Raw genomic sequence first — 115,343 nt, 5'->3', positions numbered from 1 at the left:
TTCTTCATTCAGGCCTTCCCTGTGATTCCCCACGCCGGAGCCCGGACTGATCCCGGTATCCGTGATCTGGATCGTCCGGTTAAGTCTTGTCGTACTTCTGGCCGCCAGCGCATCTACGGCAATCACCACATCCGGCTTTGTCTCCGAAACAACACCCCGAACAATTTCCAGAGTTTCCATTCCGGTCTGTGCCATCACACCCGGAACGATACCGCTGATCTGATGCATTTTCATATGTTCATTGCTCTTCAGCCCATATTCCCGGATCACATGCCTTGTCATATGAAGATTGGAAACTGCACGAGGGCCAAGAGAATCCGCAGTGATCTCCTGATTTCCAAGCCCTACCACCAAAATTGACAACTGACGTCCAAGATCGATCAGCTCCCTTAAATGATGTGCAACTTCTTCCGAGATCTCCCTGTGATAATCCTCATCCGGAACGGAAAGATCCGGTGCCTCAATGGTAATATAGGTTCCCTGCGGTTTTCCCATGGTCCTGGCTCCGTTTTCCGTTGTGATCCTCACAACTGTAGTACGCACCTCCTTTTCCTCATCGTATTTTTCCCTGATCTCTACTCCATGTACTTCTACATTTTCCTCCTGAAAGCGTTCCGTTGCTTCCAGTGCCAGGTCTGTTCTGATTCTGCTCCTTCCAGCCATACTCTCATCCTCTTTTTCTGTAAGATTGCAAAGACTTTTTCGCTGCTGCCTGCAGCTTTTCCGGTGTTTTCCCTTTTATTATTTCCCCTTTTTCCCATAAATATGTATCATTTCCCCTTTCCCACACAGCATCTGGTATTTTTTGCATATTTTTTTGGAATTTTTGCAAAAAACATCTTGACATTCCTGTGCACGTATAATAATATATATAAGCATGTTTCATAGGAGCGCCCGTGTCTGTTCCTGTGAATGTAATTTAATATTATATTTTTAAGGAATCGGAGGTGTACGAATTGGCTAACATTAAATCCGCAAAGAAGAGAATCTTAGTTAACAGCACTAAGGCTGCAAGAAACAAAGCAATCCGTTCTGCAGTTAAGACTTCCATCAAGAAAGTTGAGACAGCAGTTGAGAATAAGGATAAGGCAGCTGCAGAGGTTGCTCTTAAGGACGCAATCTCCACAATCAGCAAAGCTACATCCAAGGGCGTTTATCACAAAAATAACTGCGCCAGAAAGATTTCCCGTCTTTCCAAAGCTGTCAACAGCATTGCGTAATAGACCACGGAATATTTTAGTTATAAGCTTATAAGTAAAAGGAAAGACAGTCGAACCGTCAGCGACTGTCTTTTTTGTATATAGATTTCTGCATTGACCAAAAGGAGTTTTTTATGATATCCCATCCCTTTCCCTACCGCATTATCCGCAGCAGCCGGAAAACCCTGGCGATCCAGGTCAGCGTTTCCGGTCAGGTAACTGTCCGCGCTCCACACACAATGCCAGATTCCACCATCCATCGTTTTCTCTCACAGAAAGAAAGCTGGATCCTGGAGCATCTCTCACACGCTGCCACTGAGCCGGCACAGCCCCAGGCTGAAAACCCGCCTCTTTCGGAATTCCGCCGCGGTTATTATATGGAATCCGCCAGAAAAATATTCAAAAGAAAAGCCGCAGCCTACGCCAGAAAAATGGGCGTAACCTACGGCCGTATCACGATCCGGGAACAAAAAACCCGCTGGGGAAGCTGCACCAGCGAAGGAAACCTGAATTTCAACTGGCGGCTGATCTTCGCCCCGGAAAAAGTCCTGGATTATGTTGTAGTACACGAACTTTCCCATAGAAAAGAAATGAATCATTCCCCTGCCTTTTATGCAGTGGTGGCATCTGTGATGCCGGAGTATAAAGCCTGCGAAAAATGGCTCAGGGACAACGGAGCGACCCTGTGGCAGAACCCTTCTCCGTAAAACTCAGGCTCTCACTGCTCTCGCCGAGCTGTACTTCACGATCAGAAGCTCCACGCTGAGCACATCTCCAAGTGTACCTGTCTTTACCGCCTCTTCCGCATCCACAAAATCCCGCACAGCATTCTCCAGCTCTTCCACAGTGTAGGATCTGGCACAGGATGCCAGGTTCCGCACAACAAAAGAGGGTACTCCCAGTTTGGAAGCGATCTCGGTTTGAGAAAGACCCTCCTGTGACATTTTCTTGGTCAGGCAGATCTGACGAAACTGTTTCGCCAAAAGAAACAATATCCGCATCGGCGGTTCCCGAAGAGTCAGAAGGTCATAGTACAGATCCAGGGCCCGCTTCTGGTTCTTCTCCGTCACCGCACGCACCATATCAAAGATCTTATTGGTTGTCTGCGTGGTACAGACAGCCTGGATATCTGCAGCCGTCACAACATCTCTTCCGACCGTATAGGAGATCAGCTTTTCCAGCTCCATCCTTATATTTCCCATATCTGTTCCCGTCATGGTCAGCAGAAGCTCCACATCTCTCTGGGTGATCCTGCGTCCATTTTTTCCAAGGATTCCTGCTGCCCACCGCATAAGAGTCTTTTCATCCTGCTGTTTAAATTCCCCGATACTGCCGCAGGCTTTTACCGCCTTGTACATACGGCTTCTTTTATCTACCTCAGACTCGCAGAACACCAGATACAGATAATCAGGCAGAGCTTTCATATAATCTGCCAGTTCCTCACATTTGTTCTTAAAGAATCCCGTATCCTCAAGAAGGACTACTCTTCGCTCTGCAAAAAAGGGCATGGTATCACAAAGACTCAAAAGCTCCCGGACATCGATTCCCTTCCCCTCATATCTGGTAAAATTCATGGTATCATCGTCCGGGTTCAGAGCCTTCACCAGATTTCTTTTATATTGTTGTTTCAGATAGGCTTCCTCACCGTAAAGGAGATATGCCTGCTTAAATTTTCCTGTTTTGATATCTTCCTGAATATTCTTCAATCTCTGTACCCCTGTCTGATTTTCTCTGTAATCCAGTTTATACGACAACCGCCGGAAATGCAACACCCAAGCAAAAATTTGACTTTCCACCGGATTCATGGTACTGTAAACAGGTACATATTCCGACAGATCCATTCTGTCAGCGAGATATGCGGAAGGGAGTGTTCCATTATGGAAAAAAGAAGAAACAGCAGAACAAGCAACCTGAAGAGCGCAACCACCAAAGCCAAAGCTACCGTGAAATCAACTGTAGAAAAGATTGAAAAAACACCTGCAGCTGAAAAAACCGTTAAAGCAGTCAAAAAGGCAACAGAGACTGTAGCAGCCAAGGCACCAGAAGTAGTAGAAGAAGTTAAGAACACTGTAAAAAATCATAAGATCAGCGGCATCACACTTGAAATTTTTGAGACATCCATCACAGTTGCCGACCTTGAGGCAGCTGTTAAGAAAGATGCAGAAGCAAAAGGCCTGAAAGGCAAAGAGCTCCACATCTATGTAAATGCAGAAGAAAGAGCAGCTTACTACACTGCTGACGGAGAGGGTTCCGACGATTACAGGATCGATCTGGCCACTCTGTAAGCTCCGGCGGATCTGTTCCGCGATCGCTTACTATGCCGGTCTGTCTGTGACATTCCGGAAACGCAAAAAAGCCATGCACAGGACATTTTCATCCGGTCCCGCTGCATGACTTTTCTTTTTTATCTTTTACTGGATCTTTTTGATCCAGTCTCTGGAGCAGCCTACTGCAGCTCTCCAGCCTTTTACCATGGCATTTCGCTTCTCGTCATCGATCTCCGTGCGGAAAATACGTTCCACATCACGACTTTCCAGTACTGCCTCCTTGCTTTCCCAGAATCCCACAGCAAGACCTGCAAGATATGCGGCACCAAGAGCAGTTGTCTCAATACATTCCGGACGTTCTACAGCCACATTACTGATATTGGCCTGGATCTGCAGGAGAAGATTGTTTGCACTTGCTCCGCCGTCTACACGAAGAACTGCAAGGTCACTTCCTGCATCTTCCTTCATAACCTCCAGCACATCATTGACCTGATATGCAAGTGATTCCAAAGTCGCACGCACAATATGATACTTATTTACACCACGGGTCAATCCCACGATCGTGCCACGGGCATACTGATCCCAGTAAGGAGCTCCAAGTCCTGTAAATGCAGGCACGACGTAGCAGCCGTTTGCATCCGGTACCTTTCCCGCAAAATACTCGGTATCCGATGCGGAATCCACCAGATGAAGCTCATCACGAAGCCACTGGATCGCAGCACCAGCCACAAATACGGATCCCTCCAGAACATAAGTGATCTCTCCGTTAAGTCCCCATCCGATGGTTGTAACCAGCCCGTTATTGGAAAATACCGGTTTATCTCCTGCATTCATCAGAAGAAAGCCACCGGTTCCATATGTATTCTTGGTTTCACCTTTCTTAAAGCAGGCCTGCCCGAACAGCGCCGCCTGCTGGTCACCGGCAGCACCGGCTACCGGAATCCTTCCACCGAAAAAGGACGGATCTGTCTCACCATAAATCTCACTGGACTCTTTTACCTGCGGAAGCATGCATTTCGGAATGTCAAGCTCCTCCAGGATCTCATCATCCCACTCCAGTGTATTGATATTGAACATCATTGTTCTGGATGCATTGGAATAATCTGTTACATGAACAGCTCCCTTGGTCAGCTTCCAGATCAGCCAGGTCTCCACGGTACCAAACAGAAGCTCTCCCTTCTCTGCTCTTTCGCGGGCGCCCTCCACATTATCCAGGATCCATTTTACTTTGGTGGCAGAAAAATACGCATCGATAACAAGTCCTGTTTTCTGACGGAATTTTTCTTCCAGTCCCTTTGCTTTCAGGCTGTCGCAGTATTCTGAGGTTCTCCTGCACTGCCATACGATGGCATGATAAACCGGCTGTCCCGTATTCTTATCCCAGACAATAGTGGTCTCTCTCTGATTGGTGATACCGATCGCTGCAATATCCTCTGCCGTTGCCTCAATCTGGTTCATAGCCTCTCTGGCAACAGAAAGCTGTGTGGACCAGATCTCACCTGCATCATGCTCTACCCATCCCGGTTTCGGAAAATGCTGGATAAACTCCTTCTGCGCCACACTGCGGATCCTTCCACTTTCATCAAAAAGAATACAGCGGTTACTGGTCGTTCCGGAATCCAGCGCCATAACATATTTTGCCATATAAAAATCCTCCAATACATTTCTTGGCTGCGGCTCAATGCCTCTGCAGCCTCATAATTCCCATACCTTCTGATTTGTAGTGGAAACCGCTGCTGCCCCCGCACCCAGGGCTCCCATCACATCCTCCTTATCGGAGATCAAACCGCCTGCGATCACAGGCACCTTGCTTGTTTTACATATCTGTTTAAGAATCTTCGGCATCAGCCCCGGCAGAACCTCTACCACATCCGGCAGCTGCTCATGCTGATTTCCCAGATTCTCAATATTCTTGATCGCCATGGAATCAATAAGGAAAAAACGCAGAACTGTATACATTCCAAGCTTCTTCGCCCTGTTGATCATGGATGCTTTTGTTGAAATGATCCCATCTGCATGGATATTTTTACAAATATAATCCACAGAAACCTCTTTTGAGCTTAAACCTGTGATCAGGTCTATATGTGCCATCGCGATCTTCCCCGCCTGGTGGATCCGCTCCACAATTCCCCCAATAGAACGGATATCTCCATACAGGATAAAGATCACGGTAAGCTCCTCCCTGCCCAGACAGTTCTGAAGTCCCTGCTCATCCTTTACAGCCGCTATGATCGGGTTCGCCTCGATCGCGTCCAGAAATTCTTTGTTCATCTTCTCTCTTCCTCCGCAATGTTCACACAATATCATCCTATCTCCGCGCATTATTTGAAGATATTATTCTTATTGTATCAGTTTATTGCTTCAAAGACCAGACGCATTTGCCAAATATATCTGTTTTATTTCCGGCTGTATTACAATTCTCAGACAATCTTCTTCTCTGGTAAAAGAAGGGAAGCCCCTATGGACTTCCCTTCTGCAGATACATTATTTCTCAAACGGGAATTTGAACTGTGTAAGTCCGAATTCATCGCGAAGTCCGATAAACTCTTTCTGAACTGCCTCTGTCACCGGAACTCCCTTATCCTTACGATACATCCATACATCATATTCCTTCTCGCCTGCTGTGTAGATACGTTCCTGTCCAGGAGCCTTCTCGGAGCCTCTCAGGTCTCTCAGGATATCACCGCATGTTTTCTTGAATGCCTCTGCACCCATAAATGCCTCTGTGTCGATAGCAATAAAGAAATGTCCAAGATGATATGGACGGATCTTTCCTTCCTCATCCTTACCATCCAGAGCTTTCAGGAAGAGACCGGACTGAAGAGCAGCGGAAAGGATCTCAACAACAGTAGAGTATCCGTATCCCTTATATCCTCCGGTTGTCTCACCAAATCCACCGAGAGGAGCAAGTGCTGCCTGCTGGCTTCTGATCTTCTTAAGGATCTCTGCACTATCTGTAAGCTCCTCTCCTTCTCTGGAAATAACAAGACCCTTAGGAGTATCATGGTTGATACGTGCGTAGTATTCGATCTTGCCATTCTGGATAACAGATGTTGCACAGTCCAGTGTAAACGGGAACGGCTCATCTGTAGGCATACTAAATGTCAGTGGGTTGGTTCCAAGCATATTCTCAACACCAAATGTCGGTGCAACGGATGGTCTTGCGTTGGTACCACTGATACCGATCATATTCTCTTTTGCAGCGAGACCTGTCCAATATCCTGCGATTCCATAATGGGAAGAGTTACGGACTGCAACCATACCCATGCCGTATTTATGTGCTTTTTCAATACACATGTCCATAGCCTTCTTGCTGGCTACCATTCCCATACCATCGTTGGCATCGAGAACTGCAGTTGTTGGTGTCTCTTTAAGGATATCGATCTTTGTTACTGGATTTAAGATTCCGGATTTGATACGGTCGATATAGATCGGTTTAAAGCGGTTACAGCCATGGCTCTCGATTCCACGTCTGTCACTCTCCAGAAGTACATCAGCGCAAAGTCTTGCATCCTCCGTCGGAACTCCCATTTTCTCAAATACTGCAGTCATAAAATCATCTGCAAGCTGCCAGGAAATAAAAGGTCTTGTTTCTTTCTCCATTGTAAAAATCCTCCATATACATTATTATAGTTTTTTTATTTTGCTTATATAGATCTGCAGCAGGACCCCCTCCTGCCGGAGATTTCAAATTTATCCTGCCTCCTGTATGTACCTTACAGAAAGCGTCTTTGCATTACAGTTTCAATCCTCGTCTGCCACTGCTCTTCCTCTGTCCGGATAATTGGTGATGATGGAGTTTACTCCCCATTTCTTCATCCTTCTCATATCCTCTTCCTCGTTTACAGTCCAGACATTCACCCCGATCCCGTTCTGGGAACAGCTGCGTACATGTTCTTCCTTCAGGTATTCCAGATTCGGATGATAATACTGCACATCACAGGTTCTTGCATAAACCCCTGCATTATCCACGTATTTCTCTACCAGAAAACCTCCTGCAATAGTCTCATCACTCTGTCTGCACAATACAATGGATGCGTTATTGAAAGAGGAAAGAATGATCCGATCCTCCAGACCATATTCGCAGATCATATCAATGACCTTCTCTTCCATACCACCATAATAATAAACACTGTTCTTCAGCTCGATGTTTGTGATCAGATCTTCCTCCTCTGCCATCCACTCCAAATACTCTCTCAAAGTCGGAATCTGAAGCCTGCCGAATTTTCCGGCAAACTTATCCGGATAACTGCAATCCAGTTTACACAGCTCAGCATATGTAAGATCATAGATATACCCGTTTCCATCTGTGGTACGATCAACCTTCTCATCGTGCATGATCACCGGAACCAGATCCTTGGTCAGCTGCACATCAAGCTCGATCCCCTCGCAACCAGCCTCCACAGCCTTCTGAAACGCCAGCATTGTATTCTCCGGATATTCTCCGCTGAAACCACGATGTCCAAATACTTTCATTCTAATCATCCTCCATTCAATGCATTACATCGTTGTGAGCATTTTTGCTAATTCATATTTCTGATTATATCATAGCGTTTATTTATTTTCAACATTTTTTGTCTGTTTTTTTACGTTTTTTTGTTGCTTTTTAATTAATTATTCTTTTTCTTCTTATTATTTTTTGTGTATTTTGCATATTTTATTTCATGGCAAACAAAGCGATAAAACCGCCTTTTCAGGTTTATTTTATTCGCTTTGTCTGCCGGAGGGCTGACATATTATAAGCATACAGATTGCCATATATATCCTTTGCAGATCACTGTATGATCTGCTTCACATTTCCTGTAGCCACGATATCCACGCCTGTGCCTGCTACATTCTCCAGGATCACGTCCCCGATCTGAACCGGCGCTTCCACACATACATCCCGCAGCGTTTCCACACAGTCAAAAATCTTTCCTTTCGGAATATCCTGTGCTGTCTTTACTGACACCACCGGCATGCTTCCATTCTTCACACGCACGGTCGTTGTCACGATCCTGGTCGGATCTGTCACTTCCTTCACTGCATATTCCGCACCTTTTTTACAGGTATTTCCTGTGACGGAAATGATCTCTTTTCCATCCATTTCCACCAGAAGGGCGCATCCCATAGGACATCCGATACAAGTAAGATTCCTTTTTTCCATTTTCATCACTCCTCCACCTGGATCACAAGTTCATGTTTATCCTGTTTCTGTTTTCCTTCCAGAATGGAAAGAAGCTGCTCTTTTTTCAATTTGATCTGTTCCATCTCTCCGGGTGCTGCCACCTGTTTTTTTCTGGAAAAGATCCGTTCTCCATCCAGATATGCACGAATGTAACAATTTTTATATACATTTCCCACACGGAAGCGGACCAGCTGCTCCTCCGCCATATGACCGGTACGGATCTCAGACGGCACTGTATAGCGGACTCCGTTTTGGGGCGAAAGCGTGATCTTTATCTCTTCCGGTATTTTGTCCTCTCCATTGTTGTTTATATAGAGAGCCGCATTTCTTCCTGCATTGCCGGCTTCCTCCGAAACAAAATCCACCAGATCGTGAACATGAAGAACATTTCCGCAGGCAAAAATACCTTCTACATTTGTCTCCAGACTTTCGTTTACCACCGGTCCGGAAGTCACATTGCTCAGCTTCACACCTGCCTGTCCGGAAAGCTCATTCTCCGGGATCAGACCAACAGAAAGAAGAAGCGTATCGCATTCAAAAAATTCCTCTGTACCGGGAATCGGGCGTCTGTTTTCGTCTACCTCTGCAAGAGTGATTCCTTCCACACGTTCTTTTCCTTTTATGTCAACCACTGTATGGCTAAGCTTCAACGGGATACCAAAGTCATCCAGGCACTGCACGATATTTCGCTTCAGGCCTCCGGAATATGGCATCAGTTCTGCCACTGCCTTAACCTCTGCACCTTCCAGCGTCATACGTCTGGCCATGATCAGTCCGATATCACCGGATCCCAGGATCACTACTTTTTTTCCCGGCATAAATCCTTCCATATTTACAAGGCGCTGTGCTGTTCCTGCTGAATAAATGCCTGCCGGTCGATATCCCGGAATGTTCAGTGCACCTCGCGGTCTCTCTCTGCAGCCCATGGCAAGGATCACAGCTTTTGCCCGGATCTGATACATTCCCTCCTGGCGGCTCATGGCAGTGATCACCTTATCCTGGCTGATATCCATGACCATGGTGTTCAGCCGGTACTCGATCTGCTGCTCTTTTACCATCCGGATAAAACGTGCCGCATATTCCGGTCCTGTCAGCTCCTCCTGAAATGTATGAAGGCCAAATCCATTATGGATACACTGATTCAGGATCCCGCCCAGTTCCTTATCACGTTCCAGGATCAGGATACTCTCTGCTCCCTCTTTCTTTGCAGCCAGGGCTGCTGCCAGTCCTGCAGGGCCTCCGCCTATGATCACGATATCTCTCTTCACCATAATCTTATCATTCATGGTTCTCGCCCTCCTCTGCAATTTTCTTGTTGATTCCTTCGATCAGTCTGGAAGCTCCGCCTGTTTTTGTGATCTCCTCCATGGAAATGCCAAGCTCTCGGCTGAGGATTTCCATTGTTCTGGGAGAGCAGAAGCCTGACTGACATCTTCCCATTCCTGCTCTTGTACGACGTTTTACTCCGTCCAGGGATTTCGCTCCAAGCGGTCTTCGGATCGCATCCAGGATCTCTCCCTCAGAGATCATCTCACATCTGCAGATGATATTTCCATATTCCGGTGATCTTTTGATCAGCTCATTTCTTTCTTCCAGAGAAAGCTCTGACGGATCCAGGATCCCTTTTCTCACCGGATCAAAATCCGGATTTACTTCCGGATGTAATTTTTCTTTTACGATGTCAGCAACCATACAGCCAATGGCCGGTGAGCTGGTAAGTCCCGGGGATGCGATTCCTGCACAATCGATAAATCCGGGAGCATCCTCCACCTCTTCGATCACAAAATCCATACCGTCCTCGATAGCTCGAAGCCCTGCAAAGCTTGTGATCACCTTCCGCAGTGGAATATCCTTTACTGTTTTCCGGGATTTGGCACTTACTTCCTCCATCCCCTCTGATGTAGTCGCTGTTTCCTCCCGATCCTCCAGATCCGTAGCTGTAGGCCCGATCAGAAGATTACCGTGAACAGTCTGTGTTACCAGAACTCCTTTTCCGTTCTGATTTGGAAGTGCAAAGATCGTATGATTCACATGTGTTCCTGCACTTTTATCAAGAAGCATATACTCACCCTTACGAGGAGTGATATGCAGTTTTTTCTCACTTACCATATTATGAAAAACATCCGCATAGACACCGGCAGCATTGACGATACAGCCTGTCTCAAGATCACCCTTTGAGGTTTCCACAACAAAACCTTTTTCCTGTTTTCGGATGTTCTTTACTTCTGTGTCAAATTTAAATTCCACACCATTGTTATATGCATTCTCTGCCATTGCAATGTTCAGCTCAAAGGGACAGACAATTCCGGCTGTCGGTGCATACAGCGCTGCCAGCACCTGATCAGACAGATTCGGCTCCATGGCAAGTGCCTCTTCTCTGTCAAGGATCCTCAGTCCCTCTACTCCGTTTTTCAGTCCTCTTTCACGCAGCTTATGCAGCATGGCGATTCCATTCTCAGTCGTACAGACAGTCAGTGAACCAGTCTGTTTAAAAGGAAAATCCAGTTCCTTCGAAAGCTGTCCCATCATATTGCTGCCCTTCACATTCAGTTCCGCCATAAGGCTTCCCGGTTCTGCATCATAACCGGAATGAGCGATTCCGCTGTTTGCCTTGGAAGTTCCACAGCATACATCCTCTTCTCGCTCCAGAACGCAGATTTTCAGCCGATATCTTGAAAGCTCTCTCGCCGCTGCCGCTCCGGAAACTCCTGCTCCGATAATGATCACATCATACATAGATCTGTTTCTCCTTTCCTGTTTGCGGATCTTCTGAACTGTCCCCGGCTTTCTCTGCGCCGGAAACAGCAGAATATCCGTTGCAACACAAGCATTGCCGTCCGCAGGTATATATTCTGCGAGGAGTACTGCTTACGAACAGCAATCTTTCAAGTGAATATGCCATTATTTTTATGCCGTAACCCTTTGTAACCCTTGTAATCCTTTTGAAACATTAACATTTGCGCATAAAAATAGCCGGCATAAAAACACACTTATCCATGTGTCTTCATGCCGGTCTCTGTTCTCAATGGCATTCTCTGTATTCAGCAAGCTGAATCAGATTCCTTCTTCACTTTGTATTCATTGTATCAGACTATTCTTCATATTTCAAGTGCATTTTTCGTAAAATACATCGTTTTTTCTTTAACATGCTCTTAACTTTCTCAAAAACATGATAAGTTTCATTGTATTCCCGATTCCCGATCATATTTCCTCCACAGAAATAACTCCTTCCTGCTGTCTTACCTCACGAAATACAGTATGGCGTGCTTTCCATTTGGCAGCCTCCATTGTTGCCTGGATCACCACACTCTGTGTTTTGGATCTCTTTTTGATGATAACTACGTTGGAGATCATGATGTCCTCTTCCCGGAGCTTCTTTATGACCATACTCATCTTGTCTTCATTTTCAAACTCCATATATACGTCATAGGTATTGGAATGCTCTTCCACATAAACCTCTATATATTTCGCATATTTGAACACCAGAATAAGCCCCAGCGTGGTAAAGATCGCACCGCTGTAAAAGCCGATTCCCACAGCAAGTCCGATACACGCAGAAGTCCAAAGACTGGCTGCTGTTGTAAGACCGGATACATGTCTCTGTCCGGTCACAATGATAGTTCCCACTCCAAGAAAACCAATCCCGCTGACAACCTGTGCGCCAAGTCGTGCAGTATCTCCGATTCCTGCCCCATTAGAATATACATGGATAAAATCGCCCGTCATCATAACCAAAGTTGCCCCCATACAGACGATCATATGTGTTTTTACACCTGCCACACGCTTCTTCATTCCACGATCAATACCGATCAGACATCCAAGAAACATCGCAAGAATCAGCCGAAACAGCGTCGATCCCATATTTAAAGTGTGCAAATAATCCGATATTGCATTACATGCTCCGAGAATTCCGCCCATAAATTTGCTCCTTTCCTGTTGTAACATTATTTTCTGCCGGTGATAACGCCAATAGCGCATCACTTCATTTTGCCTTGCACGAACGCCGCAGGCCACACTCACTCCATTCGAAAGCTGTCTAGTCAGCCGGACTCACTCCGTCCGTCTCACTACGCAGTTTTTCATATGATCCTATACCCCGGATATACATGATCTGTAGTCTCACAGCATGTAAAACAGCAGGGATACCGGCGCCCAGCGGCGGTATCCCTATCTGTTGCTCTATCTACTGATCAGAGGGCATTCTGATTATTTAATAGACTCGTTATAGTTCTCGATCGCTTTGTTTACAGAAACTGCAAGCTGATCAACAGCGTCCTGAGTTGTAAGCTTGCCATCATATACCTGCGGCATGATCTCGTTGAATGTAAGACGGGCTTCTGTCTGTACACCTGAGAGAACACCTGCTGTATTGCAGTTTACAGGAGAATCCTTCAGCTGGTTGATAGCTGTCTCGAAGTTCGGGTTTTCTTTGAGGTAAGCCTTCATATCCTCTGTCTCATAAGCTTTCTCGTTGATCGCAAAGTATCCTGTACCCATGGACCATTTAGCCTGTACATCAGGAGTTGTGATGTACTCGATGAATTTCCATGCTGCATCTTCGTTAGCTTCGTTGCCTGTATCTGTAAGCCACAGGGATCCACCACCGATGATAACACCGCCTTCATCATTCTGCTCGATTCTCGGAAGATATCCTGTACCAACTTCGAACGGAGAAGAATCAACTGCATTTTTCAGGATAGCAGTAGACTCGATGATCATACCAACCTGTCCGGAGAAGAATGCTGTCTGAGTATCTGCTGTTGTTGTTCCGTAATCTTCGAAATATCCGGAATCATACAGCTTTTTCCACATATCAAATACTTTCAGGCCGCCGCCGTTGGAATCAAAATCAACAGCTGTAACTGCCTCTTTACGTCCATTGTCATTGTTTCCGTATGTTACACCAAGTCCTGCAAGCTGCTGCTCAAAGAACCATCCGTAAATAGCCTGTGAATAACCAACCGGAGCTGCTCCGCTCTCTACGATCTTCTTGGCATCCTCAAGAACCTCATCATAAGTTGTTGGCGGAGTTTCAGGATCAAGTCCTGCTGCCTCAAATACGTCTTTGTTGTAATACAGCATAGGTGTGGATACGTTAAATGGCATTGCATACTGCTTGCCGTCTACGGTATAGTAGCTGCTGATAACCTCCATAACAGAGCTCTTATCATAGCCTGTGCTCTCAAATTTGTCTTCTACAGGAATGACAGCACCACTGTCATACATGAACTTTGTTCCTACGTCATACATCTGGCAGACATCCGGAAGACCGGAGTCACTCTGCATAGCAGCTTTCAGTTTTGTGATGGTATCATCATAGGTTCCCTGATACTCAGCTTTAATCTCAATCTCATCCTGGGATGCGTTGAAATCATCCACGATCTGCTGAAGCACCTCACCGTTTGTGCCGCCCATTGCATGCCAGAATGTAAGTGTTGTTTTCTCAGCTGCACTTACTGAGCACGGAGCTGCCAGAGATGCAGCCATGATTCCTCCTAAAAGAATCGCCATCCATTTTTTGTTGTTCATATAGAAACCCTCCTTTTATAATGGTCCGACCCGCCCCAATACAGGTCGGACAAATTAACATTTTTGCTACTTGCTCTTATGTGATTGGATCAACCCTTAACAGCACCTGCTGTCAGACCACTGATCATCTGCTTCTGACCAATGATAAATACAAGGATCGACGGAATCAGGATAACCATAGCGCCAGCCATAACCGGTCGGAAGTCTGTTGCCTCAGCCCCCTGAAGCATACCAAGACCGATCTGAACCGTTCTCATATTTACACTGTCTGTTACAAGCAGTGGCCACAGATAGTAGTTCCAGCTCTGAAGGAATACATAGATGATCAGAGCACCCAGTGATGGTTTGATAAGCGGAACACCGATGGTATATAAGAACTTGAAATTTGTACATCCGTCAATCTCTGCCGCCTCATGGATCTCCTTCGGCAGTGTCAGGAATGCCTGACGCATGTTGAATACCGCAAAAGCTGCTGCTGCATTAGGAAGGATCAGCGCTGCGTATGTATTACGGATACCCCAGTCAGCAATAGTCAGGTAGTTTGCGATGATGATCGCCTGGCTCGGGATCATCATGGTTGCCAGCATAATATAGAACAGGACCTTTTTGCCTTTGAACTCCATCATTGCAAAAGCATATGCTGCAAGAGCACCTGTAACGACCTGAGCAAATGTGATAACACCGGATACGATCAGTGAGTTCTTAATGAAGGTAAAGAACGGTGCAAGCTGAAATGCTCTTGTGTAGTTCTCGATAGTCAGATGGGACGGCCAGAACTTTCCGCCGTAGATCTCCTTCAGATCCATCATACTAACATTGAAACAGTAGATAACAGGAACAATAATAATAATTGCAAAAATAATATTCAGCGCATACATCGCCACTTTTACATATGGTTTTTCTTTCATCAGTAGGTCACCTTCTTTTCCAGTCTAAACTGCAGTGCAGTCAGGATGATCAAAATAACAAACAGAATTACGGATTCTGAACAGGCCACACCGAAACGGCTGTTGATAAATGCCTCCTGGTAAATCTCATACACGATAACGTTGGTACTCTCTGCCGGTCCGCCCTGGGTCATCATCTTGAACTCTGCGTATGCCTGTACGGAGTTGATGACATTGATAATGAGAAGGAAGAACAGTGTCGGAGAGATTGACGGAATCGTTACATGGCGGTGCTTCTGGAAGAAATTCGCTCCATCCAGGGCAACGCTCTCATAAAGCTCAGCCGGTACACTCTGGATTGCTGCAGTAAGGTAAATGAAATTCATACCGATCGCCATCCATACACTAACGATCGTAACTGCGATCAGTGCATATTTCTTATCTGTCAGCCATCCGATATGAGTTCCGAGCGCCCTGTTCAGGATACCCAGAGAGCTGTGGAAAATAAACATGAACACTACAGATGCCGCTGCTGCGGAAATAGCCATCGGAAGTGCATATACAGTACGGAAAAATCCCTTTGCCCTGATTTTCTCTGTACTGATGATCGCCAGTATAAAACCGATCATAATAGAAAGGATAACTCGCATAACAGAGAATTTCAGTGTTGTCACCAAACTGTTAAGGAACGTTCCATCTGTAAAAATATTCGTATAGTTGTCAAGTCCTACATACTGTGCCACCTGACCAAGAGGTGTGGTTCTGGCAAAGCTCAGCTGGATCGTCTTAACGAACGGCCAGAATACAAACAGTATAAAAAGGATCATTACAGGAACCAGATAGAGATAAGGCTCCACTGTCCTGAAAAAAGATTTTTTACTTTTCATTGTATATCACCTGCTTTTCATAAATTTACGTACTACCGATCAGCTGCATCATCACGATATCTCTGTCCCCCTGACAGTGCTGATCATGTTGCTCATTACACATTCTGCTGAAAAACATTTCCGTTATATCTTCCAGCAATTACCCCAATACATTAAGCAAAACTCTCATTTACGTTCTGCTGTCAAAAATGCCCTCTCACTACCCTCCTTTGTATTTGCGTATTTGTTATCTTTACCAACTTTTTACCAAATAATAACATATTTCTTACATATAATCAACAGCTATTTCTCTATTTTTCAATATTTCTTTATTTATTTTATACAATTATCATTTAATAACAATTGTTTTTTTATCTATTTTATACAATTTACCGCACCCCAATAAGGCAATCCATTCTGATCACCTTCCATAAAAAACAGATAAAAAAATCGGCAGAAAATAACACATCCTTCGATGTATATCTTCTGCCGTTCTCTCTTCTCAATGGCATCATCTGTTTTTATACAAAACAGACACAATCTCAACTTGTTAATCCAGATTATACAGTAAAATCCACTATAAATCAAGACCAAACACATATTTTTTATGCAAATCTTATAAATACATTTTTCACAAGCAATCCATTTCATTACACGGAAATTGTCTTTAACTCACAGCTGTTGTGGAACAATTACACTTTTTTCTTCCTGTACCAGGATATTAAATACAAAACTATACCAAAAATTATCAAAAATGGAGCAACTGCCACCAAAACAGTTGTTAAAAGTATCACAATTAACGCTGCAATGGCGATCACGATCGCCTTCCCATACCATGTACTCAGATCCAGTTTAAAGCTTCTTGTCTTTCCGGCACTGCTCTCCGTCCCATTATCCGCATAATCATCTGCACCGTAGCTCTCTTCAGAATAACCGGACTCATCATAAACAGCTGCACTGTCATCTGTATCAATCAAAGTCTTGGCAATCAGCCTGGGATCCCCCAGTTCTGCCAGAACATCTGATTCACTTCGGCCGTTCCGGACCTGAGACTGAATGTAATCCTCATAATACCGCACATGAGCCGCAGCTCTCCCCTGGGTCATCTGTCCGGACAGCTGCCCCCGTAAAACCTCAAGAAACTCTCTTCTGCTCATAAATATGTCAAACCTTTCTTATGAAATATAATGAAAAAAACAAAACTCAAAACAACTCCAGAAACATCACCTTGAAAACTTCTGCAAATTCTTTTTTAATACTCTCTTAAAATTTTTCTCATTATACCATAACCCATAAATTTAAATCAGAAACAAATCATAAAATTTTGATTAAAAAATAAAAAATCATAGTACAGCGCAAAGGGCGGTTCATTTCCGGATGCCGCCAAAGCCGCATTCGGAAACGAATCGCCCTCCATGACGTTCGTTATGCCGTCAAAAATCACTCAACATGAACAGCCCCTGTACTCCTGATATTCATCGGATAGACATTTTCCCTTCCAACATACTGAGCCATATAGTCCACATACGCATCTGCGTTCTCGATTGGAAGCACGCACATGATAACTCCTGCAAAACCACCACCATGAACTCTGCAGATACCAGCACCGATCTTATTCAGAAACAGCTTGGTAAGCGCCAGACTCAACGTAATCTTCTGCTCCTTGCAATTCTGTAGAGAATAACAGTTCTGCAGCCACTCCCAGGAAGAATTACCAGACTCTTCAAGAAGGCGCAGGAATCCCTCACCGTCTTTATTCTCAACAGCCTTCACAGCATCTGCAACACGTCTGTTCTCTTCATAAAAATGCATCGCACGAAGAACAGCACGGTCATTCGGAATATCCTTCACATGTGCCAGAAGATTCTCCATACTGGACTCACAGAGAAGCTCTACGCCCATAGCCTTCGCAGCCTCACGCATCTCCATAGGAATAGAGGAATATTCCTCACTGAGATCTGCATGGCCCTTACCGGTATTTACGATCACAAGTCTGCAGCCCATATCCTCAAAGGAAAATGCAATCTTCTCACAGCTGATATTCTCTTTATCAGAGAAATCCAGAAGGATCGGGCCACCGGCAGCACAAGCCATCTGGTCCATCAGACCGGAAGCCTTTTTCCAGTAAACATTCTCAGCATACTGACCTGCTCTCGCATACTCGCCATACTCCAGCTTACCTTCATTAAAGAAATAATTGGTGATCGCACATACAAGCATCTCAAAGGAAGCAGAGGAGCTTACACCTGCAGCGGCAATAACCTTGGTGGAAACATAAGCGTCAAATCCACCGGTAGCATAGCCTTTTTTCTGCATATACTCCATAATACCTGCAACAAGAGCATCTGTACCTTTTGTATAGGTTTCTGTGCTGAGCTTGTCAAGATCAACAACTACTTCCTGTTTGTAACCCTCACTGATCATATGGATCACATTGGTTCCGTTTGGATAAGCAGCACCGATGGTATCCAGATCAATACTTGCCGCAATGATCTGACCGCCGTTATGATCAACATGGTTGCCAATGATCTCCGTACGGCCCGGAGCAGTAAAAAACTCTGCCTTGTCATGATGATATTTCTTCTCGAAATTCACAGCAAGATTGGTATAACGGGCGCTGCTCTCCTCTGTCTCGCCATAGATTTTTTTCAGCACTTCTGCTGCCGGAATTTTAATTGTTCCCATTTTTTCTTCCTCCTGTTATATAGTTTACACCCCAGATCCGGAAGAACCTGAAAAAATCTTCCGCTCTGTCACGCTTCATGGTTACTGTTCACTCCGTTCTCAGCAACACACTTCGCAATGCGCAGAATATCACCAGTGAATAGTAACGCTTCATGTACTTTTATTATAACAGTCCCGTCTTTTCTGTCCATAACAATTTTGTGTAAAAACCGTATTATTTTGTGGTGATCCCGGAATATCCCTTTGCATTTTCTGCCTTTTCTGATAAAATAAATTCCACTATGAAAAGCAGATATACACTTCAGAATCCGCGCACAGAAGGAAGGAGGTAACACCTTGCAGATCATCACAGATCCCGCCGGAAAAGAACTGAAAAAACACGGAGACAGCTCCTTCCCATTCCTGGTAAGCTACGAGCGGCTTTCCGGCTATGAGACCGGTTCCTTTCTGTGGCACTGGCATCCGGAGATCGAGCTTACCTATATAAAAAAAGGCGAAATGCTCTACAAGATCAATCAGAATACCTTTCACCTGAAAGAGGGACAGGCAATCTTTGGCAATGCCAATGCCCTTCATGCCGGATATATGTATCAGGATCAGGACTGTCAGTATATCCCCATAACCTTTGACCCCAAACTGATCTACGGATTTTCGGGAAGCCTTCTTTTCCAGAAATATACAGAACCGATCCTCCGAAGCTTTTCCCTGTCCGCTGTACCGCTTGATCTATCCTGTAAATGGCATTCCGAGGCCATAAAAGATATCCGTGACATCATCGACCTGGACAGTAGCCGGAAACCCATGTATGAATTTGAGATCATCGCCAAACTGCAGCACTTCTGGAAAATCTTGTATGAAAATACGATCTCCCAGGCAACTCTTCCATCCGGTCAGGATGAAGAAAACTACCGCCGCATCCGTCAGATCATGTCCTATATCGCAGAACACTACTCTGAAAAGATTCTCCTGAATGATGTTGCAGACCTGATCCACTTAAGTCCCAGCGAATGCAGCCGGCTTTTCAAAAAATGCATGAATATCACTCTCTTCGGATACATCCAGGAATACCGCATTGAACGCAGCCTGGAATATCTGGAAAATCCCTCCTGTTCTATCACAGAATCAGGACTGCTGTCCGGTTTTTCGGACTCTAATTATTACACAAAGGTCTTTACGAAAATCAAGGGCTGTACACCAAGACAGTACAGAAAAAATCAGGAGCTGTGACATGCTCCTGATCTTTAACCGTTCAGTGCTCCATACCTATGAAGCATAACAATATTTATCCGTGAAAATGGCTGTTATCTGAACAACTCTTTCATTGCCGGATACAGTTTGCGGAATTTCCGGTATTTTTCTTCATATTTTGCAACCAGCTCCGGTTCCGGTTCTACCGTATCTACTACCCTGACCAGCTTATTACAGATCGTTTCCACATCCGGGTATTCACCGCAGCCTACTGCTGCCAGCATTGCACCGCCCATAGACGGGCCTTCCTCATTCTCCGGCACATCCACCTTCAGATTCATCACATTTGCAATGATCTTTTTCCAGAGAGGGCTCTTAGCTCCGCCGCCGCAGATCTTGGTGCGCTCAATATGAATCCCAAGGCTTCTTGCAACCTCAAGGGAATCTCGAAGTCCAAAAGCAACTCCCTCCAGAACTGCCTGGGTCATATCTGCTCTCGTGGTATCCATGGACATTCCGAAAAATACACCTCTTGCATCCGGGTTGTTATGCGGAGATCTCTCTCCCATCAGATATGGAAGGAAGAATACCTGATTTTCGCCAAGCTTTTGGATCGGTGCCTGCTCTGCCGCAAAATCCTTTGTCTTAAGGATCTCCTCTGACCACCATTTGTTGCAGGAAGCAGCGCTTAACATGCATCCCATCAGATGATAGCTTCCATCTGCATGGTCAAAGGAATGCAGTGCATTGTTTTCATCCACTCCGAAATCTTTGCTGGAAATAAAGATCGTACCGGATGTTCCAAGGGAAATGTTGCACTGGCCATCGCCAACCGTTCCTGTTCCCACAGCTGCCGCAGCATTGTCGCCTGCACCTGCTACAACCTTCACATCCTCTGAGAAGCCAAGCTCTTTTGCAACTTCCGCTTTCAGGTTTCCGACTACCTGCCAGCTCTCGTACAGCTTCGGAAGCTGTTCCTCTGTGATATGGCAGATCTCAAGCATTTCCTTTGACCAGCAGCGGTTTTTCACATCCAGAAGAAGCATACCGGAAGCATCGGATACATCTGTGCAGAAGGATCCGCTTAAGCGATAGGCAAGATAATCCTTCGGAAGCATGATCTTTACCACTTTTTTAAAATTCTCAGGCTCATGCTTCTGCATCCAGAGGATCTTTGGTGCAGTGAAGCCTGCAAATGCAATGTTTGCGGTATACTGAGAAAGTTTTTCCTTTCCGATAACCGTATTAAGATATTCCGTCTCCTCACCGGTACGGCCGTCATTCCAGAGAATCGCCGGACGGATCACATTGTCATCTTTATCCAGAGTTACAAGACCGTGCATCTGACCGCCAAAACCGATTCCTGCTACTTCTTTGCGGTCAATCCCCTCTGTGAGCTCTTTGATCCCTTCCATGCTCTGGGCGAACCAGTCCTCCGGATTCTGCTCAGACCAGCCCGGATGGGGGAAGAACAGCGGATATTCTTTTGATACGATGTTGCAGATCTTTCCGGATCCTTCCATAAGAAGAAGCTTTACAGCGGAAGTTCCAAGATCAACGCCAATATAATACATAGTAATTTTTCCTCCTGTAAATACAGAAACCGCAGCCCTCAGTTCGCAACGCCTGCACGCCTGAGAGCCCGCGGTTTCTGAATCGTATTTAACCAAATCAAGAACGTCCCCTGCGGGGTTACGAAAAGCAATAAGCAGTGAGTGGGGACTTGCTTGTATCAGGCAGCACGTACGGATGATCTTACCTGCCTGTTTTAATTATCTCCAAGGATTCTCTGTCGGATATCTCACGCCTGCCGGCTGATTGTAACCGATCTCTTCAACCGGTACACCAATGTATTTGAACACCTCGAAGAGAGCTTTTCCGTGATGTCCGAATGCTACAGCACCGTGATGCGGGAATCCTCCCTCGATCAGCACGTGACGGTAGAAACGTCCCATCTCCGGAATTGCAAATACACCGATAGCACCGAAGGAACGTGTTGCAACCGGAAGAACCTCGCCGTGTGCGATATATGCACGAAGCTTGTTGTCCGCTGTACTCTGCAGACGATAGAAGGTGATATCTCCAGGCTTGATATCTCCCTCAAGAGTTCCGTTTGTAACCTCGATCGGAAGGGATCTTGCCATGATCATCTGATATTTCATCTCACAGAAGGACAGCTTGCTGGATGCTGTGTTTCCACAATGGAATCCCATAAAGGTATCCTGAAGTGTATAGTTGAATTTTCCTTCAATAGATTCTTTGTACATATCCTTCGGAACGGAATTGTTGATATCAAGAAGTGTAACGATATCATCACTTACTACCTGTCCAATAAACTCACTTAATGTACCATAGATATCAACCTCACAGGATACTGGAATGCCCTGTGCTGTCAGACGACTGTTTACATAACATGGAACAAATCCAAACTGTGTCTGGAATGCAGGCCAGCATTTTCCTGTCAGTGTTACATATTTACGATATCCTTTATGATCTCTTACCCAGTCCTTCAGAGTCAGCTCGTACTGTGCAAGCTTCGGAAGGATCTCAGGTTTCTTGTTTCCCGCACCAAGCTCTTCTTCCATCTCTTTTACGATCGCCGGGATCCTTTCATCACCTTCATGCTTGTTGAATGCCTCGAAAAGATCCAGTTCTGAGTTCTCCTCGATCTCAACGCCAAGGTTGTAAAGCTGTTTGATCGGTGCATTGCAGGCAAGGAAGTTTGTAGGACGCGGTCCGAAGCTGATGATCTTCAGGTTGCTCAATCCCTCGATCGCTCTTGCGATAGGAAGGAATTCATGGATCATATCCGCACAGTCCTCTGCATCACCTACCGGATACTCCGGAATATAGGCTTTTACATTACGAAGCTGCAGGTTGTAGCTTGCATTCAGCATACCGCAGTAAGCATCTCCACGTCCCTGGCAGAGATTATCCTGTGTTTCCTCAGCTGCTGCGATAAACATCTTCGGTCCCTCGAAATGCTTTGCAAGAAGGGTCTCAGAAATCTCCGGTCCGAAGTTTCCAAGATATACACAGAGTGCGTTACAGCCTGCTTTTTTGATATCCTCCAGAGCCTGGACCATATGGATCTCACTCTCTACGATACAGACCGGACATTCGTAGATATCCTTTGCATCGTATTTCTTTGTGTAAGCGTCTACAAGAGCTTTTCTCCTGTTTACGGAAAGGCTTTCCGGAAAACAATCTCTGCTGACTGCAACGATTCCGATCTTAACTTCTGGCATGTTGTTCATAATCTTCATTCTCCTTTTTATATCCGGCAGATTTTCCACCGGTGATATTATTGTTCGTTTGTAACTATTCACTTCACCCAAAATCAGTCAAGTGTGATATTTTCACCCTTCAATCCGTTGAATGCGCCTTCGATCTTCGCATCCTCATGAGCGATAAGCCATTTATTTCTGGCTGTCATCAGACCGTCCTCTCCGTCCCCTGACATCGGAAAATCAATCTCTGTGTTGGTTCCTCTCGGAAGAACAACTACACACTGAAATCCACTCTCATTCACATGACACGGTGCATAGTGGAGCGTTGTGGCATAAACCTCGATCCCAGTTCCTGCCGGTACCAGAAATGCCTCCACCTTTGAGGTATCGTATGTAAGATCCTCTTCTATATCCTGCTGATGTCCGATAAGCAGTACAAGATCTGTCACTGCTACATTGATCTCGGAATTCCGATGATATTCCAGGGCATTCAGCTTTTTATTGTGACCATTGCAATATCCGATCTGGACAGGTAATCCACCAAACGCTCTGTTTTTCAGCTCTTTTTCCACATCGAGAGCTTCCAGCTCCTCTGCTGACGGAACATATACCACATCCTCCGGAACCGGTGTATGCTTCATCTCCTTCAGAAGCGGACCGAAATTGTATCCCTCCAGAACCTTTCCGTATCTGCGGAAAGCCGGATCTGTTACTTTCTGAATTTTCACGATTTAACCCTCCTTACAAAATTACTGTTTCACAGCTTCTCTGTATCTTCGTTTTGAACTGAAAAAAGCATACCACATCATGGTATGCTTTTCGCCGCTTTTCTTGACTCATTCATAGCACTTTTTTGACATTTTTATGATTCTGACGCTCCACTCTTCCCGGCAGGATCCCGTAACGCTTTACAAATTCCCTGGAAAAAGCCCTGCTGCTTGCAAACCCGTTGTCAAGTGCGATAGAGCTGATGGTATGATCTGTATGCAAAAGCTCCTTATAGGCGTATGCCATGCGGATATCCTGTAAATATGTCTTAAAATTGACCTTCGCATATTTCCGGAACATTCTTGACAGATATGCATCGGAATATCCGAACATGGCTGCAAGTCCGGAAAGCCTGAGATCCTCCTTGTAATGCTCCCGCATATAAGTGGTTATTTTTGACAAAGCATCCAATCTGCGGCTGATCTTCAGCGCATTCTCCTCCACCTCTGTTTCCCTGTATGCAGAAACCATAAGATAAAGGACTTCATAGAACACTGCCCTGATACGGAATTCGTACCCCGTTTCCCCGGATACGTACACCCGATACATCTCCCGGATCAGAGAAACCATCCGCCTGTCTGTTTCCTCAGACTCTTCGTTTCTGCTCCGAAAACGGATAAATCTCTGAGCGGTAAAATAATCCGAAAACTGCTTCAGCGGGATCTGCAGTACGATGGTCTCATTACGTACTGGCGCCTGAATAGAATGTACTTCATTGGAATTAATGATCAGAAACTCCCCTGCCTTCAGAGGATACTCTTTCTCATCGATATAGAAATAAAGGCTCCCCTCCATCACCGCAAAGATCTCGATCGAAGTATGCCAGTGTTTTTCCCTTACATAATTTCCGTTTCTTCCTTCAAAAAGAAAAAGCTTAAAAGGAAATCCTTCATTGGGAATGATCAATTCATGCTGAAACTCCATGCTCCTTCTCCCTTTCCTGCTGTCCGGTCTGGATCCGGCGCATCATACTTCCGTAAAAAGCCGCCAGGATCTGCTGAAATAACGTTCCGATCATAACCGGAAATAATGTTTCCGCCGGAAAATACGCTCCCGCGATCACCGCACCGGCGCTGATGTTCCGCATTCCGGAACCATAGATCATGGAAACCGTTGCCGCTTTATTCTGCCTTGTAAGAATGGCAATGATCCAGCCAATGGCATATCCCCCTGCTGCCAGGACCAGGATCGCTGCTGCTACCTCCAGCCGTTCTCCATTAAGATGCTTCATATAAGGAGAAACCTTGGAGGAGTTAGAGGTTACCACAAAGATCAGGCACATTTTTGAAAAAGGCGCCAGCTTTTTCGGCCAGGTCTCCATAACCTTTCCATGGCTGACTTCATTAAGGCACATGGCAAGGACTGCCGGCAGAGCGATCATAAAAACCAGCTCCTTCATCATTCCCACAGTATCCATTTTTACGCTGGAGCCCACCAGGAGCTTCAATACTGCCGGGATCAGAAAGGGAGCCAGGATCGTATCGATCACAACCAGCGAAAGTGACAGCGGACTGTTTCCATTATAAATGGACACCCACATCAGACTGATCACCGCTGCAGGTACGGAAAATTCCAGCACCATTCCTGTGATATAATTCATATTGCCCGGGAACAGAAGATGTCCCAGACCGCAGGCGGCCACCGGTCCCAGCACATGAAGGATCAGCAGCATCAGGATCAGCGGAAGCGGCCGCTTAAACACATCTGCTACATCACGGAATCTGGATTTCAGCGCACCGATAAAGGTCATAAATGCAAAAGCATACGTCACATAGGGCACGCCATGCTTTGCAATATTCGGAAACAGCACCCCTGTAAGCAGACAGGCCGGCGTCACAAAAGCCATCCATTTCTCCATAAAGCTGTTAAATTTTTCCAGCATATCACACCTCTTGTTTGTCTTTTTTTACAGTTTATCACAAAAAAACAGCGGTGCAAGAAAAAAATCCCCTGTTTTATAGCCGATTCCGGACAAATATGATATGATAGTACCCATCCAAAAGCAACCTGAAACCAGGGCGGACTACAGATAACCGCCAAAATGATCATTTTTTATGATCTGGAAAACGAGGCAAAAATGATTTCTTTAATTATACCATGCTTCAATGAGGAAGAATCCCTTCCGCTTTTTTACCCGGAAGCCACTTCTGTCCTCAGGCAAATGAATTGTGATTATGAACTGATCTTTGTGAATGACGGTTCCAGAGACAGAACCCTTGAGATTTTAAAAGAGCTTTCCGAAAAGGATCCTCATGTGATCTATCTTTCCTTTTCCAGAAACTTCGGAAAGGAAGCTGCCATGTATGCAGGCTTCTGCAATGCCGGCGGCGATTATGTAGCAGTAATGGACGCTGATCTTCAGGATCCGCCATCCCTTCTCCCGGAAATGCTGGAGAAGCTGGAATCCGGAGAATATGACAGCGTTGCCACCAGACGTGTCAGCCGTGACGGAGAGCCACCTATCCGGAGCTTTTTTGCCCGGAAATTTTATCAGCTGATCAATAAGATCTCGGATGCAGATATTGTGGACGGCGCCAGAGACTTCCGTCTGATGAAGCGCAGTATGGTGGATGCCATCGTCTCCATGAGTGAGTACAACCGCTTCTCCAAGGGAATCTTCGGCTGGATCGGTTTCCGCACCTGCTGGCTCCCCTACAAAAATATCGAACGCGTAGCCGGTGAGACCAAATGGAACTTCTGGAAGCTGTTTAAATACGCCGTCAGCGGCATCATCAATTTTTCTCAGGTACCGCTGACCATCGCCTCCTGGTTCGGAACGACCATGACCGGTTTTTCCTTTCTGGTCCTGGTAGCCATCATCGTCCGAAAGCTGATCTTCGATGATCCGGTCCCAGGCTGGGCTTCCACCATCTGTGTCATCATCTTCATCGGCGGCCTGCAGCTTTTCTGCCTGGGTATCATGGGACAATACATAGCCAAAACCTATATGGAGGTCAAGCAGCGCCCCCATTACATCATAGCAGAGTCCAACAAAAAGGACTTTACACCCATACGTTGATTTTCTATTCTGTCGGCAGCTCGACCACCTGATATTCGTGGCCCAGCGCCGGCAGGATTTTTTCTTTTACATCACTGGTCTTCATCAACAGAGTGGAAGTATTGATACACGGATGGCATCCGAAATATTCTTCATCCAGGACTTCTTTATCGATCACCAGGTGTACCTTCTTTTCTTTATCAAAGATCAGTCCCATCAGACTTAAGGACCCCGGTGTAATGTTCAGATATTCCTCCATCTGCTCTCCGTCTGCAAAGGAAAGTCTGGCTGTTCCGATCTGTTTGGACAGAAATTTTGTTTTAAACGGCTTCTCTCCCGGCATCAGCAGCAGATAGAAATCCGTTTTCTGTCGGTTGCAGAGAAAAAGATTTTTGCATATCTGCGCTCCCAGAAGCTGATCCACTGCCTCGCAGGCCTCCATGGTCATCAGTGCTTCATGATCTGCTCTTTTATATTCAATCCCAAGACTATCCAGAAAATCGTACACTGCGATTTCCTTCTCCAGACGGCCCTCGGTGTTCTCCGGTCTTCCTGTATAGACTGTTTTGTCAATTCTTGGTTCTTCCATGATGTCTCCTCCGTTATTTTTACATTCTCATATGTCCAGGTCTTAGTCGCAGCACATTACGCTTTACTGCTTCACCCGTAACCTGCCGATTTGTTTAATCATAGCACACCTGTAACAAATAAGATACTCCGGATTTCCGTCTGACTATTGACGATATCAGCCTCGGATGCTATACTCTCAGGCAGAAAGGGAATGAAGTTCTCCCCCGATCTTTATCGAAACCGCCAATGAGCTGATGACTTCTGTGCAATGCACGGGGTTATCAGCTTTTTTTGATGGATTTTTCAAAACGGGGAGATTGAAAGGAGTTACTATGACAAAAGAAACTATCCAAAAAGAACATCGGATCCTGCAGCTGAAATACGCTGTCCTTGCAGTGGTCGTGGGAATCTGCGTCGGGATCGTAGATACTATCTTCGGCCGGGGCCTGCTGGCGATCTCTGATCTTCGCACCGCATACTGGCAATATCTGCTGCCTTTCCTGCCTCTGTCCGGACTTCTTATTGTGTGGATGTATCATCATTTCAGCACCTTAAGCTTAAATGGCATGTCCCTGATCTTCGAAACCGGGCAGAAAAAAAGAGACCAGATTCCTCTGGTTCTTGTCCCTCTGGTAATGATCGGCACCTGGATCACTCATCTCTTCGGAGGAAGTGCCGGCCGTGAAGGTGTTGCCGTGCAGATCGGTGCTACACTCTCCCACGAGGCCGGACGCAGGCTGCATATCCGGGAACGCAAGCCCGTCATGCTGATCACCGGTATGGCTGCCGGTTTTGGCGGTCTGTTCCAGACGCCATTAGCCGCTGTATTTTTTGCCATGGAGGTGATCGTTGCCGGATATCTTGAGTACGATGCGCTGCTGCCGGCACTTATCGCCGCATATACAGCCTCCTTCACCTCTCATTTCCTGGAACTGGAAAAATTTGCTGTGGATATCCAAGACACCTGGACTGTGACCAATCTCCGAAGCATGATCTCTCTCATTGCTCTCGGACTTGCCTTTGGTCTTGCCGGACGATGCTTTTCCGTACTTCTTCAGAAAGCAAAGAAATTATTCGGGGAAAAAATCTCAAATCCGCTGATCCGCATCGGTGTCATGGCCATTCCACTGGCAGCTCTGCTGTTTGTGATCCACGGCGGACGCTACACAGGTCTTGGAACCAATCTCATCTCCGCTTCCTTTGCCGGAGAAACGATCTACGGATATGACTGGATTCTGAAGCTTCTGTTTACTGTATTTACACTTGCCATCGGTTTTCAGGGCGGCGAAGTGACACCACTGTTCTCCATCGGCGCTTCCCTTGGAGTCGTCTTAGGTTCCATCCTCGGGATCCCTCCGATGATCTGTGGGGCACTTGGCTACGCCGCAGTATTCGGCAGCGCCACCAACACCCTCATCGCCCCGATCCTCATCGGCCTGGAAGTTTTCGGCACCCGAAATACCCTTCCCCTCATCCTGGTATGCATCCTCGCTTATCTGATCAACGGAAATCACTCCATTTATGGAGCACAACAGAAGGCACTTTGCAGGTTTGAGAAGTAGATATGTACATATTTTTTATTCGGTCATGGCTGACTCGGTTGTGACCGAGTGAACTACCCATCACCTAAAGGTAATGGACTTCTAAGGATATCAGATTCGCCATATGATTCCTTTCTTCAGCTATTAATGGATTCTATCTCCGAATCATCATATATTTTCTTTAAATTATATATGTCTTTTTGACTATCTTTTTATATCTTCTTAAATGTCCGCAAAGCCTTATTTTATAGGCTCTACGGGCATTTTGCTTTTGTGGTAAACCTCACATATCTAGGTCTATCTTCTTATATTTTCGCTATCAAGCGTGGTTAAAATCGTGGTAACTACTTCTTATGCGATTAGACGCTGAACCTCTGATTTTGCGGTATCTATGGACGCATGAGCGTACCAGTTCATTGTGATACTGATGTTTGAATGTCCCATGATATACTGTAAATCTTTTGGGTTCATGTTCTTGCTAGCCAGCCTTGTGCAGAATGTATGGCGTAGCGTATGCGGTGTGATATGTGGCAAGGGATTATCCTTGTGGTGCTTGTTGTATTTCTTTATCATACGAACAAATAAGGCGTTATAATCAATCGCAACTTTGGGCTTCCCTTTATGATTGACAAACAGAAAATTGCTCCGTCCGTCTATCACAAATGGTTCTGCTTTTGGGTGTTTCTTCATAACCCGTTGAAATGCCTGTATTGTTTCTCTGCTTAATGGCACTTGCCTTATTCCGCTCTTTGTTTTAGGCGTTTCAATATAATAGCCCTGTTCCTTGCTCTTTAATAACTGGTGGTCGATAATCACAACTTCATTCTTGAAATCAATATCGGCTACTGTCAGTCCGCACAGTTCCGAGATACGAAGTCCTGTTTTTAACAGTATCAGCACATCATCATAATGCTTGTGATACACATTGTCCGTCTTAATAAATGACAATAAGGCTTGTTCCTGTTCCTCTGTCAATGCGACTTTCTCTTTGGTATCATTTTCTAGGACTTCATTTAACTTGAAATCAAAAGGGTTCTTCCTTACGCAATCGTCTTGTATGGCGATATAGAATGACGCTTTTAACGAGCGTTTATGGTTGTTAATGGTATTGTAGGAAAAGCCTTTGTCTTTCATGCGTAACGCCCATTCCTTAGCGTCAGAGGGCTTGATTGTATCAATGCTCCTAGCACCTAACTTATCCTCTTTCAATAACCGCATGAGTTGTTCCCGTTGTTTCATTGTGCTTTTCTTCACGTTTGCCCTCTGTGCGTTCTGTTTGGCATAGAGTTGGCAAAGCGTCATTTTCTTGCCTGTGCTGTCGATACCGTCCTCAATATCCCGTCTTATCTGCTGTTCCAGTTCTCGAAGTGAGGGTTTTTCCCGTTTTCCCTTTGGTGTTGGGTCTGTGGGTGTCAATCTCCAAGCATACACATATTTTGTGTTTCCAAATGCGTCTACATATTTATATAAGTATTTCCCGTCTGTTCGTTGGCTCTCTCCAGTATGCAGGATACGTCCTTTACTATCCCGTCTTTTTTCTTTCATGGTGTCTGCTCCTTTCCTTGTTGGAAAGAGCCTTGATATGACTTGTGTTCATCATAACACATACAAGGCTCATTTGCATTAGATTGCGTCCAATTTGTCAATGACCTGTTCAAACTGTCGGCGTTTAATCTGTATGCGGTTGCCATTCATAATGAGCCAGCCAGCGTCCTTGTTTTCCTCTGCCAATCGTCTTAACTTGTTTTCTCCGATACGGAAATACTTTGACGCTTCTTCAATGGTAAGGGTGTATTTTTTCCATACAGGAATATCGTTGTTATTCATCAGATACCCCCTTTCCCATGTTTCGTGTCATACTGGATATAGGGGATAAGGTCGGTGCGGTCTATCCTCTGTAAGTGGGCGGTTAGTTTACTGGAAAGGGAATTGCTGTATCTTGCTTTATCAAGCATAGTTCCCACTTTTTCCAATCCACCTAATGCGTCATGTTCTTCTAAAAAGTAAAAACTTTTGACAGCGGAAATCACGCCACCCTCTGTGAGCCATTGCTGTGTTTCTTCAAGAGAATTATGTAGTTTCGGTACTTGCAGTTTTAAGACTTTCACAGCCCCTAAAAAGCGTTCCCAAAACCGACACGTTTTCCATCTGCTCTTATTACTTTCATTTCTGTTTGGCACGACAAAGCGTAGGTTGCTTGCCAGCAGTCCGAAAGCCAGTTCCCCAAGTTCCAGCGGTCTGTCTTTGAATGTCATGGCAAAAGCATGAGCCTTATCATCACGTAGTTGCATTTCTGTCCGTTTCCAACTGCCGACTTCATCAAGTGTCTTATTATGTTTTGAACAGACTTCCTTATCTTTATCATAAAAGCGGTAGGACAATCCTGATTTACCAGCACCGATATAAACGGTCTTTGCGGTGTCGAAATCATCAAACTTGCTTTCGTCAAAGTGGTAGCCCTCACTATTCGAGATAAATTCCTCTTTTTTGCATTTCTTCTTTATCTGCTCTATGGTAAAGAATGGCTTTTCGTTCTTATCATCAATGGCAATATCCAGTCTTGTGAAATGGAAATTATCCAGTCCGTATCTTCGCTCACAGCGTCGGAACATATCCCCAAAAGTATAATTCCTACTGTCGAGAATACGGAAAATATCATCACAACCTCTGCCAGTCATAACAAGATAACAGCCTAGCCCCTGTGGGTTGTCCTCTGTCTTTCTTGCGTCCCCCGATACATAAATATCTCCAATCTGCCAGCGTGCTTGATAGGTTTTGTATTTAACGCTTGCCGGATAGACATTGAAAAGGTCAGTCGGTAAACCTAAAATGTGCATGATGACATCTTCTGCGGTTGCAGTATCAAATACAATACTGATGTAATCAATCTTAACGGATAAATTTTTGTGTGTAGTTATAGTGCATTACTCCTTTCGTACTTCCCGTTTTTTTGCGGGGTAAAAATCGTGTTTTGTCCTTTATTTATCACAGTTTCTAGGTACTATGACATGTATGCGCAGGGCGGTGTTACATATACGCCCTTTACGAACGCCTAAAGGCGTTCCCTTTCTTCCTGTGTCTGCCCCGTTCTTAACGCTCACGAGCCTTGTAAGGCTCGTGGCTAAACGGAACAGCCCCAGTCAGAAACCTTATTTTCGGTCTGATAGTCCATGCTTATTCATGCTATCAAAGTGAAAATATATATTTTATATGCTTACTCAAGCGTGTGATTGACCCTAGCGTGCTTAATCACTCTGTCTAATACGATAATAACTCCATTAGAATTACTTGTCAAGAAGTTTTTGTTGACTTTTAGATATAGATTAAGTATGATATGCTTATAAATACCAAGAAAAGCAACGAAAGGAGCGGTTATACTAAGTTATGGAGCATTATGAAAAGAAAATCAGTTTCTTAGGAGAAAACATACAGACCATAAGAAAACACAGAGGAATGAAACAACAGGAACTTGCGGACAAAATCGGTATCAATATGCAGAGCCTTTCCAAGATTGAACGTGGCGTGAATTATCCTACCTTTGATACGTTAGAGAAGATAATGGACGTGCTGGGTGTAACGCCCAATGAATTATTGTCGGGAGAATGGAAGTATATTGACCACACCGAGCCCTATATCATGGATATTATCAAACGGGAACAAGACTTCAATGTTTCCTTAGATTACCTGTCTGAAAATGAATTTTTCGATGATGAAAAAGAATGCACATTTTACAAGGCATATAAACTCATACAGTATATCCATAACTACATTACCAATGAGGTTACGGAGTTGGAAGAACTTATGGAAATCAAGCAGTTGATACAGCGTCAAAAACTGGAACGCATGATAAAAGTGCATAAGGAAATGCGAGGGTTAGACCGATACAGAGAACAGCCCAAAGAGTATAAATACCATGACCCTTATGATGATTGGATATTTCGTCAGCTTGCGGATATAGACAACAGAAACAACATTCCCGACACTTCTCCACAAGTAGACTTCAATGAAGCAGACTATGAAGATTATCTAAAGGCGAAATGGAACAGAGGTCTTTAATTTCCTCTTGCATGGAAGATACAGCAAACAAAAAGCCCAGTAAAGAGTGCAAAGCACCACCAATGGTGGCAAGGCTCTTGACAGGGCTTTTTCTTTTCTGTTGTGGGGTAATCAAGAGGAAGAAAGAAAAAGTGTGCATTTTTGTTCCATAAATGCTAAGGGTATGCTGATTTTTATTGTGGCGGATATATGGAACTGTTATAATATGGATATGAAGAAAGCGACAAATTTGAAAGTGTTAATAATTTTCAAACAGCCTCATTGCATGGAAATAAGAAACAGACTATCCTTAAAGTAGGAGGTGGCACAAATGGCAAATGAAGATAAAAAAGATTTTAATGCTATGTTGCATGATAGTAAGGATATGCCAAAATTTCAAATTATCATAGACCAGAAAAGTATTGAGAAATATGGTGGAAACAAAATGTATTTTGCTCCCCCGATTGACTATGACAAAGTAATGAAAAAAGTTCCGTATGGTAAAGTGATTACGGTTGGAAAAATACGAGAACACTTTGCAAAATTGAGTGGTGCAGATTTTACAGAGCCGATTACAGCGGGTATATTTGTTTCTATTGTAGCGTGGGCGAGTTATCAGCGTTCCGAAGATGAAACACCCTATTGGAGAACATTAAAAGCAAACGGAGAATTAAATGCTAAATATCCAAATGGTATTGAAGCACAGAAAGAAAAATTAGAAGCAGAGGGACATACCATTATTCAAAAGGGGCGTAAAAATATACGATACTATGTAAAGGACTATGAAAATTCTCTTTTTGATTTGAAATAGGCAAATTCTATTTCACAATTTCATATCTCTATACACAAAGCAGTTAGTCTTAGGATTGACTGCTTTTTTCATACCTAAATTTCAGATTGGAGTGATGAAATGGTGTTTGTTAGAGCTGTTCACTAAGATTATCGGTGCATAAAATTTTATTGTGGTGCAGATATGAAAATGATATAATGTGGATATGAAGAAACGGACAAACTAGAATTTGTCGAGCTGGTTAGTTCGAGATAATTTTGAGTTTGTTAAGATGTGGTGCACTTGATGGAATCACAGGTACGACATCATATTATGGAGGATGAAATAGATGATAGGTTTGATTGTTGCGAGGTCAAAGAATAATGTTATAGGCAAGAATGGTAATATACCATGGAAAATAAAGGGAGAACAAAAGCAATTTAGAGAGTTAACAACGGGTAATGTGGTTATTATGGGGCGAAAGTCTTATGAAGAAATCGGTCATCCGTTGCCTAATAGAATGAATATTGTTGTTTCCACCACAACAGAGTATCAAGGAGATAATTTAGTTTCAGTTAAATCATTAGAAGATGCATTATTATTGGCTAAAGGACGAGATGTATACATATCTGGTGGATATGGACTATTTAAGGAAGCTTTGCAAATAGTAGATAAAATGTATATCACAGAAGTAGATTTAAATATTGAAGATGGAGATACATTCTTTCCAGAATTTGATATCAATGATTTTGAAGTTTTGATAGGGGAAACACTTGGTGAGGAAGTGAAATATACGAGAACATTTTATGTAAGGAAAAATGAATTGAGTAGATTTTGGATTTAGGGTGTTTTCATAAATATATTGCTTTTTATGCATATATAAATTGTTGTAAGACAAATCCCAGTTTGACAATTTCATATCCATACACACAAAGCAGTTAGTCTTAGGATTGACTGCTTTTTAAAAAGACACCATTTAGGTGTAATGATGTCTTTTGGGTGTTATTTTATAGGTCATATCAAGGCTCATTCAATCGTGGTAAATTCGTGGTAAAATGAGTTTTTTCTATACTTCAAAATACTTGAAAGTATAGTGTTTATGCGGATAATCGAAAATTAGATATAAAATTTGTCATGAACTCTTTTCTCATTTCCTTATTGATACTTATATATTTTGAATCATTATCAGCCCATTTTACTTTCAGGATATCGTGTTTGCGTATATATAATACAGGCAGCCGGCTTCTGTGCTTATCCATAAAGATTCCCTGGCTTTCATAAAAAATTTCCTGCAGATAATCATTCATTTCATCTACCTGGATTACAAATGTAAAACGAATATCCTTCTTTTTTTCTTCTCTGCTCATCTCATTGATCCAGAACTCTGCAAATTTATCATTTAACAACAAAACATCATTTCTATCCATATCTGTAATATCTATAAGCGCCCAGATATTCACCTGATTATTTCTATTTTTCTTGAAAAAACTTACTTTTCCTTTTTCGTCCAGTTCATATTCTGACTTTTTTTGGTACTGGTTATGTAAAAGCCCTTTTCCAAATACAACCTTTCGCTCTTCGACCTCTTCTGGAAAAGTTATTTTGATATCTATTAACCTCTCATATTTGCAACAAATAAAACTGAATGGCATCCAGATTCCTTTTTTATTCTCTATATACATGTAGCTTCTTGCATGAATCCTAGCACTATGCTTCAAAAATTGAACATACCCCGCTGTCATTAAAATATACAGTGATAATAACGCTTTTTCAATCGCATCATTCCCACTGCTATTCGTCCAACATTTCCAACAGGAATATACTGCTGCAAAAAAAACATCTGTCAAAAGCAACATTTGAAACAGAAAACACCCTCTGATTCCGGAAAGCCATTTTCGATTTTTTCTCATCATCCCATAAACATATAAAGGATTTTCATCTACACTTTCCGAAGAAATATCCTGATCCGGTGTTCCGCCAAATCTGAATACCCATCCAGTCAATGCCAAATATCCCAAACCGGCTATTCCAAATGTGAATCCATCATCTTCAAAAATCCAACGATATGACAAAAATAAAATACAAAATAACAAAATTTTTTCAGGTATATTTTTTTTCTTTTTCGGTTTATTATGATCCCCCCCTAGTCGTCAGGCCTATACAACATCCGATATGCCCAGACAATCCAACAGATCTTTTTTCATTTTCTCATATTGTTTTTTACATCTCGAATATCTATATAACGGAAGGATTTCCAAGCGATTATAATAACGGTTATATACCGCTCCAAGACGGTATCGTCTTTTATACATCATTATCCCTGAATTATTCCGTACAATGCTCTTCAGAACACGATTATCATCTTCTACTTCCAGCACAAAGGAAAAATATATTTCCTTTTTTTCCTCTTTCGTTGTAATATACTGTTTCCAAAATTCTACAAAAGCTTTATTTAATTTTCCGATATCCGCTTCCTGAAACAAATCTGTTTTTACATATGCCAAAATATGTATCTCATCTGTTTTGTCATATCTGTAGAAAAAAGTTTTTCCATTTCGAGGAGCTTTATACGTATTTATATATTGATAAATTCCAAAATCTTTTTCCATTACATCAGAATGTATCTGTAAATCCCTGTAACACACCGGATTTTCATAATACATATTGATATTCTGGCACAGAAAACTGAATGGCGCCCAATTTCCTTCTTTATCTGTTGGGTATTTATAATTCTTTTTATAAAATTTCACATAAAATATCCACATGCATGATCTTGCCATGATCATAAAAGCCAGCGAGATATTCAGAAGGATTTCTATCACTGTACTATTTATACCTGGATTTACATACTGCATCCCCAGATATGTAAAATACACTCCCAGCCACAGAATCATTATTTTTCGCAAAAACAAAAAACTTTTTAACTTTCCGTTTTTCCTGATAGGAAGAGCATATTTCGATTCCTTTTTGTCATTTAACATACCGTGTACATAAAATGGATTCTGACAGTTATAACTATCCGGCACATTATAAGGGGTTTTCCATCTTGACGGTATAATAACCGTAGGAATAAATAGAATATTTGAGATCATCAGGCTTACCAGAACTGCCAAAATTTCCATTACACCTACCGGCGCCAAATAGAAATAAAAAGAGTTCAGTAATCCTCCAAATACCAGGACATATACGCACAAATAAATTGACTTGCTCAACATGTCGATCATTTTTCTGTATAATTGTCTCTTTCTTTTCCAATACATATTCTTTTAATCAAGTGATATCTTCTCTCCATTTACAGAAATCCAGTAATCTTTCGGTTTGTGTTCCATGTATCCATAACATATCTTTTCATTTTTGTTATTTTCTGCTTCCAGAAATTCTGTTCCTACAGAATCCTTCACATCGGCTATTACATAATTATCATCATTCGGTGCTACCAGTACATACCATTCCCCATTGATTTCTATCGTTGACATATCGACATTTATCTTTACATCTTGATACTCTCTGCCTGTACCATAAAATATAGAATCTGGCAATTTCCATTTTCCAGAACTTTCCGGAAAGATCTTCCCCTCTACTGTTCCTTCATTATCCATGATAACATATGTAGAATTTTCTCCCTGGAGAATACGGATAATCTCAGCATTATCACCATATGCTTCTACAGCTTTCTCTACAGAACTGAAACTTCGGTGAGTATATATTGTATCACACACAAAGAGTCCGATTCCTAATATAACAATTGGTACAACAACCTTAACTGGTGTCTTTTTTGATTTTCTTTTATAAGAAATAGCGATCACCAGATTAACAATAATTATCAGATATACAATTGGTTCTATCACTTTGATCAGCATATTTTTTTCACATTCCCTTTGCATACAGTCTACAGATCTATATCCCGTCTTCCGATCACCCGCTTCAGTTCTTCTCTCATTTCTCTATAAATATTTTTATATCTGGACTTACGGTCCGTACATTTTATTTTTATGATGTCATGTTTTTTCTCATACAAAACAGCCATACGACTTCGATGTTTATACATTCGTATTCCTGACCCGTCATAAAAAATCCTGCCTATAGCATCATTGATTCTCTCAGTCTGGATTACAAAGGTAAAACGTACATCTTTCTTTTTTTCTTCTCTGGTCAGCTCATTACACCAGAAAATCTCAAATACATCATTCAGAAGCTGGATATGCATTTTCTCCATATCTGCTATATCAATGATCGCCCATAAGTTTACCTGTTGAATTTTTCTTTTCTGATAAAAACAGATTTGATCATTCTCTTTTAATATATAATTTGCTTTTTTAGCATATCCGCTTTTAAAAAGACATTCTTCAAACACCAGAGGCTGATTTTTCTCCGTTTCTTCTGTTGGATCAGGCAGTATCCTTCCTGCCAGTCCCTGCATTTCATATCCGATAAAGCTGAATGGCATCCAGATACCTTTTTTATTTCTCGGATAGCAGAAACTTTTCTTATAAATATGGATATAATATGCCTCCACTACACCAAGACTCATTATTATTCCCCAGTAAATCCAGAAAAATTCCAGTCTGATTTCCTGATATCTTCTATGTATTATATGATCAGAAATGAACCCTGCTGTCATCACAAGAACATAACTCAAAAGCAAAATCTGTACTACAAAATATCCATTTATTCCGGAAAACCATTTCCTATTTTTCAACATTTTTCGTACATACAGAGGATTCCTGTCATCATATAAATTTGCAAAAGGAAAACTTTCATTTCTTGCCCAAATTCTATCTGCCGATAATACAGCTTCTCCCATTGCCGCCAATACTAATGCCATTCTGATCTCCGGCATGATCTGGTAGCAAGCTGGTGTCAGAAGTAATGTTATTAGAAAAAAACGTTTTGTTTTTTCACTCAAGCGATATCTTCTCCCCATTTATAGAAATCCAATAATCTTTTGTTTTATGATATCTATTATTTTAATGACTACTTATTATTTTCCATCCAGTTCTGACCCAATCCTTCAAAAACCCGATTGGAACCATCTTCTGTCCATTTGCAGAAACCCAGTAGTCCTCTGGGTATTTTTTCAGATATCCATAGTAAACGTTTTCACTTCCTTTTGCTTCGGAAAATTCTGTTCCTTCCGAATCGTATACATTCGTTATGGGAGATTTTATTCCCGGATATGGTGACACCACAACATACCATTCCCCATCAACTGCTACGGTAGATACGTCTACTATAATCCTGTCTCCTGTAAAACGCTTTGTGTCCTGAAACTCTGAATCTTCCGGAAGTTTCCAGCCGCTTTCTGTTTTTTCAAAAATCTGTGAGTCCATCACATCTCCATCATCCATAATAACCAATGCTGAAGTTTTTCCTCGTAATGTCGCCACGACATCTGACCGATCATCATAGGCTGTTACTGCTTCCTCAAGTGTATGGAAACTTTGTTCAGCCTCTTTGTTATTTTCGGACATCATAAATATGATGACCACAGACAAAAGCGGAACCAGTATAAATATGGATATTTTTCGTGGGATTCTTTTCCTGGAATCCACAACTGCCACTATCATGAGCAACAGCAATAAGATTCCCCACGACCACCAGTTAGATAGTGAAATATTCATTTTTATGTCCTCTTTTTCCTACAATCTTGACGCTTCACAGATTGATCTCTACTTTATCTCCATCTACAGAAATCCAGTAATCGTCTGGTTTCGTTTTCAGATATCCATAATATACCGTTATATTCTCATATTCCGCTTTTAAAAATTCTGTTCCAGCCGAATCGTGAACCTCATCTATAGAATTCTCCCCCATAAGATAATGTGGGAGTATTACAATATACCATACTCCATGTATTTCTATTGATCTCATATCAATATTGGCATCTTCTGAAGGATAGCTCATACTTTTTCTGAAAAATGCTGAATCCGGCAATTTCCATTTCTTTCCATTTTTTGGAAAAATTCTTCCTTCAATAGATCCATCTTCATCCATGATAACATATGTAGATTTCTCATCCTGCAAGGTTGCTATTGGCTTCGCCTTAACATCATATGCCCGAATCGCTTTATCCAGCGAGGTAAAATTTCGCTGCACAAATACTGCCTGAAACATGATAAATAACAAGCCAACCAAAAAAATTGGTCTGATTATAAAAAGCGGTACCTTTTTAGATTTTTTCTTGCATACGAGAGCAACCGCCAATGCAATAAACATTAATATTGTTATAACTCTTTCGAAAATGCTCAATATCAGATTCGCCATATGATTCCTTTCTTCAGCTATTAATGGATTCTATCTCCGAATCATCATATATTTTCTTTAACTCTTTTCTCATTTCCTTATTGATATTCGTATATCTTGAATTATTATCAGCCCATTTTACTTTCAGGATATCGTGTTTGCGTACATATAATACAGGCAGCCGGCTTCTGTGCTTATCCATAAAGATTCCCCCGCTTTCATAAAAAGTTTCCTGCAGGTAATCATTTATTTCATCTACCTGGATTACAAATGTAAAACGAATATCATTCTTTTTTTCTTCTCTGCTCATCTCATTGATCCAGAACTCTGCAAATTTATCATTTAACAACAAAACATCATTTCTATCCATATCTGTAATATCTATAAGCGCCCAGATATTCACCTGATTATTTCTATTTTTCTTGAAAAAACTTACTTTTCCTTTTTCGTCCAGTTCATATTCTGACTTTTTTTGGTACTGGTTATGTAAAAGCTCCTTTTCAAATACAACGTTTCGCTCTTCGACCTCTTCTGGAAAAGTTATTTTGATATCTATTAACTTCTCGTATTTGTAACAGATAAAACTGAATGGCATCCAGATTCCTTTTTTATTCTCTATATACATGTAGCTTCTTGCATGAATCCTAACACTATGCTTCAGAAATTCAACATACCCCACTATCATTAAAATATGCAGTGATAATAACGCTTTTTCAATCGCATCATTCCCACTGCTATTCGTCCAACATTTCCAACAGGAATATACTGCTGCAAAAAAAACATCTGTCAAAAGCAACATTTGAAACAGAAAACACCCTCTGATTCCGGAAAGCCATTTTCGATTTTTTCTCATCATCCCATAAACATATAGAGGATTTTCATCTACACTTTCCGAAGAAATATCCTGATCCGGTGTTTCGCCACATCTGAATACCCATCCAGTCAATGCCAAATATCCCAAACCGGCTATTCCAAATGTGAATCCATCATCTTCAAAAATCCAACGATATGACAAGAATAAAATACAAAATAATAAAATTTTTTCAGGTATCTTTTTTCTTTTCCTTCGGTCTATTCTAATCCCCCCTAATTATTAAATACATACCGTTTTGTATTGGTGAGAATACCTTTCCCACCAATACGTTTCTCATATATTTTATATGCCAAAATTATACGTAAAGCCAATATAACTTTCCTAAATACTCATAACACTTCATATACCGCATTCCTTTTCCTGGAGTATACTCACCTCCCCCGCCAATAACTCTCCCATACTTTCGTATTACAATATTAGAATTAACCTTCCTATTACTCCAATAATTTCTAGAATAAGAAATTATTTGCTTTCCTGTTAATTGCCTCATTTTTTCATTTTTTTCTTCATTAACTGCCCTTCGTAGCGGTAATGCCTCTGCGAATGAAAGGTTCATATTTGAAATTCTTCGATTTGCGTCATGGTAATCTTTTCTCATATATTTCAAATATCCTTTTTGATTTTGCTTTGGTACTATAATATTATCTACAGCACTCCAAATTAATGATATTCCCGCACTTACCGCACCATTTATAACCGCGCTTGTAAAATCTCTATTTTCATAATAATCACTTGCAAACGAAGTAACACCACTTACAACTGCACCTGTTGTCGAACCACCAATTCCCAAAAATCCCATAGCGGTTCCAAGTCCTGCGGAAGCGGCAGTGATCCAGTTTATCTCTGACAGATTTTTCCCCAGCTGCTATACTTGTATTCTACTACAGTCTCTCCGGCGTCGTCAATCAGTGCAATGACATCATTCTGCAATAATAAATTTTTCGTTACGGTTCCCTCCGACAGCTTTCCAATCTCCCACGTTCATGCTATACTAAACCTATCTCTGTCTGCCCGTTTCAGTCATGGGGCAGACTTATTTTTTTCAGGAAAGGATTTATTTATGAAGCGTATCAAAAATATCGATCTGCTCCGTGCGGGGGCGATCCTCTACATTATGCTGTATCACTGCTACGTTCTGTCCGGGCAGCCATGGCAGTCGCATACAGCCATCCACACACTTCTGACTCTTGGAGGTGAAGTAGGAGTTACACTGTTTTTCCTGTTAAGCGGATATGGGATTTATCTTTCCCTTTCTTCTTCGGAGGCGCGATGCTGTCTCCCCGGCTGGCGGGCTTTTATGAAAAAGCGCTGCATCCGCATTATGCCCCAGTATTATGTATGTATCACGGTCCTTCTGATCTTTATGTCCACGCAGATGTTCAGCAATGAGGGACTTCGTCACATCCTTGCGTACTATACATTCACGGAGAACTTTTCCCCGGTGACTCATGGTTCCATCAATGGTGCGCTGTGGACGATGGGCGTGATCTTTCAGTTTTATCTGATCGCCCCGTTCCTTTATAAGGCTGTCCGGAAAAACTGGCTTGTATCTGCCATTGTATCCATTGTTTTCACTGTTATCTGCCGGTTCGCCGTTGTCCGCTATCTCCACAATTCCGGGATTTCGGATAACTCTGTATATTTTGTATACGAGCGTCAGGTATTCTCTGCGCTGGATAATTTCGTGCTGGGAATGGCTGCTGCCGCTTTCTGGAAACAGACCGGAGATCGTATGCAGGATTACCGGCTGAAGCTTGGACTTCCGGTTTCTATTGCAAGCACTGCACTGATCCTGGTATGGATCTTTTATTATCACAGTCACGGGCTTTATGGCACTGCTTCCTCCGGTTATCCGGCACATTCCATCCTGGCGATCCTGCTCAGTATACTGCTTGTGGGATTCTCCCTCCTGCCGGAAATGGATTTCAGGTTTCTGCGTCCGCTGTACTTCGTAGCCCGGAACCAGTACGGGATCTATCTGTGGCATATGCCCATCATTATGATCCTGCAGGCCAATGCGCCATGGTTCAACACCATGAGCCAGCAGCGCTTCTGGCTGTTTTTGCCATGTATGGTTGTCATCACCTGCGTATTCGGCTATTTTGCAACCCGTTTTATCGATCATCCCGCTTCTGCGAAAAAGAAAGGATAACTTCTCATGAAAGACAGAACCGCCGTTAACCACAATATCCGCAAGCATTTTAACGAACTGATCTACAACACAGCCCGTTACACAGAAATCGCATTATCCATCGTGATCATTATCGTGATCGCACTGTCCGGACTGCGTCTGATCCTTACAACTGCCGGTACCTCCATCATGGATATGGACACCAGCTTTTTTACCAGTTTCCTGTCACAGGCACTGTCCCTTGTAGTCGGTGTGGAGTTTGTAAAAATGCTTTGCCGCCATTCCGCCCAGACTGTTGTCGAAGTCCTGCTTTTTGCAACAGCAAGGCAGATGGTCGTGGAACATCTCGATCCTGTACAGACACTGATCGGGATCATCGGTATCGCCATTCTTTTTGCCGTCCGCAAATATCTGATGACGGACAGTGATGATATGACCCCGCATCAGAAGAGCGCTTCAGAAGAATCCTCAAAAAAAGCTTTCTCTTCTGAGTGCAAATGAGCATAATTGCAGAAAAGCTCCAACTGTATCCCGATATTGATACGGTTGGAGCTTTTCTTATAAATTGCATTGATATAAACCCTATACGATACTATTGTCCACGTCGGACCAGCTGCATGCCCACAGCAGCTATCTCCAGATAATATACCCTGCATAGATCAGGTACATACACACCATGGAAATTCCCTCTTTCCGGCTGATCCTCTGCTTTGTGGCCGCATAGATCCACACGATCAGCGAGAACACGATAAGTATGACAATATCAATAATATTTTCCCGGATCAGTGCCACCGGATTGATGGCAGATGCAACTCCGAGAACCATCAGGATATTGAAAATATTGGAGCCTACCGCATTTCCCACAGCCATATCCACTTCGTTCTTTCTGGCTGCAACCACGGAAGTCACCAGCTCCGGAAGGGAAGTTCCGATGGAAACAATGGTCAGTCCCACCAGTGTCTGGCTCATTCCAAGATCAATGGCAATGCGGCTGGCAGCATCCACCGTAAGATCTCCGCCAAAGGCAATGGCAAGTGCGCCTCCCACAATAAAAAGGATGCTCTTCGGCCAGGAAAGGATGCCGATTTCTTCTTCCAGCTCTTCCATTCCTTCCATGTCCACATTTTTTTCTGCTGCCCTGGCCTTCATGGCACTTTGGATCATTACCACAATATAGCCTGCAAAAAATCCCAGCAGGATCATTCCATCCAGATGACCAAGTCTCATTCCGATCGTATCTCCTGCTGCCAGGATCCCCAGCCCCAGAAGAAGGAGCGCACAGATCATGGAAAACGGAATATCCCTCCGGATGGTTTCCTTCTGTACCAGGATCGGCGTCAGGATGGAACAGACTCCAACAACCACCATCAGGTTAAAAATATTGGAACCTACCACATTGCTGACCGCAAGCTCATTGTTATTGACCAGTGACGCTGTAACGCTGACTGCAGTTTCCGGCAATGATGTTCCCATTGCCACAATAGTAAGGCCGATGATGATCGGCGGCACCTTCAGCCTTTTTGCGATACTGGAGCTTCCTTCTACAAAGAAATCCGCACCCTTCATCAGGAACACAAAGCCGATCACAAGAAAAACTAACACAAGGATCAGCGGTGAACTGTTTACCAGATTTTCCATTTTTCTTCTCACTTTCTTTTTTTATTTCCCATAACCCGGAGATTCATTGTCGCCCGCCTTGCTGAAAAAATTCTTTCCGGCATTCTTTTGTTACATAAAAAAGACCCATGTATGCCCTGCTGCAATAAAATATAACAAAGCATACATGAGTCTCATTCTTTAAGATTTGCCAGGTTTTTCAGAAAAAACCGGGTCTGTTGACAAATCACACTTACGTGCGAACTACTCCCTCATGGAATTAAAATTTTCAATTTTTTTCAATTTAACAGAATTGTTTTTAAAAGTCAACCCCTGGCCGGTGACTTTTCTTTACCGAAAGCACATATTTTATGTATCTTTATTATTTTCCGCTTTCAGAAACAATCCCCTTCAGAATCTGTAAGACTCCGTCTTCACTGTATGACGGACATACTTCCCTGGCTGCTGCCTGCACTTCCGCTCTGGCGTTAGCTACCGCATAGCTCCTTCCCGCTTTCTGAAGCATGGCAATATCGTTGAGGTTATCTCCAAATGTACAGGTTTCCTCCGGAGAAATCCCTAACTGTTGCTGGATAAATTCGACAGCTGTACTTTTTTCGCCCTCCGGCGGTGTACTGTCCATCCATTCTTTTCCGGCAGCCGCCAGCGTTACCTTATCCCTCCATGCCGGTGTAAAATACGGGGCACAAAGCTCCTCGCACCGTTCCGGGTGATAGACAGAGAATTTCAGCACCTGTTTTCCCTGAAGAGAAGAAAGATCGTCCACTTTTCTCATATCATAGCCATAGGAATCCCGCAGCCACCGGAACATCCTTCCATTCTCATTCTCCGCATAGCAGCACTCCGGTGTGGCAATAAAGCAGTCACATTCCGGCATTTTTGCTTTCACCATATGATGCATGCGTTTCCAAACCTCATCCGGAAGTGTATGTACCTTCAGGATCTTATCATTCTTCCGGATCACCGTACCGCCATCTGACACAAAATACACCAGATCCTTCACCGGCTCAAACAGCTTCCTCTCACTGTCATACTGCCGCCCGGAACACACCACAAAGGTGATTCCCAGCTCAGTCAGCTTCCGGATCACTGTCATATATTCCGGATTGATAGTCATGGTCCCGTCTTTTACAAGAGTTCCGTCTACGTCTGTTGCGATCAGTTTTATCATGTTGTTTTTACTCCTCTCCCATCTGAAATACCAATATCCTCTCCCTGGGATTTTTTCCGTCGAAAAGATCCTGACAGTCGATCTCGTCCAGGAATTCCAATTCCGCTACGGTCATCAGATATGAAATATATTCGTCAGATGGATAATAGAAAAAGAGTAGCATTTTTCTTGTTTTTTCATACCAGGATTCCCGGATGCGTCCGATGACGCTTCTCAGTATTTCCACAGAAAAGGGATTAAAAAAATAAAATCTGTCTGCAGACTCCGGCACCTGAAAAAGGGCTGCATTCTCCAGTATAAATGATGTTTTTGTCCCGGAAACAGCCCGCTGCCTGTTTTCTTCTGCGGCTTTTGTCATACGTTCATCGTACTCCACGCCTGTAGTCCGGCATCTGACCTGCCACGCCAGAAAAAAATCCACTCTGCCTTTTCCACATCCATAGTCGATCAGATGATTCTTTTTCCCCAGATATCCACAATACGCCAGCCGTTCCAGTACACAGTACGGCGTTGGTTCATATGGATAACAGTACTGATCCGATCTGGAATCGTCACGACCGGTGGTTTTGATCTTCAGCAGCTTATCATATTTTACTTCATTTTGATCCATGCTTCTGTTAATCTCCGTTCGCTACATCGGGCAGCTTCGTTTTTCTTCTTTATCCATATCTCCACGGACATACCTGGCATTGAACTCCATATTGATCTCACGGATTTCTTTCTTTCCGTCAATATAATCCTGATACATATCCGCAAGCCTCGCCATACAGCCATCACAGTTCGCGGAAATATTTCCCAAGGATTCCTCCACGATCTGTTTACGTTCCTCTTTTGTTGTATCTTTGATCAGATATCCTGGCATTGTTTTTTCCTCCTGATAGGTTCACCTGTGTTTCAGGTATTCTGTATTTTTGTTATTGTTCACTTTTTCTTTTGAAAAAAGCTGCTTGTATCAAACAAACAGCTTTACAAGAATTTTTCTTTTCTGTTTTTTTATTCTACTCTGGCCCACTACCAGTGTCAATACAATTTTTCGCCTGTTTCCGAAACACAAAATAAAAGCCTCCGGAACAATTCCAGAGGCTTCATACGTGCGTTAGAGGATTCGAACCCCCGACCTTTTGGTCCGTAGCCAAACGCTCTATCCAGCTGAGCTAAACGCACATCTTTGTTGCTTTTCCTTTGTGATATTTCGTATCACCGCTGCAACAATATGTATGATACTCTAAGACCTATAAAATGTCAAGGGTTTTTTGAAACTTTTTTTGATTTTTTTTAAAAATATTTTTTATTGCTATTTTTGATGCAAAAGCAACAGTTTTTTAATTCCGTCTAAGTGCCTCGATCGGGCTCAGTTTCGCTGCCTTTTTCGCCGGATAGATTCCGAAGAACACACCTACTGCACAGGAGAACAGCGTAGCCGCCAGGATGGTTCCCGCACTGATCCCAGGTGTGATGGTCATTCCCATACTGCTGCTGATCACCGCACAGATCACATAGCCGCCTGCAATCCCCAGCACAATACCGATCAGCCCGCCTATGATCGTCAGGATCGCCGCCTCCGCAAGAAACTGTAACATAATAGACGAGGTTTTCGCTCCAAGGGATTTCCGGATACCGATCTCCCTGGTACGCTCTGTGACGGATACCAGCATGATGTTCATAACACCGATACCACCTACCAGAAGGGAAATGCCCGCAACAAAAGAGATAAACGCAGTCACCATACCAAGCATCTGATTCATGGATTTCATAACATCCTGGAAGCTCTGTACCTGGAAATATTCATCTCCGGCACACTGGTGACGTCTCTCAAGAAGATTTATGATCTTATCTGCGACCGCCTGGGAATCCAGACTCTTATCCGCCTGAACTATGATCTGATAAAATTCTCCGCTGCTTCCGGTAAAGTCGTCCATGGCCGTATAAGGCACATTTATGGTCACCGGCATTCCATCGTAAGTATAGCTGACAAAGGTTCCGTTCTCTTTCTGTGTGGTGACTCCGCAGATGCGGAATGTCTTGGTCAGATCATAGCAGGTAATGTCCAGTGTCATTCCCACTACATCATCCGTTCCGAAAAGCCTCTTCGCATCGGCATCGGAGATCACGCAGACGTTTTTTCCCTCTTCGATCTCCTTCTGCCCGAAATAGCTTCCGTACTTCACAGAAGCATTGTCCACCAGCTTGGCATCCTGGGCCTCCCCGGTCACTGTAAGATTAAAATCACCCTTTCCGGTTACGGTCTCGCCTGTATAGGAATCTGAAACATTAACACCTTCCACGCCATCCAGCTCCCGGACTGCATCAATATCTTCCGGCTCGATCCAGACCTGGTCTGCTATGGCATCATCACTGCAGTAAACAGCGATCTGGCCGCCGCCGATATCATTGATCTCGCTGTTCATCTGATTCTTCGTACCCTCACCGATGGACACAATGGCGATCACAGATGCGATACCGATGATGATCCCTAACATGGTGAGAAAGGATCTTCCCTTATTGGCCATGATATTATGGATCGCCATTTTGATATATTCATAAATATTACTCATTAGCAGTCTCCCCTGTCTCTGCTGCACTGTCACTGTCTGCCGCTGCTGCCTCTGCCTTCATTCCCTCTTCCAGGGAGCCCAGATCCTCGATGACCTTATCTCCGGCTTTAATTCCATCTGTGATCTCAACAGAATCCTCCGAACTGATTCCTGTAGTGACATCCTGTTTTGTGATCACACCATCCTTCAGCACATAACAGAAGGAACCATCCTTGCCGATATTTACCACGCCTGCCGGAAGCGTTACCACATCCTCTGCCTTTTCTGCATAGATCTTTACCTTCGCATCTACTCCCAGAAAAATATCCTTGTCCGGCTTGTCGATGCTCACTGTGGCAGGGATCAATGTGGAACCCTTTTCGTTGGTTGTGGCAATGTGACTGATCTTTGTCACCTTGCCGGTATATTTCCTGTCACCGATGGTAATGTCTGCATTCTGGCCTTCCTTTACCTTATCGTAGTCATACTTGGACACATTGATATCAATGCTGACCTTATCTGTATTCTGCAGGGTAAAAAGCTCCATTCCCTGTGTTGCCGATGCGCCCTGCTGGACTGCTGATTTGGAAATGACGCCGTTAAAATCCGCCGAAATGCCTTTCTTTCCTTCTTCTACCAGCTCTTTCGCAGATTTTGCATCCAGCTCAGTAAGATTGTTGCTAACACGCATTTTTTCTTTCTCTTCTTCTGTAAGGCTGGCAGAATCCGCCTCTGCAATGGATTTCTGGGAAGCAAGATCCGACTGCAGATCCGCCAGATCAGAGGTTGCCTGTTCGATCGCATTCTCAATGGCAGAAGTATCCACTGTACTTCCTGCAGAAGAAGCATCCGCAGATGCCTGATCCGTCAGCTCCTGTGTTTCCTCTGAAGCTCCATCGGTAACAAAATCACCGGCCGCACTATTGCTGTAATCAGAATACTCCGGCATTTTTGGCTGGTTGGCCTTCTTATCCTCATAAGCTTCCTTTGCTTCCTGGCAGGTGATCTCTGCCTGACTTCTTGCTGCTTCCGCTTCATCCAGCGCCTGGGCATTCTCATCGCTCTGCTCTGCCTGCCACTGTGCAAAAGCCATCTTATAACTGGTATCTGCCTGATTATAAGCATTCTGTGCCGTTACATAATCGGAATTCAGCTGTCCCAGCTCCTGCTGGTACTGCGGAAGTGTCTCATTCTGATATGTAGTCAGCGCTTCCGAATACGCTCTCTGAGTCTCTGCATCCCTGGCAGCCTGGGCTTCTGCCTTTGCCTGGGTCTCCGCCTGGGCCTGGGCCTGCGCATCTGCCGCAGCCTGAGCCTGTACAGACGCCAGCTGTGATCTCAGGGAAGCCAGATAATTCTGCTGCTCCCTTACCTGCTGTTCCAGACTGGAAACCTTTGCTTTTGCGCTGTCCTGCTTCTGCTGGGCCTCATTGGATTTATTGATGGAATTTTTGTAATCATACTGTCCGGACTGTACATTCAGCTCTGCTTTCTGATTATCCCTCTCCAGATCCTTCACTTCAAACTCTATCAGCTTCGTTCCCTTTGAAACCGTATCGCCTTCTGCAAAGGATACGCTTTTGATCTGTGCGTTCACAGGAGAATAAAAGGTCTTCTGCTCATCACTGACAACGGTTCCGGTCGCATCTACGATCTCCTCCACATCTCCTGTCTCTGCTTTGGTAACAGCAATCTGCGGAGTCTGTGATTCCCCGCGGCCTGCACCGGATGCCGCATAAATACCGCCTGCCACAACAGCCACTGCTGCCACACCGATCACAATCTTTTTCCCTTTTTTCATTTCTTAAGCCTCCTCGACGAATTCCTCGTTGATCGTATCTGATTCAATTTTTCCATCCATGATCCGGACCACACGTCTGGCCTGAGCCGCGATTCCATTATCATGGGTGATCAGGATCAAGGTTTCTCCTGATCTGTGCATTCCCTTCAGGATTTCCATAATTTCCCTGCTGGATGCAGAGTCCAGATTTCCCGTTGGTTCATCTGCCAGGATCACCGGCGGCCTGGCTGCGATAGCTCTGGCAATAGCCACACGCTGCTGCTGTCCCCCTGACATTTCGTTTGGCTTATGATCCATACGTTTCTCAAGTCCGACTTTTTTAAGAGATTCCACAGCAAGCTTTCTTCTTGTTTTCCGGTCGATCCCACGATAGATCAGAGGAAGCTCCACGTTTTCCAGCGCCGTAAGATTTGCGATCAGATTAAAGCCCTGAAAGATAAAACCAATCTCCTTATTTCGTACCACCGAGAGATCATTATCCTTCATTGTGGATACATCTGTTCCATTCAGATAATATTTCCCGGAGGTGGGGACATCCAGACAGCCCAGCATGTTCATAAAGGTGGATTTTCCGGAACCGGACTGTCCGATAATAGCCACAAATTCACCCTTATGGATCTCCAGATTCACATGATCCAGCGCCCGCACCTCATTTTCTCCGGGATTGTAAACCTTGCACAGATCTACTACCCGTACCAATGCATCTTCCATAATAAAATTACTCCTTGTAAAGTAAATCAGTCCCAGGCAAGCCCCTCCTCTGCTTATTGCTTTTCGCCATTGAAACAGAGAGCTTCCCTGATCAGGTTAAAAATACAGAGCGAAGTCTGCAGGGGATACTGCTGTTTCTCGTCAGAACGCTCCAAGCCAAAACAGCAGCAGGCAGACTGCTCTGTCATTTCCGGGAAACCCCCGCTCATTGATCTGTAACGAAAAGATTACCTGAATGTCTTCAGAACTGACACACATTTATACATCTGTTTATGCATCAAGTAAAAACGCCTTATATGCCTTGTATGCCTCATATACATCTGCCTTGCTGGTAACCTCCCACGGAGCATGCATACTCAGCACTGCTACGCCACTGTCGATAACCTCCATTCCGTAAAGTGCCGCAATATAAGCGATGGTTCCGCCTCCGCCAAAATCAACCTTTCCAAGCTCTGCTGTCTGGAAAGCAACATTGTGATCATCAAAAATCCTGCGAACTCTTGCAACGTACTCTGCATTGGCATCGTTGGAACCGGATTTTCCTCTTGCCCCGGTGAACTTATTAAGAACGATACCGCGTCCAAGATATGCTGCATTCTTTTTCTCAAAAGCCTCACCATAGGCCGGATCATAGCCGGCACTTACATCGGAAGAAAGCATGCTGGAATTACGGAGAGCTCTTCTTAATGCAAGCTCGGAATAGCAGCCCATTCCGTCCAGAAGCTCTGCCACGCTGTTCTCAAAAAATCTGGACTGCATGCCTGTGGCACCAACGCTTCCGATCTCTTCCTTATCTACAAGGAGACAGCAGCTGGTACGCTTCGGTGTCTCCTCCATCTCCAGCATTGCCGCAAGGGATGTGTAAGCGCATACACGATCATCCTGTCCATATGCTGCGATCATGCTGCGGTCAAGTCCACAGTCTCTTGCCTTTCCTGCCGGAACGATCTCCAGCTCTGCTGAAAGAAAGTCCTCTTCCTCAATACCATACTTCTCATTTAAAATTTTCAGCACATTCTGTTTTACCGCATCCTTTTTGGAATCATCCGGAAGCTCTGCAAGAGGTCTGCTGCCGATCAGGATATCCAGCATCTCACCCTCAATAACCTCTGCTGCCTTTTTCTGGAGCTGTTTTCCGGAAAGATGGATCAGAAGATCTGTGATGTAAAGTACCGGATCTTCCGCATCCTCACCAATGCTGATCTCCACAATGCTTCCGTCCTTCTTTGCAACAACACCATGCATGGCAAGAGGCAGTGTCACCCACTGGTATTTCTTTACACCACCATAATAATGGGTATCCAGATAAGCCAGATCCGTATCCTCGTACAGAGGATTCTGCTTGACATCCAGTCGCGGAGAATCGATATGTGCACAGAGAATGCTCATACCTCCGGAAAGCTCTTCCGTTCCTACATGAAACAGAGCAACGATCTTCTTCATCCCTACCGCATAAACCTTGTCACCGGCCTTGATCTTCTCGCCTTTTTCAAGCTTCGACTCAAGAGATTCATATCCGGCAGCCTCTGCTTCCTTCACGATTTCTGCAACACATTCCCGTTCCGTTTTTCCTTTATCCAAAAATTCTCTGTAAGCCTTCGCAAGCTTCTCCATTTCTGTTTCTTCTGCTTCCTTATAAGAAAGCCACGCATTTCTTCTTTCCATTTTAGTGGTCCACCTTTCTTTATAGCTTCCGGCAGCTGCCGTTTCTCATCATATTATCTGCAATCTGTCTACTATTATAGGTCAAACATTTACGAATTTCCACCGCAATTCCCATTCTTTACAAAATCTTTATGATTCGTTATAGTAGTTCTTAAGAATTGGCCCTGTATCCAAAATTTTCAGGTATCTCACACACGGAAAGCTTTCTGTTTCACCGTAGACTTTACCTGTATGCTCCAACAGGGCAAAGGAGGAAACAACATGCAAGCATCTGCTCAGCTAAAAGAGCTTCTTCACAGCATCAACCGCAAAAGCTATCCTGCATACAAGTCTCTGCGGGGTGCATACCAGTTTGACCGTTATATTTTGTCCATTGACCACGTGCAGGGGGATCCTTTTGCCTCTCCCTCTCACATCAGTGTGAAGCTTTCCCACCGAGACACCGGATTTCCGGCAGAATATTATAAGGATTCCCTGACCCGCATCACACTGGGAGACTTTCTGAACCGCCAGTTTGAACAGCAGGTAAACCGTTATACCTTCCGTGCAAAAGGCTCCGGAAAAAGCGGCCTGATCTCAGTAAGCCACTGTGGTCAGGAGGTTCTTGCACGTACCGCCTGTGAAATAACGGAAAAAGGCATCACTGCCCGTTTCTTCATCGGTTTCCCGGCCAATGGCAGAACCATCAATTCCCCCGAACTGGAAAAAATCCTCTTCGATTTTCTTCCGGTCTGTATTCACAAGGCATTTTTTTACCGGAATCTTGACCCGGAAGCGCTGAGAAAAGCCATCTGCCTTGCCGAAGATCAGGCATTTATCCGTCAGGAGCTGAAAAAACGTTCTCTGGCTGCCTTTGTCAGTGACGGCGCTATCCTCCCCAGGGAAAGCGGCATCTCTTCACGCCCGATGAAAAACTCTGTTCCTTTTGTTTCTCCGGAAAGCCTGAGGGTTTCCATGGAGCTGCCCCACAGAGGAACCATAACAGGCATGGGCATTCCCTGTGGCATCACCTTGATCGTAGGTGGCGGCTACCATGGCAAATCCACCTTACTTAACGCACTGGAGCTGGGAATTTACGATCACATTTCCGGCGATGGCCGGGAGTATGTCATTACCGATCCTTCTGCACAGAAGCTTCGCTCTGAGGACGGCCGTTTTATCAAAGATGTGGACATTTCTCTTTTTATCAACGATCTTCCAAATAAAAAAGACACCCTCTGCTTTTCTACAGAGGATGCCAGCGGCAGCACTTCACAGGCTGCCGGTATCGTGGAAAGTATGGAGGCCGGAAGTAAAGTCTTTCTCCTTGACGAGGATACCTCTGCCACCAACTTTATGGTCCGTGATTCCTTCATGCAGCGGGTGATCTGCCGGGAAAAGGAGCCCATCACTCCATTTCTGGAACGTGCCCGGGATCTCTATGAAAAGGCAGGGATCTCCACTATCCTGGTTGCCGGAAGCTCCGGAGCTTTTTTCCATATTGCGGATACTGTGATCCAGATGGATAATTATCATCCGGTGGACATCACAGCAGTCACCAAAAAGCTCTGTCAGGAATATCCTCTCTCAGACATTGAGGCCCCTGCATTCCGCCTTCCGGAAAGCCATCGCATCATGACCAGGGCCAAAGTGGCTCCATCCCGCCACAGCCGTCCCGGACAGCCGGAAAGACTGAAAACCAAGGTTCACGGCAAAGATGGCTTTTCTCTTGGAAAAACCGAAGTGGATCTCCGCTATGTGGAGCAGCTGATCGACTCCGAGCAAACTGCATCCCTGGCGTTGCTTCTGAAATATGCCTGCGAACATCTCATTGACGGAAAACGTACTCTGCCGGAGATCATCACTTATCTGGATACTCAGCTGAAAAGGCAGGGATTGTCCTTCTTCTCGGAAGGCTCTTATATTCCATGCGGTTATGCCATGCCCAGGATCCAGGAAATATATTCCTGCTTTAACCGCTATCGTAGGCCGTAGCTGTGCCTGAAGCTGTATATCCAATAAATCTCAAACAACAAAAAAACGCTGCCGATAAACATTGGAAATCTTTATCTCCTCTGTCATTCGGCAGTTTTTTTCTGCAATGCAAAACCACCGTCCTGTCGGCTCTGTCTTGCCAATGGAACGGTGGTTTATCTTCATACATATTTTAGGGAAAGGAAAGAGTTTTTCTTAAGAGCTTCTGTTCTCTTAAGATGTTTATATCATACAGGATAAATGTGAGAGAAATTTGTACAATTTCTAATAAATTTATAAAATTTATTAACGAAGTCTAATCATTTTCCAAAATAATCCTGCTGATCATTATTTACCATGGTCTTCCAGAAAAACCCGAAATATTACAGCCGTTTCTTTCGCTTTTTAGTCGTGTCTCTGCTCTTTGTTATCATATGTCTCACAGAATCTGGCAGCAAAAGCCGGCGGCTCCTGATGCGCATACAAATGAGAAATGTCTCCAAAAGAGCTCATACGGAAGGACGCGATCCCTTTTCGCCTCTCCTCTGTAACAATGGTGCTCACCGATGACGGCGCCGCACAGAAATTCTGCAGCATCACCAGTGGAGAGATACTGAGAAGATAGCTGATGAGTACACAACTTACACCAAAATGGCAGAAAAACACAAGCGTATCTTCATTGGCTTTTTCTGCTCTGTAATAATGTCCTTCCCGCACATAGCCATGCTCTGCCAGAACTTTATCAAAATTCTGTGTGACCCAGTCATACTCTTCTTTCATTTTTCCCTCTCGCAGGATGTCATTATCCCACCAGCGGTCAAAGCTGTAGAAATTTTCGATCTTCGTCCAGTCCTGGGGAAGCCAGTCCCAGGGAATGATCTTTTCCCCATGAAGATCCGGTCTTCTGATCTTTACGTCGAATTCTCTCAGCCACTTGCATTCTGTAGCTGTTCTTCCGTTTTTCTTCAGTGTGCAGGATGCGGTATCCTTTGCTCTTCCAAGCGGAGAAACATAAAAATCCCTGACATCAAGAGCTGCGATCTTTTCAGAAAGAAATTCCGCTTCCTTCCAGCCCTTTTCGGTCAGGGAATCTATTGTGTAATCCGGGTCTCCATGTCGTATAAAAAGTAATTTCATCTTTTGGTATCCTCCATTTCATAACCTGGATTTCCATTATATTCTTATTTTTTCAGTTGTCAATTCCTGATAGCTTCTGCTGCAGGGATCAAACCTGATCCGCGGTTTCTCCATGGAGCACAGCCTGCTGCTCCCTCAGCTCATAAACTGCCTTTTTCAATGCCTGAAAGCTCTCCTCACTGATTATGTGCTCGATCCTGCAGGCATCATGAATCGCTGTTTTTTCCTGGACTCCCAGTATCATCAGCCAGGAAGAGATCAGCTGATGACGTTCATATACCTTATCGGCAATCTTATGTCCGTCCTCTGTCAGACGGATATCTCCGTTGTCGGCTACTGTGATGAGATTTTTCTGGCGAAGATTCTTCATGGCAACACTGACACTCGGTTTCTTAAAGCCCATCTCTGCCGCGATATCCACAGCTCTTACAAGAGAGCTCCTGTTTCCAAGGATCAGGATCGTTTCCAAATAATCTTCAGATGATTCATTTGATCTCACGTTATTTACACCTCCCTCGGTTTGTTAAAACTAACCAAGTTAATCATAACATACTTTAGGAGAATGAGCAATGGTTTTTACTGCTTTCTGTTTAGTTCTGCCTCAATTGCCAGAAGGCACTGGCTAGAACATATCTGCAGAATTCTGGAAATTTCCAGGAGTTTTTCCCTGGAGCAGTTTCCCCGGAGCAGTTCACAATATCCCTGAAATTTCATCTGTACCAGGATATGTACCAGCTCGTGATCAACTTCTTGTCCACATTCCTTTTGAAAACGTTCATTAAGGATCTGCTCCATTTTCGTACAGGCATCCTCACGGAAATTCACATATCTGGTACCTTCAGCTCCATCTATGAGGATTTTTGCGATGTCCCTGTTTTCCCAGATAAATTCCATAAGTATCCTGTCATATTCTTCCGGATGCAGTTGTTTTTCCTGATCCGTAAAGTCTCCCATGATCCGCTTCAGATCCTCTACCGTCTCTTCCACGATTTCTTCAAAAAGAGCTGCTTTACTTTCAAAAAAGAAATATAGCGCTCCCGTAGTCACCTCTGCTTTTTTGCAGATCGCACGAAGAGAAGCCTTCAGAAATCCCCTGTCTCTGAATTCTTCCTTCCCCGCTTCCAGAAGTCTGCTCCGCACAGCATTTTCTGATTTTTCCATATTTTACGCACTCCATCATTTTTCCTGCATTCCGCTTTGCAGGAAAATTCCGCTTATTTCTGACCAGCTGTTAATTTTTTAGCAATCTGATCTTACTGATATTTTACCTTAAATCGCTGAAAAAAGAAAGTATTTTGTACCCCGTGTCAATCTGTCATCGGGGAATCTCCACGGTCTGTAACGATTTCATAGCCTACAGACTCCACACGTCTGGTAAGGCACCCTCTGCACTCTGCTGCTTCCTCGCCTGTACAGATCTTGTTATCATAAAGCTCATACTGTTTACGGTTCTTCACCGGAGAAAGATTGGGCATTACTACATTTGCACCCGCCTGAAAACCCTTTTCCCTGCCTCTGGGGTCCAGGGTCCCCAGTGCTGTGGTTGCCGGAAGAAGTACCTGTGGAAGCAGGATCCGGATGACAGACAGCAGAAACAGTGTCAGGTCCACACTTCCTGCCGGTTCCTCTGCAAATTTCGTATCATGGTGCGGGACAAATGGTCCGATCCCCACCATATGCGGATTCAGGTCTTTAAGAAAAACAAGGTCTTCCGCCAGATACTCCAGCGTCTGTCCCGGCGCACCTACCATAAATCCGGCACCTATCTGATATCCCAGTTCCTTCAGGGTATAAAGACACTGTTTACGGTTTGCAAGACTTAAACTCTCCGGATGAAGATAACGATAATGTTCCTCACTGGCCGTCTCATGACGGAGTAAATAGCGGTCTGCTCCGGCATCTTTAAATCTCTGATAGCTTTCTTTTGATTTCTCCCCAATGGATAGCGTGATCGCACAGTCCGGATATCCCTGTTTGATGGGCCGGATGATGTCAACCATCCGGTCATCATTAAACCATGGGTCTTCCCCTCCCTGGAGCACAAATGTCCGAAATCCCAGCTCATAGCCATTCTCGCAGCACTGCAGGATTTCTTCCTTTGTAAGGCGGTAACGGCTGGCATTCCTATTAGAACGGCGGATCCCGCAGTAATAGCAGTCATTTCTGCAGTAATTGGTAAATTCTATCAGACCTCTTGTATATATTTTATTTCCAAAATATTTTTTCTGTATACGGACAGCCTCTTCCCGAAGCAGACGAACCGTATCCGGATCCTGGTATAAGTGCAGAAGTTCCGGATATTCTTCCTTTGTCAGCTGTCCTTCTTTTATAAATTTTTCAACGATCCCCATACTTTATCTGTCCTTCTCTTTTATTTACAAAACTATCTGTAAAAAATATTTTATCACAAAAAAACAGATATTGCACAATATAAGTATACATGCAATATCTGTTCTTACAGAATGGTTACTGTTCATTCCGTTCTCAGTAACACAGAATGATCCAATTTCTATTTAATAAGATCCTTTACAACCTCACCGGCAATGATCAGTCCCACTACGGAAGGCACAAAGGCATTACTTCCCGGTACCTGACGTCTCTGAGTACATTTTCTTTCTGTTCCCGGAGGACAGATGCAATGAGACTTGCAGCTGATCGCCATATCATCAATTGGAGTCATTGGCTTCTCCTGTGAGTAAACCACCTTCAGTTTTTTGATTCCTCTTTTTTTCAGTTCACGGCGCATGACCTTTGCAAGGGGACAGACGGACGTTTTATAAATATCTGTCACTATAAAACCTGTTGGATCCATCTTATTTCCGGCCCCCATAGAGCTGATGATCGGTGTTCTTGAAGCCTTTGCCTGCTCTACGAGCATCAGCTTTCCGGTTACAGTGTCGATCGCATCGACTACATAATCATACTGGGAAAAATCAAAGGAATCCGCTGTCTCCGGCACATAAAATGTTTTGTGGATATTTACAACTGCATCCGGATTAATTTCAAGAATACGTTCTCTGGCCACGTCAACTTTATATTTTCCTACGGTCTTTCTTGTTGCGTAAATCTGGCGATTGATATTGGTGAGGCATACTTTATCATCATCAATGAGATCCAGGGTACCTACGCCACTTCTGACCAGTGCTTCCACCGTATATCCGCCAACACCGCCAATTCCGAATACTGCAACTCTGGAATTTTTCAGCTTTTCCATTCCTTCTTTTCCGATTAATAATTCTGTTCTTGAAAACTGATTCAGCATTTTCTGACTTCTCCTTATATTCTTTCCATGTATATTTATACTGACAACGGATATATTTTTTATATCTGTCCGATTTGTTTTACAACTGTCAGGATTCTATCATGGGAAAATAGCCTTGTCAATATCCCTACCAATAAGCTAGGAATATTTTCCCGTTTTCATCAATAAATTTTATGATACAAAAAAAGATCCCTAAAAAGGAATCTTACTGATACTGCGGGTAGCCGGACTTGAACCGGCACGGAGTTGCCCCCGAGAGATTTTAAGTCTCTTGTGTCTGCCTATTCCACCATACCCGCATATTCAATTAATTTGTTCAAAAATGGGGCCTATAGGGCTCGAACCTATGACCCTCTGCTTGTAAGGCAGATGCTCTCCCAGCTGAGCTAAGACCCCAAATATGAACGACCCAGAAGAGACTCGAACTCTCGACCTCCGCCGTGACAGGGCGGCGCTCTAACCAACTGAGCCACTGGGCCATACAAAATATAAAACTTTTAAAATGGACCTTCGGGGACTCGAACCCAGGACCGACCGGTTATGAGCCGGTTGCTCTAACCAACTGAGCTAAAGGTCCAAAAAGCCGATGATCGGACTCGAACCGATAACCTGCTGATTACAAATCAGCTGCTCTGCCAATTGAGCCACATCGGCGTATTAAACACCAAATGTTGAATCGAGTCAATGAATATCCAGTTTAGTTTTAAGTGACTCCAAGGGGATTTGAACCCCTGTTACCGCCGTGAAAGGGCGGTGTCTTAACCGCTTGACCATGGAGCCATATTTCTTTTTTATGTTTCGCTGTTTTGTATTTCCCTCAGCGACGAGTTAAATAATACCATACCTTTTTTATAATTGCAAGCTTTTTTTTGAAAAATTTCAATTTTTTTTACAAAGCCGGAAAACAGGCCGAAAAGCCTTATAAAATGGGCTTTCCAAGGGTTTGTATTTTCTTTCTCAAACCCTACCCGGAAAAATTTTTTCTGTTTTTTTCAAACATTGACATTATTTTTTCTCTGTATATAATTGAAAGTATGATGACTTAAAAAATCATATGAAAGGATGACAATAATGAAAGTTTTATTACTCAACGGCAGTCCTCGCAAAGAAGGCTGCACTTATACAGCTCTTACAGAGATCGCAAAAACCTTAAAGAAGAACGGTGTGGAGGCAGAAATCTTCCAGGCCGGGGATCCTTCTCAGGAAAACGTTGCTGCCGCAGCTGCCATTATGAAAGAGGCTGACGCCCTTATTGTTGGTTCTCCGGTTTACTGGGCTTCTCCTTCCGGACAGATCATCGAATTCATGGATAAATTCGCTTCCAAGGCCGGAAAGGATATGATCCACAAGCCTGCCGCAGCTGTTGCTTCCGCAAGACGTGCCGGTACTACTGCTACTCTGGATGTTCTGATCAAATACTTTACCTATCATCAGATGCCTGTCGTGTCCGGAAACTACTGGACAATGGTTCACGGCAATACCCCGGATGACGTCAGAAAAGACGCTGAAGGCCTCCAGATCATGCGTACATTAGGCAATAACATGGCATGGCTGTTAAAATGTATTGAAGCCGGTAAAAAGGCCGGTATCGACGCTCCGGAGACAGAGCAAAAGATCATGACTAATTTCATTCGATAAGCCAGAATTTCTCTGTCATAGCTTTATAAATTTATTGATTATCTCTAACAGTCAATATTTCTATTTGTAGTTACAAAAATAAACGTGCAGATATAAATGTATCTTATTTATATCTGCACGTTTTTACATCCTTATCCTGTCACAGATCAAGCATAAAAAAATCCCATAAACTGTTACATTTACAGGAAACAAAAAAAACTCCCCCTGTTGGACTCGAACCAACGACACTGCGGTTAACAGCCGCATGCTCTACCGACTGAGCTAAGGAGGATTACTTAAATATTTAATTAAGGTTTGTACCTTAAAAACTACATACATGCTTGTTGATCGTTAATCAAACTCTTTGAATCAATTCTAACCTGCGTACCGATACTCCAGCGGTGGTCATCTCACGACTCCGTCGTTCGATGTCATTTGCTTCGCAAATGTTCAGTCTGTACCATAAATGGTTCTCCACAAACAAGCTTGTTCCGCCCCATTTCTGTTACATCCTGCCCGCTTCCTCGGCTGGTTGGTCAAGCCCTCACCCGATTAGTAACAGTCAGCTCCATGTGTTACCACACTTCCACCTCTGCCCTATCTACCTCGTCGTCTTCAAGGGGGTTTACTTCACTAAGAATGGGATATCTCATCTTGAGGGGGGCTTCACGCTTAGATGCCTTCAGCGTTTATCCCTTCCGGACTTGGCTACCCGGCCATGGCTTTGGCAAGCCAACCGGTCCACCAGCGGTCCGTCCATCCCGGTCCTCTCGTACTAAGGACAGCTCCTCTCAGATATCCTACGCCCACGCCGGATAGGGACCGAACTGTCTCACGACGTTCTGAACCCAGCTCGCGTACCGCTTTAATGGGCGAACAGCCCAACCCTTGGGACCTACTACAGCCCCAGGATGCGATGAGCCGACATCGAGGTGCCAAACCACTCCGTCGATGTGAACTCTTGGGAGTGATAAGCCTGTTATCCCCAGGGTAGCTTTTATCCGTTGAGCGATGGCATTCCCACTTAATACCACCGGATCACTAAGCCCTACTTTCGTACCTGCTCCACCCGTCGGTGTCGCAGTCAAGCTCCCTTCTGCCTTTGCACTCTTCGAATGGTTTCCGTCCATTCTGAGGGAACCTTTGGGCGCCTCCGATACCCTTTCGGAGGCGACCGCCCCAGTCAAACTCCCCGCCTGGCATTGTCCCACCGCCGGATTACGGCGGCTGGTTAGAAGCCCAATATCACAAGGGTGGTATCCCAACAGCGGCTCCGCGGCAACTGACGTTACCGTTTCTCAGCCTCCCACCTATCCTGTACATGCAACACCGGACCCCAGTGCCAAACTGGAGTAAAGCTCCATGGGGTCTTTCCGTCCTGGCGCGGGTAGCCAGCATCTTCACTGGCACTTCAATTTCACCGGATGTATTGCCGAGACAGCGCTCAAATCATTACGCCTTTCGTGCGGGTCGGAACTTACCCGACAAGGAATTTCGCTACCTTAGGACCGTTATAGTTACGGCCGCCGTTTACTGGGGCTTAAATTCAAAGCTTCGACTTACGTCTAACCTCTCCTCTTAACCTTCCAGCACCGGGCAGGCGTCAGCCCATATACCTCACCTTTCGGTTTCGCATAGACCTGTGTTTTTGCTAAACAGTTGCTTGAGCCTATTCTCTGCGGCCTGCTCTCGCAGGCACCCCTTCTCCCTAAGTTACGGGGCCATTTTGCCGAGTTCCTTGGCAATACTTCTTCCGCCGGCCTTAGGATTCTCTCCTCATCCACCTGTGTCGGTTTACGGTACGGGTACAATATGAACGATAGCGGCTTTTCTTGACGCATGGCTCACGGGCTTCGCTACTAATCTTCGCTCCACATCACGTCTTCCCATTGCCACACGGATTTTCCTATGTGACTGGTACCTCGCTTGTACCGGGCTTTCCATTCCCGGCTCCCGCTCTCCTTACGTGTCCCCACAGTTCTGTCATACTGCAGTACAGGAATATCAACCTGTTGTCCATCGGCTACGGCTCTCGCCCTCACCTTAGGTCCCGACTCACCCAGGGCAGATCAGCTTTACCCTGGAAACCTTGGATATTCGGCCTAGAGGATTCCCACCTCTATCTCGCTACTCATTCCGGCATTCTCTCTTCCATGCAGTCCACAGCTCCTTCCGGTACTGCTTCTTCCCGCATGCAATGCTCCTCTACCAATCTTTTCAGATTCCTTAGTTTCGGTGGCGCGTTTCAGCCCCGGACATTTTCGGCGCAGGACCTCTCGACCAGTGAGCTATTACGCACTCTTTGAATGTATGGCTGCTTCTGAGCCAACATCCTGGTTGTCTTCGAAATCCCACATCCTTTTCCACTTAACGCGCACTTTGGGACCTTAACTGTAGGTCTGGGCTCTTTCCCTTTTGACCGCCCAACTTATCTCGTGCAGTCTGACTCCCGGTGATATCTACACGGCATTCGGAGTTTGATATTCTTCGGTAGGCTTTGACGCCCCCTAGGAAATTCAGTGCTCTACCTCCGCAAGACTCACACCGAGGCTAGCCCTAAAGCTATTTCGAGGAGAACCAGCTATCTCCGGGTTCGATTGGAATTTCTCCCCTATCCACACCTCATCCCCACCCTTTTCAACGGATGTGGGTTCGGTCCTCCACTACCTCTTACGGCAGCTTCAACCTGGACATGGATAGATCACCCGGTTTCGGGTCTACTCCTACTGACTCTGGCCCTATTAAGACTTGGTTTCCCTACGGCTCCACACCTGAAGTGCTTAACCTTGCCAGTAAGCGTAACTCGCCGGACCGTTCTACAAAAAGTACGCGGTCGTACATATAAAGTACTTCCACAGCTTGTAGACACAGGGTTTCAGGTTCTCTTTCACTCCCCTCCCGGGGTCCTTTTCACCTTTCCTTCACAGTACTATGCGCTATCGGTCACTAAGTAGTATTTAGCCTTAGGGGGTGGTCCCCCTTACTTCCCACAAGGTTCCTCGTGTCTCGTGGTACTCCGGATCCTGCTCAGTCAGCTCTGCTTTCACGTACGGGGCTTTCACCCTCTCCGGCCGGCTTTCCCAAAACCGTTCTGTTAACTTCGCTGAATCTTAAATGCAGTCCATGACCCCGGCATGCACGCACACCGGTTTAGGCTCCTCCGCGTTCGCTCGCCGCTACTTACGGAATCGATGTTTCTTTCTTTTCCTCCGGGTACTTAGATGTTTCAGTTCCCCGGGTTCCCTTCCATACGTTATGGATTGGCGTATGGATGCATGAGGTCTGCTCATGCGGGTTTCCCCATTCAGACATCTCCGGATCACGGGATATTTGCTCCTCCCCGAAGCTTTTCGCAGCTTATCACGTCTTTCATCGGCTCTTAGTGCCAAGGCATCCGCCCTGTGCCCTTATTGCTTGACCTTTCGCTTCATCACCCTAGCGTAGGTGATGCGGTCTCTTGATTCTCGTGTCTTCCGATACTCTCGTATCTTCCGACATGTGTTTGATTACTCTGTTCAATAACAGATAAATCGATGTCTTCCTATCTTTGCGTTTGCATTAATTTCTTAATACTTTGCGTTTAAGGATATTTGATTAACTTAATCAAATTTCATGTATGCAGTTTTCAAGGTACAATATCGGGCTTTAATACTTAACACCCGAGTGGGCTTAAGTGGACTCGAACCACCGACCTCACGCTTATCAGGCGTGCGCTCTAACCAGCTGAGCTATAAGCCCATCTTGAAATCTTTCGATTTCAGTGGAGATGAAGAGATTCGAACTCTCGACCCCCTGCTTGCAAGGCAGGTGCTCTCCCAACTGAGCTACATCCCCATTTGATCTGGCAGCCACCTGCTCTCCCACACCGTCTCCAGTGCAGTACCATCGGCCGCTTAGGTCTTAACCGTCGTGTTCGGGATGGGAACGGGTGTGTCCCCTAAGCGCATCGCTACCAGAAATATCATTATTCAGTTTCCTTGATAACTCAACAGTAAAACACATTTCAATTACTCTACTTTTTCCTTAGAAAGGAGGTGATCCAGCCGCACCTTCCGATACGGCTACCTTGTTACGACTTCACCCCAGTCATCGGTCCCGCCTTCGGCAGCTCCTTCCTTGCGGTTAGGTCACTGACTTCGGGCGTTACTGACTCCCATGGTGTGACGGGCGGTGTGTACAAGACCCGGGAACGTATTCACCGCGGCATTCTGATCCGCGATTACTAGCGATTCCAGCTTCGTGTAGTCGGGTTGCAGACTACAGTCCGAACTGGGACGTTATTTTTGGGATTTGCCCACCCTCGCAGGTTCGCTTCCCTTTGTTTACGCCATTGTAGCACGTGTGTAGCCCAAATCATAAGGGGCATGATGATTTGACGTCATCCCCGCCTTCCTCCAGGTTATCCCTGGCAGTCTCCTCAGAGTGCCCGGCCGAACCGCTGGCTACTGGGGATAGGGGTTGCGCTCGTTGCGGGACTTAACCCAACATCTCACGACACGAGCTGACGACAACCATGCACCACCTGTCTCCTCTGTCCCGAAGGAAAGACACGGTTAAGAGTCGGTCAGAGGGATGTCAAGACTTGGTAAGGTTCTTCGCGTTGCTTCGAATTAAACCACATGCTCCACCGCTTGTGCGGGTCCCCGTCAATTCCTTTGAGTTTCATTCTTGCGAACGTACTCCCCAGGTGGAATGCTTAATGCGTTTGCGGCGGCACCGAATGACTTCGTCACCCGACACCTAGCATTCATCGTTTACCGCGTGGACTACCAGGGTATCTAATCCTGTTTGCTCCCCACGCTTTCGAGCCTCAACGTCAGTTACCGTCCAGTAAGCCGCCTTCGCCACTGGTGTTCCTCCTAATATCTACGCATTTCACCGCTACACTAGGAATTCCGCTTACCTCTCCGGCACTCAAGACGGGCAGTTTCCAATGCAGTCCCGGGGTTGAGCCCCAGCCTTTCACATCAGACTTGTCCATCCGTCTACGCTCCCTTTACACCCAGTAAATCCGGATAACGCTTGCCCCCTACGTATTACCGCGGCTGCTGGCACGTAGTTAGCCGGGGCTTCTTAGTCAGGTACCGTCATTTTCTTCCCTGCTGATAGAAGTTTACATACCGAGATACTTCTTCCTTCACGCGGCGTCGCTGCATCAGGGTTTCCCCCATTGTGCAATATTCCCCACTGCTGCCTCCCGTAGGAGTCTGGGCCGTGTCTCAGTCCCAATGTGGCCGTTCACCCTCTCAGGCCGGCTATGGATCGTCGCCTTGGTGGGCCGTTACCTCACCAACTAGCTAATCCAACGCGGGTCCATCTTATACCACCGGAGTTTTTCACACCGAGCCATGCAGCTCTGTGCGCTTATGCGGTATTAGCAGTCATTTCTGACTGTTATCCCCCTGTATAAGGCAGGTTACCCACGCGTTACTCACCCGTCCGCCACTAGAAACAATCTAAATCTGCCGAAGCTTCAATAAAAGGTTTCCCGTTCGACTTGCATGTGTTAAGCACGCCGCCAGCGTTCATCCTGAGCCAGGATCAAACTCTCTGATAAAATGTGTTAGCAATTCAGTGATGCTCGCATCAACTTAATTGCAGCTCACACTGATTAAGCCAAAGGCTTAAGAAGTGTTTGATTCGTTTACTCAAGACAACCGTTTGGCTATCTCTCGTTTTTACTGCTTTTGGTTTGTTTAAACCGTTCTTTAAATGTAAAGAAATTTTCGAGAATCGTATGTGTTTCACTGTTTAGTTATCAAGGTTTGTTGTGTCTGTCTCTCAGACAGCTCGTTTATTTTATCTCATCTCTTTTTGTTTGTCAAGCACTTTTTTAAGTTTTTTTCAAACATTTTTGAGTTAAGATTTTGTTGTCGTTTTGTTGACGACTTGGATACTTTATCATATCTTCTGTCTTTTGTCAACTACTTTTTTATTTTTCTGAAATCAGATGTATTTATCTGTTTCTTAAAAACAATTTGTTCCTAACAACTCTGATAGAATAGCATTTTTTCCATTAGCTGTCAACATGTTTTTTACATAAATTTCATTTTTTTCTGAAAAACGTATTTTTTCGCCAAAAACCGCATTTCACAGACATGGTCACCACCTGTATCCTGGTGCTTTTTCGTCTGCAAAATGCGGTTTCTTTTACCCACCATAAAATATTCCTGTAAAAATACGGATAAAAATATTTTTATCATAAAGAAAATCCAGTACTGTATCACCCCGGATCAGTCCCAGACCCTTTTGCCCTATTTCCGTGTTGCATAAAATCGTAAGTACCAGCATTCCGACCCATACAAAAACAATACACTTCATGCCTCCTACTACGGCGCCGGCTATTTTGTTGATCCCACGAATGACCGGCAATCTTGCCAGGAGATCCATGGCATACGCCAGCACATGGATCAGGATTGAGGAAAGTATGTATGATACCAAAAAAGAAAGACAGTTCACTGCTACATTGGCCAGATATCCGGAAATATACCCTGCAAATGTATTAACCGCCAGATATTGATACACCAATGCCGTATTATTTTCTGTTATCCCCTTCTGGAGGAGATCCGGAATATCCATACTGCTGATCAACGCCTTCTGTTCCTCCTCATCCATGGTTTCTTTTCCATCTGCCAGAGAATCCACAAATGATCCGCTGGCAGTCTGGATTTTTTCATAAACAGACGTATTCTCACGTATGAACTGATTCACATAAGGATTGATCAGCCATACCAGAGCAACGGAGATCAGAACAAGCAATGCAGATACTACTTCTTTTACAAAGCCATGCCTGTATCCATCCACCATGGAAAAGGCAAGCAGGACCAGCACAGCCAGTCCAAGCCATGTCCAGTTCATATCTGCCCCCTTAACTGAATTTTATGGTGCTGACGCCTGTATCCAGTACCATAAGATATTTATTCCATCCGATCTTAAAGAAATCCCGGATCGTTCCATCTACATTTCCGGCATATTTCTGTACGCCACGGTTGTTCATCACGCAGATCTGCGAGCTGTTATACATGATGATATTATCTCCGCTCATTTTTATAGTCGTATATGGAATATTGAAATTTTTACGGAATTTCAGCTGTCCGCTCATACTATAGACTTCCATTGTATACAGATCATCTTTATTATTGTTTTTAAATACCAGGCCAATCCTGTCATCACTGAAAAATGTACTTACGATCTCCTGTTTTACATTGACTGTTTTGCTTTCTTTGGGAATCTGGCTTCCCTGGTAAGTAGAAAATCCATCATCTCGCAAAGCAATATACTTACTGTCACTGATACATTCCACCTGCGGGATCACTACATTCTCATAGGTATAACCACTTACGATCCGATCATCCTCATTCTGCCCTACATCCCCATAATTATAAAATGCCACATAGCTGGTAGTCTTGCTTCCATCAACATACTGGAATGTTACCATCATCACTCCGTTATCAGACACTGCTACATCCATGGGATATCCCGGATCATCGATCTTAGTCAGATTTTCCGCGACCAGACTGCCATCCGGATTATAAAAATTGATCCAGGTATTATCATCATTGTCCAGGATCACTGCAACCATTCCATTCGATGCGATCCGCACTTTTACAATAGCATAAGATGTTGTTACAGTTCCGGTCACACCTTTTTTGTCGCAGATATAAAGCAATGTTCCCTCGCTGTCTGCAACAACCGCCCTGCTTCCATTCACATCTGCAATAGGATTCTGCATTGTATAGGTTTCATTCCAGATCGTATTCATGCTGTTGTCCACAACAGATACTCCATCCGGACTGTATCTCAGGATATCTCCATCCATGTCCACATACTGTGTGGACACAACATCTTCCTGTTCGCTTGTATTTAATACTTTATAGCTGTGATAGCTTCTTTTTTCTGCATAGAGAAAAACCAGGCAGACTGCAGCAGCGATCACTGCCGCTGTGATCACCTTTTTTCCCTTTCTTGAAATCCTTCGGCAATGAGAAGTTCTCCTGTAGTAAGCGCCTTCCTGCGCAGCCTGTTCCTGTGCAAGCCTGGCTTTTTGCCTCATCAGCTTTTTACGCTTTTGTTTTTTCTGTATTTTTTTTATGATATTCACAACCGTATCCCTTACCTTAAGTATTTTATTTTGTAATTGGTTTTCCAGTTATTATAGCACACTCCATCAGGGTAGTACAATTACCTGCCCGGGATAAATGATCTCATTGGCAGAAATTCCGTTTAATGCACAGATCTGCTCCATCGCCGCTACAGTACCATAGCGGTTGAGACTGATCTGATACAAGGTGTCTCCCGGGCGGATCACATAAGTTTCTCCAGGATTTCCTGCAGCCACTGAAGTCTCTTCTGTTTTTTTCTCTTCTGTTTTATTATCTTTTTTTTGCGTTGCTTCTGAAACAGACTGTTTTTTTGAACTTCGAGGTTCCGGTGTTATTGAGATTTTTTCTCTTTTCTGCGTGGTTTCCGTCGGGACCGGAGTTCCCCGCACAGCTTCCTGCGTCTGTACCGGTTTTTGTGTCTGCACCGGTTTTTGTGTCTGCACCGGTTTCTGCGTCTGCACCGCCTTTGGCGAAATCGATACACTCTGCACCGGTTCTGTTACTGCAGGTGTCATCTGCACCACCGAAGCAGAAGCAGCGCGATAATCTTCCGGAACCTCTGTTTTTTCCTGCTGATTCCGATAAAAGCCCACTCCAGCCACAAGAACTGCCAATGCCAGACACACCGTAGCCGCATAAGAAAAAACAGAAGTTTTCTCTTCTCCCTGTTCCTCCGGATTTTTACTATCTATGATCTTTCTGAAATTTCTGACAGCCCTGTCCTCCACTTTCTCGGATGCTTCTCCGCCCTCTTTCTGGCTGCGTTCAATCATATACGTCTGCATCTGAGAATTTTTCTCATAATAAATATAATACCCGCTCAGTTTTGCCATCATGCCGCCATCATAACGGAAAAAGGCATCCTCCCGTTCTCCAGGATCCATCAGCATCAGGATCTTTTCCCCTCCGAAATGTCTGAGATGTACTTTCACAAAAAGCTCCGTGATCTCCATTGCTATCTGAGGCTGTGCAAAAAACCATCCCACGATCTCCTGCTCCGGAAAATACTGATCCTTATCCTCCTGCAGTTTCTGCCAGAGTTTTTCCGAAAAGTCAATATGTTCTGCCGCAGCCTCCATGCCGTCTGCTGCAATGGCACCTTTTATAAAAATACAGGTCATATCTGCAGTCCATTGAATTTCACCTGTAAGTACCGCCACACTTCCCTGGCCTTCCGGCTTTTCATCTTCTGCCAGGCTGCAGAGAAATGTGTATACATAATCTTCTATATAAATCCTGTAATCTCCGTTCGCCAGCCCGATCTGCCTTACATTTCTAGGCATGGAAAACGATTCCTGTGCGGTTTCCTGTTCTGTTGTGTCCTCCTTATAAATGACTTCTATCATCTCATATCACTCCTTCTGTCCAAGCATAGCACAGTAAAAATGCGGATTTTAGCAGAATGTAAGAGTCTGTCCACAGAATTTAGCGACAGATTCCGCACCATGCATATTTTTCCTTTTTTCAGGATATGATAGAGTGAAAAAAGAATCGAGGTTTCTCATGGCTTTTTACATTGATGCCGAAAAAAACGGTTCATCCGGCGAGATTGCTTATCTTCTGAAAAAATGCATTCTTCACTGTCCTAAAAAATGGACCGAGATCGTGTTTTTATGCATTGGCAGTGATCGTGTTACCGGAGATTGTTTAGGCCCATATATCGGACACCTTCTTCATCCTCATGAAACCGGACATATTTTTGTCTACGGCACTCTTTCCTGCCCGGTCCATGCCCTGAACCTAGAAAAAACTTCATCGCTTATCACAAGGCTTCATCCACACGCCCTTGTGATCGCCATAGATGCTTCTCTTGGACAAAAAAAACACCTGGGCTATGTGACCATTGGAAATGGTGCACTTTACCCAGGTGCTGGTGTTCAGAAAGATCTTCCACCTGTAGGGGACATCCATATCACCGGCATTGTAAATACTGCCGGAATCATGGAGCAGCTTACCCTGCAGACTACCCGGCTCTCCACCGTGGTAGCACTTGCAGATGTGATCGCCTGCGGGATCCTTAAGATACTTCCTGCAGAAACAGACTTATCCCCTGTTGATCTTGATTATGCGAACTCCTTGATCTGCTTATAGATACCCTCTGCATCGAGACCGTATTTATGAAGAAGCTCTAATGCCGGACCGGACTCACCGAATACATCATGGATTCCGATACGTTTAACCGGTACCGGTGCCTTCTCAGCCAGGCACTCGCATACAGCTCCGCCAAGACCGCCGATGATGGAATGCTCCTCAACAGTTACAACCTTGCCGGTTTCTTTGGCAGCTGCAACAACAAGGTCCTCATCCAGAGGCTTGATGGTATGGATATTGATCACTTTTGCATCGATTCCGTCTGCTGCAAGCTTCTCAGCTGCTTCAAGAGCCGGTGCAACGCAAAGTCCGTTTGCGATGATGGTAAGATCTTTTCCCTCGCGGAGAACGATGCCCTTACCAAGCTCAAATTTATAATCCGGTCTGTCATTGATAACCGGAACAGCAAGACGTCCGAATCTCATGTATACCGGTCCCTGATGCTCGTAAGCAGCAGCAACCATAGCTTTTGCTTCGATATCATCAGAAGGACTTGCAACGACCATGCCCGGAATCACTCTCATCAGGGCAAAATCCTCCAGGCACTGATGTGTGGCGCCGTCTTCACCTACAGAAATACCGCCGTGAGTTGCTCCGATCTTTACATTCAGCTTCGGATATCCGATGGAGTTACGAACCTGCTCATAAGCACGTCCTGCTGCAAACATTGCAAAAGTACTTGCAAAGGGAACCTTACCTGTGGAAGCGATTCCTGCTGCAATACCCATCATGTTGCACTCTGCGATACCGCAGTCAATGTGACGCTCCGGGAATTCTTTTTTAAACATACCTGTCTGTGTAGCTGCAGCAAGGTCAGCGTCAAGAACGATAAGATCCTCGTGTTTTTTTCCTAGTTCTATGAGGGCACTGCCGTAGCTTGCTCTCGTTGCGATTTTCTTTACTTCTGACATAATGCTTCACCTACCTTCTCCAGATCTTCCATTGCCTGTGCATACTGCTCGTCATTCGGAGCTTTTCCGTGCCAGCCTACTGCGTTCTCCATGTAGGAAACGCCTTTACCTTTTACTGTTTTCATGATGATAGCTGTCGGCATACCCTTTGTAGCTCTTGCCTCATCAAAAGCAGCCTTCAGCTGATCCATATCGTTGCCGTCCGCAACATTGATCACATGGAAATTGAAAGCTTCGAATTTCTTGTCGATCGGATACGGGGAGCATACATCTGCAATGTCACCATCGATCTGAAGTCCATTGTTATCTACGATCACAACCAGGTTGTCCAGTTTACGGAAGCCTGCGAACATAGCTGCCTCCCACACCTGGCCCTCCTCGATCTCACCATCACCCAGCAATGTATATACTCGATAGTCATCATTACTGAGTTTGGCAGAAAGAGCCATACCTGCTGCTGCAGAGATTCCCTGACCAAGAGAACCACTGGACATATCAACGCCCGGAATATGCTTCATATCCGGATGTCCCTGAAGATAGGAGCCCAGATGACGAAGTGTTTTCAGATCCTCTTTTGGAAAATATCCTCTCTCTGCAAGTACAGAATAGAGTCCCGGTGCTGTATGTCCTTTAGAAAGGACAAAGCGGTCACGGTCTGCCTTTTTAGGATCCTTCGGATCGATGTTCATCTCTTCAAAATATAAATAGGTGAACACGTCTGCTGCAGAAAGGGATCCGCCCGGATGGCCGGCCTTTGCTGCATGGACTGCTGTTACGATATCCTTGCGGACTTCGTTGGCAACTTTCTGAAGTTCTAACTTATCCATGTTATAAATGTCTCCTTTTTAGTGCCCTGCTGTTCACAGGGAATTTGTATATAAAAGAGGTTTCGATCACTCACCGAATACTGCCTTGTAATCAGCCTGAAATTTAGCGATACCTGCATCTGTCAGCGGATGATGTGTCATCTGCTCAATTACCTTGAACGGTACCGTAGCGATATCTGCGCCTGCAAGTGCACATGCAGTTACATGCATTGGATGACGAACGCTTGCTGCGATGATCTCTGTCGGGATATCTGCAACTGCAAACATCTCAGCGATCTGCTGGATCAGCTCAACGCCATCTGTGGAGATGTCATCCAGTCTTCCAAGGAACGGAGATACATATGTAGCACCTGCTCTTGCTGCAAGAAGTGCCTGGTTAGCAGAAAAGATCAGAGTAACGTTTGTCTTGATCCCCTCAGAGGAAAGAACCTTAACTGCCTTCAGTCCCTCTGTTGTCATAGGAATCTTAACAACCATGTTCGGATGGATCGCTGCGATCTCACGTCCCTCACGGATCATTCCCTCAGCATCTGTTGTGGTAGCTTTAACCTCACCGCTGATCGGTCCGTCAACGATCGTTGTGATCTCTTTGATCACCTCGTTGAAGTCTCTTCCTTCTTTGGCGATCAGAGACGGGTTTGTTGTAACTCCACAGATAACTCCCATGTCATTTGCTTCTCTGATATCCTCTACTTTAGCTGTGTCGATAAAAAATTTCATTGTTTTTTCCTCCTGTTTACGTTCGTTCTTTTTCTTGATGATTCCATTATAACAAACTCATTGCGGGGGTCAAGGCACCTGCTTTTTATTAATAAATCTTTTATTAATAAAATAACATTTTATTAATAGTGCCTGTCAATTTTTTCACCCAAAACAGCTTCTTTCCATTTTCCTCAATTCGAATATCGCCGTAATTATCGTAGCTAACAAGGTTTCTATTCAAATGTGTCATGGAAACTCTCTCTATATATTATTATTAATAATTTTTGCGCCATTATTTATTTTTCTGTTCATCAGACTGGTTTCTGTCCAGTCTTGCATACCCCGTCGTGCGGCGCTTGATCAGCTTCGGGGTATATTCGATATTATACAGGCTGGCAGGTCTTTCATCCAGGTAAAATTTATCATTCATGTCGATCTTACGGATGATGATGTCACAGGCATCTCTTCCCTTCAGCGCAACAAAATGATCAATGGTTGTCAGGGAGATCCTGCGGATGCCGGAATAAAAAATATTGTCGCACCCTATGACAGAAACATCCTTCGGAACGTGTATCCTCATTTCATGCAGCGCATCAATGGCGCCTATGGCCATCATGTCATTCTGTCCTGCGATAGCCGTAAATTTCTGTCCTTCCTGGAGAAGCTCCATGGTCAGCTCGTAGCCCATGGCATACTCGGAATCCATCCGCGGGATCTTTCTGTCATTGGACTCATCTGCCGCCTTGATGAGCACATGATCCTTTTTTCCCTCTTTTTCAAACTCGCGGACAAAACCCTCCACACGCTTGGAGCGCTGCCACTGCCGTCTGGTAAGTGGCGGCGTGATAAATGCCACATCCGTGTGCCCCAGATCAAGAAGATGTCTGGCCATCAGCCTTCCTACCACTGTGTTGTCCTGATTGATAGCATCTACCGTGGTTGTTTTTTCCTTGTTGCTGATGATGACCAGCGGTGTTTCTTTTGCAATCTTTTCTACCTGATGCTGGAAATCCGGATGAGGATTGCAGGTATAGATGATCCCTGCCGGCCGCATGGTCTGCATCATACGGAGATATTTTTCTTCCAACCCCGCATCACGCTGGGTGTTGCAGATAAATACCCCATATCCCTGCTCATTGGCCACAGCCTCGATCCCCTGAAGCAGCAGTACATAATAGGGACTGGTGAGTGTGGGGCAGAAAACAACGATCAGCTTTTCTTTTCTGTCAGCTTTGTGTTTCCGACGTCCGGGAAGCTCATAGCCAAGCTCTCTGGCCGCCTGCTCCACCCGCTCCACAGTTTCTCTCGAAAAAGAAACATTATATTTCCGGTTCAGCACCATGGATACCGTTGCCTGGGAAACTCCTGCGCGTGCTGCCACATCCGATGAGGTTGCTTTCTTTTTTGCCACCAGTCTCACCTCCTTTATAACCTGGGGAAATTTCCTGGCTGCTTATCACTTTTTGCAATCCCTCAGGGAATTTTTCACCTGATCCGGTTATAGTTCCACTCTTCCTTCCAGTGCCCGGAGAAGTGTCACCTCATCAATATACTCCAGATCACCGCCCACCGGAACTCCGCTGGCGATACGGCTTACTTTGATCCCGGTCGGTTTGATCAGCTTACTGATGTACATAGCTGTCGTTTCGCCTTCAAGACTGGAATTGGTTGCCACAATAACTTCCTTTACATCCCCTTGAAGGCGCTTCATCAGTTCCTTCAGTTTGATATCATCCGGCCCGATCCCAAGCATCGGGGAGATCGCACCATGAAGTACATGATATACACCGTCAAATTTACCTGTTTTCTCATATGCTGCCAGATCCCTAGTATTCTCAACCACCATGATCGTGCTGTGATCCCTTTTGGGATTGGCGCAGATCGGACAAAGCTCCTGATCTGTCAGCGTGTAACAGCACTTACAGTACTGAACATTCTGCCTTGCATCGGTAATGGAGGCGGTCAGCTGCTCCACCTGGTCCTTCGGCATATTCATGATATGAAATGCAAGACGCTGGGCAGATTTGGCTCCGATCCCCGGAAGATGGGAAAGCTGCTCAATAAGTTTATTGATATGGCTGCTGTAATATTCCATCAGAAAGGAAGACCTCCGCCAAGACCGCCAAGGCCGCCTGTGAGTTTGGACATCACTGCTGCTGACTCGGACTCAACCTGACGGAGCGCCTCATTTGTTGCTGCCGCGATCATGTCCTCAAGCATCTCGATATCATCCGGATCTACCGCTTCCTCGGAAAGTGTGACCTTTGTTATTTCACGTTTACCGGAAACTGTAACGGAAACAGCTCCGCCGCCTACTGTTGCTGTAAACTCTTTTTCCTCAAGAGCTTTCTGGTTTTCTTCCATCTGACGCTGCATTTTCTGCGCCTGTTTCATAAGATTATTCATGTTTCCCGGCATACCCATGCCAGGAAATCCACCTCTTTTTGCCATAATACTTTCCTCCTGTTTTTTGTTTACGGATTTATGACTCCTCATCCGGGTCTTCTTCCACTACGATATCCATGTGGATATTCTCCCGAAGTGCATCGTCTACTGTGATCTGCGCGAGATTGGTGTGCTGATGTTTGTTGGCTACCAGCATATGTATCTCCACGCTTTTGCCTGTCCGGGCAGCAATAATGTCCTGAAGCTCTTTCTTCGCCTCCGGATTGTCTACATAATTCATCCCCAGAAAATCCTGGAATTCCACATAAAGGATGGGATCTCCTGTTTCTCCGTTATACTTGGGGACTGCACGCTGCAAGGACTGTTTGAAAAGTCCGGTAGTCTGACCCACGATGGCACGCCAGCCTGCCACGATCTTCTGAAGATCCTCAGGAGCTGCCTTCTGTGGTTTCTGCTGCTGTATCGTTGCTGTACCGGTCACTGCCGCCCCCGGTTCCCCGGCTCCACCGGCCTCGCTCTCCCGAACGATCACCTGCTGCACAGGCCGTTCCTCCATCTGCTTTTCCAGGACACGAAGCCTGTCAAGAACAGAGTCCAGATTTGTCTCCATGGCCGGTCTGCACAGCTTGATCAGTGCGATTTCCACCAATACACGCTTCTGGCTTGCAAAACGGATCTGATTGGACAGATCGGAAAAAATACGAATGTAACGCATCAGCGTCTCCACATCTGTCATCCCGCTCTCTTCCTTCAGAAGCTTCAGATTCTCAGAAGAAACATCAATGGCTTCCTCCGGATTTTCGGAAGTCTTCACAAGCAGAAGATTTCGCATATACCAGGTAAAATCTGATACAAACTGTCCCAGCTCCCGGCCGCCTGTGATCAGGTCCTCCAGCACATGGATGGAACCTGTCACATCGCCGGAAAGAACCTTTCGGAGAAGCCTGCTGAATACCTCTGTATCCACAGCTCCCAGAACATCCAGGACTTTATCATAAGTAAGCACCTGTCCCAGATAAAAGGAAATACACTGATCCAGAAGACTCAGGGCATCTCGCATGGACCCGTCGCCTTTTTTTGCCACATAGCGTACAGCCTTCTCCTCTGCTTCCACCCCTTCTGCTGTCAGAAGCTCGGAAAGTCTGGCAGCAATAGTATCAATGGATATCCGGTGAAAGTCATAGCGCTGACATCTGGACAGTATTGTGATCGGTATCTTGTGGGCCTCTGTAGTCGCCAGGATAAAAATAACATAAGAAGGCGGCTCCTCCAATGTTTTCAGAAGAGCATTAAATGCACCTGTTGAGAGCATATGCACCTCATCGATGATATAAACCTTGTATTTACCCTCTGTTGGACGATAAGCCACTTCCTCACGGATCTCACGGATGTTATCAACACCGTTGTTGGAGGCTGCATCGATTTCGATCACATTCATGGCAGTTCCCGCCTGAATGGCCTTGCACATGGCACATTCATTGCAGGGGCTGCCATTTACAGGATGTTCACAGTTTACTGCCTTCGCCAGGATCTTTGCAACCGTAGTTTTTCCGGTACCACGCGTTCCGCAGAACAGGTATGCGTGTCCGATACGGTTCGCCTTGATCTGGTTGGTCAGTGTTGTCACAATATGATCCTGTCCTTTTACATCGTCAAAATTGTCGGGACGAAATTTACGGTAAAGAGCAGTATAACTCATAAAACTCTCCTTCTCTTCGCCACAGTCGCCGCGGAAAGACTCCCGCGGCGGCCAGATGACTCATAATTCATTAATCGCCAAAACTGATTCCGATCTGTTTGGCTGCTTTTACAAGCTGATCCTTTGGAGATACCATCTTCAGCTTGCCTGCGCATTCAGCAAGAGGAACCCTCTTGATCTTGCCGTTGATGACACCGATCATAACACCGTATTCCTCATCCATGATCGCCTGCGCTGCACCGGCACCGATCCTTGTGGAAAGAACGCGGTCATATGCACATGGCTCTCCGCCTCGCTGCATATGTCCCGGAACTGTGATACGTACCTCACTTCCGGTCACCTGCTGGATCTGGTCTGCGATCTCATAGGATACAGACGGATATTTCTTCGCTCTTTCCGCAAGCTTTTCTTTGTATTTTTTCTTCGGAAGCTCTGCATCTTCTTTTGAGATAGCTCCCTCAGCTACTGCAAGAATGGTAAAACGCTTGCCTGCCTTGTTACGCTTCTGGATGGCTTCTACAACCTTATTGATATCGTATGGGATCTCCGGGATCAGGATCACATCTGCTCCGCCTGCAACACCGGCATTCAGTGTAAGGCTTCCGACCTTATGTCCCATGATCTCAACAATAAATACACGTCCATGAGATGCAGCTGTTGTATGGATGCAGTCAATGGCATTTGTTGCGATCTCCAGAGCGCTCTGGAAGCCAAAGGTCATATCTGTACCCCAGATATCATTATCAATGGTCTTCGGAAGATGGATGATATTCAGGCCTTCCTCGCGGAGAAGATTGGCGGTTTTCTGCGTTCCGTTTCCGCCGAGGATCACAAGACAGTCAAGACAGAGCTTATAGTAAGTCTGTTTCATGGCCTCAACCTTGTCCAGTCCCTTCTCATCCGGAACCCGCATCAGTTTGAATGGCTGTCTGGATGTTCCGAGAATAGTTCCGCCCTGAGTCAGGATTCCGGAAAAGTCCCTGGCTGTAAGCATACGGTATTTCCCGTAGATCAGTCCCTTATATCCGTCATCAAATCCATAAACCTCAAGGTTCTCAACGCTGTTGCTCAGACCCTTTACAACGCCTCTCATGGTTGCGTTCAGTGCCTGACAGTCACCACCGCTTGTCAGCAGACCGATTCTTTTAATCATAGCGTCCTCCATTCTGTGCCCTCTTATGTGCACATTTTATTTGTTGCTGTCTGCATATAAGACAGATATTCCACCTGACGTATTTCTGCAGAACAACTACTGTATCCTCTCTTTTCACAGAGTTTTACACAATATAATATTATAAAGCATTTTCAGGCAGTGTACAATAGCCAAAAAAGCACGAAAACAGCGAGTGTATTGATTGACTTTACCTGTATCTCATCGTAAAATAAAATTATCAGTAACTTTCGTATGTTTACAGAAAATTTTCATCTAGAAAGGAGCGTCCTATGAAAAAAATCCTCAAAAAACTATCCTGCGCTTTATTAGCCGCAGCCATGGTATGCGCCATGACTCCTCTCGCCGCCAGTGCAGCGATCAATTATTCCAAAACCCGGATCGTTTATATGCCCACATCCGGAAAGGACTTGGGATACGATGAGATCTCGATCAGCAATATTCCTGCTAAACAGAACATTCTCAAATCCAATGTTAAAGTGGTCAGCGGCGGTTCTGTGATCGCACTGGACTCCTTCGGTTCCAGCAGCTTCAAAAGTACCACGGAGGCTTTCCGCAAGGGTGCAAAACCGTACACTCACTCCGATCATTTCTACAATATCGGTTTTGCCGTTAAAAAGCCCGGAACCGGAAAGATTTCCTTCAAGGTCGGAAACAAAACCTATTCTTCCACCATCAAGGTGCTTCGTTATGTCAACCCGTTGAAATCCGTCTCCATCACAGGTGTAAAAGGCAATCTTGCCGGAAAATTCAAAAGCTCCGGTCATAACGCCTTTCGTTACGCCAACAAGGCACAGAAGAATGCTGTCATGAAATGCACCGCTGCAAATGGCTGGAAGATCACAGGCGTTTCTTTCAACAACAACCGGACCCATACACAGTATAGTACCAATTACAACGCTCCTAACAGCGGGGCTTCTTCTTCCACGCTCCGTATCGGAAACCTTTCCGCGAAGCAGTCCGCCTATATCAGCTTCACCCTTCGCAACACCAAAAACGGGGCGGTACAGTACTGTACACTTAATATGAACTGATTTATTTCGGTCTGTACCTTGACAAATCCGGCTTCAGCGTCTATAATTAAATTCCGCGCAGCCGGGGAGATAGCGGTGCCCTGTACCTGCAATCCGCTACAGCAGGGGTGATGCCAATCTGAGGCTTGTATCTTGCAGAGCAGCCCTTTATAAGTGGCGTTGACGTCTGGGTCTTACGCAACAGGAATCTGTGAACCGTGTCAGGGCAGGAATGCAGCAGCACTAAGCAGAAGCTCTTGTGTGCCGTGAGGGTGCCTGGGCTGAGTTAACTGTAAAGGTAACGTCTGTGAGACCATTCCGAGGTGCGGCGCGCGTAAAAAAGGTTATAATATATGATCTCTATATAAACAGCATTCCCGCCGGGTCCGTCATTTATGACTGATCCGGCGGGATTTTTTGTACTATTATTTTATTTACAATATCCGGCAACTACCTGATTGATCAGCTTGCCGTCTGCCTTTCCCTTCAGATCTCCCATAACTGCCTTCATGATCTGGCCTTTATTTCCTGTTTCCAGAACATCTGCAAATTTCTCCTCGATATAAGCCTTGATCTCTGCTTCATCCATCTGCTTCGGAGCATATTTCGCAATGATATCATATCTTGCCTGATACTCCTCTTTCAGATCTGTACGTTCTGCAGGGCAGGTGTCGATCTGCTCTTTTGCTGTTTTCAGCTCTTTCAGGATAACTTTGTCTACAAGCTCTCCTTTGATGTCATCACGGCATCCCTCATCAATGGCAGCTTTTTTTACTGCTGCGATCAGTGCGGAAACTGCTTCCTTTGTTACCTTATCTTTGGCCTTCATTGCTGCTACCATGTCTTTTCTTAAAGCTTCAAGTTCCATTTTTTGTTCCTCCATTTTCTGTCGTTCCTGTATCAACGACTTTCGTTTGACCTGAATGGATTTTCTGTCTGTAATAGTGAAATCCATTTATGATTTTATTTTGATATTTTCACAGGATTCTGTCAAGAGTAAATCTCCCGGGACTTTTCGTTCTGTTCCGCTCTCTCTGACTGTGTCTGCCCGGCAAGGCGCTCTGCTTCCTGCTTCTTCAGGATTTTTGCCTGCTTCTTTTTCTCCCGCAGTTCCCTGAAAAATGTGGAAAGCATTTCGGAGCATTCCTCTTCCAATACCCCTTCTGTGATCTTTACCTGATGATTAAAGCCTTCGATCTGAAGAAGATTCATCACAGATCCGGCACAGCCTGCTTTCGGGTTCATACAGCCGATCACCACCTCATCGATCCTGGACTGTACCAGTGCACCGGAACACATCTGACAAGGCTCCAGCGTTACATACATGGTGCATCCCTCCAGACGCCAGTCTCCCAGCTTTTTACTTGCCCTTCGGATAGCATTAAGCTCTGCATGGGATAAGGTATTTTTATCTGTATTGCGACGATTGTAGCCTCTGGCTATGATCTTTCCCTCATGCACGATCACGCAGCCGATCGGCACTTCCTCCAATGCACGGGCCTTTTTTGCCTGGCGGATTGCCTCTTTCATAAAACGTTCCTGATCTGTCACGTTTTTACTCCTCCTGTAACTTCACATTCCGGAAAAAGCTCCGGGATTCTATCTGTTCAAACTAAGACTGTTCTCAGCCTTCTGTCCGTTCGATTATAGCTTTTCCGGTATTTCATGTCAATCTGCTGCAAAACAGATATTTGCAACACAAAAAACGCCACAGAAATTTCCACACTAATTTCTGCAGCGTTTTCTTATTGTATAACAGAAAAACGCAGACAACGGAAGCTCTCGCGAACTCCATTGTCTGCGTCAATGAATGCATTATATCTGCTTTTTTTCCGGAAAGTCAAGCAGCCAGATTATTTGTGAAGTGACTCACCATTGGTAGCGATCACATCTTTATACCAATAGAAGGATTTTTTCTTATAACGGTTCAGTGTACCTGTTCCATCGTTGTTGCGGTCCACGTAGATGTAGCCGTAGCGTTTTTCAGCTCTGCTGTAGATGCACTGACAAGGTCAATGCAGCCCCAAGAGGTGTAGCCCATAAATTATATGTTTTTTTCTTCCATGAGCAAGTCCCCATCTCTGCTTACTGCTTTTCGCAGCTCCGCAGGAAACTTACTTGATTCGGTTAAAAAGGCTTGCAGCTTTTTTCGGGGGAGAGTATGCTTGTAGTATCATAAATAAGAGAAACAAGGGGATTTTCCTATGAAAATATGTGGATTTAACAAAACAACCCTGCTGGATTATCCGGGAAGGGTAGCCTGTACCATATTCTTAGGCGGCTGCAACTTCCGCTGCCCATTCTGCCAGAATGGAGCTCTTGTCGTAGAGCCTGACACCCAGCCTGAATATTCCCAGGAGGAAATCCTGGCTTTTCTAAAAAAAAGAAAGGGGATTCTCGATGGCGTCTGTATTTCCGGCGGTGAACCCACACTTGCACCGGAGCTGCCGGAATTTCTCAGCAGGATCAGGGAACTGGGCTATGATGTGAAGCTCGATACCAACGGTTCCCGCCCCTCCGTGGTAAAAAATCTCGCAGCAGCTGACCTGATCAACAAGGTTGCCATGGATATCAAGGCCTGTCCTTCCAACTATCATGTGCTTACCGGTGTACATGCTGATCTGGATGGGATCCGGGAAACTGCCGGATGGCTGCTGGACGGACACCTTGATTATGAATTTCGTACAACAGTTGTGAGGGAACTTCATTCCGAAAAAGATTTTCAGGAGATCAGCCGGTGGTTAAGCGGTGCAAAAGCTTATTATCTCCAGGCTTACCGGGATTCCGATGGAGTTCTGATACCGGGATTCTCTGCCTGCTCCGAGGAAGAAATGAAAAACTACCGGGATATCCTGTCTCAGACGATCCCGGTAGTAGAAATTCGTGGTATGGAGCTGTGATCTGCGGATTTGCAAAACTGTTTGCTTATCTGCATGGATGCCGAAATTTTTCTGATCAGATGTTAATAAAACAGTACCAGTATCCTCCCTTTCCGCCTGGGATATGAATATCCGGACATTCCTTAAAGTAGGGAAAGCCAAACATATTGGCCATAAACCGTTCCTGCTGGCTGTATCCACCGGGTACTCCCAGTATGTACTGTCCCCGGGGATTTCTGCACAGCAGAAGATGGCCGAAATTCTGATATCCGTACATGACAAAACGGTTGCTGCAGAAGCAGCCGTTTTTTCTGCATAAGGCACTGCAGTCCGATGGTCTGATCTTGCTGCAGTCTGTGAAATAGCCGTCGTTAAAGGGATCATCACAGGGTATTCCCGGAAGTGGACGAGATGGCTCCGGTCTCGATGGTTTCGGCGGATGCGGTGACGGCTGGCCTGGCCGTGGTGGTTCCGGCGGATGCGGTGACGGCTGGCCTGGTCGTGGTGGTTCCGGCGGATGCGGTGATGGCTGGCCTGGTCGCGGTGGTTCCGGCGGATGCGGACCGGGAGCCTGATATAAATTTCCGGTTTCCGATGTCTTTAATACATCCTCCTGAATCTCCTCCACCGTCATGATCCTGTCTGACTCCTTCTGATTTTCCTGCACTTCTGGCAAGGTTCCATCTTTTTGATTTTCTTCTTCCTTTTCTTCCCGCTCTCTGCCTTTTTTCTCCGCCGCCTTCTGATATTCCGTTCCTTTTTTCTTCCACTCGCGGAAATTCTCCGGCCGGATCGGCTGATCATCCCATTCCGTTCCCCAGAATCCGCCGGCATCGGAGATCAGAAGCAGTCCTCCAAGCTCCTGAAGACTTTTTCCCATGCCTCCAATATCCCCTGTATCCGTCTCCAGTGCGCACTCGATCCGTTCCCGCCCGGTAACACAGCTTCCGATCAAAATACCATCCATCAACCCTTCCTGCCGCACAAACCCATACACTCTGCACCGACTTCCAGGCTCCAGTCCAACGCAGCGCAGATGAACCTCCACACGGCATTTCCTATCTCTGGCCTCCACCCTCACATAACCGCTGCTGCCATCTTTTTTTCCTTTCCGATACTCGTACACATACGCAACAAAACGCTGATATCTAGCCAACGCACGTCCCTCCGGTATTTCGGTTTCGTTAATATATATGAAAATCGAGAGAAATCATTCCATCAACTGAAAAAAGCTCCAGGATGTACAAACATAAAAAAGAACCCCTCAACCAAGGGATTCTCAAAGCTTTAGTCGAAGCGACAGGATTTGAACCTGCGACCTCTGCGTCCCGAACGCAGCGCTCTACCAAACTGAGCCACGCTTCGTTATTCTGTTTCAGTTGTTTGTGTTTTGCTCAACTGCAAGAGCTATTATATTAGAGTTTCTGTACTTTGTCAATAGAAAAAATTAAAATTTTTCAAAAAAATCGAATTTTTTCTTTTTTCCTGCTTCGGGCATGCATTTTCGCAGACCCGAAGCAGTTTTGGGAAAGGTTCTTTATAACATATCAAATATATTCAGGTGAAATATATGCTTATTTCACTGTAACTGTTACTTTTTTTGTGATTCCGTTGCTGCTTACATAGATAACAGCTTTTCCTTTTTTCACACCTTTAACAACACCTTTGCTGCTTACAGTAGCAACTTTTGTATTGCTGCTTCTGTAGGTGATCTTTGCCTTTGAAGTAGCAGTTGCCTTGATGGCTGTTGTTTTCTTTGCTTTTACACTTACAGCTGTTTTGGATGTGATCTTCAGGCTGCCTTTTTTTACTGTGATCCTGCAGGTTGCTTTGTAGCTTCCGCATTTTACTGTAATTGTAGCTGTTCCTGCTTTTTTTGCTGTTACTTTTCCGCCTGCGCTTACCACTGCAACGGATTTATTACTGCTTGTATAAGTAACTTTTCCGCTAACGCCTGTTTTTTCCACTTTGATCTGGCTTGTTCCACCCACAAATACAGTTTTCGCTGAAGCCGAAGCTTTTACAGCCGGCTTCTTGACTGTGATCTTGCAGGTTGCTTTATAATTTCCGCATTTCGCTGTGATCACAGCTGTACCTGCCGCCTTTGCAGTTACCTTTCCATTTGCGGCTACAGCTGCAACAGATGGTTTACTGCTTGTATAGGTTACTTTTCCGGTAACACCTGCGGTCGTTGCTTTCAACGTCACCGTAGCTGGAGATCCTTTTACATAAAGCGTTTTCGCTGATGCATTCATTTTTACAGATGGAGTTTTTACCGTAAGTTTGTACTGTGCAGTCTTTCCTGCTGCAGATGTTGCCGTGATCACGGCTGTTCCCGCTGCCTTTGCAGTTACTTTTCCGTTTGCGTCCACAGATGCAACTTTTTCATTGTTGGAAGAATATGTTACATCTTTGCAGTTCTCACCTGTAGCTTCAAGCTGTCTGGAACTTCCAATGTAAAGAATTCCCGACTTTTCTTTAAAGGCAATTGTTCCATACACCAGCTGAACAGAAACATCTGCATGATCATCACTGGAAACTCTTACTGTATAGGTTTCATTTTCCGGTCTCGCTACAGTGGAATCCAGAGCAACCACTCCATCTGTAGTTACTGCATCCTGTACAAGATATGTTGTCTTTGAATCATGTCCGACACCTGTTGTATAGAAAACAGATACCTTCGGATTTTTGTATTTATCAAGATTTGCAAGCTTAACATGGGTGCTGTCCGTAAATTCCGGAGAAACAGCCATCTCTTCTGTTGCCTGCGGTTTAACATAAATACCATCTGCAAATTCATATACATACGCGCCGTCTGCCATAATGTACGTGATCTTGTTTACGGTTTTTCCCTCAAGACCTGTATCTTTTGCAAAGGCAACCTTATACACCTTCAGCCACATCTCGTTCATATGACGCATGCCATATTTTCCGCCGTCTGTTGTTTCCAGGATCATTCCCTGAATCCCGGAGTTAACTGCAAAATCGGAATCACTCTTTGTATTGCGGAGATATTTTGTGCTGGTTTCTTTTACATCAATCTCATAATCTCCCCAGCGAGAAGATGTTTTGAGTGTTGCCTCCGCATCTGTCACAGTTGCTTTTACATTAAATTTTGTAGCACTATATGTTCCATCTGTATTTAGTGTTTTATACTGCCCAGGCTCTACCGTCGGAGTACGTCCCAGTGTGATCCCTGCTGTTTCTGTATATACTCCGCTTTCCGGAAGCTCTCCCGCTTCTGAAAGGATCTGCGCCTCTACATACGTTTTTGCATCTGTAGCTACATTAACCTTTTTTACTCCTGCGATCTCATAGCCATTTTCTGTCAGATTCTGAACATCTGCATTTCCGAAAGCAGTGCTTTTTCTGGTTGTGGCAGATGTAACGGAATCATATTTGCGGCTCGTTGCATCTCCCGCATAAAATTCCTCGTATGACAGAGATGCCGTACCGTAAAGTGTTCCTGTCAGTGCCTGATGTCCATTTGCCACCTTATAATAAATATCTGTTCCCGGGATCTGTGTATATCCATCCAACGCTCCCTTTACCCAATAATAGGAAACATTGGAAACCGTGATCGGCTGGCCTGTCAGTGTGATATTTTTTGTCATATCCACATAATTGTCGCTTGAGATCATAACCGTGTAGATCTCATCCCCGGCCCTGGCTACACTGCTGTCAAAGGTTACCACCCCATTCTCTGCCGCTGCATGATCTACAACATATGTTGTTTTTTTACCATGACCACTTCCTGTTGTATAGTATACGGAAACCTTAGGGTTTTCATATTTGTCAAGGTTATCAACTTTAACCTGGGTTGTATTTTCTTTTACAAAAGCTACCTGTACCTTCATTCCTGCTTCAGGCTGTTTTTTTACAAGAGGAGCTTTGTCTCCGAACTCATATACATAGGAGCCGTCCGGAGTAATATAAGTCACCTTTGAAATTTTTTCCCCGATAAGCCCGGATCCTGCTGAAAACGCAAGTTCGTAGGGCTGTACCCAGATTTCATAGGTATGACGAAGTCCTACCTTCTTACCACTGGCAGTTTCAAGGATCACTCCCAGTGTATTTCCGCCTACAGCAAAATCACCCTGTCTGGAATTGCGGAGATATTTTGTGCCGGCTTCTTTTACCACCAGCATGTAATCACCCCAGATCGACGGTGCCTGGATCTGGGCGGATGCATCTGTGACCGTTGCTTTTACATCGAATTTTGTTGCACTGTATGTTCCGTCTGTATTCAGAGTTTTATACTGTCCTGTTTCCTGTGACGGTGCTTCATTCAGCGTAATATCTGCTGCCTCTGTATAGACACCCTCTCTCGGAAGCTTGGAAGCAGCTTTCAGCGCCTGTGCATCTACATAGGTTTCCGCGTCCACTGCAACACTTACATTCTTCACACCCTGGATCTGATATCCGGAAGAGGTCACCTCTGTGCTGTCCTCATTAGCAAAAATCTGATTTTTACTCGTTGTTGCCGAAGTGATAGCGTCATAGCTCTCCTGAGTGGTATCCCCGGCATAAAATTCCGAATAACTTAAAGTTGTCGTTCCGTACAGTTTTCCGTTCAGAGCGGTCTGTCCATCTGCCACTTTTACATAAACGCCTGTTGTTCCTATCTGTGTATATCCCTCTACCGGCTGCATGGACCAGAGATATTTCACTCCTGCAACAGTGATCTCAGAAGCATCCTGAAGAACCTCGCCTGCTTCTGCCATAAATGCTTCTCCATCACCGAATGCCTCTTCTGTATCCTCCTGGATCTGCGGTTCCTCTTCCTGTTGAATCTCTTCTGCTGAAATTTCTGCTACTTCTTCCTGAATAGCTTCTGCATCACTTTCTTCCGGCTCTTCCGACTGAATATCAGCTTCACCAACTTCCGGCTGGCCCTGGGAAACAGACTCCTGATCCTCGTTCTCTCCTTCTTCCTGTGCTGTCTCTCCTTGTGTTTCTTCTGACACGTCACTAAAAACTTCCGCCTCAGACGCCATTGCCGTTACCGGCGCTCCTGACGCGATCACCGCTGAACTCAGAACGAGTGCAGCTGACTTCTTAAAAAGCTTCCACTTATGCATACCTGTCCTCCTCTTTGTCTTTTATATTACACGACTTTATACCAGATCATGACCTTACAGCTGCTCTGGTTAATTGAAATTTCTTCTGCAGAATATTCAACATATGTCAGTTTCTGCAGAAGTGCTCTGTCAAGCACGCTTTAGTTTGTCCAAACTAACATATCGTCATTTTATCAATGCTTAAATTATTTGTCTATACATATCTGGCAAAAAAGCCTCACGGTTATTGTTGTTTTTTTCTCAACTAAAAATTGTTTTCAAAATATTTATATTATTATCTAATATTTCAAACAAAAAAAGTATATATTCCAAGACATCATTTCAGGAAATGCAACAGCCATTGCCATTTCCTCCGGCATTCTCAGATCATATACTTTTTTATATTTCTATATTTTTGCTTTCTTTTATGCCCAGCGGCTCTTCTGTTCTTCGCAGATACTGTTCCACTGGCAGTTTCCACAGATTTCCTTACGTTTATCCATCGCAAGGATTTTTTCCTGGACTTTTTTTGTAAATTCGCTGAAGTGCAATGTCTGTCCGGCCTTCAGTCCACATTTTTCCAGCACGGCATTGTCATACTCTGCCACTTTATCTCCGGTTTCACAATGTCCGCCCAGATTATTCGGACAGGCAGAGCAGATCTCATCCGTATCCACATGAAGCCTTATTTTCTTTCCCTCCAGAAAAATCTTCAGCATCTCGGCCATATGTGCAGTAAAACCGTTACTGTAGCCTTCCCCCTTAAAATACGCCAGGCACATACCATGATGAGGGCGCAGAGGAATGACTATTTCCTCTGTGCCCTCATCAGAAGCATATGCCGCAGCACTGCTTTTATCTTGCATATTTACGTACCTTTCCTGATAAAACATAAGCCAGTGCGATCTTGATAAGATCCGGAATGATAAACGGGAACACACACCAGCCAAGAACTGCCATAAGGCCTACCGGACCTGTGCTTCTTGTGTAGGCAAACATAAACCATGCGGTTCCAAAGGCATAGCATACGATCAGTCCAACGATCATGGAAATGATCTGAACAACCGGCTTTCTGCCAAAAACGTGCTCAATTGCCCACATAACAAGTGCGGAAAAGATAAATCCAATGATATATCCACCTGCATTTCCGAGAAGAGCTCCAATGCCTCCGGAAAATCCTGCAAAAACCGGAACTCCTACTGTTCCAAGAAGAACGTAAACCAGAACTGCCAGAGTTCCTCTTTTTCCTCCAAGCACACCAACTGCCATAAATACTCCGAATGTCTGCAGAGTAAACGGTACCTGTGCCGGAATGGAAATCCATGAGCAAACTGCCATCACTACTGCAAAAACTGCAATGTAAACAAGATCATACGTCTTGCTTCTGCCTGCTGCCACTGTTGTCATAATAATCTGTATCCTCTCTTTCCTTTTCTGCTTTTCCTGTCGGAAGATCATTCCTGTCCTTTATAAATGATATCCGCTCTTTCGCTGTTAACAATTTAACACAGCAGGATTTTAATGTCAACTTAATTTTATTTTTTAAGTTTACATTTTACAATGCCGTTTACAACTATGTAAACCTGCCATTTACAAATGATATTGTCAATTTTCACTTTCAAATTCCCCTCTCTGATGCTATACTGAAACCAATGAGTTTTCAGCAAAAAGGGGGATTTTTCCACATGGATATACACGATATTCATAACATCAGCACCAACTGCACACGGACTGAATTTGTAGGGACCGCAGTCCTTGACACAATCGGACTCGTGATCTCCGGAGTTGATGATTCTCTGCTTAAAAAGATGAACGTAGGTACCCAATACCACTGTCTGGGGCTTTTCAGTTCCCGAACAGGCGCTGCCGGTCAGATCACAGCTATTGACGATGCAGTAAAAGCCACAAATACAGAAGTCCTTTCCATTGAACTTCCAAGAGACACCAAGGGCTGGGGCGGTCATGGAAACTATATCGTCCTTGGCGGAAATGATGTATCCGACGTGCGTCACGCCATTTCTCTGGCTCTGGAACTGACTAACAAATATGCAGGTGAGGTCTACATCAGCGAATCCGGCCACTTGGAGTTTGCTTTTTCCGCAAGTGCAGGTCCTGCTATCCATAAAGCCTTCGGCACACCTCTGGGTGAAGCATTTGGTTTCATGGCAGGTTCTCCGGCTGCTATCGGTCTTGTGATGGCAGATAATGCCGTGAAATCCGCAGCAGTATCCATTACACAATATATGACTCCGAATATCGGTACCAGTCATTCCAATGAAGTGATCATCGCCATCTCCGGTGATGCCAGTGCTGTAAAAGCTGCTGTACTGGAAGGCCGTCAGACAGGCCTTGAGCTTCTCATCGGTATGGGAACCTATCCGGAGATCCCGGGTACGCCGTATCTGTAAAATCTCCGGATTGCAGGAAATTTGTGAATTTCCACACACTACACTTCACGAAACACATATCTGCGTCATGCATACAAAAGCAGCGCTGCAGGGATCAGCATACGATCCTGCAGCGCTGTGTTTCTCTTAAATATTCTCCTATGGATTTTTCCGGATCAGCCCACCTGATATACATCTGCAGACTGAAGTCCGAAGCTTAATGCCTCAGAATGACTTCCACAATAGATATCCACATGTCCGTAAGGAGTTCCCAGATCCTCTACCGTATAAACAGTACCGTTGATCAGAAGCTTGGTCCCAAACGGAACACCTGCCATAGCAACGGTACGTCCTGCTGTCGGAACTGTTCCGCTGGCGGTAAGATTGCCGGCTGTACCGCAGCACTGTGCACAGTTGCAGTATGCGGTCAGTGTAAAGTTTCCAAGATATGTTCCCTGACTGGAAGAACCGGAATCGGACGTATCCGCAGAGGCATCTTCCGTCTCCTCGGAAGCTGTCTCATCATTGGAAACCTCCTCAGAAACCTCCTCCTGGGAGCTGTCCTCGGAAACATCTTCGGAACTTCCGGACTGTACATCATCCGCTTCCTCTTCCTCCTCTACAACAATGTCTGTACTTGTAGAACTGCTGGAAGACTCGGTTGTATCCTCCTCCGGATCATAGCCGTAATCATCGTCAGAATCAGCCTCTTCACTGTCCTCGTTATCCTGATCGGCTTCTTCCTGGGCTGCCGCTTCTGCTGCCTGTCTCTCAGCCTCTGCTGCCGCTTCAGCCTTAGCTTTCTCTTCTGCAGCCTTCTCCGCCTCTGCCTGCTGTACCAGAGCGGTAATACTGCTGTCTGCATTACTGATATCTGCCATCAGCTGCTGAGCCTCTTCCTGGCTGGCGCTGATCTGGTTTACATAAGAGTTAATATCATCGCTTGTGCTGGAAGCCATGGACTGCACTTCCTGCTGTTTGGCTGCACGCTCCGTCATCAGATCATCGATCTCTGCGGACTCCGTCTCAACCTTTTTCTCATTCTCCTGGATATTCTTCTGAAGACTCACATATTTATCCAGCATGTCTCTGTCGTATGTAGAAATCTGGATCGCATTCTCCGCGCGATTGAGGAATTCTGCAAGGCTTTCGGAAGAAAGCAGTGTCTCCAGTGCGGAAGTTCCGGCATTTTCATACATATATGCGATTCGAAGCTTCATGGACTCATACTGATCTGCAGAAGCTTTCTTTGCTTTTTTCAATTCTTTTTTTACTTTATTTAATTCATCTTCCTTCTCAGCAGCCTGGATACTAAGCTCAGAAATGCTGTTGGTAAGATCCTCATACTGTGCGTTTAAATCAGCCAGATAGCTCTCCAGCTCCTGCTTCTTGCTCTCCAGTGTGCCGATGCTGCTCTGTACCTGCGCAAGACCCTCCTCAGCGGCCTGTTTCTCCGCCTGTGCCTCTGCAATCGCGGCGTCTGTACCTGATGCATATACGGTGCTTCCCATGGAAAGGGTCAGCATACCTGTAAGCAGTAATGTGAAAACTTTTCTATTCTTCATATAAACACCTTTCGTCCTTTCATGGGTTCTAGTATAACACATTTTTCATAGAAAGCAATAATTTTATTTTATTTTTGTAACAAATACGTAATAATTTAATTTTTTATGAACTGAAAAGCGTTTTTTTTGTTTTCCGGAGCACAAAAAAACTGCCCTCTCACAGATTTATCTGTAAAACGGCAGTTTTTATTCTATGCTGTTTCAATCCAAAGATCATCAGCTACGAGAATACTTCCCTGATGTAATCCCCCCCCTGAAACTGCTTCTCTTACTCCGCAGCCTCCATAAGAACCTCATTCTCAGCTTCCTCAGCCATTACTTCCTGATACTTGTCCAGGATGATCGTCTGGATCTGCTCTCTTGTTGCTGAATTGATCGGATGTGCGATGTCACGATATTCACCGTCGCTTGCCTTACGGCTTGGCATTGCGATGAACAGCCCCTTCTCGCCTTCGATCACCTTGATGTCATGTACCACAAACTCATCATCTATTGTGACAGACACAACGGCCTTCATTTTCCCTTCTTTTGCTACCTTCCTCACACGTACATCTGTAATATTCATTGCTACTTGCCCCTTTCATTTCGCTAACCGTATCTGCGGAAAACTGATCTTCCGCATTTATAATACGTAGCGTTCGTTTTTCTCTACGACGATCTTCACTTCTCCTTCTTCGCCGCAGTAATATGAATTCGCCCGGATGGTATCCCGGCTCTCAACAATGCAATTCTCAATATGCGTATTATCTCCAAGATATACGTCATTAAGGATCACAGAGTTTTTGATCACACAGTTATTTCCTACAAATACATCACGGAACAGAACAGAATTCTCCACGGTTCCGTTGATGATACATCCGCTGGACACCAGACTGTTCTTCACAGTTGCACCCGGATTGTACTTAGCAGGAGGTACATCCGCGATCTTGGTTTTGATCGCCGGCTCCTGTTTGAAGAAATAGTTCCGGATCTCCGGTTTCAGGAAATCCATATTTGTCTGATAATAAGCCTCTGCAGTAGAGATATTATTCCAGTAGTTATCGATCTTATATCCGTAAATCCTCTTCAGATTTTTGTAACGGATAAGAATATCATTTACAAAATCATGCCTTCCTTCCTGGGCAGCACGCTCGATCAGTTCGATCAGCTGCCTTCTTCGGATGACATAGATACCAGTAGATACCGTATTATAGGAGGAAACGATCGGTTTCTCCTCAAATTCCTCGATCCGACAGTCCTCATTCATGCGAAGAACACCAAATCTCTCAACCTGGCTCTGATCCTTGCATGTAGTACATACAACGGTAACATCTGCTCGCTTTGCGATATGATACTCCAGGACTTTATTGTAATCCAGCTTGTAGATTCCATCGCCGGAAGCGATCACCGCATAGGGTTCATGACTGTTCTTTAAAAAGCTCAGGTTTTGATAGATCGCATCTGCAGTACCCTGATACCATAAGCTGTTATCTCTGGTAATGGTTGGAGTAAAGACATAAAGTCCTCCCTGTTTTCTTCCGAAATCCCACCATTTGGATGAACTTAAATGCTCATTAAGGGAACGGGCATTATACTGTGTCAGCACAGCAACCTTCTGGATATGTGAATTTGCCATGTTGCTGAGGGCAAAGTCGATCGCGCGGTAACTTCCTGCAATAGGCATTGCCGCGATTGCTCTTTTGTTTGATAATTCTCTCATGCGGTTATTATTACCGCCTGCCAAAATAATACCTATCGCTCTCATTCTTTCCCACCGTCCTTTGCTGCAATTACCTGGCCGGCTGCCAGTTCTCCGTCAGGGTAGTCTTCTTTTGTTGTAACACCGGCGATAGCGGTATTCTTACCGATTTTGACACTGTCCGGAATCACGCTGTTTTCGCCGATAGCCACAAGTCCAAAGGAATATACAGCCGGTTTCAGAACATTCGGTACCTCCTCGCCGCATCCGATCACAACATTATTTCCGATGACAACATCTTCTGCCACGATGGCTTTATCCATAACAACGTTCTCACCAACTGCTGTATTCTTCATGATAATAGAATCACGGATCACACTGCCCTTGCCGATGATAACATTCGGACCGATCACTGAATTATGTACTTCACCATAGATTTCTGTTCCCTCACCGATGATACACTTGTCCACAACTGCATCTGCGGAAATATACTGTGGCGGGATCACATCTCCCTTGGTGTAGATCCTCCAGAATTCCTCATAAAGATTAAACTCCGGAATGATATCGATCAGCTCCATATTTGCTTCCCAGTAAGAACCAAGAGTTCCTACATCTTTCCAGTAGCCGTTGTACTCATAAGCAAAAAGGCGCTGCCCCTTCTCTTTACAGTACGGAAGGATATGTTTACCGAAGTCACAGCCATTCTGATCCTTCAGGGCGATCAGTGCTTCCTTCAGAACCGGCCATGAGAAAATATAGATACCCATGGATGCAAGATTGCTGCTTGGATGCTCCGGCTTCTCCTCAAACTCAGTAATACGGCTGCTCTCATCAGTAACCATAATACCAAAACGGCTGGCTTCCTCAATGGGAACCGGCATACACGCGATCGTAATATCTGCCTTGTTCGCCTTGTGGAAATCCAGCATCACTTCGTAATCCATCTTATAGATATGGTCACCGGAAAGGATCAGTACATAATCCGGGTTATACTGCTCCATATAAGCCAGATTCTGATAGATCGCATTGGCAGTTCCTGTGTACCATTCACTGCTTGTGCTCTTCTCATACGGAGGAAGGACTGTGACACCGCCTTCATTGCGGTCAAGATCCCACGGAATACCGATACCGATATGTGTATTCAGGCGGAGAGGCTGGTACTGTGTCAGCACACCCACCGTGTCAATTCCCGAGTTAATACAATTGCTCAGTGGAAAATCGATGATACGATATTTACCACCAAAAGCGACTGCCGGCTTTGCAACCTTTTCTGTCAAAACTCCTAACCTGCTGCCTTGCCCACCGGCCAAGAGCATGGCAATCATCTCTTTCTTAATCATGCGATCACCTCTTGTATGTTATGATTATTCCATTATAGCATACTTTACTGTATTAGTGAACATTTTTTACAATTATTTTAGCTGTATTTTACTTTTTTTATCGCTATTGTATATTATAAATTGGTAAGACTCATCATTTTTTTCATTCCTCTGGTAATTTTCAACATTTTTCGATGTTATTTTCTGGTTACTTTTATATTCCGGAAAAAACCGCTTTTTTAGCCAAAAGAACCACTTTTCAATTGTTTCTGTTGGCGTTATAATAAAACAGACAAAAGAGCTACGAAAATAACATATATATAAGGAGATTATTATGTATCAGATAGACTTTCATAAACCGCTCCATATTCATTTCATCGGGATCGGAGGCATCAGCATGAGCGGCCTTGCCGAGATCCTTCTGGAAGAAAATTTCCGGATTTCCGGTTCCGATGCCAAATCCAGCCCGCTGACCCGCACACTGGAAGAACGTGGCGCTGTGATCTATTACGGACAGCGCGCTTCCAACATCAAGGATGATGTAGATGTGGTTGTCTATACAGCAGCGATCCACCCGGACAACCCGGAATTTGCCTGTGCGAAAGAAAAAGGGCTTCCAATGCTCACCCGCGCAGAGCTTCTGGGACAGATCATGCGGAACTACGATACACCGATCGCAATTTCCGGAACCCACGGAAAAACCACTACTACTTCCATGGTTTCCCATATCCTTCTTGAGGGTGACTGTGATCCTACCATCAGTGTTGGCGGAATCCTTCCTGCTATCCACGGAAACATCCGCGTTGGAAATTCTGAGACCTTTATCACAGAGGCATGCGAATACACCAACAGCTTTTTAAGCTTCTTCCCTAAGATCAGTGTGATCCTGAACATGGATGCCGATCATCTGGATTTCTTCAAGGACATCGATGACATCCGCCATTCCTTCCGGAAATTTGCAGAGCTTCTCCCTGCTGACGGTACTCTGATCATCAACGCCGACACACCGGAGTATGAGACGATCACCCGGGAGCTTCCATGCAATGTTCTTACCTATGGTCTGGAGCACGATGCCGATTACACCGCAGCAGACATTACCTGGGATAAATACGGACATCCTTCCTTCTCCGTTCTCTTCCGGGGCAAAAAGATCGGCAGCTATTATCTGCGTGTACCGGGTATCCACAACGTATCCAATGCACTGGCCGCCATTGCCGTAGGACGCCTTCTGGACCTTCCGGATGATGTGATCGTCAAAGGTCTCGGAAGCTTTACCGGTACAGACCGTCGTTTCCAGTATAAAGGTGAGATCGGCGGTATCACCATCATTGATGATTACGCGCATCATCCAACCGAGATCGAGGCAACCCTTCATGCTGCAAAGAATTATCCGCATCAGAAGGTATGGTGTGTATTCCAGCCTCATACCTACACACGTACCAAAGCTCTTCTTCCGGAATTTGCAAAAGCGCTGACTCTGGCCGATCATGTTGTACTGGCTGATATTTATGCCGCACGTGAAACAGACAATCTTGGTATTTCTTCCCAGGATCTCCAGAAACAGATCCAGGAACTTGGAACCCCCTGCGAATATTTCCCGACTTTTGATGAGATCGAGAGCTTCCTCTTAAAAAGTTGTGCACATGGTGATTTGTTGATAACTATGGGCGCCGGAGACGTTGTAAATATTGGAGAACACCTTCTCGGAAAATAATTATCCACATTATCCACATGCTTATGCACATTTCAGACGTGCCTGGCATGTGGATTTTTTTGTGTATAACCTACTTGACATAATTCAACAGCCAAATTCAACAAATACCGCATTTTTCTTACAAAATTAAGGTTTTTGTTAGTTGCTGATAATGTTATCCTCAAAGTTTTCCACACTATCCACATTTTCCACATGGAAATTGGTGCACAACTTCTGTGAAAATAGACTATTCTCAAGTAAAAGCGGTTGTGCTATAATCCTTTTTAGCATGGCGGACTTTTGGATATCACCTGAAATATCTGCTGTATTTTAGAAAGGGAGCTGCTGATCATGAGCCTGATTTCACTTCAGAATTCCTCAGAACTGGAGGTAACGATTCTTTCCAATCGCTTTATTGACAATTTCATGCCTCGTGCCAACGGGGAGTTCGTAAAGGTATATATCTACCTTCTCCGGATGGTATCTGCCGCTCCTTCTTCTTTCAGCCTGGAGCATATGGCAGACAGCCTTTTCTGCACGGAAAGAGATATTTCCCGTGCGCTGAAATACTGGGAAGGTGAGAAACTGATCGCATTAACCTATACTGCAGATCAGAAGCTTTCCGGGATCACTTTGCTGGAACCCTTTGCGGATACCGGTCATAGAGAGAGCAGCGCTTCCGTGGATACTTTCACCGGTTCCGGCAATTCTGCTTCCGTTTCCGGGAACACGGATCCGGGAGTCCCAAGCTCCGCTGATTACATTCTCAGTCTCACTCCTGACCGGATCAGAGAACTTAAGCAAAACGAAGAGATCAGTCAGCTTCTCTATATCACAGAGCAGTATCTGACCAAAACACTGACGCCTACAGAAATGCAGAAGATCCTTTTTTTCTATGATGAGCTCCATATGTCTGCGGATCTCATCGAATATCTGGTGGAATACTGTGTTTCCAGAGGCCGCAAGAGTATGCGTTATATTGAAACTGTTGCACTCGCCTGGGCAAAAGACGGCATCACCACCGTCGAGATGGCCCGGGATGCCAGCTCCCGTTTTTCCAAGGATTATTACACGATCCTGAAAGCTATGGGGATCAGCGGCCGCAATCCTGTTGATAACGAGATCACTTACATTGATACCTGGCGCAAGACCTACGGTTTTGATCTGGAGCTGATCCAGGAAGCCTGCAGCCGTACTGTCCTTTCCACCGGACAGCCCAGTTTCCAATATGCAGATAAGATCCTCTCCGGCTGGAAAAAGAAAAACGTACATACGCTGGAGGATATCCGGCTTCTGGATGCCGCACACAAAAAACGCCAGCTTGAGAAATCCGTTTCCAGGAAGAAGCAGCCCCAGACTCAGCCTCAGAATAGCAACCGCTTCAATAATTTCCACCAACGTGATTATGATTTTGCGGAATATGAGAAACGTCTTTTAAATAATCAGTAACAGAACCTGGAAGGAGCGCTTTATGCCTTTACAGAATTTTCAATATGATACTATAATGAGAGAATACAGCCGCCGGCAGGCACAGAACCACCGTATTCTGGAGGAGCACACAGCCGAAGCCTACGGAAAGATCCCCCGTCTGAAAGAGATCGATGACGAGGTGGCAACTTTAAGTGCTGACAAAGTCCGTCGCCTTTTAAACGGCGAAGAAAAGGGAACTTCGGATCTGAAGGCAGCCATCCAGGAGCTTTCCGATGAACGGATCACCCTTCTTGTTGCAAACGGCTTTCCCGGAGACTATCTTGAGATGCCTTATACCTGCCCTGACTGTCAGGATACCGGCTATATCGGCAGCCGAAAATGCACCTGTTTTAAAAAAGCTGAGATCGAACTGCTTTATGCACAGTCCAATCTGAATGAAATTCTCGAAAAAGAGAATTTTGACAGCTTTTCATTTGACTATTATTCTGCTACAATAAAAAACGAAGCCACGGGACTGTCTGCCCTGGAAACAGCCAGACGGGCCTATGACACTGCACAGCGCTTTGTGCAGAACTTCGACCATAAATTTGAAAACCTGTTTCTATATGGTGATACCGGTGTGGGAAAAACCTTTCTTTCACACTGCATCGCCCGAGAGCTTCTCAGATCCACCCACTGTGTCCTGTACTTTTCCGCCTACGATCTTTTTGATATGATGGCTGCGAATTCTTTTTCCCGAAAAGATACCGGCACAGACGAGGAACTGATCTATGACTGTGATCTTCTGATCATTGATGACCTGGGAACGGAGCTTACCAACAGTTTCGTATCTTCACAGCTTTTTCTCTGTCTCAATGAGCGGATCATGCGCAGGAAATCCACGATCATTTCCACGAATCTGACGCTCAAAAATTTCTCGGATACCTATTCCGAGAGAACATTTTCCCGAATTGCCAGCAACTATCAGATGATATCGTTGATCGGGAAGGACATCCGTATACAGAAAATATTTTTAGGAGGAAATTAAAATGGCACAGGTAAATACAAAAGATTTTTCCACACTCCCGGTAGGAAGACTTGGACTGATTCCCCTTCAGAGCTGCAGCTCATTAGGCGCGAAGGTGAATGACTGGCTGGTCAAATGGCGTGCCGAAAGACAGTATCCTGGAATGGACTCCTTTGCATTCGAGGGATACAAGCGCGATTCTTACATTATTGACGCCAAGACTCCACGTTTCGGCTCCGGTGAGGGTAAATGCACCATCAACGAATCTGTCCGCGGTGATGATATCTACGTAATGGTAGATGTGACAAATTACAGCTTATCCTATCCAATCGGACCTTACACGAATCTTATGTCCCCGGATGATCATTTTCAGGATATGAAGCGTGTTATCGCCGCTGTAGGCGGAAAAGCCCGCAGAGTCAACGTGATCATGCCATATCTCTATGAGAGTCGCCAGGACAAACGTGTCGGAAGAGAGTCTCTTGACTGTGCCAATGCACTTCATGAGCTGATCGATATGGGTGTTGAGAATATCATCACCTTTGATGCACATGATTCCCGTGTACAGAATGCGACTCCTCTTCATGGTTTTGAGACTGTACAGCCATCCTACCAGTTCATCAAGGCTCTTCTTAATAATGAAAAGGGACTTCATATCGACAAGGATCATTTCATGACGATCAGCCCGGACGAAGGAAGCATGAACCGTGCGATCTATCTCGCCAATGTCCTCGGTGTTGATATGGGTATGTACTATAAACGTCTGGATTACTCAAGATATGTAAACGGCCGTCATCCGATCGCAGCATATGAATTCCTCGGACCAAAGATCGAGGGCAAGGATATGATCCTGATCGATGATATGATCTCCTCCGGTGATACGATCATTAAGATCGCGTCTCTCCTGAAAGAGAAAGGAGCAGGCAGAGTTTACATCTGCTCTACCTTCGGATTCTTTACCGATGGTCTTGATAAATTTGACGATGCTTACAAGAAGGGCTACTTCGACAAGCTCCTTACTACTAACCTGGTTTATCAGTCACCGGAGCTTCTTGAGAAGCCATACTACATCAGCTGCGATATGAGCAAATATATTGCTCTGATCATTGATACGCTGAACCATGATACCTCTGTCAGCCACCTTCTGAATCCGGTAGACAGAATCAAACGCTGCGTAACAAATTACATGAGCCAGCATGAGAAATAAATAAATCATAACGCACGCAAAGCGGCTGCACCTTCTGAGAACGATATAACAGTCTCTCAGAAAGCGCAGCCGCTTTATATTTCTGTAACAGACGGATATCCATGATCCGCATCTGCTGTCTGCTTTGCTTTTGATCTTTATGCTGAAATCTTCCTGCAAAAGCTCACATAGGAAGCTTCTGATAGGGAATCCTCTCTTTATCCAGGATCTCCATTTCTCTTTTATGGCAGGTACTTATGATCACCTGTCTGTTTTCTTTATGCAGCCACCTGAGAGCCGCTGCAAGACGTTCTTCATCATACATGCCAAATACATCATCCAGGATCACAGGGAACGGTTCCTCTTTGCAGAAAAGCTCTCCTGCTGCCATACGAAGGGCAAAATAAATCTGCTCCAGTGTCCCGCGGCTCAGTCTCTCAATGGATACGATACGCTCCCCTGTGTTCACAGACATATGCAGTGCCTCATCCATCAAAACCTCCTGGTATCTGCCACCGGTGATCTCACTTAATATCTCAGATGTACGTTTTTTCAGACGGACCCCTACCTGATCCGTAATGTTTCCGGAAAGTGCCTCAATCGTCTCCATGGCCATATTCAGCGCCTGGATCTCTGTTTCCTCCGGAGTGATCACTTCTGTATTTTCTTCACATTCCGCCAACTCTGCCTGCAGGTTCTCCAGCGCTGTATGCTTCTCTTCGTAGTCACTGTCCAGACTGTTCCGGTTCCAGGTCAGCTCTTCATGTCTGGAATGCCAGCGCTCTCTCTGACGTTCTCTCTTATTCAGCTCCCTGCTGAGCCGTATGCGAAAAAACAATGCCGCTACAGAAATCGCCGCAGTTGCCACGCCTGCCAGAACACTGAAAATGACCTGCCCGGAAAAAGCTGCCAGGCAGCCGGTACCGGCAATCCCACCAAGCAGCACAACTGCCAGAACTGCATCTGTCAGCTCCCGCCTTCTTTTTACACGATCGATCCGAAGCTCAAGAAGATCCTCTGTACTCCGTTCTCTGGTCCCTATGTTCATCCCGTCCTGCTGCTGCATGATCCGGTCACGCTTCTCATCCAGTTCACGGATCTCTCTACGGATATATTCCATGTTTGCGGAAATCTTTTCTTTTTCCTTTTCCAGATCTTTTTTTCGCCGGGCCGCTTCTGTCAGATATCCTTTTCTGGACATTTTCAGCATCTGCATGGCTCGTCCCATGTCAATGGAACTGTCACCGGTTCCCTGATAACTGGCCATGTAATTCTGCAGTTCACGTACGAGATCTTTTCCTGTAACGCTTTTCAGCTGTGCCACAGACACCGTATTATCATAAACTGCCTCACTTACATTTCCCAGAATAGTCCCAAGAGCTCCCTGTTCCGCATCCACAAGACTGCCATCATCTTCACAGAGAAGCTCTCCCAGCTTCTTTTCTTTATAAAAATTCCTGGTAAGACGATACTTCTTCCCCTTGCTTGTGAACCACATGATCCCACCATATTCTGCCGGATTTTTCCACGGTTCATATTTTGTATATGTATCGTTCAGAGCAGCCTTTCCCCGCAGTCTGCGAACGCCGTAAAACATGGAGCGGATAAATGTATGTGTGGTAGTTTTTCCACTCTCATTTTCACCGTAAAGTACGTTGATCCCAGGCGAAAGCTCCATATCCTTGTCCCGGATCTTCCCGAAATTTTTTATTTTTAAACGTCTGATAACCATCTTATGCTATCCTCCTGTGCTGCCCCTTTATCGCCGGCTGCCTGTCTCAAGCAATGCCTGAAGCCCATAATACAGCGCCTTTTTTTCCACGGTATCCATACCCTTTTTGGCCAGAAAATAGCCGATATAATCACCGATCAGAGTACCGCTGTAGCGTTTGTAGAGCTCACCAAGATCATACGCCGGCCAGGATTCATCCACAACATCGGTAACATTTCCGAGACTTTTCAGTTTCTCAGGGATCAGAAGAAGATCCGGCGAACGCATTCCCTGAAGAACGATCCTGTAGATATTCCTTCCTCCTCTGCGGAAAATCTGGGATTTTACCGCTTCTTCCAGAGATATCTGTGTAGTTTCCTCGTGAAGTGTCATTACCAGCTGCTGATAGGAACGACAGGCAAAGGGAACGAACTCTGTACGGATCCTTCCGTTGATCAGTCGTCCCTCCATATATCCATGTTCCCCTGTATCATTCCTGTCAATGGGCTCCAGAGCCCCGGAAAAGGCCGCCTGGTCACGGATCAGGATCTGCGGCTTGTGGATATGCCCTAACGCCACATAATCGAAGCCTGATGCCGCCAGAGCTGCTGCACTGAGAGGAATATGCTTCTCATCGCCGCCATGGGCCAGCAGAATATGGATTCCTTCTTTCTGGACAGGGACAGCCTGATCATAAAGTCCGTCTTTTATTTCCCGGTCATAGTAACTCAGTCCATATACATAGACATCAAGCCTGGGATCTTTAACGCAGGTCAGTTCCCTGCTCCTGAAAAATATAACATTGGAATTCCACTCAAACGTATTATAAAAAGAATCTCTGCTTATAAAATCATGATTTCCTGCCATCAGATACACTCTGGTATCCGGGATGGTGGAAAACAGATAATTTACTTCCTTAAGCTCTCTCATAAGAGGCTGGCGGTGGAACAAATCTCCGGATATAAATAGCAAATCCACCGGATCTTCGCGGATGCCCGCAATAACCCGGCGGAAAGTGCTCCAGATTTCTTCCTCCCGCTCTTTGCTCCACGGGCAGCCCCTGTCGGGAACCGCGCCCAGATGCACGTCTGCAAGATGAATAAATCTCATAATGTTCTCCCTTGTGTGTCAGTCACACATATCAATACCTGTTGCCAATTTCTCCCTGCTGTTCTCTGATCTCAGGAGCACAGAACGTCCTGCTGTGCAAAAGTGTTCTGATCAAAGATCGCAGTTCTTTACAGTTCTCGGGAATGGGATCACGTCACGGATGTTGCCCATACCTGTAAGGTACATGACACATCTCTCAAATCCAAGACCAAAGCCGGAATGACGTGTGGAACCATATTTACGAAGATCCAGATAGAAATCGTAATCCTCCGGTTTCAGACCCAGCTCATCCATACGTGTTTTCAGCTTGTCGTAGTCATCCTCTCTCTGACTTCCTCCGATGATCTCTCCGATTCCCGGCACCAGACAGTCCATAGCCGCAACTGTCTTTCCATCCTCGTTGAGTTTCATGTAGAATGCCTTGATCTCCTTCGGATAATCTGTAACAAATACCGGTCTCTTGTAGACCTGCTCTGTCAGATAGCGCTCATGCTCTGTCTGAAGATCACATCCCCAGAATACCTTGTAATCAAATTTGTCATTGTTCTTCTCAAGGATCTCAACAGCCTCTGTATAGGTCACATGCGCAAATTCAGAATTAAGCACATGGTTCAGTCTGTCAAGAAGCCCCTTGTCAATGAAGGAATTGAAGAAGTTCATTTCCTCCGGTGCATTCTCAAAGACATAACGGATCACGTATTTCAGCATAGCCTCTGCAAGCTCCATAGCATCCTGAAGGTCTGCAAACGCACACTCAGGCTCGATCATCCAGAACTCAGCTGCATGACGGGTAGTGTTGGAATTCTCAGCACGGAAGGTCGGTCCGAATGTGTAGATATTGCGGAATGCCTGTGCATAAGTCTCTCCGTTCAGCTGTCCGCTTACGGTAAGGTTTGTCTCCTTTCCGAAGAAATCCTGTGAATAATCAACACTTCCATCCTCTGTCAGCGGAATATTCTTCGGATCCAGTGTTGTTACCTGGAACATCTCTCCTGCACCTTCACAGTCACTTCCTGTGATCAGCGGTGTATGCACATAGACAAAGCCTCTCTCCTGGAAAAATTTATGGATCGCATATGCACAGAGAGAACGTACACGAAATACAGCCTGAAAAGTATTTGTTCTCGGTCTTAAATGTGTCATGGTCCTTAAGTATTCAAGACTGTGTCTCTTCTTCTGAAGTGGATAATCCGGTGCGGAAGCTCCCTCTACAGATATCTCTGTTGCCTGGATCTCAAATGGCTGCTTCGCCTGAGGGGTAGCTACCAGCGTTCCCTTAACAATGATGGCCGCTCCAACGTTCAGCTTGGAAACCTCTGCGAAATTCTCCATGTTATCGTGATATACGATCTGAAGAGTTTCAAAAAAGCTTCCATCATGAAGTACGATGAATCCAAACGCCTTGGAATCACGAACACTTCGTACCCATCCACCTACGGTGATCTCTTTGTCGAGATACTGTTCACGGTTTCTGTAAATCTCTTTCACTGTTGTCAGTTTCATAATCTATACCTCATTCCTCATATTCAGGATCACACGTCCCTGCGGACCTCCAAACGTCCGTATCGAATTAAGTATAGACTATTCTCATGGTTCGTGCAAGGAGTAATTGCCCTGTCGGACAGAAAAATAGCGGGCCGCCGGACAGAAAAATCCCGCCTGGCGGAATGTCTCCGGCAGACGGGATTTTTCTGTCTGTTATACCATTAATAATAAGATGCGTTGATACTTCCTGTGTTGAGATAAGTAATGCAGTAATAGTAGATCCTCTTGAATGTCTTTGTTGTGTAATGAAGTCCGTCATCGCCATCATCCACACCATCATAGCGGGCATTGGTCCCGTAGCCTTTTTTCATAAGTACGCTGTACATATCAATATATTTGTAATACAGAGAAAGACCGGAACGGATCTTGCTGTTGAATTCTCTTACCTGTGCTTCTGTACGGGCGCCTCTTCCCGTTTTTGTGATCATGGTACTGTTGACGGGATTTACAGACATGTAAAAGAGCTTACAGTTCTTACTTTTCAATGTGGATGCGATACTGGTCATATAGCTGACATAATTGCCTGCATTTCCCAGGTCATTGACACCCAGATTAAAGATAACGGCGATCGGTTTGGAACCTTCTGTTTTGTCGATCTCTTCTATAAGCTGTGCATATCCTGTATCCCGGAACCAGCTCAAGCCCTTTCCTGGGTTTGCAACAAAAGAAACCCCATTTGTTACAGAACTGCTCATCTGTTTTTTCAGTGTCGCCTGTATTCCTGCAGTACGGGAATCTCCCACAAAAATGACCTTACTGTACATCATACCGATAGCCGGATGAGCCATCTCATCGGAACTGATGTCCTTCTCCAGTGCACGGTTAAATACCGTCGCATACAGATTGGTATTTTTGTTGATCCGCAGAAGTTCACCGGCTTCATAATCCGGATCTGTGGAAGAACCGGTCCGTCTGGTCTTAGACCAGCCCATAAATGTATAACCTGTCGCATTGGATACAGATGGGAGCTTAAGGTAACCGCCCTTTCCAAGTGTTACTGTCTTCCATACGGTTCCGTTTGCCTTGCGGAGATTTACTTTTACTGACTGCATCTGTACAGAATAGTATCTGATATTACCGGAGATTTTAATCTTCGTTCCTACTTTTTTTGCAGTAGATGCCTTGCCGTTCTTTGCTGTTGACCAGCCAAGATTTACATATCCCGATCTGGATGGAACTGCAGGCAATGTGTAATATGTACCCTCTTCTACTTTTTTCTGCAGCTTCTTATATGCGGAATTGGTGCTTCCATTTCCAAGATAGAAGTTTACGGTATAATACTTACTCTTTCTGCGGACCGCATACAGAGTCATATCTTTTCTGACCTTTACGCTGGCACCTGCTTTATATACCACCTTACTGCTCCCCTTCCGTGTGGTCCATCCGAGATTCTGATATCCCACAGCCTTGGGTACTGCCGGAAGCTTGATCGTAGTATTTAATGTCACGTTCCGTGTCAGTGCGGTATACGTCTTACTTTTGCTGGTACCTGAATTATTATTGAACTTAACGGTATAAACAAGCTTCGCCGCCGACACCTTATGCGATGCAGCCGGCACAAAGATCAGTGCAGCTGCCACAAGTGCCAGCAAAAGCCATTTTATCCGAAAGGCCTTTCCGGTTTTTTCCCTGTTTTTCATATAAACAAACTCCTCCTGAAATACATATCCATCCCCGGGTGCCTCCGTACTTTTTTACAGAGTATTGATAAATCTCATAAATGCATCCCTGCCCTCTGGTGTGCATTTATAAACACCGGCATCCTCCAGTACATGAACAAATACATTGCCCACTTCCCTGCGAAGGACTTCCTGGATATTATCTTTATCAAGTTTCTCATATTTTGGCAGAAATTCTGCAACCCATGCAGCATGTTTCTCGATTTTCTCATTGGAAGCGATGTCCCTGCCGCTTAAAATGTATTCTTCAAGAAGCTCCAGCTCTTCTTTCAGACGTGCCGGAAGAACAGCGAGTCCCATAACTTCGATAAGACCGATATTCTCTTTCTTGATATGATGATAGCATGCATGCGGATGATAAACCCCCAGCGGATGCTCCTCTGTTGTGATATTGTTACGTAATGTCAGATCCAGTTCAAAGGTATCTCCCACTTTACGTGCGATCGGTGTGATGGTGTTATGCGGCTCTCCGTCTGTTTCTGCAAAGATAAATGCAGCCTCATCCGTATATCCTCTCCAGCCTGCCAGTACATGTGTTGCCAGATCGATCAGTCTCGTCTCGTCTTTACTGCGGATACGCAGTACGGAAAGAGGCCATTTTACAATGCCGGCTTCCACATCTTCGTATCCCGGGATCGTCACATGCTTTTCAATCTCTGCCTTCGCCATGGCAAAGGTATAATGCCCGCCCTGGAAATGATCGTGGCTGAGGATAGAACCTCCTACGATTGGAAGATCCGCATTGGAGCCAAGGAAATAATGTGGGAACAGCTTTACAAAATCAAACAGCTTGATAAATGTATTTCTCTCGATCTTCATCGGAGTATGCTGACTGTTAAATACGATACAATGTTCATTGTAGTAAACATATGGAGAGTACTGGAAGCCCCATGGACTGTCATTGATGGTAATCGGGATGATCCTGTGGTTCTCCCTTGCCGGATGATTGACTCTTCCTGCATAGCCTTCATTTTCCGGACAAAGCAGACATTTTGGATAGCTGCTGGATTTTACCAGCTTGGCAGCTGCGATAGCCTTTGGGTCTTTTTCCGGCTTGGACAGGTTGATCGTGATATCGATCTTGCCATATTCGCTGTCTACTGTCCATTTCTGATCTTTTTTTACGCGATAACGTCTGATATAGTTACTGTCCTGACTCAGCTTATAAAAATAATCTGTGGCTTTTTCCGGATCTTCTTTATAAGCATCCCAGAATTCTCTCTGCACCTGGGCAGGACGCGGCATCAGACAGTTCATCAGTTTTGTATCAAAGAGATCTCTGTACACAATACTGTCCTCGATGATGCCCCTCTTTACAGCCTCATCAAGAAGTTCGTTCAAAGTCTCCTCAAGATTGATTTTAGCATACTCTGTCTCCGGTTCTGTATATTCGCTTTCCCCAAAGGCATCCAGAAGAAGATTGGTTGCATAAATTCTTTCGCATTCTGGAGTAATACCACTCTCCACCCCATACTGTACCAGTTTTTTAATACTTTCACTTAACATTGATTTTTCCCCTTTCCTGTCGCGCTTTTCCCGGAAAACAGGAACTTTTTTCCTGTTTTCCGATTTATGCCAAACGGGAACTCCCGTCTTGCCATCCTGCTGTAACCCCATGGCCTTCATCCGGCCTGCTCTGTAAGCATCACTCTATGACGTTTTCTATATAGGTGAGAAATACATTTCCGGCACTCTCAAACAGCGCTGTACTGTCATTCATTCCATACGGGCTGATCTGCCCTGTTGCCGGATCATAAAGATAGGTATTATATTCATCATAGCCTACGATCACCACACTGGAATTTTCTCCTGTCTTGGCGATCACCGGTCTCTGGGCACTGACCTCATAAAGAACATTGTCAAGAGTGCAGCCGGTCAGATCGATCACCGTTCCCATATCACCAAGGCTATCCTGAAGTTCTTTTTTCTTCCAGTTGGCTGTACGTATACTTTCCGGTACATCCTCTATATTCATCTGGAGCTTTGTTTTTTTGTTTCCACGTTCCCAGACATACTGCTGCGCACGGTTAAGTACCACTCCAGTCTGCGCATCCGCGCGTTTCACAGCTGCAGCCGGATCGGTATAGATACGGTCAAGAGAACCATATGCATAAACATAATAAAGTTCTCCCTGTGGAACGGTAGTATCCAATGTTACCGATGAGTCTTCAGTACTCTCGATCTTGGAACAAACAAGCAGCGGACTGTCTGTCTCCGGTTTCTGAGTCATGGTCAGGCGGATCAGCGTTCCTGCACGGTTTGTAGTGATCAATGCTACATCTATCTGGCTTCCGGATGCTTTTTTGTTATTCATGATATTGTCCTTTTTCTGGACTGTATAAGCATTCCCCGATTTTGCAGAAAGTTCAAACTCCATCATGGTACTGCCAACCGTTACGTTGGTGATATAAAGGCCATCCTGACGATACTCTTTTTTCACCTTTCCTTTAAAGCTTTCAATGCGTAATGTACTGATTCCCTCTGTTTCATGTCCGTTGGCATCCGTAAGAATATCTTCATCGGAAAGGATCCCATATACCAGATCTTCATTCATAAATCCCAGAGCTCTCAGATTTTTTCCGCTTTCCGGCGAAATATCTCTTGTTTTCAGAGAATCAAATTCAATTTCCCGGATCTTCCCTGCATCATCTCCGGATTCGATCAGCCATGCTGCATGTGCCTTGGTATCTGACACAACAAAATGGTTCTGTTTGATTCCTTCTTCCAGAACCTGTGAGGTTCCTGTCTCAATATCTACCTGATACAGCTTCTGTGCAAACAGCAGAAACAGCTGATTGTTTTTGTTTACATAAGTGAGTGTTCCAAGATCTTCCTTCAGGAACTCGTAGGATTCTGTACTTGGTATGAATACTTTTTCTTCCACCACATTACGGTCGCTGTTGTAGTGATAAACACAGACACCGCTGTATCCCTCGTGAACACCACGGTTCATGTAACCGTACAATACAAAGTCCACATCCCCGTTATCTGCCACTCGGATGATCTTGATATCATGTTCGTTGCGCACATATCTGGAATCGTTATCTTCCTCTTTGCGGAAGCTGAAGATCCTTGTGATCTTTCCGCTGGACGGTGCATAAGACCAGAGATCCCCATCCTGCTCAAAAGCAACGATCTTTCCACTGCTGTCTGAAGCATAGGTGACATTCTTGTCACGGACACCCAGAAGCAGGCCTGCATCGGAAACTACCTTCTGAGACGGATCAAATACCTTCGTTGCAGAACGTTTAAAATCCAGCAGCATGATCCTTGTTTCTGTATAACGCATACGGTAAAATTCCGTAACATCATAAATTTCGGTTTTACCATCATCATCCTGTGCGGAAACCTGATAATCCAGCGTGATACTTGCAGTCGTTTCATTGATATCATCGATCAGCGGAACTCCTTCCATGTAGAGCTTCGGAGAAAGGGATCCCCAGCTGATATTGGAAAGTCCAGAACTGATGGAAATATTATTGTAATTCGTTCCGCCGGAAATATCCTCCGCTTCCAGATATCCGGTCAGCGTATCTGCCTGTTCCTTGTCCAGACACTTTGTGGAAAAATCCTTGACAAACTGAAGATACGCTTCTGTATTCAACTGGGTTCTGGAAACCACTCTTGTATAGTAGTAGACTTCCCCCTCACTGGTATCCAGCGTGATCTGCATGGAATACTCCTGGTTCATGCGAAGGTCACTGCCGATCTCAATCTCTGTACTTAAACAGCCGTTGTCCTCTTTCGTGAGATTCTTGATCTTACGGTTCTCCATAACCTTGCTTCCGTCTGAAGTCCGTACCTCATAAGCAAGCCCTGTTACTGTATCAGCATATGGGTTGATCTCAAAAGACACTTTTTTGGTCGTATCCAGCGGAGTAATACTTCCTCTCATGAAATCGGTCTGCATCTGCTGTCTGTATCCATACATCTTATTTGCCTGGGTACTTCCGATCTTTACCATAACCTCTGGAAGTGTGGCATCGTTCATATCTGAGCGGTTATCTGTAGACTGACTGTTCATCAGAAATGAGGTCCCGGCTACTACTGCCACAAAGATCACCAGCAGTATCGCTCCCTTACGTAGGATCTTCATCATGTCATTCTCCCTTCTGTGAGGCTGACTCTTCCGGATAAAGAAGCCTATCCAGGGTAGGAGCCACATGAAGAGCCTTCATGGTATCCGAAAAACTGTCCCTGCTCTTTTTCTTTCCGGTTTTTACTGCGCGGATCAGAATATTCTTTGGTGTATGTTCCATATCGATAAATTCAAGAAGCTGGGTTTCATATCCTTTGCTTTCCAGAAGCTCAGCACGAAGACCATCTGTGATCAGAGCTGCCATTCTTTCCTTCAGGATCCCATAACGCATAACAGGCTGGAGCATTTCGTTTCGGATCTGACGATTCAGTTCATGCTGACAGCATGGAACAGACAGGATCACCTGAGCCCCCCATTCCACTGCCTTGGCCAGAGCGAAATCTGTTGCTGTATCGCAGGCATGAAGTGTCACCACCATGTCCACAGAAGAAACGCCTTCGTACCCTGCAATATCTCCCTGGTAAAAATGCAGCTTGTCATAACCATAAGATCTGGCCAATTCACTGCAATGCCGTATCACATCTTCCTTAAGATCCAGCCCTATGATGTTTACATCAAAACCCTCCAGTTCTCTGAGATAATAATACATAGCAAAAGTAAGATAGGATTTTCCGCAGCCAAAATCCAGGATCGTGATCTCTCTGTCTTTAGGAAGCTTCGGAAGGATATCCCTGATAAACTCCAGAAAGCGATTGATCTGTCTGAACTTGTCATATCTGGAAGCAACGATCTTTCCATCCTTTGTCATAACTCCCAGATCCACCAGAAACGGAGCTGCCGTTCCCTCTCTGAGAATGTACTGTTTCACCCGGTTATGAGGAGCGATCTTTATCTTCTCATTCTGTGCAGGCCCGTGTTGTTTTGTTTTGATGGTTGCTTTCCCTTTCTTGCTGATAAGGATACTTCCATCCTGACTGCGTCCGGTTGCCTGAAGCTGACGAAATTCCTCCATGGCATGCTCCAGATAAGCGATCATCTCTTCCCTGGTAAAATTCTTATGATAAACCTTCGTCCCTTCTGTCATGGACGCCTGGTAAAAAATCTGACCCTTCAGCTCCACAGGACGAAGCTTCACCTTGGAAGGTCCCTCGCCAGTCCTGCGGCCACTGACAACAGCCTGTATCAGCTGTTCATTAATCTGTTCTTCTAAAAATTCCCTTATTGTTTTCATCATACTTCCATTATATTCACTTTTTGTTTTATTGTATATGGACAGATGTTGTGCGAACCAGTTTTGGTCGCTTCTGCCAGTATCACTGTATCGTTCATGGGTAAACCGCCATTTTAATACTCAGTGCGGAAACATTTTCTGCACCTTCTCCTCCTGCATCTTCGTCTGGAAATCTCCTGATACACCAGCACTTCGATCAGATCATCCAGGAACCCTCCTGGAATCTCCTGTACACTGGTATCTCCTTCCATCTGTCCTTTCACCTGGTGACAGATGTGATAGAGCATGAAACGATCCGGATATTCATCATACAGCCGGCTTCCCTCATAATCCAAAAGCTGACACTGTGCTTCCGCTTTTTCCTGGATCCTTCGGGCTGTATCCGGATAGTATGATCTCATCAGATCAAATTCCTTTTCCTGTTCTCTCTCTTCATTATAAAAACCAGGACTTCCCTGTGTAGCATAAAACGGATAAAAATCTGGATAGATCATAACTCTTCTGCTGTCCTCTCTCTGCTATCTCTTACAGTATATGCAGAAGAAAAATGACGGTTCCCTCCAAAGTTCCGATCAGGCCATCCGTTTCAGCATTCCCTGGGTCAGACGTACGCTGTGCTCAATTGCAAGCTTTTCAAAAGCCGGATAATCCATGTTTGCACTATTATCTGCTTTATCTGAGATAGCACGGATGATCAGGAATGGAATCCCGTTAAGAGCTGCTGCCTGTCCGATCGCTGCGCCCTCCATCTCAACAGCATAGGCGCTGAATTCCTTTACAATATTATCTTTTACACCCTGATCACATACAAACTGATCTCCGGAAGCAATTCTTCCTTCAAAAACCCTGATCTCCGGATTTACTTCCTCGCATACATCATGTGCGATCTTACGAAGGCACTCATCTGCCTGGAAGGAAAACTCTTTCATCTGCGGGATCTGTCCCTTCGGATATCCGAATCCGGTTGCATCCATATCATGATGAAGAACATCTGTGGAAAGTACGATATCTCCAATATTGATATCATTGTTAAGGCTTCCTGCGATACCGGTATTGATCACCGCTTCCACCTGAAAGAGATCTGCCAGGATCTGGGTGCACATGCCGGCATTTACCTTACCGATCCCGGACTGTACCACAACTACCTTCTTTCCTTCCAGAACACCCTCATAAAAATCCATTCCGGCTCTGGTAGTAATGGATACATTCTCCATAACCTCTTTCAGTCTTGCTACTTCCTGTTCCATTGCTCCTATGATTCCAACACATTTCATGATCTGTAAATCCTCTCTTTCAATATGATATCCCGCTGAATTTCACAGTTTTTTCCGTTCAGCAGTATCTTTTTCTTTTTCTACATTGTTCATTATAACAAATTTTATTTTTTATGGAAACTTTTTTTGAGAGATGCTATAATCGATAAATAAACAGAACAGGAGGTAACCAGAATGGTTTATAAGACAAAAGGCGTCTGTGCTCAGGGAATTGAGTTCGAGATCGACGATAATAAAAAAGTTCACAATATCAAGTTTACAGGCGGATGTTCCGGAAACACACAGGGTGTTGCACAACTTGCAGAGGGAATGGATGCAGATGAAGTGATCTCCCGTCTGGAAGGCATCCGCTGCGGATTCAAACCAACTTCATGTCCGGATCAGCTTGCAAAAGCCATCCGCCAGGCATTGAACGAAGGCTGATCTCACATAATCTTATTTTGTATATCGGATTTATCATCACCCTGCGAAAAATTTCCGCAGGGTGATTTTATGATGATTTGACAAAATAATTGTTTCAATGTTATCTTTGTTATCCGGTTAAATATCTGTTCTGTCCCACTTGTCACACAGTGACTGGATATCTCTTGCAAAACGATCCAGATCTTTATTGGGGCAGCCTTCATTCTTCCGGATCACGGACATCAGGCGACGTCCCATAGCCAGCAGCTTCTCATATGCACGAGCAGCCTTGGTTGTTTTCGGCGAAGCAGTTGCCTTTACGATCCGAACACCGACAGCCTCATGGATACACCGGTTCTCCAGAAGATCATATTCAGTTCCACTAAAGGGTGCTGTTGCATCATACCCAAGCTCTTCTTTAAGCCTCTGGGCAAAAATCTCCGTCACCGTATCATCACCATGCGTAACAAATACGTGTTTTGGTCTCGTCTCAAAGGCTTTCGCCCATTCTATAAGTCCGTTTACATCAGCATGACCGCTGATTCCCGACATTTTGCATATTTCAGCAGCTACCTGCACAGTCTCACCAAACAACTTCATCTCCACAGCACCTTCCAATAATGCCCGTCCCGGAGTTCCGATAGCCTGGTATCCAACAAAAAGAATGGTATTTCTGGGATTCCACAGATTGTGTTTCAGATGATGTTTGATACGACCAGCATCACACATACCGCTGGCGGAAATGATCACCTTGCAGTCCTCATCAAAATTGATAGCTCTGGAATCATCGGTAGTAACGGAGGTCTTCAATCCCTGGAAGGATAACGGATTGATACCTTTATTCAAAAGATCCATTGCTTCCTCATCATAGCAGGTATATGCATTCTCACTGAAAATCGTAGTTGCCTCATTGGCAAGGGGACTGTCTACATATACCGTAAAACCATCATGGCCGTGAACCAGTCCCTGTTCTTTGATCTGTCGGATAAAATACAGCATTTCCTGAGTACGGCCTACTGCAAAGGACGGGATCACCAAACTGCCGCCTCTGTCAAAGGTCCTCTGGATGATCTCTGCCAGTATTGCCGGATAATCCGGACGTTCTCCATGACTGCGGTCTCCGTAGGTAGATTCCATCACAACATAATCTGCCTCTCGGATATATACCGGATCTCTGATCAGCGGCTGATTGATATTTCCGATATCGCCGGAAAAAACGATCTTTTCTGTTTTGTCCTCTTCCGTCATCCAGACTTCAATACTGCTGGAGCCAAGAAGATGTCCTGCATCCACAAATCTTACTTCGATTCCCTCTGCCGGTTTGATGATCTTATCATATGGACATCTGACGAAGTTCCGGAGCACACCCATGGCATCTTCCATAGTGTACGCAGGAATAAATTCCGGTTTTCCTTCTCTCCGCCCCTTTCGGTTTCTCCACTCAGCCTCGAACATCTGGATATGTGCGCTGTCACGAAGCATGATATCGCAGAGATTACAAGTTGCCTCTGTCGCATAGATCGGCCCCTGATAGCCTTTTGCATACAAGGCCGGAAGATTTCCGGAATGATCCATGTGTGCATGTGTCAGAAGCACAAAATCCAGATCACCCGGAGCCACCGGAAGCTCCTTATTCTCATAATAATCCGGTCCCTGCTCCATTCCATAATCCACCAGAAACTTCCGTCCTGCCGATTCCAGATAATAACAGCTTCCAGTCACCTCATGCGTAGCACCGATAAATGTTATCTTCATGCACAAGCCCCCTTTTCCGTCCCACGTTCTGAAATTTCCATATCAAAAAAAGCCTGAAGGATCTCTCTGTGATATCCGATCGTCCAGAAACGCTGTGATATACAATTCCAAGAAGAAATAATCGACTTTTTGTTTATTAACGGTTTGTTATTGTATTTATTATACACGAAATATATGTTTTTTGACAGTCTTTTTGTGAAATATGTTTCTTTTTTTAAGGGGATTTTTTTAGGTTTTTTGATATTATTCAGAATTTTTAGGCATTCCCCAGCGAAGGTAATGTAAAGTTTACTGGATTTTTTTATTTTTTGGGGTGTGACATCGCTGGGGATGTGAGAGTTGATTTGTTATTTTACTAAAACACCGCTGGTTAATGTTGTAGTTGATTCCTTGCTTCCATCTTTTGCTGCATGATATCCTCGTACGCGATAATAATAACCGCTCGGAACGATAACTGTCAGTCCCTTATTTAAATGATCTACATTGTTTGCTGTATAACTCCAACTTTTATAAGTAGAATATGTACCTTTTACTTTCCGTTCCAAATATATCTCCAAATATACTTTATCACAAACATGATGACACTGTGTTATTCCTGAAACAGCCACCTTATTGCTAGCCATTTTTTTCACAGAAGTTGTTCCAAAATTTAAATTGTTGCCTCTTAACATACTGTATGTAGTATCTTCAGCATAATCCGCATCTGTATCCGTATCCACTGAAAAATCATCTGATAAATTCTCTGCCATTACAGGTGACGCAAACAATATGCTGCAACAGCATACTAATAATAAATTTCGCACAATTCTTTTCATTTTCTCTTTCATATAGTGCCTTTCCACCTTTAAACTTCCATTACAATATATATACGAGTTAAGAAATAAATTATCTCGTCAAAATCTTATGTTTTTTATCATTTTTAAAAATTCTTCTTTTTCCATCTTTCCACTTATCTCATAAAAAGCGGTATTATCCTTCCAATAAGCAACATAATTTTCTTTTTTATCCTGATTATCTTTTATTTTTTTTATTTCAATTACAATATTTTCATCTTTC

At 44.8% G+C, this 115,343-nt stretch carries 101 protein-coding genes, 11 tRNA genes, 3 rRNA genes, 1 other RNA gene, 1 pseudogene and 1 riboswitch (2 of these 118 cut by a window edge); of the genes and pseudogenes, 23 read left to right on the top strand and 94 right to left on the bottom strand.

What is annotated here, in order from left to right:
• Together gpr and NQ489_RS03915 are read right to left on the bottom strand one after the other, a co-directional pair.
• On the bottom strand, nt 1-663 hold the 5' portion of the coding sequence (gene gpr, locus NQ489_RS03920; RefSeq protein ID WP_021651882.1) for a GPR endopeptidase. It extends 267 nt beyond the left edge of the window; only the first 663 of its 930 coding nucleotides appear in the window; it begins with the start codon at nt 661-663; its stop codon lies beyond the left edge, outside the window.
• A gap of 4 nt (nt 664-667) precedes the next feature.
• Entirely contained in the window at nt 668-886 is a 219-nt protein-coding gene (locus NQ489_RS03915; protein WP_044961700.1) for a hypothetical protein, read from the bottom strand.
• A gap of 70 nt (nt 887-956) precedes the next feature.
• Between NQ489_RS03915 and rpsT the strand changes: the two genes are divergently transcribed.
• Nucleotides 957-1,220 carry a 30S ribosomal protein S20 gene (rpsT, locus tag NQ489_RS03910; RefSeq protein ID WP_022426951.1) on the top strand — a complete coding sequence of 88 codons (264 nt, stop codon included), beginning with the start codon at nt 957-959 and terminating at the stop codon, nt 1,218-1,220.
• Nucleotides 1,221-1,333: 113 nt separating this feature from the next.
• On the top strand, nt 1,334-1,906 hold the full coding sequence (locus tag NQ489_RS03905) for a M48 family metallopeptidase (protein WP_198013393.1): 573 nt from the start codon (nt 1,334-1,336) through the stop codon (nt 1,904-1,906).
• A gap of 3 nt (nt 1,907-1,909) precedes the next feature.
• Here NQ489_RS03905 and holA read toward each other — a convergent pair whose 3' ends face one another.
• Nucleotides 1,910-2,905 (bottom strand): DNA polymerase III subunit delta, encoded by a 996-nt coding sequence (holA, locus tag NQ489_RS03900; protein WP_022426949.1) that lies wholly within the window; start codon nt 2,903-2,905, stop codon nt 1,910-1,912.
• Nucleotides 2,906-3,076: 171 nt separating this feature from the next.
• On the opposite strand from holA, the gene NQ489_RS03895 reads away from it, so the two are divergent.
• Complete coding sequence (locus NQ489_RS03895; protein ID WP_021651876.1) at nt 3,077-3,484, top strand: DUF6465 family protein; 408 nt, start codon at nt 3,077-3,079, stop codon at nt 3,482-3,484.
• A gap of 126 nt (nt 3,485-3,610) precedes the next feature.
• On the opposite strand, the gene glpK is transcribed toward NQ489_RS03895, so the two are convergent.
• The 13 genes from glpK to NQ489_RS03830 all read right to left on the bottom strand — a co-directional run bounded on the left by glpK (nt 3,611) and on the right by NQ489_RS03830 (nt 18,591).
• Entirely contained in the window at nt 3,611-5,110 is a 1,500-nt protein-coding gene (glpK, locus tag NQ489_RS03890; protein WP_021651875.1) for a glycerol kinase GlpK, read from the bottom strand.
• 51 nt (nt 5,111-5,161) lie between these two features.
• Nucleotides 5,162-5,737 carry a glycerol-3-phosphate responsive antiterminator gene (locus NQ489_RS03885; protein ID WP_015527444.1) on the bottom strand — a complete coding sequence of 192 codons (576 nt, stop codon included), beginning with the start codon at nt 5,735-5,737 and terminating at the stop codon, nt 5,162-5,164.
• A gap of 213 nt (nt 5,738-5,950) precedes the next feature.
• Entirely contained in the window at nt 5,951-7,069 is a 1,119-nt protein-coding gene (locus NQ489_RS03880; RefSeq protein WP_015527445.1) for an Ldh family oxidoreductase, read from the bottom strand.
• 141 nt (nt 7,070-7,210) lie between these two features.
• Entirely contained in the window at nt 7,211-7,942 is a 732-nt protein-coding gene (locus tag NQ489_RS03875) for a glycerophosphodiester phosphodiesterase (protein ID WP_021976755.1), read from the bottom strand.
• A gap of 298 nt (nt 7,943-8,240) precedes the next feature.
• Nucleotides 8,241-8,612, bottom strand: coding sequence for a DUF1667 domain-containing protein (locus NQ489_RS03870; protein ID WP_044961717.1), 372 nt, complete (start codon nt 8,610-8,612; stop codon nt 8,241-8,243).
• Between the two features lie 5 nt (nt 8,613-8,617).
• On the bottom strand, nt 8,618-9,904 hold the full coding sequence (locus NQ489_RS03865) for an NAD(P)/FAD-dependent oxidoreductase (RefSeq protein ID WP_044961715.1): 1,287 nt from the start codon (nt 9,902-9,904) through the stop codon (nt 8,618-8,620).
• A gap of 7 nt (nt 9,905-9,911) precedes the next feature.
• Complete coding sequence (locus NQ489_RS03860) at nt 9,912-11,369, bottom strand: NAD(P)/FAD-dependent oxidoreductase (protein ID WP_021651870.1); 1,458 nt, start codon at nt 11,367-11,369, stop codon at nt 9,912-9,914.
• Nucleotides 11,370-11,834: 465 nt separating this feature from the next.
• Nucleotides 11,835-12,551 carry an MgtC/SapB family protein gene (locus NQ489_RS03855; protein ID WP_022426944.1) on the bottom strand — a complete coding sequence of 239 codons (717 nt, stop codon included), beginning with the start codon at nt 12,549-12,551 and terminating at the stop codon, nt 11,835-11,837.
• Between the two features lie 288 nt (nt 12,552-12,839).
• On the bottom strand, nt 12,840-14,162 hold the full coding sequence (locus tag NQ489_RS03850) for an ABC transporter substrate-binding protein (RefSeq protein WP_021651866.1): 1,323 nt from the start codon (nt 14,160-14,162) through the stop codon (nt 12,840-12,842).
• Between the two features lie 89 nt (nt 14,163-14,251).
• Nucleotides 14,252-15,070 (bottom strand): carbohydrate ABC transporter permease, encoded by an 819-nt coding sequence (locus NQ489_RS03845; RefSeq protein ID WP_021651865.1) that lies wholly within the window; start codon nt 15,068-15,070, stop codon nt 14,252-14,254.
• Entirely contained in the window at nt 15,070-15,936 is an 867-nt protein-coding gene (locus tag NQ489_RS03840) for a carbohydrate ABC transporter permease (protein ID WP_021651864.1), read from the bottom strand. The genes NQ489_RS03845 and NQ489_RS03840 overlap by 1 nt, the downstream gene beginning before the upstream one ends.
• A 671-nt stretch (nt 15,937-16,607) precedes the next feature.
• A complete protein-coding gene (locus NQ489_RS03835) occupies nt 16,608-17,072 on the bottom strand; it encodes a DUF1700 domain-containing protein (protein ID WP_021651862.1) in 465 nt (154 codons plus the stop codon).
• Between the two features lie 283 nt (nt 17,073-17,355).
• Nucleotides 17,356-18,591 carry a galactokinase gene (locus NQ489_RS03830; RefSeq protein WP_431833698.1) on the bottom strand — a complete coding sequence of 412 codons (1,236 nt, stop codon included), beginning with the start codon at nt 18,589-18,591 and terminating at the stop codon, nt 17,356-17,358.
• Nucleotides 18,592-18,936: 345 nt separating this feature from the next.
• Here NQ489_RS03830 and NQ489_RS03825 point away from each other — a divergent pair, with 345 nt between their 5' ends.
• Nucleotides 18,937-19,827, top strand: a complete 891-nt coding sequence (locus NQ489_RS03825) for an AraC family transcriptional regulator (protein WP_021651859.1) — start codon at nt 18,937-18,939, stop codon at nt 19,825-19,827.
• Nucleotides 19,828-19,901: 74 nt separating this feature from the next.
• Here the strand turns inward: NQ489_RS03825 and xylB are convergent, their stop codons facing one another.
• The 5 genes from xylB to NQ489_RS03800 form a co-directional block, all read right to left on the bottom strand.
• A complete protein-coding gene (gene xylB / locus NQ489_RS03820) occupies nt 19,902-21,362 on the bottom strand; it encodes a xylulokinase (protein ID WP_021651858.1) in 1,461 nt (486 codons plus the stop codon).
• 198 nt (nt 21,363-21,560) lie between these two features.
• Nucleotides 21,561-23,045: an L-fucose/L-arabinose isomerase family protein gene (locus NQ489_RS03815; RefSeq protein ID WP_015527462.1), complete on the bottom strand. Its 1,485-nt coding sequence runs from the start codon at nt 23,043-23,045 to the stop codon at nt 21,561-21,563.
• A gap of 83 nt (nt 23,046-23,128) precedes the next feature.
• Nucleotides 23,129-23,746, bottom strand: coding sequence for a DUF4867 family protein (locus tag NQ489_RS03810; protein WP_021651856.1), 618 nt, complete (start codon nt 23,744-23,746; stop codon nt 23,129-23,131).
• A 112-nt stretch (nt 23,747-23,858) separates the two neighbouring features.
• Entirely contained in the window at nt 23,859-24,710 is an 852-nt protein-coding gene (locus tag NQ489_RS03805) for an AraC family transcriptional regulator (RefSeq protein WP_015527463.1), read from the bottom strand.
• Nucleotides 24,694-25,668 carry a bile acid:sodium symporter family protein gene (locus NQ489_RS03800; RefSeq protein ID WP_021651855.1) on the bottom strand — a complete coding sequence of 325 codons (975 nt, stop codon included), beginning with the start codon at nt 25,666-25,668 and terminating at the stop codon, nt 24,694-24,696. Before NQ489_RS03800 ends, NQ489_RS03805 begins: the two co-directional genes overlap by 17 nt.
• 195 nt (nt 25,669-25,863) lie before the next feature.
• On the opposite strand from NQ489_RS03800, the gene NQ489_RS03795 reads away from it, so the two are divergent.
• Nucleotides 25,864-26,805, top strand: a complete 942-nt coding sequence (locus NQ489_RS03795; RefSeq protein WP_015527465.1) for a glycosyltransferase family 2 protein — start codon at nt 25,864-25,866, stop codon at nt 26,803-26,805.
• A gap of 4 nt (nt 26,806-26,809) precedes the next feature.
• Here the strand turns inward: NQ489_RS03795 and NQ489_RS03790 are convergent, their stop codons facing one another.
• A complete protein-coding gene (locus tag NQ489_RS03790) occupies nt 26,810-27,373 on the bottom strand; it encodes a prolyl-tRNA synthetase associated domain-containing protein (RefSeq protein ID WP_021651853.1) in 564 nt (187 codons plus the stop codon).
• A gap of 179 nt (nt 27,374-27,552) precedes the next feature.
• Nucleotides 27,553-27,625: riboswitch (Fluoride riboswitch) on the top strand.
• A 61-nt stretch (nt 27,626-27,686) separates the two neighbouring features.
• Between NQ489_RS03790 and NQ489_RS03785 the strand changes: the two genes are divergently transcribed.
• Nucleotides 27,687-28,916 (top strand): chloride channel protein, encoded by a 1,230-nt coding sequence (locus tag NQ489_RS03785; RefSeq protein ID WP_227945587.1) that lies wholly within the window; start codon nt 27,687-27,689, stop codon nt 28,914-28,916.
• Nucleotides 28,917-29,246: 330 nt separating this feature from the next.
• Here NQ489_RS03785 and NQ489_RS03780 read toward each other — a convergent pair whose 3' ends face one another.
• The 3 genes from NQ489_RS03780 to NQ489_RS03770 form a co-directional block, all read right to left on the bottom strand.
• Nucleotides 29,247-30,440: a tyrosine-type recombinase/integrase gene (locus NQ489_RS03780; protein ID WP_002322217.1), complete on the bottom strand. Its 1,194-nt coding sequence runs from the start codon at nt 30,438-30,440 to the stop codon at nt 29,247-29,249.
• Nucleotides 30,441-30,518: 78 nt separating this feature from the next.
• Nucleotides 30,519-30,722 carry an excisionase gene (locus NQ489_RS03775; RefSeq protein ID WP_002322216.1) on the bottom strand — a complete coding sequence of 68 codons (204 nt, stop codon included), beginning with the start codon at nt 30,720-30,722 and terminating at the stop codon, nt 30,519-30,521.
• Nucleotides 30,722-31,732 carry a replication initiation factor domain-containing protein gene (locus tag NQ489_RS03770; protein ID WP_021652272.1) on the bottom strand — a complete coding sequence of 337 codons (1,011 nt, stop codon included), beginning with the start codon at nt 31,730-31,732 and terminating at the stop codon, nt 30,722-30,724. Before NQ489_RS03770 ends, NQ489_RS03775 begins: the two co-directional genes overlap by 1 nt.
• Nucleotides 31,733-32,348: 616 nt before the next feature.
• On the opposite strand from NQ489_RS03770, the gene NQ489_RS03765 reads away from it, so the two are divergent.
• From NQ489_RS03765 to dfrF, 3 genes are all read left to right on the top strand, one after another.
• The gene (locus NQ489_RS03765) at nt 32,349-32,951 is read left to right on the top strand and encodes a helix-turn-helix domain-containing protein (RefSeq protein ID WP_131082433.1); all 603 of its coding nucleotides are present in this window, start codon (nt 32,349-32,351) and stop codon (nt 32,949-32,951) included.
• 310 nt (nt 32,952-33,261) lie between these two features.
• Nucleotides 33,262-33,741 carry an MGMT family protein gene (locus NQ489_RS03760; RefSeq protein WP_002322212.1) on the top strand — a complete coding sequence of 160 codons (480 nt, stop codon included), beginning with the start codon at nt 33,262-33,264 and terminating at the stop codon, nt 33,739-33,741.
• Between the two features lie 307 nt (nt 33,742-34,048).
• Nucleotides 34,049-34,543, top strand: a complete 495-nt coding sequence (gene dfrF, locus NQ489_RS03755) for a trimethoprim-resistant dihydrofolate reductase DfrF (protein WP_002322211.1) — start codon at nt 34,049-34,051, stop codon at nt 34,541-34,543.
• Nucleotides 34,544-34,796: 253 nt separating this feature from the next.
• On the opposite strand, the gene NQ489_RS03750 is transcribed toward dfrF, so the two are convergent.
• The 8 genes from NQ489_RS03750 to NQ489_RS03715 all read right to left on the bottom strand — a co-directional run bounded on the left by NQ489_RS03750 (nt 34,797) and on the right by NQ489_RS03715 (nt 41,615).
• Entirely contained in the window at nt 34,797-35,717 is a 921-nt protein-coding gene (locus NQ489_RS03750) for a hypothetical protein (protein WP_227945586.1), read from the bottom strand.
• 138 nt (nt 35,718-35,855) lie between these two features.
• Entirely contained in the window at nt 35,856-36,203 is a 348-nt protein-coding gene (locus NQ489_RS03745) for a hypothetical protein (protein ID WP_156906895.1), read from the bottom strand.
• Nucleotides 36,204-36,965: 762 nt separating this feature from the next.
• Entirely contained in the window at nt 36,966-37,559 is a 594-nt protein-coding gene (locus tag NQ489_RS03740; protein WP_156906896.1) for a hypothetical protein, read from the bottom strand.
• A 29-nt stretch (nt 37,560-37,588) separates the two neighbouring features.
• The gene (locus tag NQ489_RS03735) at nt 37,589-38,605 is read right to left on the bottom strand and encodes a hypothetical protein (protein WP_044960486.1); all 1,017 of its coding nucleotides are present in this window, start codon (nt 38,603-38,605) and stop codon (nt 37,589-37,591) included.
• A gap of 61 nt (nt 38,606-38,666) precedes the next feature.
• Entirely contained in the window at nt 38,667-39,320 is a 654-nt protein-coding gene (locus tag NQ489_RS03730) for a hypothetical protein (protein WP_021650214.1), read from the bottom strand.
• 34 nt (nt 39,321-39,354) lie between these two features.
• On the bottom strand, nt 39,355-39,963 hold the full coding sequence (locus NQ489_RS03725) for a hypothetical protein (protein WP_022427313.1): 609 nt from the start codon (nt 39,961-39,963) through the stop codon (nt 39,355-39,357).
• A 13-nt stretch (nt 39,964-39,976) separates the two neighbouring features.
• Nucleotides 39,977-40,903, bottom strand: a complete 927-nt coding sequence (locus tag NQ489_RS03720) for a hypothetical protein (protein WP_227945585.1) — start codon at nt 40,901-40,903, stop codon at nt 39,977-39,979.
• Between the two features lie 208 nt (nt 40,904-41,111).
• Nucleotides 41,112-41,615 carry a hypothetical protein gene (locus NQ489_RS03715; protein ID WP_021650265.1) on the bottom strand — a complete coding sequence of 168 codons (504 nt, stop codon included), beginning with the start codon at nt 41,613-41,615 and terminating at the stop codon, nt 41,112-41,114.
• 261 nt (nt 41,616-41,876) lie between these two features.
• Here NQ489_RS03715 and NQ489_RS03710 point away from each other — a divergent pair, with 261 nt between their 5' ends.
• Nucleotides 41,877-42,968 (top strand): acyltransferase family protein, encoded by a 1,092-nt coding sequence (locus NQ489_RS03710; protein ID WP_021650264.1) that lies wholly within the window; start codon nt 41,877-41,879, stop codon nt 42,966-42,968.
• A gap of 6 nt (nt 42,969-42,974) precedes the next feature.
• Complete coding sequence (locus NQ489_RS03705; protein ID WP_021650263.1) at nt 42,975-43,448, top strand: hypothetical protein; 474 nt, start codon at nt 42,975-42,977, stop codon at nt 43,446-43,448.
• Nucleotides 43,449-43,577: 129 nt separating this feature from the next.
• Here NQ489_RS03705 and NQ489_RS03700 read toward each other — a convergent pair whose 3' ends face one another.
• From NQ489_RS03700 to NQ489_RS03660, 9 genes are all read right to left on the bottom strand, one after another.
• A complete protein-coding gene (locus NQ489_RS03700; protein WP_021650262.1) occupies nt 43,578-44,585 on the bottom strand; it encodes a calcium/sodium antiporter in 1,008 nt (335 codons plus the stop codon).
• Between the two features lie 340 nt (nt 44,586-44,925).
• Nucleotides 44,926-45,735: a Cof-type HAD-IIB family hydrolase gene (locus NQ489_RS03695; RefSeq protein ID WP_021650260.1), complete on the bottom strand. Its 810-nt coding sequence runs from the start codon at nt 45,733-45,735 to the stop codon at nt 44,926-44,928.
• Between the two features lie 7 nt (nt 45,736-45,742).
• Nucleotides 45,743-46,345 carry a class I SAM-dependent methyltransferase gene (locus NQ489_RS03690; protein WP_021650259.1) on the bottom strand — a complete coding sequence of 201 codons (603 nt, stop codon included), beginning with the start codon at nt 46,343-46,345 and terminating at the stop codon, nt 45,743-45,745.
• A gap of 21 nt (nt 46,346-46,366) precedes the next feature.
• Nucleotides 46,367-46,597: a hypothetical protein gene (locus NQ489_RS03685; protein ID WP_021650258.1), complete on the bottom strand. Its 231-nt coding sequence runs from the start codon at nt 46,595-46,597 to the stop codon at nt 46,367-46,369.
• 228 nt (nt 46,598-46,825) lie between these two features.
• Nucleotides 46,826-46,899: transfer RNA gene (locus NQ489_RS03680), tRNA-Arg, on the bottom strand.
• A gap of 158 nt (nt 46,900-47,057) precedes the next feature.
• Complete coding sequence (locus tag NQ489_RS03675) at nt 47,058-48,290, bottom strand: ABC transporter permease (RefSeq protein WP_015527479.1); 1,233 nt, start codon at nt 48,288-48,290, stop codon at nt 47,058-47,060.
• Entirely contained in the window at nt 48,283-50,070 is a 1,788-nt protein-coding gene (locus tag NQ489_RS03670) for an efflux RND transporter periplasmic adaptor subunit (protein ID WP_015527480.1), read from the bottom strand. Before NQ489_RS03670 ends, NQ489_RS03675 begins: the two co-directional genes overlap by 8 nt.
• Before the next feature lie 3 nt (nt 50,071-50,073).
• Complete coding sequence (locus NQ489_RS03665; protein ID WP_021650257.1) at nt 50,074-50,781, bottom strand: ABC transporter ATP-binding protein; 708 nt, start codon at nt 50,779-50,781, stop codon at nt 50,074-50,076.
• A 270-nt stretch (nt 50,782-51,051) separates the two neighbouring features.
• Nucleotides 51,052-52,446 (bottom strand): aminopeptidase, encoded by a 1,395-nt coding sequence (locus NQ489_RS03660; RefSeq protein ID WP_021650255.1) that lies wholly within the window; start codon nt 52,444-52,446, stop codon nt 51,052-51,054.
• Nucleotides 52,447-52,707: 261 nt separating this feature from the next.
• Between NQ489_RS03660 and NQ489_RS03655 the strand changes: the two genes are divergently transcribed.
• A complete protein-coding gene (locus tag NQ489_RS03655) occupies nt 52,708-54,420 on the top strand; it encodes an ABC-ATPase domain-containing protein (RefSeq protein ID WP_044960544.1) in 1,713 nt (570 codons plus the stop codon).
• A gap of 384 nt (nt 54,421-54,804) precedes the next feature.
• Here the strand turns inward: NQ489_RS03655 and NQ489_RS03650 are convergent, their stop codons facing one another.
• The 11 genes from NQ489_RS03650 to NQ489_RS03600 all read right to left on the bottom strand — a co-directional run bounded on the left by NQ489_RS03650 (nt 54,805) and on the right by NQ489_RS03600 (nt 59,578).
• The gene (locus NQ489_RS03650) at nt 54,805-55,536 is read right to left on the bottom strand and encodes a histidine phosphatase family protein (RefSeq protein WP_021650251.1); all 732 of its coding nucleotides are present in this window, start codon (nt 55,534-55,536) and stop codon (nt 54,805-54,807) included.
• 88 nt (nt 55,537-55,624) lie between these two features.
• Nucleotides 55,625-56,035 (bottom strand): metal-dependent transcriptional regulator, encoded by a 411-nt coding sequence (locus NQ489_RS03645; RefSeq protein ID WP_021650250.1) that lies wholly within the window; start codon nt 56,033-56,035, stop codon nt 55,625-55,627.
• Between the two features lie 77 nt (nt 56,036-56,112).
• Entirely contained in the window at nt 56,113-56,697 is a 585-nt protein-coding gene (locus NQ489_RS03640; protein ID WP_021650249.1) for a TetR/AcrR family transcriptional regulator, read from the bottom strand.
• Nucleotides 56,698-56,843: 146 nt separating this feature from the next.
• Nucleotides 56,844-57,887, bottom strand: a complete 1,044-nt coding sequence (gene hydE, locus NQ489_RS03635; RefSeq protein WP_021650248.1) for a [FeFe] hydrogenase H-cluster radical SAM maturase HydE — start codon at nt 57,885-57,887, stop codon at nt 56,844-56,846.
• 158 nt (nt 57,888-58,045) lie between these two features.
• Nucleotides 58,046-58,798 (bottom strand): tRNA threonylcarbamoyladenosine dehydratase, encoded by a 753-nt coding sequence (locus tag NQ489_RS03630; RefSeq protein ID WP_021650247.1) that lies wholly within the window; start codon nt 58,796-58,798, stop codon nt 58,046-58,048.
• A 215-nt stretch (nt 58,799-59,013) separates the two neighbouring features.
• Nucleotides 59,014-59,097, bottom strand: a tRNA-Leu gene (locus NQ489_RS03625).
• A gap of 24 nt (nt 59,098-59,121) precedes the next feature.
• A tRNA-Val gene (locus tag NQ489_RS03620) sits at nt 59,122-59,194 on the bottom strand.
• Between the two features lie 9 nt (nt 59,195-59,203).
• Nucleotides 59,204-59,277 (bottom strand) — tRNA-Asp (locus NQ489_RS03615).
• Nucleotides 59,278-59,301: 24 nt separating this feature from the next.
• Nucleotides 59,302-59,375: transfer RNA gene (locus tag NQ489_RS03610), tRNA-Ile, on the bottom strand.
• A gap of 4 nt (nt 59,376-59,379) precedes the next feature.
• A tRNA-Thr gene (locus NQ489_RS03605) sits at nt 59,380-59,452 on the bottom strand.
• A gap of 54 nt (nt 59,453-59,506) precedes the next feature.
• A tRNA-Glu gene (locus tag NQ489_RS03600) sits at nt 59,507-59,578 on the bottom strand.
• A 291-nt stretch (nt 59,579-59,869) separates the two neighbouring features.
• Between NQ489_RS03600 and NQ489_RS03595 the strand changes: the two genes are divergently transcribed.
• Nucleotides 59,870-60,436: a flavodoxin family protein gene (locus NQ489_RS03595; protein ID WP_044960541.1), complete on the top strand. Its 567-nt coding sequence runs from the start codon at nt 59,870-59,872 to the stop codon at nt 60,434-60,436.
• A 198-nt stretch (nt 60,437-60,634) separates the two neighbouring features.
• Here NQ489_RS03595 and NQ489_RS03590 read toward each other — a convergent pair.
• From NQ489_RS03590 to NQ489_RS03550, 9 genes are all read right to left on the bottom strand, one after another.
• A tRNA-Asn gene (locus NQ489_RS03590) sits at nt 60,635-60,707 on the bottom strand.
• A gap of 240 nt (nt 60,708-60,947) precedes the next feature.
• Nucleotides 60,948-63,835: ribosomal RNA gene (locus NQ489_RS03585) — 23S ribosomal RNA — on the bottom strand.
• Nucleotides 63,836-64,079: 244 nt separating this feature from the next.
• Nucleotides 64,080-64,153: transfer RNA gene (locus NQ489_RS03580), tRNA-Ile, on the bottom strand.
• A gap of 23 nt (nt 64,154-64,176) precedes the next feature.
• Nucleotides 64,177-64,249 (bottom strand) — tRNA-Ala (locus NQ489_RS03575).
• 5 nt (nt 64,250-64,254) lie between these two features.
• A 5S ribosomal RNA gene (rrf, locus tag NQ489_RS03570) occupies nt 64,255-64,372 on the bottom strand.
• Between the two features lie 70 nt (nt 64,373-64,442).
• Nucleotides 64,443-65,972, bottom strand: a 16S ribosomal RNA gene (locus NQ489_RS03565).
• The 16S, 23S and 5S rRNA genes sit together here with 3 tRNA genes alongside, the layout of an rRNA operon.
• A 593-nt stretch (nt 65,973-66,565) precedes the next feature.
• Nucleotides 66,566-67,273 (bottom strand): CvpA family protein, encoded by a 708-nt coding sequence (locus NQ489_RS03560; protein ID WP_021650939.1) that lies wholly within the window; start codon nt 67,271-67,273, stop codon nt 66,566-66,568.
• A gap of 10 nt (nt 67,274-67,283) precedes the next feature.
• Nucleotides 67,284-68,516, bottom strand: a complete 1,233-nt coding sequence (locus NQ489_RS03555; RefSeq protein WP_021650940.1) for a DUF5711 family protein — start codon at nt 68,514-68,516, stop codon at nt 67,284-67,286.
• Between the two features lie 66 nt (nt 68,517-68,582).
• The gene (locus tag NQ489_RS03550; protein ID WP_021650941.1) at nt 68,583-69,863 is read right to left on the bottom strand and encodes a LysM peptidoglycan-binding domain-containing protein; all 1,281 of its coding nucleotides are present in this window, start codon (nt 69,861-69,863) and stop codon (nt 68,583-68,585) included.
• Between the two features lie 157 nt (nt 69,864-70,020).
• Between NQ489_RS03550 and yyaC the strand changes: the two genes are divergently transcribed.
• Nucleotides 70,021-70,608: a spore protease YyaC gene (yyaC, locus tag NQ489_RS03545; protein WP_021650942.1), complete on the top strand. Its 588-nt coding sequence runs from the start codon at nt 70,021-70,023 to the stop codon at nt 70,606-70,608.
• Here the strand turns inward: yyaC and NQ489_RS03540 are convergent.
• The 8 genes from NQ489_RS03540 to NQ489_RS03505 form a co-directional block, all read right to left on the bottom strand.
• On the bottom strand, nt 70,581-71,519 hold the full coding sequence (locus tag NQ489_RS03540; RefSeq protein WP_015525670.1) for a transketolase family protein: 939 nt from the start codon (nt 71,517-71,519) through the stop codon (nt 70,581-70,583). The two genes, yyaC and NQ489_RS03540, sit on opposite strands and share 28 nt — an antisense overlap.
• On the bottom strand, nt 71,507-72,346 hold the full coding sequence (locus tag NQ489_RS03535) for a transketolase (RefSeq protein ID WP_015525669.1): 840 nt from the start codon (nt 72,344-72,346) through the stop codon (nt 71,507-71,509). Before NQ489_RS03535 ends, NQ489_RS03540 begins: the two co-directional genes overlap by 13 nt.
• Before the next feature lie 66 nt (nt 72,347-72,412).
• Nucleotides 72,413-73,066 carry a fructose-6-phosphate aldolase gene (fsa, locus tag NQ489_RS03530; protein ID WP_015525668.1) on the bottom strand — a complete coding sequence of 218 codons (654 nt, stop codon included), beginning with the start codon at nt 73,064-73,066 and terminating at the stop codon, nt 72,413-72,415.
• A 274-nt stretch (nt 73,067-73,340) separates the two neighbouring features.
• Nucleotides 73,341-74,459, bottom strand: coding sequence for a LacI family DNA-binding transcriptional regulator (locus NQ489_RS03525; RefSeq protein WP_044961150.1), 1,119 nt, complete (start codon nt 74,457-74,459; stop codon nt 73,341-73,343).
• An 87-nt stretch (nt 74,460-74,546) separates the two neighbouring features.
• Entirely contained in the window at nt 74,547-75,143 is a 597-nt protein-coding gene (gene recR / locus NQ489_RS03520) for a recombination mediator RecR (protein ID WP_015525667.1), read from the bottom strand.
• Nucleotides 75,143-75,499 (bottom strand): YbaB/EbfC family nucleoid-associated protein, encoded by a 357-nt coding sequence (locus tag NQ489_RS03515; protein ID WP_015525666.1) that lies wholly within the window; start codon nt 75,497-75,499, stop codon nt 75,143-75,145. The genes recR and NQ489_RS03515 overlap by 1 nt, the downstream gene beginning before the upstream one ends.
• Nucleotides 75,500-75,530: 31 nt before the next feature.
• Nucleotides 75,531-77,153 (bottom strand): DNA polymerase III subunit gamma/tau, encoded by a 1,623-nt coding sequence (dnaX, locus tag NQ489_RS03510; protein WP_021650947.1) that lies wholly within the window; start codon nt 77,151-77,153, stop codon nt 75,531-75,533.
• A 70-nt stretch (nt 77,154-77,223) separates the two neighbouring features.
• Nucleotides 77,224-78,306, bottom strand: coding sequence for a 6-phosphofructokinase (locus NQ489_RS03505; protein WP_021977972.1), 1,083 nt, complete (start codon nt 78,304-78,306; stop codon nt 77,224-77,226).
• A 290-nt stretch (nt 78,307-78,596) separates the two neighbouring features.
• On the opposite strand from NQ489_RS03505, the gene NQ489_RS03500 reads away from it, so the two are divergent.
• Nucleotides 78,597-79,358, top strand: coding sequence for a hypothetical protein (locus NQ489_RS03500; protein WP_021650949.1), 762 nt, complete (start codon nt 78,597-78,599; stop codon nt 79,356-79,358).
• A 53-nt stretch (nt 79,359-79,411) separates the two neighbouring features.
• Nucleotides 79,412-79,673, top strand: an RNA gene (ffs, locus tag NQ489_RS03495) — signal recognition particle sRNA large type.
• Between the two features lie 94 nt (nt 79,674-79,767).
• Here the strand turns inward: ffs and NQ489_RS03490 are convergent.
• The 3 genes and pseudogenes from NQ489_RS03490 to NQ489_RS03480 form a co-directional block, all read right to left on the bottom strand.
• Entirely contained in the window at nt 79,768-80,205 is a 438-nt protein-coding gene (locus NQ489_RS03490) for a GatB/YqeY domain-containing protein (RefSeq protein WP_044961152.1), read from the bottom strand.
• 122 nt (nt 80,206-80,327) lie between these two features.
• Nucleotides 80,328-80,867 (bottom strand): tRNA adenosine(34) deaminase TadA, encoded by a 540-nt coding sequence (gene tadA, locus NQ489_RS03485; RefSeq protein WP_021650951.1) that lies wholly within the window; start codon nt 80,865-80,867, stop codon nt 80,328-80,330.
• Between the two features lie 323 nt (nt 80,868-81,190).
• Nucleotides 81,191-81,378, bottom strand: a pseudogene (locus tag NQ489_RS03480) (family 1 glycosylhydrolase); the annotation flags it as partial.
• A gap of 163 nt (nt 81,379-81,541) precedes the next feature.
• Between NQ489_RS03480 and NQ489_RS03475 the strand changes: the two are divergent.
• Nucleotides 81,542-82,237, top strand: a complete 696-nt coding sequence (locus tag NQ489_RS03475) for an anaerobic ribonucleoside-triphosphate reductase activating protein (RefSeq protein WP_021650953.1) — start codon at nt 81,542-81,544, stop codon at nt 82,235-82,237.
• A gap of 55 nt (nt 82,238-82,292) precedes the next feature.
• On the opposite strand, the gene NQ489_RS03470 is transcribed toward NQ489_RS03475, so the two are convergent.
• The 5 genes from NQ489_RS03470 to NQ489_RS03450 form a co-directional block, all read right to left on the bottom strand.
• A complete protein-coding gene (locus NQ489_RS03470; protein ID WP_227945584.1) occupies nt 82,293-83,372 on the bottom strand; it encodes a DUF6128 domain-containing protein in 1,080 nt (359 codons plus the stop codon).
• A gap of 135 nt (nt 83,373-83,507) precedes the next feature.
• Nucleotides 83,508-83,581 (bottom strand) — tRNA-Pro (locus tag NQ489_RS03465).
• Nucleotides 83,582-83,790: 209 nt separating this feature from the next.
• The gene (locus NQ489_RS03460) at nt 83,791-87,297 is read right to left on the bottom strand and encodes an Ig-like domain-containing protein (RefSeq protein ID WP_021652862.1); all 3,507 of its coding nucleotides are present in this window, start codon (nt 87,295-87,297) and stop codon (nt 83,791-83,793) included.
• A gap of 404 nt (nt 87,298-87,701) precedes the next feature.
• Nucleotides 87,702-88,142 (bottom strand): DUF1284 domain-containing protein, encoded by a 441-nt coding sequence (locus NQ489_RS03455; RefSeq protein WP_021652861.1) that lies wholly within the window; start codon nt 88,140-88,142, stop codon nt 87,702-87,704.
• Nucleotides 88,132-88,683, bottom strand: a complete 552-nt coding sequence (locus tag NQ489_RS03450) for a biotin transporter BioY (RefSeq protein ID WP_044962322.1) — start codon at nt 88,681-88,683, stop codon at nt 88,132-88,134. The genes NQ489_RS03455 and NQ489_RS03450 overlap by 11 nt, the downstream gene beginning before the upstream one ends.
• Before the next feature lie 278 nt (nt 88,684-88,961).
• Between NQ489_RS03450 and pduB the strand changes: the two genes are divergently transcribed.
• Nucleotides 88,962-89,684, top strand: coding sequence for a microcompartment protein PduB (pduB, locus tag NQ489_RS03445; RefSeq protein ID WP_015525654.1), 723 nt, complete (start codon nt 88,962-88,964; stop codon nt 89,682-89,684).
• 155 nt (nt 89,685-89,839) lie between these two features.
• On the opposite strand, the gene NQ489_RS03440 is transcribed toward pduB, so the two are convergent.
• The 4 genes from NQ489_RS03440 to NQ489_RS03425 all read right to left on the bottom strand — a co-directional run bounded on the left by NQ489_RS03440 (nt 89,840) and on the right by NQ489_RS03425 (nt 94,246).
• The gene (locus NQ489_RS03440) at nt 89,840-91,228 is read right to left on the bottom strand and encodes a PcsB-like coiled-coil domain-containing protein (RefSeq protein ID WP_021652858.1); all 1,389 of its coding nucleotides are present in this window, start codon (nt 91,226-91,228) and stop codon (nt 89,840-89,842) included.
• Nucleotides 91,229-91,496: 268 nt separating this feature from the next.
• Nucleotides 91,497-91,793, bottom strand: a complete 297-nt coding sequence (gene spoVG / locus NQ489_RS03435) for a septation regulator SpoVG (protein WP_015525652.1) — start codon at nt 91,791-91,793, stop codon at nt 91,497-91,499.
• Between the two features lie 57 nt (nt 91,794-91,850).
• Nucleotides 91,851-92,972 carry a glucose-1-phosphate adenylyltransferase subunit GlgD gene (glgD, locus tag NQ489_RS03430; RefSeq protein ID WP_021652857.1) on the bottom strand — a complete coding sequence of 374 codons (1,122 nt, stop codon included), beginning with the start codon at nt 92,970-92,972 and terminating at the stop codon, nt 91,851-91,853.
• Entirely contained in the window at nt 92,969-94,246 is a 1,278-nt protein-coding gene (locus tag NQ489_RS03425) for a glucose-1-phosphate adenylyltransferase (protein WP_015525650.1), read from the bottom strand. The genes glgD and NQ489_RS03425 overlap by 4 nt, the downstream gene beginning before the upstream one ends.
• Before the next feature lie 313 nt (nt 94,247-94,559).
• On the opposite strand from NQ489_RS03425, the gene murC reads away from it, so the two are divergent.
• The 4 genes from murC (at nt 94,560) to NQ489_RS03405 (ending at nt 99,562) form a co-directional block, all read left to right on the top strand.
• Nucleotides 94,560-95,939: a UDP-N-acetylmuramate--L-alanine ligase gene (murC, locus tag NQ489_RS03420; protein WP_021652856.1), complete on the top strand. Its 1,380-nt coding sequence runs from the start codon at nt 94,560-94,562 to the stop codon at nt 95,937-95,939.
• A gap of 330 nt (nt 95,940-96,269) precedes the next feature.
• Nucleotides 96,270-97,367 carry a DnaD domain protein gene (locus NQ489_RS03415; protein WP_015525648.1) on the top strand — a complete coding sequence of 366 codons (1,098 nt, stop codon included), beginning with the start codon at nt 96,270-96,272 and terminating at the stop codon, nt 97,365-97,367.
• 22 nt (nt 97,368-97,389) lie between these two features.
• Nucleotides 97,390-98,376: an ATP-binding protein gene (locus NQ489_RS03410; RefSeq protein WP_015525647.1), complete on the top strand. Its 987-nt coding sequence runs from the start codon at nt 97,390-97,392 to the stop codon at nt 98,374-98,376.
• A gap of 1 nt (nt 98,377) precedes the next feature.
• On the top strand, nt 98,378-99,562 hold the full coding sequence (locus tag NQ489_RS03405) for a ribose-phosphate pyrophosphokinase (protein WP_015525646.1): 1,185 nt from the start codon (nt 98,378-98,380) through the stop codon (nt 99,560-99,562).
• Nucleotides 99,563-99,725: 163 nt separating this feature from the next.
• Here NQ489_RS03405 and NQ489_RS03400 read toward each other — a convergent pair whose 3' ends face one another.
• The 9 genes from NQ489_RS03400 to NQ489_RS03360 all read right to left on the bottom strand — a co-directional run bounded on the left by NQ489_RS03400 (nt 99,726) and on the right by NQ489_RS03360 (nt 112,130).
• The gene (locus NQ489_RS03400; RefSeq protein WP_021652854.1) at nt 99,726-101,273 is read right to left on the bottom strand and encodes an ATP-binding protein; all 1,548 of its coding nucleotides are present in this window, start codon (nt 101,271-101,273) and stop codon (nt 99,726-99,728) included.
• Between the two features lie 27 nt (nt 101,274-101,300).
• Nucleotides 101,301-102,362, bottom strand: a complete 1,062-nt coding sequence (locus NQ489_RS03395) for a metallophosphoesterase family protein (protein ID WP_015525644.1) — start codon at nt 102,360-102,362, stop codon at nt 101,301-101,303.
• A gap of 111 nt (nt 102,363-102,473) precedes the next feature.
• Nucleotides 102,474-103,865 (bottom strand): asparagine--tRNA ligase, encoded by a 1,392-nt coding sequence (asnS, locus tag NQ489_RS03390; RefSeq protein WP_015525643.1) that lies wholly within the window; start codon nt 103,863-103,865, stop codon nt 102,474-102,476.
• Nucleotides 103,866-104,068: 203 nt separating this feature from the next.
• A complete protein-coding gene (locus tag NQ489_RS03385; RefSeq protein ID WP_021652853.1) occupies nt 104,069-105,547 on the bottom strand; it encodes an InlB B-repeat-containing protein in 1,479 nt (492 codons plus the stop codon).
• Nucleotides 105,548-105,601: 54 nt separating this feature from the next.
• On the bottom strand, nt 105,602-107,092 hold the full coding sequence (gene galT / locus NQ489_RS03380; protein ID WP_044962316.1) for a UDP-glucose--hexose-1-phosphate uridylyltransferase: 1,491 nt from the start codon (nt 107,090-107,092) through the stop codon (nt 105,602-105,604).
• Between the two features lie 139 nt (nt 107,093-107,231).
• Complete coding sequence (locus NQ489_RS03375) at nt 107,232-109,685, bottom strand: hypothetical protein (RefSeq protein ID WP_021652851.1); 2,454 nt, start codon at nt 109,683-109,685, stop codon at nt 107,232-107,234.
• A 1-nt stretch (nt 109,686) separates the two neighbouring features.
• Nucleotides 109,687-110,856, bottom strand: coding sequence for a class I SAM-dependent methyltransferase (locus NQ489_RS03370; protein WP_015525637.1), 1,170 nt, complete (start codon nt 110,854-110,856; stop codon nt 109,687-109,689).
• A 113-nt stretch (nt 110,857-110,969) separates the two neighbouring features.
• Nucleotides 110,970-111,350: a hypothetical protein gene (locus NQ489_RS03365; RefSeq protein ID WP_021652849.1), complete on the bottom strand. Its 381-nt coding sequence runs from the start codon at nt 111,348-111,350 to the stop codon at nt 110,970-110,972.
• A gap of 78 nt (nt 111,351-111,428) precedes the next feature.
• On the bottom strand, nt 111,429-112,130 hold the full coding sequence (locus NQ489_RS03360; protein WP_015525635.1) for a 5'-methylthioadenosine/adenosylhomocysteine nucleosidase: 702 nt from the start codon (nt 112,128-112,130) through the stop codon (nt 111,429-111,431).
• A gap of 174 nt (nt 112,131-112,304) precedes the next feature.
• On the opposite strand from NQ489_RS03360, the gene NQ489_RS03355 reads away from it, so the two are divergent.
• Complete coding sequence (locus NQ489_RS03355) at nt 112,305-112,553, top strand: TIGR03905 family TSCPD domain-containing protein (RefSeq protein WP_015525634.1); 249 nt, start codon at nt 112,305-112,307, stop codon at nt 112,551-112,553.
• A gap of 117 nt (nt 112,554-112,670) precedes the next feature.
• On the opposite strand, the gene NQ489_RS03350 is transcribed toward NQ489_RS03355, so the two are convergent.
• From NQ489_RS03350 to NQ489_RS03340, 3 genes are all read right to left on the bottom strand, one after another.
• Entirely contained in the window at nt 112,671-114,287 is a 1,617-nt protein-coding gene (locus tag NQ489_RS03350) for an MBL fold metallo-hydrolase RNA specificity domain-containing protein (RefSeq protein ID WP_021652847.1), read from the bottom strand.
• 347 nt (nt 114,288-114,634) lie between these two features.
• The gene (locus NQ489_RS03345) at nt 114,635-115,114 is read right to left on the bottom strand and encodes a DUF6147 family protein (RefSeq protein ID WP_049947028.1); all 480 of its coding nucleotides are present in this window, start codon (nt 115,112-115,114) and stop codon (nt 114,635-114,637) included.
• A gap of 66 nt (nt 115,115-115,180) precedes the next feature.
• On the bottom strand, nt 115,181-115,343 hold the 3' end of the coding sequence (locus NQ489_RS03340; protein ID WP_021652844.1) for a DUF4367 domain-containing protein. Its footprint extends 680 nt past the window's final position; only the last 163 of its 843 coding nucleotides appear in the window; its start codon lies beyond the right edge, outside the window; the stop codon is at nt 115,181-115,183.

This window comes from Blautia sp. KLE_1732_HM_1032, from assembly GCF_025147905.1.
GTDB classification, from domain to species: Bacteria; Bacillota; Clostridia; order Lachnospirales; family Lachnospiraceae; genus Blautia_A; species Blautia_A fusiformis.
The sequence above is the reverse complement of the archived record's forward strand: the minus strand, read 5'-3'. Positions and strand labels throughout refer to the sequence as shown.

Coding starts and splice junctions, on each gene's coding strand:
- NQ489_RS03915 (WP_044961700.1), bottom strand. CDS start 886: ATGAAACATGCTTATATATATTATTATACGTGCACAGGAATGTCAAGA.
- NQ489_RS03905 (WP_198013393.1), top strand. CDS start 1,334: ATGATATCCCATCCCTTTCCCTACCGCATTATCCGCAGCAGCCGGAAA.
- NQ489_RS03895 (WP_021651876.1), top strand. CDS start 3,077: ATGGAAAAAAGAAGAAACAGCAGAACAAGCAACCTGAAGAGCGCAACC.
- glpK (WP_021651875.1), bottom strand. CDS start 5,110: ATGGCAAAATATGTTATGGCGCTGGATTCCGGAACGACCAGTAACCGC.
- NQ489_RS03885 (WP_015527444.1), bottom strand. CDS start 5,737: ATGAACAAAGAATTTCTGGACGCGATCGAGGCGAACCCGATCATAGCG.
- NQ489_RS03880 (WP_015527445.1), bottom strand. CDS start 7,069: ATGGAGAAAGAAACAAGACCTTTTATTTCCTGGCAGCTTGCAGATGAT.
- NQ489_RS03875 (WP_021976755.1), bottom strand. CDS start 7,942: ATGAAAGTATTTGGACATCGTGGTTTCAGCGGAGAATATCCGGAGAAT.
- NQ489_RS03870 (WP_044961717.1), bottom strand. CDS start 8,612: ATGGAAAAAAGGAATCTTACTTGTATCGGATGTCCTATGGGATGCGCC.
- NQ489_RS03865 (WP_044961715.1), bottom strand. CDS start 9,904: ATGGTGAAGAGAGATATCGTGATCATAGGCGGAGGCCCTGCAGGACTG.
- NQ489_RS03860 (WP_021651870.1), bottom strand. CDS start 11,369: ATGTATGATGTGATCATTATCGGAGCAGGAGTTTCCGGAGCGGCAGCG.
- NQ489_RS03855 (WP_022426944.1), bottom strand. CDS start 12,551: ATGGGCGGAATTCTCGGAGCATGTAATGCAATATCGGATTATTTGCAC.
- NQ489_RS03850 (WP_021651866.1), bottom strand. CDS start 14,162: ATGAACAACAAAAAATGGATGGCGATTCTTTTAGGAGGAATCATGGCT.
- NQ489_RS03845 (WP_021651865.1), bottom strand. CDS start 15,070: ATGAAAGAAAAACCATATGTAAAAGTGGCGATGTATGCGCTGAATATT.
- NQ489_RS03840 (WP_021651864.1), bottom strand. CDS start 15,936: ATGAAAAGTAAAAAATCTTTTTTCAGGACAGTGGAGCCTTATCTCTAT.
- NQ489_RS03835 (WP_021651862.1), bottom strand. CDS start 17,072: ATGAGCAGAAGAGAGTTTCTTGAGGTTTTACGGGGGCAGCTGTCCGGA.
- xylB (WP_021651858.1), bottom strand. CDS start 21,362: ATGTATTATATTGGCGTTGATCTTGGAACTTCCGCTGTAAAGCTTCTT.
- NQ489_RS03815 (WP_015527462.1), bottom strand. CDS start 23,045: ATGAACAACATGCCAGAAGTTAAGATCGGAATCGTTGCAGTCAGCAGA.
- NQ489_RS03805 (WP_015527463.1), bottom strand. CDS start 24,710: ATGGAGTTTCAGCATGAATTGATCATTCCCAATGAAGGATTTCCTTTT.
- NQ489_RS03800 (WP_021651855.1), bottom strand. CDS start 25,668: ATGCTGGAAAAATTTAACAGCTTTATGGAGAAATGGATGGCTTTTGTG.
- NQ489_RS03795 (WP_015527465.1), top strand. CDS start 25,864: ATGATTTCTTTAATTATACCATGCTTCAATGAGGAAGAATCCCTTCCG.
- NQ489_RS03790 (WP_021651853.1), bottom strand. CDS start 27,373: ATGGAAGAACCAAGAATTGACAAAACAGTCTATACAGGAAGACCGGAG.
- NQ489_RS03785 (WP_227945587.1), top strand. CDS start 27,687: ATGACAAAAGAAACTATCCAAAAAGAACATCGGATCCTGCAGCTGAAA.
- NQ489_RS03780 (WP_002322217.1), bottom strand. CDS start 30,440: ATGAAAGAAAAAAGACGGGATAGTAAAGGACGTATCCTGCATACTGGA.
- NQ489_RS03775 (WP_002322216.1), bottom strand. CDS start 30,722: ATGAATAACAACGATATTCCTGTATGGAAAAAATACACCCTTACCATT.
- NQ489_RS03770 (WP_021652272.1), bottom strand. CDS start 31,732: ATGCACATTTTAGGTTTACCGACTGACCTTTTCAATGTCTATCCGGCA.
- NQ489_RS03765 (WP_131082433.1), top strand. CDS start 32,349: ATGAAACAACAGGAACTTGCGGACAAAATCGGTATCAATATGCAGAGC.
- NQ489_RS03760 (WP_002322212.1), top strand. CDS start 33,262: ATGGCAAATGAAGATAAAAAAGATTTTAATGCTATGTTGCATGATAGT.
- dfrF (WP_002322211.1), top strand. CDS start 34,049: ATGATAGGTTTGATTGTTGCGAGGTCAAAGAATAATGTTATAGGCAAG.
- NQ489_RS03740 (WP_156906896.1), bottom strand. CDS start 37,559: ATGCTGATCAAAGTGATAGAACCAATTGTATATCTGATAATTATTGTT.
- NQ489_RS03730 (WP_021650214.1), bottom strand. CDS start 39,320: ATGAATATTTCACTATCTAACTGGTGGTCGTGGGGAATCTTATTGCTG.
- NQ489_RS03725 (WP_022427313.1), bottom strand. CDS start 39,963: ATGGCGAATCTGATATTGAGCATTTTCGAAAGAGTTATAACAATATTA.
- NQ489_RS03715 (WP_021650265.1), bottom strand. CDS start 41,615: ATGGGATTTTTGGGAATTGGTGGTTCGACAACAGGTGCAGTTGTAAGT.
- NQ489_RS03710 (WP_021650264.1), top strand. CDS start 41,877: ATGAAGCGTATCAAAAATATCGATCTGCTCCGTGCGGGGGCGATCCTC.
- NQ489_RS03705 (WP_021650263.1), top strand. CDS start 42,975: ATGAAAGACAGAACCGCCGTTAACCACAATATCCGCAAGCATTTTAAC.
- NQ489_RS03700 (WP_021650262.1), bottom strand. CDS start 44,585: ATGGAAAATCTGGTAAACAGTTCACCGCTGATCCTTGTGTTAGTTTTT.
- NQ489_RS03695 (WP_021650260.1), bottom strand. CDS start 45,735: ATGATAAAACTGATCGCAACAGACGTAGACGGAACTCTTGTAAAAGAC.
- NQ489_RS03690 (WP_021650259.1), bottom strand. CDS start 46,345: ATGGATCAAAATGAAGTAAAATATGATAAGCTGCTGAAGATCAAAACC.
- NQ489_RS03685 (WP_021650258.1), bottom strand. CDS start 46,597: ATGCCAGGATATCTGATCAAAGATACAACAAAAGAGGAACGTAAACAG.
- NQ489_RS03675 (WP_015527479.1), bottom strand. CDS start 48,290: ATGAGTAATATTTATGAATATATCAAAATGGCGATCCATAATATCATG.
- NQ489_RS03670 (WP_015527480.1), bottom strand. CDS start 50,070: ATGAAAAAAGGGAAAAAGATTGTGATCGGTGTGGCAGCAGTGGCTGTT.
- NQ489_RS03665 (WP_021650257.1), bottom strand. CDS start 50,781: ATGGAAGATGCATTGGTACGGGTAGTAGATCTGTGCAAGGTTTACAAT.
- NQ489_RS03660 (WP_021650255.1), bottom strand. CDS start 52,446: ATGGAAAGAAGAAATGCGTGGCTTTCTTATAAGGAAGCAGAAGAAACA.
- NQ489_RS03655 (WP_044960544.1), top strand. CDS start 52,708: ATGCAAGCATCTGCTCAGCTAAAAGAGCTTCTTCACAGCATCAACCGC.
- NQ489_RS03650 (WP_021650251.1), bottom strand. CDS start 55,536: ATGAAATTACTTTTTATACGACATGGAGACCCGGATTACACAATAGAT.
- NQ489_RS03640 (WP_021650249.1), bottom strand. CDS start 56,697: ATGGAAAAATCAGAAAATGCTGTGCGGAGCAGACTTCTGGAAGCGGGG.
- hydE (WP_021650248.1), bottom strand. CDS start 57,887: ATGGGGATCGTTGAAAAATTTATAAAAGAAGGACAGCTGACAAAGGAA.
- NQ489_RS03630 (WP_021650247.1), bottom strand. CDS start 58,798: ATGCTGAATCAGTTTTCAAGAACAGAATTATTAATCGGAAAAGAAGGA.
- NQ489_RS03595 (WP_044960541.1), top strand. CDS start 59,870: ATGAAAGTTTTATTACTCAACGGCAGTCCTCGCAAAGAAGGCTGCACT.
- NQ489_RS03560 (WP_021650939.1), bottom strand. CDS start 67,273: ATGAACTGGACATGGCTTGGACTGGCTGTGCTGGTCCTGCTTGCCTTT.
- NQ489_RS03550 (WP_021650941.1), bottom strand. CDS start 69,863: ATGATAGAAGTCATTTATAAGGAGGACACAACAGAACAGGAAACCGCA.
- yyaC (WP_021650942.1), top strand. CDS start 70,021: ATGGCTTTTTACATTGATGCCGAAAAAAACGGTTCATCCGGCGAGATT.
- NQ489_RS03540 (WP_015525670.1), bottom strand. CDS start 71,519: ATGTCAGAAGTAAAGAAAATCGCAACGAGAGCAAGCTACGGCAGTGCC.
- NQ489_RS03535 (WP_015525669.1), bottom strand. CDS start 72,346: ATGGATAAGTTAGAACTTCAGAAAGTTGCCAACGAAGTCCGCAAGGAT.
- fsa (WP_015525668.1), bottom strand. CDS start 73,066: ATGAAATTTTTTATCGACACAGCTAAAGTAGAGGATATCAGAGAAGCA.
- recR (WP_015525667.1), bottom strand. CDS start 75,143: ATGGAATATTACAGCAGCCATATCAATAAACTTATTGAGCAGCTTTCC.
- NQ489_RS03515 (WP_015525666.1), bottom strand. CDS start 75,499: ATGGCAAAAAGAGGTGGATTTCCTGGCATGGGTATGCCGGGAAACATG.
- dnaX (WP_021650947.1), bottom strand. CDS start 77,153: ATGAGTTATACTGCTCTTTACCGTAAATTTCGTCCCGACAATTTTGAC.
- NQ489_RS03505 (WP_021977972.1), bottom strand. CDS start 78,306: ATGATTAAAAGAATCGGTCTGCTGACAAGCGGTGGTGACTGTCAGGCA.
- NQ489_RS03500 (WP_021650949.1), top strand. CDS start 78,597: ATGAAAAAAATCCTCAAAAAACTATCCTGCGCTTTATTAGCCGCAGCC.
- NQ489_RS03490 (WP_044961152.1), bottom strand. CDS start 80,205: ATGGAACTTGAAGCTTTAAGAAAAGACATGGTAGCAGCAATGAAGGCC.
- tadA (WP_021650951.1), bottom strand. CDS start 80,867: ATGAAAGAGGCAATCCGCCAGGCAAAAAAGGCCCGTGCATTGGAGGAA.
- NQ489_RS03475 (WP_021650953.1), top strand. CDS start 81,542: ATGAAAATATGTGGATTTAACAAAACAACCCTGCTGGATTATCCGGGA.
- NQ489_RS03460 (WP_021652862.1), bottom strand. CDS start 87,297: ATGCATAAGTGGAAGCTTTTTAAGAAGTCAGCTGCACTCGTTCTGAGT.
- NQ489_RS03455 (WP_021652861.1), bottom strand. CDS start 88,142: ATGCAAGATAAAAGCAGTGCTGCGGCATATGCTTCTGATGAGGGCACA.
- NQ489_RS03450 (WP_044962322.1), bottom strand. CDS start 88,683: ATGACAACAGTGGCAGCAGGCAGAAGCAAGACGTATGATCTTGTTTAC.
- pduB (WP_015525654.1), top strand. CDS start 88,962: ATGGATATACACGATATTCATAACATCAGCACCAACTGCACACGGACT.
- NQ489_RS03440 (WP_021652858.1), bottom strand. CDS start 91,228: ATGAAGAATAGAAAAGTTTTCACATTACTGCTTACAGGTATGCTGACC.
- spoVG (WP_015525652.1), bottom strand. CDS start 91,793: ATGAATATTACAGATGTACGTGTGAGGAAGGTAGCAAAAGAAGGGAAA.
- glgD (WP_021652857.1), bottom strand. CDS start 92,972: ATGAGAGCGATAGGTATTATTTTGGCAGGCGGTAATAATAACCGCATG.
- NQ489_RS03425 (WP_015525650.1), bottom strand. CDS start 94,246: ATGATTAAGAAAGAGATGATTGCCATGCTCTTGGCCGGTGGGCAAGGC.
- murC (WP_021652856.1), top strand. CDS start 94,560: ATGTATCAGATAGACTTTCATAAACCGCTCCATATTCATTTCATCGGG.
- NQ489_RS03415 (WP_015525648.1), top strand. CDS start 96,270: ATGAGCCTGATTTCACTTCAGAATTCCTCAGAACTGGAGGTAACGATT.
- NQ489_RS03410 (WP_015525647.1), top strand. CDS start 97,390: ATGCCTTTACAGAATTTTCAATATGATACTATAATGAGAGAATACAGC.
- NQ489_RS03405 (WP_015525646.1), top strand. CDS start 98,378: ATGGCACAGGTAAATACAAAAGATTTTTCCACACTCCCGGTAGGAAGA.
- NQ489_RS03400 (WP_021652854.1), bottom strand. CDS start 101,273: ATGGTTATCAGACGTTTAAAAATAAAAAATTTCGGGAAGATCCGGGAC.
- NQ489_RS03395 (WP_015525644.1), bottom strand. CDS start 102,362: ATGAGATTTATTCATCTTGCAGACGTGCATCTGGGCGCGGTTCCCGAC.
- asnS (WP_015525643.1), bottom strand. CDS start 103,865: ATGAAACTGACAACAGTGAAAGAGATTTACAGAAACCGTGAACAGTAT.
- NQ489_RS03385 (WP_021652853.1), bottom strand. CDS start 105,547: ATGAAAAACAGGGAAAAAACCGGAAAGGCCTTTCGGATAAAATGGCTT.
- galT (WP_044962316.1), bottom strand. CDS start 107,092: ATGTTAAGTGAAAGTATTAAAAAACTGGTACAGTATGGGGTGGAGAGT.
- NQ489_RS03375 (WP_021652851.1), bottom strand. CDS start 109,685: ATGATGAAGATCCTACGTAAGGGAGCGATACTGCTGGTGATCTTTGTG.
- NQ489_RS03370 (WP_015525637.1), bottom strand. CDS start 110,856: ATGAAAACAATAAGGGAATTTTTAGAAGAACAGATTAATGAACAGCTG.
- NQ489_RS03365 (WP_021652849.1), bottom strand. CDS start 111,350: ATGATCTATCCAGATTTTTATCCGTTTTATGCTACACAGGGAAGTCCT.
- NQ489_RS03360 (WP_015525635.1), bottom strand. CDS start 112,130: ATGAAATGTGTTGGAATCATAGGAGCAATGGAACAGGAAGTAGCAAGA.
- NQ489_RS03355 (WP_015525634.1), top strand. CDS start 112,305: ATGGTTTATAAGACAAAAGGCGTCTGTGCTCAGGGAATTGAGTTCGAG.
- NQ489_RS03350 (WP_021652847.1), bottom strand. CDS start 114,287: ATGAAGATAACATTTATCGGTGCTACGCATGAGGTGACTGGAAGCTGT.
- NQ489_RS03345 (WP_049947028.1), bottom strand. CDS start 115,114: ATGAAAGAGAAAATGAAAAGAATTGTGCGAAATTTATTATTAGTATGC.